This window comes from Pedobacter sp. 22163 (assembly GCF_052045595.1).
In the GTDB taxonomy this organism is placed as follows: Bacteria; Bacteroidota; Bacteroidia; order Sphingobacteriales; family Sphingobacteriaceae; genus Pedobacter.
This window is the reverse complement of record NZ_JBQEPM010000007.1, coordinates 1-115,343: the sequence shown is the minus strand read 5'-3', so window position 1 is coordinate 115,343 and position 115,343 is coordinate 1. Positions and strand designations below refer to the sequence as shown.

Annotated in this window: 99 protein-coding genes (1 of these 99 running past the window's edge); 48 read left to right on the top strand and 51 right to left on the bottom strand. The window is 37.7% G+C overall.

Going from position 1 to position 115,343, the window contains the following annotated elements; all coding sequences use genetic code 11:
• From panB to ACTJKN_RS18585, 3 genes are all read left to right on the top strand, one after another.
• Window positions 1–553, top strand: the 3' portion of a protein-coding gene (panB, locus tag ACTJKN_RS18595) for a 3-methyl-2-oxobutanoate hydroxymethyltransferase (RefSeq protein ID WP_057932746.1). It extends 263 nt beyond the left edge of the window; 553 of the gene's 816 nt are visible here — the last part of the coding sequence; its start codon lies off the left edge, out of view; the stop codon is at window positions 551–553.
• Between the two features lie 142 nt (window positions 554–695).
• Entirely contained in the window at window positions 696–1,382 is a 687-nt protein-coding gene (locus ACTJKN_RS18590; RefSeq protein ID WP_108198402.1) for an RluA family pseudouridine synthase, read from the top strand.
• 114 nt (window positions 1,383–1,496) lie between these two features.
• Entirely contained in the window at window positions 1,497–1,922 is a 426-nt protein-coding gene (locus ACTJKN_RS18585) for a hypothetical protein (protein ID WP_440827240.1), read from the top strand.
• Window positions 1,923–2,056: 134 nt separating this feature from the next.
• Here the strand turns inward: ACTJKN_RS18585 and ACTJKN_RS18580 are convergent, their stop codons facing one another.
• The 14 genes from ACTJKN_RS18580 to ACTJKN_RS18515 all read right to left on the bottom strand — a co-directional run bounded on the left by ACTJKN_RS18580 (window position 2,057) and on the right by ACTJKN_RS18515 (window position 13,330).
• The gene (locus ACTJKN_RS18580; RefSeq protein ID WP_440827239.1) at window positions 2,057–2,530 is read right to left on the bottom strand and encodes a hypothetical protein; all 474 of its coding nucleotides are present in this window, start codon (window positions 2,528–2,530) and stop codon (window positions 2,057–2,059) included.
• 147 nt (window positions 2,531–2,677) lie between these two features.
• A complete protein-coding gene (locus ACTJKN_RS18575; protein ID WP_440827238.1) occupies window positions 2,678–3,982 on the bottom strand; it encodes a sensor histidine kinase in 1,305 nt (434 codons plus the stop codon).
• A gap of 84 nt (window positions 3,983–4,066) precedes the next feature.
• Window positions 4,067–4,744 (bottom strand): response regulator transcription factor, encoded by a 678-nt coding sequence (locus ACTJKN_RS18570; protein ID WP_440827237.1) that lies wholly within the window; start codon window positions 4,742–4,744, stop codon window positions 4,067–4,069.
• A gap of 34 nt (window positions 4,745–4,778) precedes the next feature.
• On the bottom strand, window positions 4,779–5,978 hold the full coding sequence (locus ACTJKN_RS18565) for an aspartate aminotransferase family protein (RefSeq protein ID WP_440827236.1): 1,200 nt from the start codon (window positions 5,976–5,978) through the stop codon (window positions 4,779–4,781).
• Window positions 5,979–6,047: 69 nt separating this feature from the next.
• A complete protein-coding gene (locus ACTJKN_RS18560; RefSeq protein ID WP_440827235.1) occupies window positions 6,048–6,488 on the bottom strand; it encodes a hypothetical protein in 441 nt (146 codons plus the stop codon).
• A 4-nt stretch (window positions 6,489–6,492) separates the two neighbouring features.
• Window positions 6,493–7,152: a hypothetical protein gene (locus tag ACTJKN_RS18555; RefSeq protein ID WP_440827234.1), complete on the bottom strand. Its 660-nt coding sequence runs from the start codon at window positions 7,150–7,152 to the stop codon at window positions 6,493–6,495.
• A 33-nt stretch (window positions 7,153–7,185) separates the two neighbouring features.
• Window positions 7,186–7,746: an RNA polymerase sigma factor gene (locus ACTJKN_RS18550; RefSeq protein WP_440827233.1), complete on the bottom strand. Its 561-nt coding sequence runs from the start codon at window positions 7,744–7,746 to the stop codon at window positions 7,186–7,188.
• A gap of 86 nt (window positions 7,747–7,832) precedes the next feature.
• Window positions 7,833–8,789 (bottom strand): transketolase family protein, encoded by a 957-nt coding sequence (locus tag ACTJKN_RS18545; RefSeq protein ID WP_029274068.1) that lies wholly within the window; start codon window positions 8,787–8,789, stop codon window positions 7,833–7,835.
• An 89-nt stretch (window positions 8,790–8,878) separates the two neighbouring features.
• On the bottom strand, window positions 8,879–9,724 hold the full coding sequence (locus ACTJKN_RS18540) for a transketolase (RefSeq protein WP_440827232.1): 846 nt from the start codon (window positions 9,722–9,724) through the stop codon (window positions 8,879–8,881).
• Window positions 9,725–9,781: 57 nt separating this feature from the next.
• Entirely contained in the window at window positions 9,782–10,246 is a 465-nt protein-coding gene (gene bcp, locus ACTJKN_RS18535) for a thioredoxin-dependent thiol peroxidase (RefSeq protein ID WP_029274070.1), read from the bottom strand.
• Between the two features lie 179 nt (window positions 10,247–10,425).
• Window positions 10,426–11,544, bottom strand: coding sequence for a hypothetical protein (locus ACTJKN_RS18530; protein ID WP_440827231.1), 1,119 nt, complete (start codon window positions 11,542–11,544; stop codon window positions 10,426–10,428).
• Complete coding sequence (locus tag ACTJKN_RS18525; RefSeq protein WP_440827230.1) at window positions 11,532–12,158, bottom strand: M23 family metallopeptidase; 627 nt, start codon at window positions 12,156–12,158, stop codon at window positions 11,532–11,534. Before ACTJKN_RS18525 ends, ACTJKN_RS18530 begins: the two co-directional genes overlap by 13 nt.
• 3 nt (window positions 12,159–12,161) lie before the next feature.
• Window positions 12,162–12,773, bottom strand: coding sequence for a fumarylacetoacetate hydrolase family protein (locus ACTJKN_RS18520; RefSeq protein WP_440827229.1), 612 nt, complete (start codon window positions 12,771–12,773; stop codon window positions 12,162–12,164).
• Between the two features lie 74 nt (window positions 12,774–12,847).
• Window positions 12,848–13,330, bottom strand: a complete 483-nt coding sequence (locus ACTJKN_RS18515; RefSeq protein ID WP_440827228.1) for a T9SS type A sorting domain-containing protein — start codon at window positions 13,328–13,330, stop codon at window positions 12,848–12,850.
• A gap of 228 nt (window positions 13,331–13,558) precedes the next feature.
• Here ACTJKN_RS18515 and ACTJKN_RS18510 point away from each other — a divergent pair, with 228 nt between their 5' ends.
• A complete protein-coding gene (locus ACTJKN_RS18510) occupies window positions 13,559–15,517 on the top strand; it encodes a KUP/HAK/KT family potassium transporter (protein ID WP_440827227.1) in 1,959 nt (652 codons plus the stop codon).
• 3 nt (window positions 15,518–15,520) lie between these two features.
• The gene (locus tag ACTJKN_RS18505; RefSeq protein ID WP_440827226.1) at window positions 15,521–15,673 is read left to right on the top strand and encodes a hypothetical protein; all 153 of its coding nucleotides are present in this window, start codon (window positions 15,521–15,523) and stop codon (window positions 15,671–15,673) included.
• 39 nt (window positions 15,674–15,712) lie between these two features.
• Here the strand turns inward: ACTJKN_RS18505 and ACTJKN_RS18500 are convergent, their stop codons facing one another.
• The 3 genes from ACTJKN_RS18500 to ACTJKN_RS18490 all read right to left on the bottom strand — a co-directional run bounded on the left by ACTJKN_RS18500 (window position 15,713) and on the right by ACTJKN_RS18490 (window position 18,815).
• Entirely contained in the window at window positions 15,713–15,973 is a 261-nt protein-coding gene (locus ACTJKN_RS18500; RefSeq protein WP_440827225.1) for a transposase, read from the bottom strand.
• Window positions 15,974–16,297: 324 nt separating this feature from the next.
• Complete coding sequence (locus ACTJKN_RS18495; RefSeq protein ID WP_440827224.1) at window positions 16,298–16,858, bottom strand: hypothetical protein; 561 nt, start codon at window positions 16,856–16,858, stop codon at window positions 16,298–16,300.
• 7 nt (window positions 16,859–16,865) lie between these two features.
• Entirely contained in the window at window positions 16,866–18,815 is a 1,950-nt protein-coding gene (locus ACTJKN_RS18490) for an amino acid permease (protein ID WP_440827223.1), read from the bottom strand.
• Window positions 18,816–19,107: 292 nt separating this feature from the next.
• Here ACTJKN_RS18490 and ACTJKN_RS18485 point away from each other — a divergent pair, with 292 nt between their 5' ends.
• Window positions 19,108–20,325, top strand: a complete 1,218-nt coding sequence (locus ACTJKN_RS18485; RefSeq protein WP_440827222.1) for an MFS transporter — start codon at window positions 19,108–19,110, stop codon at window positions 20,323–20,325.
• A gap of 4 nt (window positions 20,326–20,329) precedes the next feature.
• Here ACTJKN_RS18485 and ACTJKN_RS18480 read toward each other — a convergent pair whose 3' ends face one another.
• The 4 genes from ACTJKN_RS18480 to yihA form a co-directional block, all read right to left on the bottom strand.
• Window positions 20,330–22,756, bottom strand: a complete 2,427-nt coding sequence (locus ACTJKN_RS18480; RefSeq protein WP_440827221.1) for an outer membrane beta-barrel protein — start codon at window positions 22,754–22,756, stop codon at window positions 20,330–20,332.
• An 896-nt stretch (window positions 22,757–23,652) separates the two neighbouring features.
• Window positions 23,653–25,356 (bottom strand): M3 family oligoendopeptidase, encoded by a 1,704-nt coding sequence (locus ACTJKN_RS18475; RefSeq protein ID WP_440827220.1) that lies wholly within the window; start codon window positions 25,354–25,356, stop codon window positions 23,653–23,655.
• 209 nt (window positions 25,357–25,565) lie between these two features.
• A complete protein-coding gene (locus ACTJKN_RS18470; protein WP_440827219.1) occupies window positions 25,566–26,423 on the bottom strand; it encodes a UbiA-like polyprenyltransferase in 858 nt (285 codons plus the stop codon).
• Between the two features lie 109 nt (window positions 26,424–26,532).
• Entirely contained in the window at window positions 26,533–27,156 is a 624-nt protein-coding gene (gene yihA, locus ACTJKN_RS18465) for a ribosome biogenesis GTP-binding protein YihA/YsxC (protein ID WP_029274081.1), read from the bottom strand.
• A 166-nt stretch (window positions 27,157–27,322) separates the two neighbouring features.
• On the opposite strand from yihA, the gene ubiE reads away from it, so the two are divergent.
• The 13 genes from ubiE (at window position 27,323) to murI (ending at window position 39,321) form a co-directional block, all read left to right on the top strand.
• On the top strand, window positions 27,323–28,054 hold the full coding sequence (gene ubiE, locus ACTJKN_RS18460; RefSeq protein WP_440827218.1) for a bifunctional demethylmenaquinone methyltransferase/2-methoxy-6-polyprenyl-1,4-benzoquinol methylase UbiE: 732 nt from the start codon (window positions 27,323–27,325) through the stop codon (window positions 28,052–28,054).
• The gene (locus ACTJKN_RS18455) at window positions 28,051–28,848 is read left to right on the top strand and encodes an outer membrane beta-barrel protein (protein WP_440827217.1); all 798 of its coding nucleotides are present in this window, start codon (window positions 28,051–28,053) and stop codon (window positions 28,846–28,848) included. Before ubiE ends, ACTJKN_RS18455 begins: the two co-directional genes overlap by 4 nt.
• Before the next feature lie 89 nt (window positions 28,849–28,937).
• The gene (locus ACTJKN_RS18450) at window positions 28,938–29,699 is read left to right on the top strand and encodes an SDR family oxidoreductase (RefSeq protein ID WP_440827216.1); all 762 of its coding nucleotides are present in this window, start codon (window positions 28,938–28,940) and stop codon (window positions 29,697–29,699) included.
• 98 nt (window positions 29,700–29,797) lie between these two features.
• Window positions 29,798–30,244, top strand: a complete 447-nt coding sequence (locus tag ACTJKN_RS18445) for a GatB/YqeY domain-containing protein (RefSeq protein ID WP_057932770.1) — start codon at window positions 29,798–29,800, stop codon at window positions 30,242–30,244.
• Window positions 30,245–30,426: 182 nt separating this feature from the next.
• Complete coding sequence (locus ACTJKN_RS18440; protein WP_057932771.1) at window positions 30,427–31,191, top strand: alpha/beta fold hydrolase; 765 nt, start codon at window positions 30,427–30,429, stop codon at window positions 31,189–31,191.
• Entirely contained in the window at window positions 31,192–31,854 is a 663-nt protein-coding gene (locus ACTJKN_RS18435; protein ID WP_440827215.1) for a CBS domain-containing protein, read from the top strand.
• Window positions 31,855–31,862: 8 nt separating this feature from the next.
• The gene (locus ACTJKN_RS18430) at window positions 31,863–32,744 is read left to right on the top strand and encodes an NAD kinase (protein ID WP_440827214.1); all 882 of its coding nucleotides are present in this window, start codon (window positions 31,863–31,865) and stop codon (window positions 32,742–32,744) included.
• Window positions 32,745–32,746: 2 nt separating this feature from the next.
• Window positions 32,747–33,544, top strand: coding sequence for a DUF6089 family protein (locus ACTJKN_RS18425; protein WP_440827213.1), 798 nt, complete (start codon window positions 32,747–32,749; stop codon window positions 33,542–33,544).
• A gap of 19 nt (window positions 33,545–33,563) precedes the next feature.
• The gene (locus ACTJKN_RS18420) at window positions 33,564–34,304 is read left to right on the top strand and encodes an isoprenyl transferase (RefSeq protein WP_029274091.1); all 741 of its coding nucleotides are present in this window, start codon (window positions 33,564–33,566) and stop codon (window positions 34,302–34,304) included.
• 149 nt (window positions 34,305–34,453) lie between these two features.
• The gene (gene bamA / locus ACTJKN_RS18415; RefSeq protein WP_440827212.1) at window positions 34,454–36,997 is read left to right on the top strand and encodes an outer membrane protein assembly factor BamA; all 2,544 of its coding nucleotides are present in this window, start codon (window positions 34,454–34,456) and stop codon (window positions 36,995–36,997) included.
• A 98-nt stretch (window positions 36,998–37,095) separates the two neighbouring features.
• Entirely contained in the window at window positions 37,096–37,626 is a 531-nt protein-coding gene (locus ACTJKN_RS18410; RefSeq protein WP_121283542.1) for an OmpH family outer membrane protein, read from the top strand.
• A 63-nt stretch (window positions 37,627–37,689) separates the two neighbouring features.
• Window positions 37,690–38,268 carry an OmpH family outer membrane protein gene (locus ACTJKN_RS18405; RefSeq protein WP_230146501.1) on the top strand — a complete coding sequence of 193 codons (579 nt, stop codon included), beginning with the start codon at window positions 37,690–37,692 and terminating at the stop codon, window positions 38,266–38,268.
• A 228-nt stretch (window positions 38,269–38,496) separates the two neighbouring features.
• Window positions 38,497–39,321 carry a glutamate racemase gene (gene murI, locus ACTJKN_RS18400; protein ID WP_440827211.1) on the top strand — a complete coding sequence of 275 codons (825 nt, stop codon included), beginning with the start codon at window positions 38,497–38,499 and terminating at the stop codon, window positions 39,319–39,321.
• A 559-nt stretch (window positions 39,322–39,880) separates the two neighbouring features.
• On the opposite strand, the gene ACTJKN_RS18395 is transcribed toward murI, so the two are convergent.
• From ACTJKN_RS18395 to ACTJKN_RS18380, 4 genes are read right to left on the bottom strand one after another with little or no spacing between them, the layout of a single operon-like run.
• Complete coding sequence (locus tag ACTJKN_RS18395; RefSeq protein ID WP_440827210.1) at window positions 39,881–41,020, bottom strand: cytochrome-c peroxidase; 1,140 nt, start codon at window positions 41,018–41,020, stop codon at window positions 39,881–39,883.
• 3 nt (window positions 41,021–41,023) lie between these two features.
• Window positions 41,024–42,559, bottom strand: a complete 1,536-nt coding sequence (locus tag ACTJKN_RS18390; RefSeq protein ID WP_440827209.1) for a DUF6850 family outer membrane beta-barrel protein — start codon at window positions 42,557–42,559, stop codon at window positions 41,024–41,026.
• An 8-nt stretch (window positions 42,560–42,567) separates the two neighbouring features.
• The gene (locus ACTJKN_RS18385; protein WP_440827208.1) at window positions 42,568–43,908 is read right to left on the bottom strand and encodes a DUF4876 domain-containing protein; all 1,341 of its coding nucleotides are present in this window, start codon (window positions 43,906–43,908) and stop codon (window positions 42,568–42,570) included.
• Window positions 43,909–43,910: 2 nt separating this feature from the next.
• Window positions 43,911–46,619 carry a TonB-dependent receptor gene (locus ACTJKN_RS18380; RefSeq protein WP_440827207.1) on the bottom strand — a complete coding sequence of 903 codons (2,709 nt, stop codon included), beginning with the start codon at window positions 46,617–46,619 and terminating at the stop codon, window positions 43,911–43,913.
• A 233-nt stretch (window positions 46,620–46,852) separates the two neighbouring features.
• Here ACTJKN_RS18380 and ACTJKN_RS18375 point away from each other — a divergent pair, with 233 nt between their 5' ends.
• Window positions 46,853–48,754, top strand: coding sequence for a class II glutamine amidotransferase (locus ACTJKN_RS18375; protein ID WP_057932784.1), 1,902 nt, complete (start codon window positions 46,853–46,855; stop codon window positions 48,752–48,754).
• A 1,203-nt stretch (window positions 48,755–49,957) separates the two neighbouring features.
• On the opposite strand, the gene ACTJKN_RS18370 is transcribed toward ACTJKN_RS18375, so the two are convergent.
• Window positions 49,958–50,584: a LysE family translocator gene (locus ACTJKN_RS18370; RefSeq protein ID WP_440827206.1), complete on the bottom strand. Its 627-nt coding sequence runs from the start codon at window positions 50,582–50,584 to the stop codon at window positions 49,958–49,960.
• Window positions 50,585–50,727: 143 nt separating this feature from the next.
• On the opposite strand from ACTJKN_RS18370, the gene ACTJKN_RS18365 reads away from it, so the two are divergent.
• The 7 genes from ACTJKN_RS18365 (at window position 50,728) to ACTJKN_RS18335 (ending at window position 57,805) form a co-directional block, all read left to right on the top strand.
• Window positions 50,728–52,164, top strand: a complete 1,437-nt coding sequence (locus tag ACTJKN_RS18365) for an MFS transporter (protein ID WP_440827205.1) — start codon at window positions 50,728–50,730, stop codon at window positions 52,162–52,164.
• Between the two features lie 64 nt (window positions 52,165–52,228).
• Window positions 52,229–52,687, top strand: coding sequence for a deoxycytidylate deaminase (locus ACTJKN_RS18360; RefSeq protein WP_029274099.1), 459 nt, complete (start codon window positions 52,229–52,231; stop codon window positions 52,685–52,687).
• A gap of 144 nt (window positions 52,688–52,831) precedes the next feature.
• Window positions 52,832–53,068: a type II toxin-antitoxin system Phd/YefM family antitoxin gene (locus tag ACTJKN_RS18355; protein ID WP_307526929.1), complete on the top strand. Its 237-nt coding sequence runs from the start codon at window positions 52,832–52,834 to the stop codon at window positions 53,066–53,068.
• Complete coding sequence (locus ACTJKN_RS18350) at window positions 53,065–53,463, top strand: type II toxin-antitoxin system VapC family toxin (protein WP_440827204.1); 399 nt, start codon at window positions 53,065–53,067, stop codon at window positions 53,461–53,463. Before ACTJKN_RS18355 ends, ACTJKN_RS18350 begins: the two co-directional genes overlap by 4 nt.
• Window positions 53,464–53,739: 276 nt before the next feature.
• Window positions 53,740–55,269 carry a glutamine-hydrolyzing GMP synthase gene (gene guaA / locus ACTJKN_RS18345; RefSeq protein WP_440827203.1) on the top strand — a complete coding sequence of 510 codons (1,530 nt, stop codon included), beginning with the start codon at window positions 53,740–53,742 and terminating at the stop codon, window positions 55,267–55,269.
• A 121-nt stretch (window positions 55,270–55,390) separates the two neighbouring features.
• Window positions 55,391–56,602, top strand: a complete 1,212-nt coding sequence (locus ACTJKN_RS18340) for an ABC transporter substrate-binding protein (protein ID WP_440827202.1) — start codon at window positions 55,391–55,393, stop codon at window positions 56,600–56,602.
• Window positions 56,603–56,635: 33 nt separating this feature from the next.
• Window positions 56,636–57,805, top strand: a complete 1,170-nt coding sequence (locus tag ACTJKN_RS18335) for an RsmB/NOP family class I SAM-dependent RNA methyltransferase (protein WP_440827201.1) — start codon at window positions 56,636–56,638, stop codon at window positions 57,803–57,805.
• Between the two features lie 492 nt (window positions 57,806–58,297).
• On the opposite strand, the gene ACTJKN_RS18330 is transcribed toward ACTJKN_RS18335, so the two are convergent.
• The 4 genes from ACTJKN_RS18330 to ACTJKN_RS18315 form a co-directional block, all read right to left on the bottom strand.
• Complete coding sequence (locus tag ACTJKN_RS18330) at window positions 58,298–58,864, bottom strand: MarC family protein (RefSeq protein WP_029274105.1); 567 nt, start codon at window positions 58,862–58,864, stop codon at window positions 58,298–58,300.
• Window positions 58,865–58,943: 79 nt separating this feature from the next.
• Window positions 58,944–60,293 (bottom strand): porin, encoded by a 1,350-nt coding sequence (locus ACTJKN_RS18325; protein WP_440827200.1) that lies wholly within the window; start codon window positions 60,291–60,293, stop codon window positions 58,944–58,946.
• Between the two features lie 82 nt (window positions 60,294–60,375).
• Window positions 60,376–61,851, bottom strand: a complete 1,476-nt coding sequence (locus ACTJKN_RS18320; protein ID WP_440827199.1) for an amino acid permease — start codon at window positions 61,849–61,851, stop codon at window positions 60,376–60,378.
• A 116-nt stretch (window positions 61,852–61,967) separates the two neighbouring features.
• On the bottom strand, window positions 61,968–64,214 hold the full coding sequence (locus ACTJKN_RS18315; RefSeq protein ID WP_440827198.1) for a sodium-translocating pyrophosphatase: 2,247 nt from the start codon (window positions 64,212–64,214) through the stop codon (window positions 61,968–61,970).
• Between the two features lie 311 nt (window positions 64,215–64,525).
• Here ACTJKN_RS18315 and ACTJKN_RS18310 point away from each other — a divergent pair, with 311 nt between their 5' ends.
• Entirely contained in the window at window positions 64,526–65,968 is a 1,443-nt protein-coding gene (locus tag ACTJKN_RS18310) for an APC family permease (RefSeq protein ID WP_440827197.1), read from the top strand.
• Between the two features lie 243 nt (window positions 65,969–66,211).
• Here the strand turns inward: ACTJKN_RS18310 and ACTJKN_RS18305 are convergent, their stop codons facing one another.
• Window positions 66,212–66,385, bottom strand: a complete 174-nt coding sequence (locus ACTJKN_RS18305; protein ID WP_440827196.1) for a hypothetical protein — start codon at window positions 66,383–66,385, stop codon at window positions 66,212–66,214.
• Window positions 66,386–66,800: 415 nt separating this feature from the next.
• Between ACTJKN_RS18305 and ACTJKN_RS18300 the strand changes: the two genes are divergently transcribed.
• The 11 genes from ACTJKN_RS18300 to ACTJKN_RS18250 all read left to right on the top strand — a co-directional run bounded on the left by ACTJKN_RS18300 (window position 66,801) and on the right by ACTJKN_RS18250 (window position 77,816).
• Window positions 66,801–66,956 (top strand): hypothetical protein, encoded by a 156-nt coding sequence (locus ACTJKN_RS18300; RefSeq protein WP_440827195.1) that lies wholly within the window; start codon window positions 66,801–66,803, stop codon window positions 66,954–66,956.
• A 100-nt stretch (window positions 66,957–67,056) separates the two neighbouring features.
• Window positions 67,057–67,620, top strand: coding sequence for a hypothetical protein (locus ACTJKN_RS18295; RefSeq protein ID WP_440827194.1), 564 nt, complete (start codon window positions 67,057–67,059; stop codon window positions 67,618–67,620).
• A gap of 6 nt (window positions 67,621–67,626) precedes the next feature.
• Window positions 67,627–68,343: a hypothetical protein gene (locus tag ACTJKN_RS18290; RefSeq protein ID WP_440827193.1), complete on the top strand. Its 717-nt coding sequence runs from the start codon at window positions 67,627–67,629 to the stop codon at window positions 68,341–68,343.
• Between the two features lie 40 nt (window positions 68,344–68,383).
• The gene (locus ACTJKN_RS18285; RefSeq protein WP_440827192.1) at window positions 68,384–70,189 is read left to right on the top strand and encodes a type VI secretion system Vgr family protein; all 1,806 of its coding nucleotides are present in this window, start codon (window positions 68,384–68,386) and stop codon (window positions 70,187–70,189) included.
• A 2-nt stretch (window positions 70,190–70,191) separates the two neighbouring features.
• Window positions 70,192–71,127, top strand: coding sequence for a hypothetical protein (locus ACTJKN_RS18280; RefSeq protein WP_440827191.1), 936 nt, complete (start codon window positions 70,192–70,194; stop codon window positions 71,125–71,127).
• 127 nt (window positions 71,128–71,254) lie between these two features.
• The gene (locus ACTJKN_RS18275; RefSeq protein ID WP_440827190.1) at window positions 71,255–71,791 is read left to right on the top strand and encodes a hypothetical protein; all 537 of its coding nucleotides are present in this window, start codon (window positions 71,255–71,257) and stop codon (window positions 71,789–71,791) included.
• Window positions 71,792–71,857: 66 nt separating this feature from the next.
• Entirely contained in the window at window positions 71,858–73,153 is a 1,296-nt protein-coding gene (locus tag ACTJKN_RS18270; protein ID WP_440827189.1) for a hypothetical protein, read from the top strand.
• A 224-nt stretch (window positions 73,154–73,377) separates the two neighbouring features.
• On the top strand, window positions 73,378–74,325 hold the full coding sequence (locus ACTJKN_RS18265) for a TIGR01212 family radical SAM protein (RefSeq protein WP_440827188.1): 948 nt from the start codon (window positions 73,378–73,380) through the stop codon (window positions 74,323–74,325).
• A 346-nt stretch (window positions 74,326–74,671) separates the two neighbouring features.
• Window positions 74,672–76,078 carry an ammonium transporter gene (locus ACTJKN_RS18260; RefSeq protein ID WP_440827187.1) on the top strand — a complete coding sequence of 469 codons (1,407 nt, stop codon included), beginning with the start codon at window positions 74,672–74,674 and terminating at the stop codon, window positions 76,076–76,078.
• Window positions 76,079–76,115: 37 nt separating this feature from the next.
• A complete protein-coding gene (locus ACTJKN_RS18255) occupies window positions 76,116–77,141 on the top strand; it encodes a porin (protein ID WP_057932804.1) in 1,026 nt (341 codons plus the stop codon).
• Window positions 77,142–77,237: 96 nt separating this feature from the next.
• The gene (locus ACTJKN_RS18250) at window positions 77,238–77,816 is read left to right on the top strand and encodes a DUF4468 domain-containing protein (RefSeq protein ID WP_440827186.1); all 579 of its coding nucleotides are present in this window, start codon (window positions 77,238–77,240) and stop codon (window positions 77,814–77,816) included.
• A 6-nt stretch (window positions 77,817–77,822) separates the two neighbouring features.
• On the opposite strand, the gene ACTJKN_RS18245 is transcribed toward ACTJKN_RS18250, so the two are convergent.
• Window positions 77,823–78,290 carry an SRPBCC family protein gene (locus ACTJKN_RS18245; protein ID WP_440827185.1) on the bottom strand — a complete coding sequence of 156 codons (468 nt, stop codon included), beginning with the start codon at window positions 78,288–78,290 and terminating at the stop codon, window positions 77,823–77,825.
• 336 nt (window positions 78,291–78,626) lie between these two features.
• Window positions 78,627–79,100: a ribonuclease H-like YkuK family protein gene (locus ACTJKN_RS18240; RefSeq protein WP_057932807.1), complete on the bottom strand. Its 474-nt coding sequence runs from the start codon at window positions 79,098–79,100 to the stop codon at window positions 78,627–78,629.
• Between the two features lie 237 nt (window positions 79,101–79,337).
• On the opposite strand from ACTJKN_RS18240, the gene ACTJKN_RS18235 reads away from it, so the two are divergent.
• The 7 genes from ACTJKN_RS18235 (at window position 79,338) to ACTJKN_RS18205 (ending at window position 86,173) form a co-directional block, all read left to right on the top strand.
• A complete protein-coding gene (locus ACTJKN_RS18235; protein WP_440827184.1) occupies window positions 79,338–79,556 on the top strand; it encodes a hypothetical protein in 219 nt (72 codons plus the stop codon).
• 50 nt (window positions 79,557–79,606) lie between these two features.
• On the top strand, window positions 79,607–80,911 hold the full coding sequence (locus ACTJKN_RS18230) for a DEAD/DEAH box helicase (RefSeq protein WP_440827183.1): 1,305 nt from the start codon (window positions 79,607–79,609) through the stop codon (window positions 80,909–80,911).
• A 247-nt stretch (window positions 80,912–81,158) separates the two neighbouring features.
• A complete protein-coding gene (locus tag ACTJKN_RS18225; RefSeq protein WP_029274124.1) occupies window positions 81,159–81,392 on the top strand; it encodes a DUF1456 family protein in 234 nt (77 codons plus the stop codon).
• Window positions 81,376–84,072 carry a TonB-dependent receptor gene (locus ACTJKN_RS18220; RefSeq protein WP_440827182.1) on the top strand — a complete coding sequence of 899 codons (2,697 nt, stop codon included), beginning with the start codon at window positions 81,376–81,378 and terminating at the stop codon, window positions 84,070–84,072. The genes ACTJKN_RS18225 and ACTJKN_RS18220 overlap by 17 nt, the downstream gene beginning before the upstream one ends.
• Window positions 84,073–84,114: 42 nt before the next feature.
• Complete coding sequence (locus ACTJKN_RS18215) at window positions 84,115–84,849, top strand: GDSL-type esterase/lipase family protein (RefSeq protein WP_440827181.1); 735 nt, start codon at window positions 84,115–84,117, stop codon at window positions 84,847–84,849.
• Between the two features lie 570 nt (window positions 84,850–85,419).
• Window positions 85,420–85,767, top strand: a complete 348-nt coding sequence (locus tag ACTJKN_RS18210) for a hypothetical protein (RefSeq protein ID WP_440827180.1) — start codon at window positions 85,420–85,422, stop codon at window positions 85,765–85,767.
• 19 nt (window positions 85,768–85,786) lie between these two features.
• Complete coding sequence (locus ACTJKN_RS18205; RefSeq protein ID WP_440827179.1) at window positions 85,787–86,173, top strand: hypothetical protein; 387 nt, start codon at window positions 85,787–85,789, stop codon at window positions 86,171–86,173.
• A gap of 127 nt (window positions 86,174–86,300) precedes the next feature.
• Here the strand turns inward: ACTJKN_RS18205 and ettA are convergent, their stop codons facing one another.
• The 5 genes from ettA to ACTJKN_RS18180 form a co-directional block, all read right to left on the bottom strand.
• Window positions 86,301–87,980 carry an energy-dependent translational throttle protein EttA gene (ettA, locus tag ACTJKN_RS18200; RefSeq protein WP_440827178.1) on the bottom strand — a complete coding sequence of 560 codons (1,680 nt, stop codon included), beginning with the start codon at window positions 87,978–87,980 and terminating at the stop codon, window positions 86,301–86,303.
• Between the two features lie 631 nt (window positions 87,981–88,611).
• The gene (locus ACTJKN_RS18195; protein WP_440827177.1) at window positions 88,612–90,141 is read right to left on the bottom strand and encodes a DUF4394 domain-containing protein; all 1,530 of its coding nucleotides are present in this window, start codon (window positions 90,139–90,141) and stop codon (window positions 88,612–88,614) included.
• 48 nt (window positions 90,142–90,189) lie between these two features.
• Window positions 90,190–90,507, bottom strand: coding sequence for a hypothetical protein (locus ACTJKN_RS18190; RefSeq protein WP_440827176.1), 318 nt, complete (start codon window positions 90,505–90,507; stop codon window positions 90,190–90,192).
• 137 nt (window positions 90,508–90,644) lie between these two features.
• A complete protein-coding gene (locus ACTJKN_RS18185) occupies window positions 90,645–92,144 on the bottom strand; it encodes a RagB/SusD family nutrient uptake outer membrane protein (protein WP_440827175.1) in 1,500 nt (499 codons plus the stop codon).
• A 17-nt stretch (window positions 92,145–92,161) separates the two neighbouring features.
• Complete coding sequence (locus tag ACTJKN_RS18180) at window positions 92,162–95,086, bottom strand: SusC/RagA family TonB-linked outer membrane protein (RefSeq protein ID WP_440827174.1); 2,925 nt, start codon at window positions 95,084–95,086, stop codon at window positions 92,162–92,164.
• 368 nt (window positions 95,087–95,454) lie between these two features.
• On the opposite strand from ACTJKN_RS18180, the gene ACTJKN_RS18175 reads away from it, so the two are divergent.
• Together ACTJKN_RS18175 and ACTJKN_RS18170 are read left to right on the top strand one after the other, a co-directional pair.
• Window positions 95,455–95,712, top strand: a complete 258-nt coding sequence (locus ACTJKN_RS18175; RefSeq protein WP_440827173.1) for a BLUF domain-containing protein — start codon at window positions 95,455–95,457, stop codon at window positions 95,710–95,712.
• Between the two features lie 595 nt (window positions 95,713–96,307).
• Window positions 96,308–98,860: an ATP-dependent Clp protease ATP-binding subunit gene (locus ACTJKN_RS18170; protein ID WP_057934605.1), complete on the top strand. Its 2,553-nt coding sequence runs from the start codon at window positions 96,308–96,310 to the stop codon at window positions 98,858–98,860.
• Window positions 98,861–99,417: 557 nt separating this feature from the next.
• Here the strand turns inward: ACTJKN_RS18170 and ACTJKN_RS18165 are convergent.
• The 13 genes from ACTJKN_RS18165 to ACTJKN_RS18105 form a co-directional block, all read right to left on the bottom strand.
• Window positions 99,418–100,143, bottom strand: a complete 726-nt coding sequence (locus ACTJKN_RS18165; RefSeq protein ID WP_440827172.1) for an ATP-grasp domain-containing protein — start codon at window positions 100,141–100,143, stop codon at window positions 99,418–99,420.
• A 140-nt stretch (window positions 100,144–100,283) separates the two neighbouring features.
• Window positions 100,284–101,351, bottom strand: coding sequence for a PA0069 family radical SAM protein (locus tag ACTJKN_RS18160; protein WP_440827171.1), 1,068 nt, complete (start codon window positions 101,349–101,351; stop codon window positions 100,284–100,286).
• A 98-nt stretch (window positions 101,352–101,449) separates the two neighbouring features.
• On the bottom strand, window positions 101,450–102,688 hold the full coding sequence (locus ACTJKN_RS18155; RefSeq protein ID WP_440827170.1) for a carboxypeptidase-like regulatory domain-containing protein: 1,239 nt from the start codon (window positions 102,686–102,688) through the stop codon (window positions 101,450–101,452).
• Between the two features lie 525 nt (window positions 102,689–103,213).
• Window positions 103,214–104,452 (bottom strand): carboxypeptidase-like regulatory domain-containing protein, encoded by a 1,239-nt coding sequence (locus ACTJKN_RS18150; protein ID WP_440827169.1) that lies wholly within the window; start codon window positions 104,450–104,452, stop codon window positions 103,214–103,216.
• 324 nt (window positions 104,453–104,776) lie between these two features.
• Complete coding sequence (gene recN, locus ACTJKN_RS18145; RefSeq protein WP_440827168.1) at window positions 104,777–106,429, bottom strand: DNA repair protein RecN; 1,653 nt, start codon at window positions 106,427–106,429, stop codon at window positions 104,777–104,779.
• A 98-nt stretch (window positions 106,430–106,527) separates the two neighbouring features.
• The gene (locus tag ACTJKN_RS18140) at window positions 106,528–106,707 is read right to left on the bottom strand and encodes a hypothetical protein (RefSeq protein WP_440827167.1); all 180 of its coding nucleotides are present in this window, start codon (window positions 106,705–106,707) and stop codon (window positions 106,528–106,530) included.
• Between the two features lie 15 nt (window positions 106,708–106,722).
• On the bottom strand, window positions 106,723–108,627 hold the full coding sequence (locus ACTJKN_RS18135; protein WP_440827166.1) for a M56 family metallopeptidase: 1,905 nt from the start codon (window positions 108,625–108,627) through the stop codon (window positions 106,723–106,725).
• A 97-nt stretch (window positions 108,628–108,724) separates the two neighbouring features.
• Complete coding sequence (locus ACTJKN_RS18130) at window positions 108,725–109,096, bottom strand: BlaI/MecI/CopY family transcriptional regulator (protein WP_029279745.1); 372 nt, start codon at window positions 109,094–109,096, stop codon at window positions 108,725–108,727.
• A gap of 394 nt (window positions 109,097–109,490) precedes the next feature.
• Complete coding sequence (locus ACTJKN_RS18125; RefSeq protein ID WP_440827165.1) at window positions 109,491–110,618, bottom strand: redoxin domain-containing protein; 1,128 nt, start codon at window positions 110,616–110,618, stop codon at window positions 109,491–109,493.
• A gap of 54 nt (window positions 110,619–110,672) precedes the next feature.
• A complete protein-coding gene (locus tag ACTJKN_RS18120; protein ID WP_440827164.1) occupies window positions 110,673–111,566 on the bottom strand; it encodes a DUF4835 family protein in 894 nt (297 codons plus the stop codon).
• Window positions 111,563–112,759, bottom strand: a complete 1,197-nt coding sequence (coaBC, locus tag ACTJKN_RS18115; protein ID WP_440827163.1) for a bifunctional phosphopantothenoylcysteine decarboxylase/phosphopantothenate--cysteine ligase CoaBC — start codon at window positions 112,757–112,759, stop codon at window positions 111,563–111,565. Before coaBC ends, ACTJKN_RS18120 begins: the two co-directional genes overlap by 4 nt.
• A gap of 78 nt (window positions 112,760–112,837) precedes the next feature.
• Window positions 112,838–113,164, bottom strand: coding sequence for a DNA-directed RNA polymerase subunit omega (locus tag ACTJKN_RS18110; RefSeq protein ID WP_025145617.1), 327 nt, complete (start codon window positions 113,162–113,164; stop codon window positions 112,838–112,840).
• A gap of 3 nt (window positions 113,165–113,167) precedes the next feature.
• Window positions 113,168–114,115 (bottom strand): outer membrane protein assembly factor BamD, encoded by a 948-nt coding sequence (locus ACTJKN_RS18105; RefSeq protein ID WP_029279752.1) that lies wholly within the window; start codon window positions 114,113–114,115, stop codon window positions 113,168–113,170.
• Between the last annotated feature and the right edge of the window lie 1,228 nt (window positions 114,116–115,343).

Sequence of the window (115,343 nt, the reverse complement as noted above, 5' to 3'; positions counted from 1 at the left end):
GGTCGATTTACCTTTTGGCTCTTATCAGGGAAATTCAAAGGAAGCTTTGAACTCAGCAATAAGAATTATGAAAGAATCGGGTGCCCACGGTGTTAAATTGGAGGGCGGCGAAGAAATTATCGAATCGGTTCAACGTATTATCACAGCAGGAATACCGGTAATGGGACATTTGGGTTTAACACCTCAATCTATTTATAAATTCGGAACATATACGGTTCGCGCTAAGGAAGAAGAAGAAGCAAATAAATTAAAAACAGATGTTTTGGCTTTACAGGCTGCGGGTTGTTTTGCTATCGTATTGGAAAAAATTCCTGCTGCATTAGGTAAAGAAGTTACAGAAAGCTTGAATATCCCAACTATTGGTATTGGTGCCGGGCAAGACTGCGACGGCCAGGTTTTGGTTGTAAATGATATGATTGGCTTAACAAAAGGGTTTAAACCACGCTTTTTACGTCAGTATATTAATTTATACGATGAAATTTTGGGCGCAGCACAATCGTACATTCGTGATGTAAAAGCAAACGATTTTCCAAACGAAAAAGAACAGTATTAAGTTTGGAATTGGGCGTTTTGAGTTTGGAGTTTTTCAAGCGCAGATAAACCATCCCACTTTAAACAATTAACCAATAAACTTTCGCAATAGACGATTTGCTTTGTCAAATGAACTAATGACGGATGAACCAATAAACTAACCGATGCCAATTACCGATAACGACATTCTTTTTGAAGACAATCATTTAATTGCCATTAATAAAAGGGCAGGTGATATTGTGCAGGTTGATGAAACCGGCGACGAGCCTTTGGATGAACAGGTGAAAAAGTATATCGCTAAAAAGTACAATAAGCCAAATGGTGCTTTTTTAGGTGTAGTACACCGTTTAGATCGGCCGGTGAGCGGCGTAATCTTATTTGCCAAAACGAGTAAGGCTTTGGAACGGATGAATGCCGTTTTTAAAAATAGAGAAGTAAAGAAAACCTATTGGGCAGTGGTGAAGAACAAGCCAGAGAAAGAGTCGGCTACTTTGATCCATTGGCTGGTTAAAAACCCGCAGAAAAATGTGGTTTCCTATTACAATACAGAGGTTACTGGTAGTCAGCGTGCGGAGCTTTCTTACAAAGTGAAAGCGAAGGTTGGCGATTATTACCTCTTGGAGGTAGATCCCTTAACCGGACGTTCACACCAGATCAGGGTTCAGCTCTCATCAATGGGATGCCCAATTATGGGTGATAATAAATATGGCTATCCCCGCGGAAGCAGAAAAGGAAGTATCTGTTTACATGCCCGCCGTTTACAGTTTATACACCCGGTTAAAAAAGAACCTGTAAATATATTTGCCAAGCTACCTGTTGATGGTTTTTGGGAACGCTTCGAAGACTTATAGCACAACAATATTTAATATAATTAAGATGTCCGGTCACAATATTTAAGTATTTGATCGGATTTTTTATGATTTGGCATCATATTTCGTCTGTTCAGGACTAAAACCAAATTAATCATGAAAAACACCATCTTATCCATCGCTACAGCCGGCTTACTGGCTTCTACATTGGTTTCGTGCGAAAGCACTAAAAAAACGGAAACAACCAAAGATTCTAGTGAAATTTCGGCTAATGGAGACACCATTACCAAAATAACAACAAAAACAACTGAAACAGTTAAAACCGATGTTCCAACTTTCTCAAGTGAAGAGGTAAACAAAGGGCTTGCTGAATATGCTAAACTTAAAGACGAATATGTTGCAGCTGTGAAAAGTAAAAATGCTGCAGAAATTAAAGCATTAAGCGATAAATACAAGGCTTGGGCAAATCAGGCAACGGGCTGGGCCAGTAAGCTAAAGCCAGATGAAATACAAAAATACTCTGATTATATGCTTAAGTTAAGCGAAGAATGGACTGCTGCTGCAAAAGACGCTTTAAAGTAATTTTAAAAAATAATAAAATTGGTCGTAATGCCGACTAAAAACTGTCACGTTGAGCCTGTCGAAACGCCTTAAATATACTAAAGTGTCCTTCGACAGGCTCAGGATGACATTCTATTTTAAGTATGCAACCTCTTTTATTTACAATCAATTTTGTCAAAAGTCATCGATCCATCAAACTTTAGTTTGCTTAGGTCTTTGAACTTGGTTTCCCCTTTTACTTCCTGTACATCGCCAAATCCCTCTGCTAACTGATCACCTTTTTTCAAAAAAGCCACTTCCCTAATTGATGTTTTGCCTTCAGACTGAAAAGTATAGTTAGCAATTATGGTATCGCCTTTAACAATTCCGGCTATCGTGCCTGCATTTTTATCTTTTTCGTATAAATTATAACCTAGTGTCCCTGTTACCTTATTATCTTCTGTTTTTAATGATAGGGTGGCAGTATCTCGGTTTTTAATGTATTGGTAGCACTGAATAGAATCGGGGCTTTCCGTTGCATTGGTTACTATGGTGGAATCGATTTTGGCCTGTGTTTTTTTTGCCGTGCCGCCCTGGCAAGATGCCAGTAATAAAGCGGTTACTCCTAGCATTGGGATGATGTTTTTCATAAAATATATTCTTTTCTTATCGGATTGATTTTTTATTATTACGCAAAGCCCCTGCCAAAAAGATTCGTAACCTGTTCTGGTCTTAGATCTGAACTAAACTATCCTAAATATATGAGCTATATGATAAGTTATCAGGGAAGTTTTATTTTAAAAAAATAAAGAAATGCTGGTTCCTTTGTGTTCTTCAGATTTAATATCGATCTCTATTTTATGGAATCGGGCAATACTTTGCACAATGGCCAGCCCCAGGCCAAAGCCGTTTTCTTCGGTATTTCCCCTTTTAAACCGATCGAAAGCATTTTCTACCAGTGCCGTGCTCATACCCAATCCGGTATCGCTGATGGTGAGGATATATTTTTCGGCTTCGGTTTTATCTGTTATGGTAATGGTACCTCCCTCAATATTATACTTTATTGCATTATTGATGATGTTGATTAAAAGGGTATGTATCAGTGCTTTATTTCCGGTAAAGTGAAAATCTTTTAAAAGGTGGGCATTATAGCTGATATTTTTATCTGCAATTCGATCTTCAAGATCTTCATATATATCATCGATTTCCTGTTTGAGGCTAATTTCTTCAGTTTTCAGATACTGATTGTTTTCTACCTTCGAAATGAGTAACAAGCTGTTGATAATTACCTTTAAACGGTTTAAGGTTTTTAAAGAGGCGTAGATTTTGTTTTCGTGCTCCACCGGAATATGTGGTGTGTTAAGCATATTTTCGAAGCGCGTACTTAAAATTGAAATGGGAGTAAGCAGCTCATGCGAAACGTTAGCAATAAACTGTTTTTCTAAGGCGAAAAGCGTATTTATTTTACGCATTAAAGAGTTTATACTATTATCAAGGATTTTAAAATCGTTGGTGGTGGTTGGTATATTCTGGTAATTGTAATGTGAGGGATCATCAACCAGATTGATCTTTTTGTCTATAATGAGATAAAAAGGCCTTAATAAAAAGTTTGAGAAGGTAAAATCTGCTACCAAAGTAATAAGTAAGGCGGCAACCAACACAATCAGCATGTAAAAACGGATCGAATTTTTAATGGATTGGAGGGCGGTCATTGTTTCTCCAATCTCCAGGTTATACCAGTTTGTATGATAAGAGAATTTATAGTTTAAGATGCGGTATACTTCAATATCGCCCTCTATCTCTCTTTTTTCGGTAAATACCTTTGCTGTAGAGTCTTTCTGATTATCGGGAATATCTGTTAAAACAATAAATTCTTCCTTTAAAATATTGTAATCGGTAAAAGATTGTTCCTTATTTAAAAGGCTATCGATCTCATTATCGTTTAAGTTTTTAATGATTTTGTTTTTCTTTTTGATTAAACGGTTGTCAAATTGGTTGTAAGCAAGTTTATCCAATGAAAATAGAATGATTGCCCCCAATACCAGAATAATGGCAATCTTGGTTACTGCATTGTATAAAGAAAACTTAACCTGTAACTTCATTTCGTTTAATGGTTCATGGGGTCAATTGTCATCGGTTCATTGGTAAATCCACGCTTAACTTCTTACCTCTGACTTCCCGACTCTCTAACAATTTATCCTATAGCCGATACTCCTTACGGTTTCAAACCAATCTGTTGTGCTAACTGCTGCAAGTTTTTTTCGCAGGTTTTTAACATGAACATCAACAAAGTTAGAATCAGAATTTACTTCTAAAATATCACCCCAAACGTGCTCAGTTAAACTCATTCTCGATACCACACGATTTTTGTTCAGCACCAGATAGTTAAATATTTCGAATTCCTTTTTGGTAAGGTTTAATCTTTCCTCGCCAAAAGAAACGGTCCTGTTTTGGATATTGAGCAAAAAATCGTGGATGTTTACCTCATTTTTCTCTAACTTGTGTTTTCTACGGGTAATGGCATGCATACGCGCTAAAAGTTCATTTAGCGAAAATGGTTTGGGCAAATAATCGTCTGCGCCCTCATCAAGCCCCTTAATCCGGTCATCTACAGCACTACGGGCGGTTAAGATAATTACGGCATCATCACGATCTTTCATGGTTTTTAACTGTTTTAAAATTTCAAAACCATCACCATCTGGTAAACCTAAATCGAGTAAAATGAAATCATAATTGTTTACAAATATTTTTTCTTCCGCAGAAGATTTTTTCCAGGCATGCTCTACAATAAATCCTTCTTTGCTCAAGAATTCATCCATTTCAAGTGCCAGGCTTTTTTCATCTTCAACTATGAGTACGTTCATTTTAATTTAGTTAATGTTCTTTAGCCTTTCAGCTTTATGCTTTAGTCTCTAAAACTAAGTTAATATTTTTTAAGATGATCGCACAAGCTTCTTCAATTTCTTCTTTGGTTATAATTAAAGGAGGGGCAATGCGCATTGAATTGCTGCAATGTAAAAACCAGTCTGATAAAACACCATCTAAAATGCAGGCATCAATGATTTTTTTATTGATCTCAAAATTTTCAAATTCAACCGCCAACATTAAACCTTTTCCCCTTATTCCTTTGATGGCAGGATGTTGAAGGAGCTGTTTAAACAATTGTCCTTTTTCTTCTACTTCATCAACAATATGATCATCAACCAAGGTACGTAAGGTAGCCAATCCAGCAGCACAACAGACCGGGTGACCACCAAAGGTAGTCATGTGTCCTAAAATTGGAGTATGCGATAATACCGACATAATCTCCAATGAACTGATAAAGGCCCCGATTGGCATTCCACCACCAATGCCTTTCGCCAGGAGCAGCACATCGGGTACAACATTATAATGCTCGAAAGCAAACATCTTGCCGCTGCGGCCGAAACCAGATTGTATTTCGTCGAAGATTAACAAAGTTCCGGTTTCTGTGCATTTTGTCCGCAAAGCCTGCATGTAGCTTAAATCGGCTACCCTGATTCCGGCTTCACCCTGAATGGGTTCGATAAAAACAGCAGCAATTTCTGAGGTGATTTTTTCGAGATCAGCAATGTTATTATGTTCGATAAAACTTACATGTGGCAAGAACGGGCCGTAGCCGGAGGAATAGAAATCGCTTTCCATTAAACTTTCGGCACCCTGCGTACTCCCATGGTAAGCATTTTTGCAGGCAATAAATCCTTTACGTCCAGTATAACGTTTAGCTAGTTTCATGGCGCCTTCTACAGCCTCGGTTCCTGAGTTTAAAAAGAAGGTGCAGCTTAAGCTTTCAGGTAAAATATCGGCAAGGGCTTTGGCAAAATTTACCTGAGGCGTTTGTACATATTCGCCATAAACCATGAGGTGCATATAGGTTTCTGCCTGCTCTTGAATGGCCTTCACCACCGCAGGATGGCAATGACCAACATTGCTAACGCCGATACCGGCAATAAGATCGATGTGTTTTTTGTTTTGGGCATCGTAAATGTAAATCCCTTTAGCCCTTACAAATTCGAGCATAAGCGGCTCTGGAGAGGTTTGTGCATTGTGTTGTAAAAACAACTGACGTTGGGTAAGCATGGCACAAAAGTACGGAAATGAAAGAGTGCTTTAAAACAAAAAAGACCTACATTACTGTAAGTCTTTTCTTTATTGCCTTTGGCCGCCTTTAAATCTATTGAGTAACTCGCGTTTAAAACCTTCCTGCGCCCGGTAAAACTTTCCAACAATTTTTATCGGCAATACCGATTTAAGTTTGTTGTAATATTTTTTATCAAGATTAAGGTCTTTTTGCTTGAAGTCGAATTCGCTGGTAATTAAACTTTGCACCTGTGCATCGGTTAGGTTATCTATTTCAGTCGTTTTTCTGAAAGAGATCATTTTCTGCATGCGTTCTTTACGCAGCGCATTTTGTTCTGCCTGCATATCGTTGTATATCGGCCAGAAAATCTTAGCTTCTTCTGGTGATAAATCCAGTTTTTGAGTGAAAAAAGCTATTTTAAGTGATTCTATTTCTTCCCCCCTTGGTTTTTGTGCCAATAAGGTAGTGGGCAATAAAAACATTAAAGCAACAAAAAGTAAATTCTTCATTATATCAATTATTTAGTTCCTGAGATAAATCACTTGATGAGAAATTACTCAAGATATAGTTTTCCATTTCTGTATCTGACGCAGAAGCCGTTTTTATATTAGATGATGTAGTATTATTTTGCGCTTCTAAATGATCGATGATTGTACTTTCGTCAATATCATACAATAGCTGTTCGTTTATTGCTTCTGCAGATTGTACTTGCTGAACCGCATTGGTAGAGCCGTTTTGGTAAAAATAAACACCAAACGAAGCCATTAATAAGAAACAGGCCGCGCTTGCATATTTAACAATGTTGCGCCTCCATAAAGGAATAACTTTGGCCTCCTTTTTAGGTTCTGATGCCGCAATCCGATCAGCAATTCTACTTTGCAGGGTGTCGAAATAATTTTCGGGTACTGCAAAGGCCTGATCTGCCTTAGGCATTTCAGAGAGGGCAATCCGGGTTTGTATCCGTTCCGTTAAATCTTCAAAATAATTCTGCGGAACTTCAAAATTATTGTTACTTGTTTTCTGTTTTAATCCATTCAAAAAGACAGCAGAAATAATAGCCTCATCACAATTTTCGAAATATCCATCAGGAACGGAGAAAGGATTGTGTTTCCCCATTGCCGCAAGTGCTGGGGCTTCGTTCATCCAATCGTTATTTTCTATATTTTCGTTCATCACAGATATATGATACAATTAAAGTGAAAAGGTTTAATAGTCTATTTCATCATTTGTGATAAAAGCTTCAATTTTTTTCGCAGCGATGTGAAATGATGCTTTTAAAGCCCCCACAGAGGTGCCTAACACTTCCGAAATCTCTTCATATTTCATATCGTCGAAATATTTCATATTGAAGATAATCCGTTGTTTTTCAGGCAGGGTAAGAATTGCTTTCTGCAGTTTAAGCTCAAGTTTATCGCCATTAAAATAAGATGATGCAACTAAGTTGTCGGCAAGCTCGGATGATACTTCATCTAAAGGCGTATTGTTCCGCTGTTTTTGCTTGTTTAAGAAAGTGATGGATTCGTTGGTGGCAATACGGTAAATCCAGGTATAAAGCTGAGAATCGCTCCTAAACTTATCGAGGTTTTTCCAAACTTTAACAAATACTTCTTGTAAAAGATCGTCGCAATCATCGTGATTTAAAACCAGCCTGCGGATGTGCCAGTATATTTTTTGCTGGTATTTTTTTAGCAACAGGTTAAAGGCTTCATTACGCGTGCGCTCAACAGCGAACATGGAAAGAATTTCTGAATCTTCAACTTGTTTCATTGTATTTTTTAGATGTGAGATACGAGATATGAGATGTGAGATTCAGTAGACTCAATGTCTCAAATCTCACATCTAATTTCTCACATCTATTTTTTTCTGCCGATTACTTTTTGAACAGCTTCAACAATGTTTACCGCATCTAAGCCATATTTAGACATTAATTGATCTGGTGTTCCGCTTTCGCCAAAAGTATCGTTAGTGGCTACAAACTCTTGTGGTGTTGGCAATTCGGTAGTTAACAAACGTGCTACACTTTCGCCTAAGCCACCAAATTTATTATGCTCTTCGCAGGTAACTACACAACCAGTTTTTTTAACTGATTTTAAGATGGCTTCGTCATCTAAAGGTTTAATGGTGTGGATATTGATAATTTCGGCATCGATACCCAATTCAGCTAATTTTTCACCAGCTTCGATTGCTTTCCAAACCATATGGCCTGTAGCAATAATGGTAACATCTGTTCCTTCGTTAACCATCCATGCTTTACCGATCTCAAATTTTTGATCTGGATCTGTAAATACAGGGATTACCGGACGGCCAAAACGTAAATAAACCGGACCTTCGTATTCTGCAATGGCCATAGTTGCTGCTTTAGTCTGGTTGTAATCGCATGGATTGATTACTACCATTCCTGGCAACATTTTCATTAAGCCAATATCTTCTAAAATTTGGTGGGTTGCGCCATCTTCACCTAAAGTTAAACCCGCATGAGATGCACAGATTTTAACGTTTTTATTAGAATAAGCTACTGATTGGCGGATCTGGTCGTAAACGCGGCCTGTAGAAAAGTTGGCAAAAGTACCTGTAAAGGGAATTTTACCACCAATAGTCATGCCTGCTGCAATACCGATCATGTTTGCTTCTGCAATACCAACCTGTGTAAAACGCTCAGGAAAATCTTTAATAAAAGCATCCATTTTAAGCGATCCAACTAAATCGGCACATAAGGCAACCACATTTTCGTTTTTCTTTCCAGCCTCATGTAAACCAGCTCCAAAACCCGAACGCGTATCTTTTTTTTCTGTATATGTATATTTTTTCATTTTGTTTTTAGCTATGAGATGTGAGATTTTAGACGTGAGATCAGGCGACAATTCGTCTCAAATCCCATATCTATTGTCTCAAATCTAGTTTAATAGTCCCCTAAAGTTTCTGGTAATTGCGCTAACGCCGCTGCCAACTGCTCATCATTAGGCGCAGTACCATGCCATTTATGTGTACCCATCATATAATCTACACCTGCACCCATTTGAGTACTCATTAAATTTAGAATTGGTTTACCTTTTCCGGTTAGTGTTTTAGCATAATGTAAGCCTTCAACGATTGCTTGCATATCGTTACCATCGGTATTGATTACATGCCAGCCAAAAGCTTCGAATTTAGCTTTTAAATCATCTAAGGCAAGAACTTTACTTGTAGGACCATCAATTTGCTGTCCGTTATAATCAACAGATGCAATTAAATGATCTACTTTATTAAAAGGGGCGAACATTGCTGCTTCCCAGTTTTGCCCTTCCTGTAATTCTCCATCACCCAATAAGGCGAAGATAAGGGATTTGTCGCCGTTTAATTTTTTGGCTAAAGCTGCTCCAATAGCAACTGATAAGCCCTGGCCTAATGAGCCCGAAGCAATACGGATACCTGGTAAATGCTCATGGGTAGTAGGGTGGCCTTGTAATCTAGAATCTAGTTTACGGAAAGTCGCCAGTTCACTTTTATCGAAATAACCAGCATGAGCCAATGTACTGTACCATACCGGAGAAATGTGTCCGTTTGATAGGAAGAAAAGATCTTCGCCAGCACCTTCCATTGTGAAGTCTGTTTTGTGGTTCAATACTTCAAAATATAAAGCTGTAAAAAAATCTGTACAACCAAGCGAAGCGCCTGGGTGACCTGATTGACATCCGTGAACCATTCTTACGATATCTCTTCTAATCTGAGAGGCAATATCTTCTAGCTCTTTAATTGTATGTTTCATTAAAATAAGAGGTTGTTGTTACATAGCAAAGGTAATATTTTACCCGCTATATCATAATTAGTTATTAATTAAATCGAGTACTTGTTGTGTTGAGTTTTTTGTGTCAACTTTTTTAATGATGTGGGTAATTTTTCCATCACCATCTATAATGAAAGTGGTGCGTACCGTACCCATGTATTTTTTGCCGTACATGTTTTTTTCTGCCCAAACACCATAGTCGTTTACAATTTTCTGGTCGGTATCGGCAAGCAGGGTAAATGGTAAGTTATGCTTGGTAACAAACTTCTGGTGCGATTTTTCATCATCAACGCTAACACCTAAAACCACAATGCCTTTTGCTTGTAAGCCCTGATAGTTATCCCTGAAATCGCAAGCTTCGGCAGTACAGCCTGGTGTATCATCTTTAGGGTAAAAATAAAGAACAACCGTTTTGCCTTGATAATCGCTTAAAGAAACTTCAATGCCGTTTTGATCTTTTGATGTAATTGCCGGTGCCTGATCACCTTCTTTTAACGCTGCCATATTTATAATGATTGAATTTTGAATGTTATAATGATTGAATACTTAATAGTGCATGCAAGTTAAACAGTTTAACTTATTATACTGTTCAATTTATGTTGAAAGATGACATTTCTTAGTATAAATTATGGGTTTTGATGGCAACTCAATCATAAAATCCTTAAATCTTGAAAATCCTGTTCCTATTTAAAGAATGTAACTGTGTATTTTCTGGTGTTCTCTTTCATATCCACTACTATTAATTCTAATGAATGCCTTCCTGAAGCTGTTCTTTCGTCAAAACTGTGCCAAAGTGTTGCTGTTTTGGTGTCAAATTCCATTAATGCCCATTTGCCATCGATATAGCCATTAAAACTCTTTATCCCTGATAAATTATCACTGATCCTGAAAAATATTTTAGATAAACCAGCCATGTTTTTCCCCTCAGCAATATTTACAGGTACTATCCTTGGCGCAAGGGTATCAGTAGCGATATAAAAACTGCCGAAGTTTTTCGGAGTAGCCTTAACATAGCCATTCTCAAAAAAACCGCCCTGAGATGAACCGTTGCTGTTTACAATTATGGCTTTGCTTCTTAAGTTTTCCGGAAGGTTATCAGCCTTGATCGAGATATCGAAACCGATATGCAGCGGTGTGTACCTATTGTGAATCTGATGTACGGCAGACCAGGCATTTCCCGTTGGTTTAGGCAACTTCTTATAAGTGAAATTTAAATCGCTGTACAATGTTCCGCGTGGGAAAACTACTTTAATATCATCGTTATTAAACTCATTCACTTTATTATAAGGATAAATTATTCCGGCGGGAATAACCGGCGCAGCAATAGGTGCAGTACCTGCATTTACGGTAAAAGGTAGAATAGACGAGTTCCCTTTCGAATCTGTTATGATGTAGCGCAGCTGGTGTGAAGCACCGTCATTGAAATTAATCCTGCCACTATTGACCAAACCACTATAAATTTTTAAAGGGTTGCCAGGTTCAACAAAACTTTTCTGAATGCTTCTTTTGGTATTTAAATAAGTTGGGTAATCGATGTGCGAGTTGATGGCCTTACTGTCTTCAAACGCAAAGCGTTCAAGGGCAGAAGTATATATTTTCTTCCCATCAACCTCCAGTTGGATCGAATATACCCCGTTGGTGCCCGATAAACCATTATGCCGATCGGTTACCACGATGCCGAAGCCAACCTCACCAGTTAAACTGATGGGGGCAGTGGTTTTATAATTGCCATTTGCCCCACTAATGCCGATGGCTTGTTTAGGTGTATTTTCGTTAAAGGTTTTGCCATTTAAACGGTACACATACAAACCATGAATAACAGGTGGAATGTTATCGGGTATGATGATTCCGAAAAACTGAGGATTATGGTCTCTTCTGTTTTGGTATCTCTGATTTCGAAATGCAAATGCGGGCCACCAGAACTACCACGGTTACCAGACCAGGCAATAATCTCGCCTTTGTGTACCGGAATTAATGTAGCATCGGGGAACTCATCAATCTCAAATGATTTTTTTTCGTATTCAAGGTTTTTAACAATAGTTGCAATTTTGGGAGCAAACCGTTGAAGGTGGCCATATACAGTAGTGAAACCATTAGGGTGATTAATGTACAGGGCCTGTCCGAAACCACTGTTCTGAACCCTTAACCTCGAAATATATCCATCTGCAACGGCATAAACAGGGTAACCTTCGCGTTGGTTGGTCCTGAAATCAATTCCAGAATGAAAGTGATTGCCGCGGATTTCGCCAAAAGATCCTGCAAGGGCAGGAGGGCTAATATCCAAAGGTTGTCTGAAATCTGTAATGGGGTATTTATTCGTACTGTAAATCTGTTGCGCCTGAGCAAAAGTTGAAGCAAATAAAAGGCAGATTGAAATGGAAAATTTTAACTTGTACTGGATCGGGTTTTTAATCATTCGTTACTTTACATCAAAATTTAAAAGTTGCTTTCCTTCTAGCCAGGCTTCCAGTTTATCACCTTTATTTGTTTTTCCGACGCCCTGAGGTGTTCCGGTAAAAATTAAATCGCCTTTTTTTAAAGTAATATATTGAGAAACAAAGCTGATTATCTTCTCGAACGAGAATAACAAATCTTTAGTATGGCCTACCTGGCGGCTTTCTCCATTTACTTTCAATTCAAAATTTAAGTTGTAAAGATCTTCAAAATCACTTTTTGGATGAAAGATACTGATAGGTGCCGAGTTATCAAAAGCTTTGGCAAGTTCCCAGGGCAATCCTTTTTCTTTGTGTTTGCTCTGGATATCACGAGCGGTAAAATCGATGCCTAATCCCACTTCATCGTAATAATTAGCTGCGAATTTTTCTGCGATGTGTTTTCCCTCTTTACAGATCTTTAATACCACTTCTAATTCGTAATGTACATCATCAGAAAAATCAGGCAGGTAAAAAGGCTTATTGTCCTTCAAAACAGCTGTATCAGGTTTCAGAAAAATTACGGGTGTAGTTGGAACCGGATTGTTCAGTTCTTTTGCATGTTCGGCATAATTTCTGCCAATGGCGATGATTTTCATTCTTAAAACTATGAAATATGATAAAATTGATGGGAATAATTCCACATCAATCAAAAATAGAAAAGAAAATGGTGTTATAAAACTGAGATCCGTTTTACCTGACTTTCAGAGCCGGCAATAACCCTCAAAAAGTAAATACCAGGATTAATCCTGTTTGGAATAACGAAGCTTTTAGTCTGCTCACCAGCATTTAAGCGTTCATTTGAAAGTGTTGCCACTTCATTTCCCAATAAATCGATGATTTTGATCGTAGTCTGTGTGCCATCTTTTCCGATAGATAAGATAATATTTAATTGATCTTCTACAGGATTTGGATATATTTTTACGATGGTTAACAATTTATCTTTTGCTACAACCGTTGTATTTTTTGGAGTTGTGGAGTAAGTATTGAACATTCCAGAGCCGCCAACTGTCATATAAAGTGGTTTATAAGGCGTAATGTTGGCTTTAATTTCAGGAATTCTGCTTACTTTTTTTATTCTGTTTTTTAAACTAATGCGAATACTATCAGCTTGTTGCGCCCAAGAATTTACGCCGCACACTAAGACAATGCACAATGTGCATGCAAGTTTTGTGAGGAACGTTATCTTAGCGTAGAGTTTCATCAAATTGGTATAGCAAATGTATTAATTTAAAACAAAGAAATTAAACATTTTGTTTAAAACCCATAATTTAACACAATTTAACAATAAAATTTAAATTTCATAGTGTTAAAAATACACAATAATTTGGTTGTTAAATTGTTATAGTTAGTTTACTTTTGCTCGCAAAAAATAATCAACGAAGTGTCAAATCATAAAAATGTCAACGCGTTAACCGCCGGCGGGGTTCTAATTAGTTTAGGAATTGTGTTCGGTGACATTGGTACATCTCCATTATATACCTTAAATGCAATTTTTACAACCATTTTAGGCGGTAAACAGGATATTAATCCCACAAATGTTCTTGGTGTATTATCATGCATTATATGGACCCTAACACTACAAACCACCATTAAATATGTTATTATTACCCTAAGGGCCGACAATAAAGGTGAGGGTGGTATTTTCTCTTTATTTTCATTGGTTCGGAAAAAGGCGAAGTGGCTGGTGGTTCCGGCTGTGGTAGGAGGTTGCGCATTACTCGCCGATGGGATTATTACGCCAAGTATTACGGTTACTTCAGCAATTGAAGGTTTAACCAGTAAGTTTGATGTGCCGGTTATTCCCATTGTATTAAGCATTTTAACGGTTCTGTTTATTATTCAGCAATTTGGAACCAACTTGGTTGGAAAACTTTTTGGGCCCGTAATGTTTGTTTGGTTTGCTGTTTTGGGTGTATTGGGTATGTCCTTTATTGTTAAAGATTTCACTATCCTAAAGGCATTTAACCCTTATTACGCCATTCACTTACTGGTTACCAATAAACTTGCGTTTTTAATTCTTGGTGGTGTATTTTTATGTACAACAGGGGCTGAGGCCTTATATTCTGACTTAGGTCACTGTGGTAGAAATAACATCAGAACCAGCTGGATTTTCGTGAAATTAACCCTTATTCTAAACTATTTAGGGCAGGGTGTTTGGATTTTGCAGAACAGCGGAAGTTATGTTCCAGGCGCAAAAATGAATCCATTTTTCCAGATCGTTCCAGATCAGTTTCAGATTCCGATGGTGATACTGGCTACTATGGCTGCAGTAATTGCGAGTCAAGCTTTAATCAGTGGGTCTTTTACCTTAATTGCTGAAGCTGTACGTTTAAACCTTTGGCCTAAAATTAAAATTGTTTATCCATCGGTTTCTAAGGGACAGTTATACGTTCCCTCTATTAACTGGATGTTATGGATTGGTTGCTGTGGTATTGTGCTGTTGTTTCAAAAGGCAGAGAAAATGGATGCAGCCTATGGTTTATCGATCACCATAGCCATGTTAATGACCACCATTCTGGTTAGTTTTTATTTGAGAAGCAGGCGTTTTCCGAAATATTTAGTTGCGATATTCTTTTTTACCTATGTAATTATTGAAGGCACATTTTTGATCAGTAATTTAACCAAATTCTTACATGGCGGTTGGGTAACCGTGTTAATTGGTTCGTTATTGTTTACAGTGATGTGGAGTTGGTTTGTGGCCCGAAAAATCAAAAACCGCTTTGTTAAATATGTCGAAATTGAGGATTATTATGAGATTTTAACTGAACTGAGCGGAGATGAATCGGTTCCGAAATACTCGTCTCAACTGGTTTATTTAACCAGTGCGAACTTTAAAACGGAGATTGAATCGAAAATTATTTATTCCATTATACAAAAGGAACCAAAACGTGCCGATGTATACTGGTTGGTGCATGTTGATGTAATGGACGAGCCTTATACCTTAGATTATAAAGTTGAATTCCTGATCCCGGGAAAACTGATCAGGATTGATTTTAGATTAGGTTTCAGGATTGAGCAACGTGTAAATTTGTTGTACCGTAAAGTGGTTGAAGAGCTGGTGAAGAATGGAGAAATCGATATTACCAGTCAGTACACTTCGTTAAATAAACATAAAATTGCCGGCGATTTCAGGTTTGTTCTTTTAGAAAAACATTTATCTAAGTTCACCAAGTTGAGTTTCTACGAAAGACAGATTATGGATTACTACTTTATCCTTAAAAAATTAAGTTTATCAGAAGAGCGGAGTTTTGGCCTGGATAGCAGTTATGTTGATGTAGAGAAAGTTCCATTGATTTTCGTTACACCAGATGATATTGAATTGAACAGGTTGCCGGTTTAACTGATGAGAACTGCGATTTTAATATTGGGCGTCAGTTTATTTATAGCTGGACCCATAGCTAAACTGTACCATTTCGATCATGCCAATAATTATATGATTGCATCTGGATTGGGGCTGGTGATGATTACTGCGCTGGCCTTTATAAAGAAGAAATAAATTGAATCCTCTTTCTGTTAAAGAAAGAGGATTTTTGTTTTATAAATGAAATTTGTCTTTGTCCCACTTACTTGGATTATTTATAATATAGTTCGAGATGTTATTGTATGCTCTTTCATCGCGGATAATGTGTTCATAATAATTCCTTTGCCATAGCTTTCCCATCTTTTTATCGTGCGATTTGAATAGTTGCAGGCACGCATTAGAAACAATTGATTTATATGCGCCAACAATGTCGGAAATTGTCGGGGCGACCCTTGTGGTCCCGCTGTTTAATTCATCTTCTTCTGGGGACCGCAAAGGTCGCCCCGGCAGCAGTAGAAAAAGAAGAAATATCTGATAATACTATTATGCCGTGCATATGATTTGGCATGATCTGAAAAACATCAAGTTCGAAATTTGGAAATCTATCTGATAAATTTATCCATTCATTGTAAGCGATAGTTCCGGATTGATTTAAAATCATTTTATTGTCTGAAACTTTCCAAATCTATGAAGCCTATCTCCACAGCAGATTGTGATAAAATAGGCTCCTGCATTTGAATAGTCGTAATCCTTTAACCTGATCGATCTTCGATGATGTATTAAAGGATTATTTTTCATGAGATATAGTAAATCGTCAAATTACTCCCTTATCCTTAAGTACTTACTGATTGTATTGGTGTAATTATCACCAAAGCCTATAGCAGAAATTTCTTTATACTTTATCTTTGTTGGTTCAGCATCCAGATAACCTGCAGGATCGAAGTTCAAAATTTTTAAACTTCTTCTTTTCACTTTCACAATCTCTCCGATTCTAAAAAAGAAGCGATCATTGTTTTCGTTTTCTACAGCACATTTTAAGTTTGTGCTTTTTATAGAATTGAAAATGGTTTCCCAGCTTCCTAAATCAATTTGGTAAGGCATTTCGATCAGCTTTTTCTGGCCCTCCTGTTCCATTATGGAATCGAAAAATTGATCATAGTCGTTGTGCCTGATCTTGATAATAGAAGATATTGGGAAAATGGTAAATCCGTTAAATAGAAAATCATCGTTCACTTTAAGGAGAACAAAATCAAATGAGTGATCTAAGATATAACCATGAGAAAGTACATAAGATTTGTTACCAACGTCTCTTTTAATTTTGACATAATTTTCCTCTGTCTGATGTTTCTCTATTTTCTCAAAAATTGTCATATTATTCATTAATAGCTTAAACCTCCGGATTTGCCAGTTTACTATGCCTGTAACCATAAGCAAAATAAACTACGAGGCCAACTACCAGCCAGATGCCGAAACCGATCCAGTTCGAAATACCAAGTTCGCACATCATGTACAAACAGCTGATCAGCCCTAAAACCGGAATTAACGACAAGTTTTTGGTGATGCAATAGTAGGTAATCACCACACAGATGATCAGGAAAATCCACATTGGAATTTTGTGTTTAAATAACCCCCAACCGCTTTCATATTTCTTTTCTACAGGTACTTTTGAAGCTGAAATAAACTGTTCGTAACGATCGGCGGGTAATGCACTTAAATAAGATTCTGCATCTACCTTTTCGGCCAATACAATTTGTGGCGCAGCATTTTTAACAATTTCCTCTTTAACAATTTTCAATTCATCGCCACTTAGAGAAGTAACAAAAGTTACTGTTTGGATTGTTTTAGGGGAGTTGAAAAAGAAAGCTTTGGTTTCTTTCCCATATTTTGAGAATGCAAAAATTATAGTCGCAATTAAAACAACAGGTACGATAAACTTACTGTTTACATAAGGTATCTTGAATTTTCCACGCTGTACATCAGGCCTGTTCTGTAATACTAAAACCCCTGCGCAAACCAGTACGAAAGCGAAAAGTGTTCCGATAGAACAGAGATCGGTAACGATAGTAAGATTCATAAACAACGATGGTACAGCCACTACAAAGCCTACCACAATGGTTGCAAACGAAGGTGTTTTGTATTTAGGGTGAATTTTCGAGAAAGATTTCGGTAATAAGCCATCTCTGCTCATGCTCATCCAGATACGTGGTTGTCCCATTTGGAAAACCAAAAGTACACTGGCCATGGCAAATACCGCACTTACAGCAATAATGCCACTCATTAATTTTAAGTTAATCTGATCAAAAACGAATGCCAACGGATCGCCAACGGCTAAGGTATCTGATTTAACAATACCTGTTAAAACCAGTGCAATGGCCACATAAAGGATGGTACATATAATAATCGCCCACATCATCCCGCGGGGTAAATCGCGTTGTGGATTTTTACATTCTTCGGCCGTTGTAGAAATGGCATCGAAACCGATATAGGCAAAAAATACTGCCGAAACGCCCTTTAAAACTCCAGAAACACCGTTTGGAGCAAAGGGATCCCAGTTTTTTGTGTCTACATAAAATATACCTACTGCCAATACCAAAAGAATTACCGCCAGTTTAACCACTACCATCGCGTTGCTGGCATTGCGACTTTCTTTCATACCACGGTAAATTAACCAGGTAATTAAAATGATAATACCTAAAGCAGGAATATCTGCAACAAGGTGAAAACTACCGATTGTTGGGGCGGTAAGCCATGCATTATTGGCCAAGGCTGTAGCCGTATCTAAATCTGCCAGGTTTTTGCCAGCCGCCAGAAGCGCTTCGGCATGTGTATGTCCATTATAAGCACTTAAGTAGTCCATTGTCATCCAATCGGGTACATGGATACCATCTATGCCGAGGGGAGGTATTTTTATGGTGGAGAGTAGTCCAGTAAAGTAATCAGACCAGGATATGGCTACCGTAATGTTACCGATGGAATATTCCATAATGAGTGACCAACCGATAATCCAGGCAACCAGCTCGCCGAAAGCTACATAAGAATAGGTGTAAGCACTGCCAGAAACAGGTACCATAGATGCAAATTCTGCATAAGCAAAGGCCGCAAAACTACAGGCTACTGCCGTAAAAATAAATAAAAAGATTACCGCCGGACCGCCATCTGCACTTGCCTTGCCAATCGTACTAAAAATTCCTGCTCCAATAATTGCTGCAATTCCAAAAGCTGTTAAATCGCGTACTCCGAGTGTTTTATGTAATGTATTTTCATGGTCGCCATAGCCTTTTGCCGCATCTTGTAATATCTTGGAAATAGATTTTTTTCTGAATAGCTTTTCGAACATCTTTTGTTTGCTTGTTTCCTCAAACTTATAAAAAGTTTGGTTAAAAACGTTTAAAGCAGGATATAATTTTCAATACACCACGCTCTAGTAGGCAAAATGTTATCAAAAACACTGGCAATTATTAGATGAAAGTAAAAAAATGCAATTATTTGGCTTGAATAATCCTTTGTTTGATTCGCATAATTTTAGGATAAGTGAAACAGTTAATTTTGTTGTCAATAATCAGTAAGGTGCATAAAACAATATATGTCTTGTTTGATTGGAATATTTATATATCATTACAGTACCAATTATGAATGCAGATATAGCACAAATAAAATACATTAAAGAACGTCACCAGGGTTTGGCTACTTTACTGGCCTTTGCCTTAATTCCATTGTCGGGTTTTGCTACCGATATTTATATCCCCTCATTACCTACCATGGCTGGCGAAATGCAGGTGAGTAATGTTCAGGTTCAACTTACACTCAGCATTTTTCTAATTAGTTATGGGGTTGCACAACTTTTTATCGGTAGTGTGCTTGATAGTTTTGGAAGATATAAAATCTGTTTATACGCATTATTAATTTTCGCTGCAGCTAGTATCATCATTGCAACTACCCATAACATTTACCTTATTTATTTAATGCGTATTATCCATGGTCTTACTGTAGGCGCAATTGTAGTGGCCAAACGAGCTTACTTTGTCGATCTCTTCGAAGGCGATCAGCTAAAACATTATCTTAGTTTGTTTTCCATCATCTGGTCTACCGGACCAATTGTAGCGCCTTTTATTGGTGGTTATCTGCAAACAGTATTTGGTTGGGAATCTAATTTCTATTTCTTGGCTGGTTTTGCGCTTGTTTTTGCCGTACTGGAGTTGTTGTTCAGTGGCGAAACATTAAAACATTTTACCGATTTTCAACTGAAAGAGATAACAGGTATTTATATCAAAATGATTAAAACAACAAGCTTTACCTTAGGTATCGTGATGTTGGGATTAGCTTATTGTATGGTGATGGTTTACAACATGACCGGTCCGTTTATTATTGAGCACCATTTTAAATTTTCTCCGGTTATTGCGGGTTATAGTTCCCTGTTTTTAGGTTTCGCCTGGATGGTAGGGGGCTTTATTGGCAAGGCAACTATTAACCGACCTTTCTTTAAACGATTAATGATCAACTCGCTGTTTCAGGTAGCATTTGTAGTCCTGATGATTATAAGCTTAAATTTTGTTTCTAACCTCTGGTCGTTAATTTTCTTTGCATTTTTAATCCATGTAGGAGCAGGCTTTACCTTTAATAATTATTTTACTTTCTGTTTGAGCAAATTCCCCAAAAATGCAGGAATTGCAGGTGGCTTAACAGGAGGGATTACCTATGTGATTGTTTCTTTTTTGAGTTATGGCATTGTAAATCTGATCCCTGCCAAAGATGAACGTAACTTAAGTTATAGCTATCTGGTCATGATCTTAATATCGGTTTTAGTGATGTTTATTATTCTTAGGCTTCGAAAAAAAGAGGAAGTGTAATTTATTATTTGATCCGGCCTTGTTCATCAGTTACGCTGGTTTTTCGCGCTCGGGTGCCCTTAATATTACTGCTACCAAAAATGTAATTTAAACTGAGCCGGTAAACCCTGCTTTCTTGTTTTTGGCTAAGGTTGTAATCTAGCCCGGAAAGGGCGCTGCTGATTCTTGCTTTTCTGGTATCGAAAACGTCATTGGCGGCAAGTTTAATGTTGAGTTTTTTATCAAGGAATGATTTTTTGATCCCAAAATCTATCCCATAATAAGGTTTAATCGCATAAGTGCCATAAATCTGAGAAGAGGCGTATTCTCCCGAAAGTTCGGCTGATGTTGACGGGCTCAGGGTAAAATTGTGGCTGCTATTGATCATAAAATTCACTTTTTTCCGATCATAAACACTGTTACCTAAATTAGCGGCCTTAATCTGGTTATAGGTGCTGGTAAGCGTATTGTCCATACTCCAGAATTTGGTAATGGTAGTAGGGTAGCCGATTGTCAGATCGTAGGCATATTGTTTATCGAGGTTTTGTACCGTTTGGTACAGTGTTTTCTTCTCGTTATCTGGCAGCAGAACATCAATAATCAGGTTATTGGTGATGCTATACCCAAAGGAAATATTTAATGTTTTTTTATAATTATACGAGAGTTGAAAGGCATTGGTGTACTGTGGGTTAAGAAAAGGATTCCCCTGACTAAAAGTGTATAAATCAACAAAATAAACAAAGGGATTAAGCGATTTATAATCTGGTCGATCTATTCTTCTGCTGTATGAAAAACCGATCTCGTTGTTTGGGGATAAAGTTTGATTGATGTTAAAACTTGGAAAAAAATCAAAGTAACTGCGCTTTACAATCTTGTTATCGTTAATGGAATTGCCTTTTGAGTTAGTTTGTTCCGTTCGTAGACCAATTTCAATACTGGTCGATTTAAATTCGTGCTTTAGGGTAGCATAAGCAGCATTTATGTTTTCGTCGTAAACAAAACGGTTACTTCTGCCCGCATCATTCTTCCAATCTGTTCCAATTAGGTTTTCGAACTGAAAATCATTATCTGTACTCACCCAACTGCTTTTTAGGCCAGCGTCTAATTTAGTTGCTGCACTGAGAGGAAGTGAATAATCAATTTTTGCAGCTTTGATTGTGATAAAAGATGGGGTGGCATTTCGAAAGATGGCTGGCGATTTATAGCTCAAGCCATTTTGATCGAAAAAAGAATTTTGATAAATGGTATTTTCCTCACTGTGGTATTTGGCATAATCTAAATCGATAGAAAGTTCCTGACCTAAAGTATCCATCACACTTTTGTAATTGAGGTTGTAAGCCTGATTGCGATATTTATTCTTTGCTGGGTTATCGGCAAGAATAGAAGAATCAACCTTTGTAAAACTTTTTCCAATAGCGGTAATGCCATTAGATAGATCGTGGCCATTATTGAAATAACCGGTAGTTAAGAAACCAAGAGTATTCTTACCGTTGATGAAATAATCAATCCCAGCTTTATAATTGTTGTTATGTGTGGATCTAGTCTGTGTATTTGATTGATGGAAATAAGTATTTTGATCCCTGCCATTTACTACCCTCAAAATATCGAGGTTTTCAGTGGCTTTATTGTTGTTATTGGCGAAGCTGCCAAAAATATTAAGGTTTCTGTTTCGATGGTTAATGGATATCCCGGCATCGCTTTTTGGATTCTTGCCGTATCCGAAACCTAAATCTATGTTTCCGTTTGTGCCATAGTTAGCATTCTTTTTTAGCTTGATATTGAGTAGGCCTGCATTTCCTTCAGCATCATATTTGGACGAGGGCTTAGTAATCAGTTCTATCGCTTTTATCTCGTTACTGTTTAATGATTTCAATCTGGTAGCCAATTGTTCAGCAGATAAATAAGTCGATTTTCCATCAATAAGCACATTGACACCAGACCTACCTCTGATACTGATTATCCCATCCTGATTAACCGATACACCGGGCATTTTAGCAAGCACTTCGAGTGCAGTATTTCCGGTTGAAACAATACTGTTCTCTACGTTCATCACTGTTTTATTGTTGTAGCGTTCTATTAAAGGCTTGCGGCCGGCAATCACAACACTTTCCAGTTCATTTATATCTGGTTGTAGCGTAAAACTTAAATCGATATTGGTTTTGTTTGGTTTTAGCGCTACCGTTTCTAAAATGGTTTTATAACCAAGTGATTTAACTTCTACTGTAAACTTACCTAAAGGGAAATTATCCAATGTGAAATTCCCTTGTTCGTTAGTTGTCACAGTTTTGATAATGGAAGAATCTAGCGTACTTTTAAATTTGAGCGTAGCCGAAATTTTTGTGTTATTCTTATCGATAACCGTTCCGGTAATGTGGTTTTTTGCCTTTTGTGCATAAAGTGGGTTGACACAAAATAAAGTAAGTATGATGAAGAATGGAGCGAATGGTTTCATTGTTAGCTAGGGATCTGATGATTAGTTTTCCTTTTATCTGATTAGGAATTAAAACGAAACTAAATTATTAGGTGCATAAATCTCCCCTTTTTAACAATGTTTAACCCAATTAACATTTTTTTACATAAGATGGTTATTAGTCATTTATTCATTGGTATTACCTAAAATTTAGAAGCTCGTTATAATCACATTCCTTTTAGCTAATTCTCCCGTGGGTTATCATGCTGAGCGGAGTCGGCGTCTTTTACTGTGTCTGTATTTTTGTGTTTCCTTGGAAAGAACTAAGGTTCTGAATTCTCGCTTAATTCCGTGCCCGCTGTGTTTCCGTGGCAAAAAAATGCTTAGTGAGGTGCTAAGACCAGATAAGATTTTTTTGAAGAATAGTGTCTGTATTTCATAGCCAGGGCTCTGTCCTGCTGTTTGTTACAATCCTTTTGGGAAATAGTTGATGAAACAATGAATCCAATACCCAAAAGGGATTTTCAATCCATCAGGTCTATTTTTTGGGTACAGCAGACAAAACATTGGGTATGATCACCGAAAAAATGCGGGATAAATGGCAGCTGTGTACGCCTATTTAGTTTCCGTGCCCTCTGTGTTTCCGTGGCAAAAAAATGCTTAACAATATGCTAAGGACAGTTGGTAATTCTCCTTGAGTTGTCACGCTGAGCGAGTCGAAGAGCCTTTACAACATCCATCCCCAGCGATAAAGAATTAAACTTCGGTTTTAGCGTCTCGCCAAGACCAGTAATAGTATTAATCTTTGTTTATCCTTTTTATCTGTGGTTCATAAAAACTTTATCTGTGTTTCATAAAAACGAAAAAGTCGTGGCAAATACCACGACCTCTAATTTATCACTTTAAGGTGAAAAAGCCTTACCTTAAAACCTTCTGCCTTATCCCAGTTTATCCAGTTCTGTTTTTACAAAACTTGCCAGTTCTTTTACATATTCCGCACTGAAATCAAATTTAATTCCTGCGGTTTCATATATTTCGTTCATTGGTTTGGTATAACCTAATGAAAGTGCAGCCAAATACTGCTCCAAAGCCTTTTCTGGATTTTCTTTATAGTTTTTCCAAACGGCAATGGCACCTAACTGAGCAATTGCATACTCAATGTAATAAAAAGGAACTTCGAATAAATGCAGTTGTTTTTGCCAGCCATTTCCAAATTGTTGTTCTAAATCTGTCCAATCGGCAAAACCAGCGCCAAAACGGTTAAAAATCTGCTTAAAAGTTTCTTCACGGTCAGCCGCAGTATGGTCCGGATTGGTGTAAATCCAGTGCTGAAACTGATCAATTACAGCAACCCATGGTAAAGTTTTCAAAACATCGGCCAACTGTTCTTTTTTAGCACGGTTTAAATCTTCTTCGTTATCGAAATAAACATCCCAGTTATCCATAGAGATCAATTCCATACTCATCGATGCGAGTTCTGCAACTTCAGAAGGACAATGTTTAAAATCGTTTAATTCTAAATCTGCGGTTAAAAAAGTATGTACCGCATGCCCACCTTCGTGAACCATTGTGGTTAAATCGCGCAACGAATTTGCCGAATTCATGAAGATAAACGGGGCTCCGGTTTCGGCCAATGGGTAATTGTAACCACCCGGCGCTTTACCTTTTCTGCTCTCTACATCAAAAAGGTTATTGGCTTTCATGGTTGCCAATTTTGAGCCTAACTTTTCATCAATGGCATTAAAGCAGGCAATACTTTTATCAATCAGTTCTTCGCCGTTATTAAAAGGCTTCAAGGCTGGTTTGCCACTAATGCTTACTTCTAAATCCCAAGGCTTTAATACATCTAGTCCTAAAGCTTCACGGCGTTTTTCAGCCTGCTCTTTTAAAATCGGTACGATTTCTTTTTCAATAGCATTGGCAAAATCGTAACAGTCTTGTGGGGTATAATCGAAACGGCCCAAAGCCTGAAACATGTAATCGCGGTAGTTTTCAAAACCCGCATTCAAAGCAACCTGATTGCGCAGTTTAATCAGCTCATCAAACAAGATGTTTAAATTATCTTTATTAACCAGGCGGCGTTGTTGGATCGTTTTCCATGCATTTTCGCGTACCTCGCGGTTTAAATCTTTGATAAAGATCGAGGCTTGCTCCAAAGTATATTCCTGACCATTTAGCTCAACACTCATGGCGCCTGTAACACTCTGGTATTTTTGTTGTTTCACCTGTAATTCGGTAAACAGTTCAATATTTTCATCACGGTAAAGCTCTAATGCTTTTTTTATCGCACGGCTGTAAACGAAATATTTTTCTTTGTCCAGGTCATCCATAAAAGGACTTTCAACAAATTTTTTGTTCAGTTCGTTGGCTAATGGAGAAATTTTTGGTTCTATTTCGGTAGCAAAATATTGAAAGTTTTTAACCAGTTCTTCATTTGCAGTATCGCAACTCATTTTAATATATCTCCAGGCAAAATCTTCTTCTAAAGCAGCTTCAAGCTCCGAGCGGTCTTTTAACCAGTGTTCTAACTCAGCGGTGCTGGTTATTTCGCGGTTTTGCAATTCGGTAAAAAGTGGTTCTAAATTTTCCCAGGTAATGTTTAGCACCTGCGGGATATATGTTCTAGGTTTCTTAGTTATCATAATAGTTAATTATTGAATGTTGGAATGATTGAAGGAGTGAATGGTTTAAGGCGTAATGCTATATTCTCTCATTCAACATTCAATCATTCTCTCATTCGGCCTTTACTCATTTATTTATGTTATTGAATGTTGGAAGGATTGAATTAGAGAATGATGGAATTAGTGAATGTTAAACATTCTATCATTTAATCATTCGGCCTTCACTCATTTTATTTATGTCTCAAATACGCATCTATTAAAAAGCATATCGCAAATACTACCGATGCATAACCATTTAAGGTTTGGAACGCCCTGTTTACTTTGCTGATATCATTTGGTTTTACCAGCAAGTGCTGATAAATCAACATCGAACAGAAAAACACAATACCTACGTAATAAACCCAGCTAAAGGATGTAAAAAACACAGGTAAAATAACACAGGTAGCCGAGAGTATATGCAACAGCACCGAAACATTCAAAGCATTTTTAATGCCAAGTGCCGATGGGATGGAGTGTAATTTTTCTTCCCGGTCAAATTCTTCGTCCTGTAATGCGTATATAATATCAAATCCACTTACCCAGAACAATACGGTTAAGGAATAAAGCACAGGAACCAGGGCAAAATGTCCGGTTACGGCGATGTAGGCACCAATAGGAGCAAGCGCCAGGCCTAAGCCCAATACCAAATGACAAAGCGCCGTAAATCTTTTGGTGTAGCTATAAAACAAAACTACAAACAAAGCTACTGGCGACAGATAGAAACAAAGTGGGTTAATAAAGTAAGTGGTAATGGCGAAAAGGACACAATTAGCGATTATGAAAATCAACGCTTCATTTGCCGAAACTTTACCTGCAGGGATATCGCGCATTTTGGTGCGTGGATTTTTTGCGTCAATATTTCTATCCAGATACCGGTTAAAAGCCATGGCCGAATTCCTGGCAAAAACCATACAAAGTAAAACCAAAATCAGCTTATACCATGAAAATGGGTTTTCTGTTGTAGTTACGCCCAAAAAGAAACCAATCATGGCAAATGGTAGCGCAAAAACAGAGTGGGCGAATAATACGAGTGAAAAGTATTTTTTCATTTTTTTTTAGAACTCATTAATTTCCCGTAGGGGATGATTACACAGATTATTTGATTACACAGATTTTTAATGTTAAACAGAAAATTGTGGGCTGTGAACTGAAAACCGGTTAAAACTTCTTATAATCTGTTGGTACAACAAAATCTTTATTCACCTCATAAATGAAATTCAGCACTTCATCTTTTCCGGTTCCTTTTTCGGCAGAGGAAATAAAGGTGGCAGGGATCTCTTCGAAAAACTCACCTAATTTTTTCTTAAAGGCAGCTACATTTTTCTGGGTAGTTGTCATGCCCTGTTTATCAGCCTTGGTAAAAATTAACGAAAAAGGTATCTGTTTTTCACCTAACCAATAGCAAAATTCTATATCAATTCCCTGTGGCTCTAAACGGCTGTCTATCAAAACAAAAACACATTGTAAACTTTCTCTTTTGGTTATATAGGCGCGGATAAACTTCTCCCATTTCTCTCTGCTGGTTTTAGAAACCTTGGCATAGCCATACCCTGGTAAATCGACAATGTACCAGGCTTCGTTAATCAGAAAGTGATTAATTAACTGTGTTTTTCCCGGGCGTTGAGAGGTTTTTGCTAATCCATGTTGATTAACCAACATATTGATTAATGAAGATTTACCCACGTTAGAGCGGCCAATAAATGCATATTCGGGCATAGTTGGTGCCGGTAGTGCCGAAATCTGGGTGTTGCTGCAAACAAATGTTGCCGTTTTGATAATCATAATGCAAAGGTAGGGTTTTGAGTCCGAAGTCCGAAGTCGGAAGTCCGAAGTACAAATTGCTCATCTTTTTAAATCTCATTTTTGACACTACACTGAATACTTAGCCTCAAAGACTTCGGACTTCGGACTAAAGACTCCCGACTTTTATCTATCTTTGCCACATATCATGAATCAGAATATCACTCCATACCAAGTAGAAGATGCAACCAAAAAGGAGCAGGTTGCAACCATGTTTAACAATATTTCGGGTACTTACGATTTTTTAAACCATTTTCTTTCTCTAGGGATAGATGTATTATGGCGTAAGAAAGCCATTAAAGAACTGGTTTCCATCCACCCGAGAACTTTGCTTGATGTGGCTACAGGAACTGGCGATTTTGCCTTTGAAGCCATTAAAAAGCTTCATCCCGAAAAGGTAATTGGCATTGATATTTCTGAAGGTATGTTAGAAGTAGCCAAGAAGAAAATTAACGAGCGTAGTTTAAACGAAGTTTTTACCGTTCAGGTAGGCGATTCTGAGGGACTACATTTCGAAAATGATACTTTTGATGCGATTACCTGCGCTTATGGCGTGCGTAATTTCGAAAACCTCGAAAAGGGATTAACCGATATGTACAGGGTATTAAAGCCCAGCGGGAAAATGGTGATACTGGAATTTTCGAAACCAAAGGTTTTTCCGGTAAAACAATTGTATAGTTTTTATTTTAAACAGGTTACGCCTTTCTTTGGAAAACTATTTTCTAAAGACCACAGAGCCTATACTTATTTGCCAGAATCGGTAGCAGCTTTTCCTGACGGAGAAGATTTTACCAGCCTGATGGAAAAAGTTGGCTTTAAAAGTACCAAACAAAGAATTTTAACGTTTGGAATTAGTTCGATATATGTAGGAACAAAATGATCAGAAAATTAAGCCTCATTCTTTCGTTTTTTATTATTTCAACAACCGCCTTTGCTCAAAATTGGGGTGGTGGAATAGATGATGAAGATTGGAGTTTTGGTTTTAATTTCCAGTACATCTCAGCCGAATACAAAATTCTTAAAAAGCAAAATTGGCGATCGCCTTTTTATGAGGTGCCAAATTCGCTGGATCCTTCCTACGATCCGAATTCGGGCATTCCGGTTACCTCAACATTAAATTCCATTTCAAGCCCACCATCACAAGGTTTTGGATTGGGTTTTGTAATGAACAGAATGATCTCTGATAACTTCGATATCAGGGCAACGCCCTCCCTTATTTTTAGCGATAGGATAGTAACTTACGAGTATGAACCTATGGCGCCAATCAATGTAGGCAATGGGCAAACGAAAAACTTTCAAACCGTGGTTGAAAGAAAAGTTCAGGCAACCATGTTCGAATTTCCATTAGGCCTGAAGGTGAAGTCGAACCGGATGAACAATTTTAGGGTATATTGGTTAGGCGGCGCTAAATATTCAATAGATATAGCTTCGAAAAAGAAAACTTTCGATGAAGGTGAAACAGCAGTAAATAAGTTGTTAAAAAATCAAAGGAACTACCTGTCGTACGAAACAGGTATTGGTTTCGATATTTATTTCGAGTATTTTAAAATGTCGCCCGAAATAAAACTCTCGTATTCGACCAATGATTTGCTTCAGCACGACAATACGGTTTATGCCAATCCAATAGATAAGTTGAAATTACGTCAATTAACATTCAGTTTGATTTTTCAATAGTCCTGCAATCCAAAAAAACTTACCTTTGTTGGTGTAGGTAAATCAAAGATGTTATCTTAAAGAATTACCGAAACTTAAAATTCATAAAAATGTCTAAAATCGCATTAATTACAGGCGCAACTTCTGGTATTGGCGAAGCTTGTGCACATACATTTGCCCAACAAGGTTACAATCTGGTATTATTGGCCCGCAGAGAAGACCGGTTGGCAAAAATTGCCCATCATTTAGAAGACAAGTATGCCATTACCATCAAACAGGTTTTTGCCGATGTTCGCGATAAAGAAAGTCTTGCCACTGCTTTAGAAGTATTGCCGGCAGAATGGAAGAAGGTTGATGTTTTGATTAATAATGCGGGCTTAAGCCAGGGTTTAGATCCAATTGATAAAGGCGATACCGACGATTGGGATACCATGATTGATACGAATGTAAAAGGTTTGCTTTATGTAACCAAAATTGTTTCCAACTGGATGATACCAAACCAATCAGGCCATATTATTAACATTGGTTCTATTGCCGGAAAAGAAGTTTATCCAAATGGAAACGTATATTGTGCCAGCAAACATGCTGTTGATGCATTGAGTAAAGGGATGCGCATCGATTTATTACCCTATGGAATAAAGGTTACCGAAATTAATCCGGGTATGGTAGAAACCGAATTTTCGGTGGTGCGCTTTAAAGGTGATGAAGATCGCGCGAAAAAGGTATACGAAAACCTGGAGCCATTAATTGCCGGCGATATTGCAGATGCCATTTGGTATGTGGTAAGCAGGCCAAAACATGTTAACATTAACGACATGCTGATTATGCCTGCCGCACAGGCTACAGCAACAATTATAAATAGAACCCCCTAGCCCCCTGAAAGGGAAATTAATACTGGGAGGAAATAACAATTTATTTTTTTATTTTAAACTAATGAAAGGAAAGCCCCCTTGGGGGTTTGGGGTTAAAAATGATATCAAACACAATAGATCAGGAAATAAAAAAAGCCATGTTGGCTAAAAACAATGCGCAGTTAAGAGGTTTAAGAGCAATAAAGGCAGCTTTACTTTTAGCTAAAACAGAAAAAGGATCTTCAGAAGAAATTACGGAAGAAACTGAACTTAAAATTCTTCAGAAACTGATTAAACAACGCCGCGAATCAGCTGATATTTACAAGCAACAAAATCGCGAAGATTTGTATCAGGTAGAAGAAGAAGAAATTGAAGTGATCAGTCAGTTTTTGCCAAAACAGTTAGATAGGGCAGAGGTTGCTGCAATTATCGAGGCTGTAATCAAACAATCTGGTGCTACATCGGTTAAAGATATGGGGAAGGTAATGGGCATGGCAAATAAGGAACTTGCAGGGAAAGCTGATGGTAAATTAATTGCTGAGATTGTTAAAGAAAAACTAGCTTAATTGAGGTAGAGGGCATAAAGGCGTAAGGCAGAAGGTTAACAACCGCTGGCCGCTCATCGCTCTGCGCAATGCAAATAACGTTTTTATACCGTTTTCGGTTTTATTTCAGAAAAATGGCATAGAAATGCATAAATTTAATTTTACTCTACTAACTTAGTAGCACAATACCATCTAGAATATATATGACCTACCCGATAATAGAAGAAGACGGATTTAAATACATCGAAGCTGGAACAGGCGAAACACTGGTATTGCTACATGGCCTAATGGGCGAACTAAGCAATTGGGAACTGGTTATAGAACAGTTTAAAGATCGCTATCGTGTAATTATTCCAATCTTACCAATTTACGATTTGCCCATTTTAACATTGGGCGTAAAAGCATTGTCGAGATATCTTCATCGCTTTTTAAAATATAAAAATTTAAACCAGGTAGTACTTGTTGGTAATTCGCTTGGTGGCCATGTGGGTTTGGTATTTACAGTTGCCCATCAGGAGTTTGTTAAAGCCCTGGTACTAACAGGGAGTTCTGGTTTATACGAAAATGCTTTTGGTGGATCTTTCCCACGGAGAGAGAGCTACGATTACATTAAGGAAAAAGTAGAGTTTACTTTTTACGATCCTGCAACTGCAACCAAAGAACTGGTTGATGATGTTTTTAAAACGGTTAATGATAGATCGAGGGTTATCAGGATTTTAACCATGGCAAAATCGGCAATACGCCACAACATGGCTAAAGAACTGTCGAAAATTACCATACCGGTTTCTTTAATCTGGGGTAAAAATGATAAGGTTACACCACCAGAAGTGGCAGAAGAATTTCATGAATTGTTGCCGAATTCGGAATTAAACTGGGTTGATAAATGTGGGCATGCGCCTATGATGGAACATCCGGAAATATTTAATGCATTTTTAGAGAAATTTTTAGATAGAATATTGTTAAAATAAATGTTTGCAGCAGAAATCATATCAGATGCAATTCCATCACTAAGGACCGATGACACGGTGCAGAAAGCTTTAGATCGTATGAATGATTTTAAACTAAAGCATTTGCCGGTTGTTAACGAGGTAACTTTATTGGGTTTGGTTTCTGAAGATGATTTAATAAATATTGATAATCACGATACACTTTTAAGCGATAGTGCGGTAAACATACTTAATGTTTTCGTGTTGAGTAACGTACATACTTATGATGTAATCAGGTTATTGAGTCAGTTAAAATTGACAGCCGTTCCGGTTTTGGATCAACAGAAAAATTACCTGGGTTCAATTTCAATCAATAACATGGTAAATGCCGTGGCCGAACAGTATGCGGTAAATGAACCTGGAGGAATTATCGTATTGGAGATCAGTAACCGCGATAATTCTCTGGCACATATTGCACAGATTGTCGAAGCCGATAATGCACAGGTACTCTCTTCTTATGTGAATTCTTTCGAAAATTCTACACGTTTAGAAGTAACGCTCAAAGTAAACAAAACAGAAATTACTTCATTGGTAGCTTCTTTCGAAAGATATGATTATCTGGTTAAAGAGGTATACAATAACACACAGATTGATGATGGGTCGCAGGAGCGTTACGATTCTTTCATGAACTATTTAAATGTATAAACCTACTTATGAGGATTGCAATTTACGGGAGAGATTTTAATGATACGGTTTTGCCCTACGTTCAAGAGGTTTTTAATCATTTAGCCGAGCATCATATCCAGCCGGTTTTATATTCAAAATTTAAAACATCCCTTCATGGCAAAATTAAGTTGCCTGCCAATACAGTTATTTTTCATAACCATAGCGAACTAAAAGAACTTGCTGATGTATTGTTGAGCTTAGGAGGCGATGGTACCTTACTCGATACCTTATCGTTAATCCGCAATTCGGGCATACCCGTAATCGGAATCAATTTTGGCCGGTTGGGGTTTCTGGCCAGTATCAACAAAAATGAAATAGGATCGGCGCTAAAAGCCTTAATTAACGGAGAATATACCTTAGATTCCCGTTCTCTTTTAACCTTAGAATCGGATAATGGCCTGTTTGGAGAAGAGAATTTTGCACTGAATGATATTACCATTCACCGCCGCGATAATTCTGCCATGATGATTATCCATGCCTCAATGAATAATGAGTTTATTAATTCTTATTGGGCCGATGGATTGATTATTGCCACCCCGACGGGATCAACCGCTTACTCATTAAGCTGCGGTGGCCCTATTATTTATCCCGATTCTGAAAATTTTGTAATTACACCCATTGCACCACATAACTTAAATGTAAGGCCAGTGGTTGTACCAGATGATAATAAACTCTCTTTTGAGGTAGAAGCACGCGAATCGAAATTTCTGGTTTCTTGTGATAGCCGAACGGTCACCGTAGAGCGTTCAGTAAAAATTAGTATAAGAAAGGCCGATTTTTGCGTAAATCTTATCCGCCTTAACAATGAAACCTACTTAAACACGTTAAGAAATAAATTATTATGGGGCATTGATACCCGTAACTACTAAGTATGACGCCAACCAAACTCCTATTAATTATCCTCTTTTTTATCTTTAGCGGACAGATTCTTCGTGCGCAAGAAGGCACCTGGGAAGTTGGACTAATGGGTGGGGGAGCAGGTTACATGGGCGATCTCAATCAAAATAATCCATTGCAGATTAGCGGACTTTCTGGCGGTGCTTATGTAAAGCGGAACTTTAACCAATATTTGGGCGTTCGCTTAAATTATACTTACGGGCAGGTTAAGGCCGATGATGCTAATTCTAGTAATGAGCAGTTCCGTGAAAGAAACCTCCGTTTTAAAACATCAATGCACGAATTTAGCGGCTTAATTGATTTTAATTTTTTTAACTTTAATATAGGTGGCGGAACCAGACAATTTACGCCTTACCTTTTTACTGGCATTGGTTTAGTTGCTTTTAAACCTACAGTAAAAATTGATGGGGAAAGATACCGGTTAGATCGACTCAGAACCGAAGGGCAGGAAAATGGTTACAACAATGCTGTTTTAACCATTCCATATGGATTAGGGCTAAGGTATAATTACAAAAGCACCTGGAGTGTTTTTACCGAACTCGGTTACCGGACACCACTTACCGATTATATTGATGATGTGAGCGGCCGCTATCCGGTTAATCCCGTAATCGTTGGAAATGGCCAAAATCAGGTCAATTTATCCGATCCTTCACGCTACCAAATCGGACAAGCGGGTACCCAAAGAGGCGATTTTCGAAAAAGGGACACTTATCTATTTGTTAGTGTTGGCATATCTTTTACCTTTGTATCCTCAAAATGCTATTCCTTTTAAGCTGATTTTGACATAATTAATGGGATTTAAAGAACAAATAGACTATAGCCGCCTGCCAAAGCACATTGCCGTAATCATGGATGGTAATGGAAGATGGGCAAAAGGCCAGGGTAAAGTGCGGGTTTTCGGACATGAACAAGGTGTACTTTCTGTAAAAGACATTGTAGAAGGTTGTGTTGAAGTAGGTATTGAGTACCTTACTTTATATGCTTTTTCTACAGAAAATTGGAACAGGCCCAAAGAAGAGGTAGATGCATTGATGCAGATTCTGATTTCTACCATCAACAAAGAAACCGAAACACTTAATAAAAACAATATTAAGCTGAATGCCATTGGCAATATTGCATCTTTACCTCAAGAATGTATAGATGATTTAAAAGAAGCCATGGAAAAGACTGCCCATAACGAAAAATGTACTTTAACATTAGCGTTGAGCTATAGTGCAAAGTGGGAGATTTTGGAGGCTGCCAAAAAAATCGCATCGGCTGTGAAAGATAATACCATTTCTTTGGATGATATAAACGAAGACCTGTTTTCGTCAAAACTAACAACCGTAAATATACCCGATCCAGAATTGATGATCAGAACAAGTGGGGAGCACCGTATCAGCAATTATCTGCTTTGGCAAATGGCTTATACCGAGTTTTATTTTACTGATGTTTTATGGCCGGATTTCAGACGAGAAGATCTTTTCGAGGCTATTGTAGACTATCAAAAACGCGAACGCCGTTTTGGTAAAATTAGTGAACAATTAAACTAATTTTTCTTTTAACACTTTTTAACAAGCGTTTAAACTAACTTAGCACCACTTTTATACGATAAATGAAACCAAAATAAGGGAACAACGTAAAGAAATTTTGCTTTATAAAATATCGTTACCTTTTGGCCATTACTGAACAAATAATTTTAATGAAAAGAATATTTCAAGTTTTAATCCTACTAGTTTTAGCCACTCCGGCCTTCGCTCAAGTACGTCCACAAGGTCAGGCACCGGTAACCCCTTCTTTAAAGGTTGGTGGCTTAGATCTCGATTATTTTAGTCCAAAAGAATATATCATCGGTGGTACCACGGTAACAGGAACCCAATATTTAGATAAAGAAGTATTAATTACCTTATCTAAACTAACTAAAGGCGATAAAATCGTGCTTCCTGGCGAGGCAACTTCTGATGCGATTAAAACGCTTTGGGCGCAGGGATTGTTTGATGATGTTAAACTTAATATCGAAAAGTTTGTTCAGGATTCGGTTTATTTTGAAATTGAAGTAGTGGAGCGCCCGCGTTTAAGCTCAATCGATTTAAAAGGTATCCGTAAATCTGAAAAAACAGCCATTCAGGAAAAGTTAAATGATAAAACAGGTAAAATCGTAAACGATAACTTATACAACACCACCTCAGCCATTGTTAAAAAATACTTATTGGATAAGGGCTTTTTCTTTACCCAGATCGATTACAAAACTCGTAAAGATCCGAATGCAGAAAACAGTGTGGTACTAGAAGCAAATATTAATAAAGGTCACCGTGTTAAAGTACAGCATATCGATTTTACCGGGAACAAAGATTTTAAATCAGCAAAACTTAGAAAATACCTTAAAACCCCTAAACAATTTGCCTGGTGGCGCTTTTGGGGCTCTGGAAAATTCGCAAAAGAGAAATACGAAGAGAACAAGGTAAAAATGATTGCCAAAATGCACGAGAAAGGATATCGTGATGCCGAATTATTAAAGGATACCATTTACCAGCACAACAAGAAAAAGGTTAACATCAGGATGGACCTTTATGAAGGAAAAAAATATTACTTCGGTAATATTACCTGGGCAGGTAATGCCATCTATCCGGATAGTATTTTGCAAAAAGTATTAACCATCGAAAAAGGTGATGTTTTTAGCGAAGAAAAATTAAATAAAAAATTAAATGGCGGCGGCGAAAACGGTGGCGACATTAATAGTATGTATACCGATAATGGATATTTAACTTTTAATATCGATCCGGTACAGACCAAAATTTATGGCGATACTGTTGATGTGGAATTACGCATGTACGAAGGACCACAGTATACCAACAACCGCATTACTTTAAAAGGTAATACCATCACAAACGATAAAGTTGTTTTACGTGAGATCCGTACGAAACCGGGACAGAAATTTAACAAAAGTGATTTAATCCGTACCATCCGCGAAATCGGTCAATTGGGTAACTTCGACGAGTCTAAAACTGTACCTACACCTCGCCCTAACCCGGCAGATGGTACTGTAGATATTGAATATGCTGTAGAAGAGAAACCTTCAGATCAGATTGAGCTATCAGGTGGTTTTGGTGGTGGCCGTATCATTGGTACATTGGGCTTAACCTTCAATAACTTTTCGTTACGTAACTTATTTAATTTAAAAGCTTACAAACCATTGCCAAAAGGTGATGGACAGAAATTAAGTTTACGTGGACAAACCAATGGTAAATATTACCAATCATATAGTTTCTCTTTCTCTCAACCTTGGTTTGGTGGCGAGAAACCGGTAAGTTTTGGTGTGAGTGCATTTACCTCATTACAATCTAATGGATTAAGTTCAGATAATGCGCAGTTTCAAAAAATACGTTTAAATGGTGTAACGGTTAGTTTGGGTAGAAGATTAAACTGGCCAGATAACTATTTCCAGTTAAGCCATGCCGTTAGTGTACAACAGTACATCCTAAATAACTATTCAGGATATTTATTCAATACGGGTACATCTTACAACATAAGCTTATCACAGGAGATTAGCCGCGATTCAAGAGATTCTCCTATCTTCCCTAAATCTGGATCGTTCTTACGTTTCACCGTTCAGGCAACGCCTCCATTTTCATTGTTAAATAAAACAAATTATGCAACGGCATCAGATAGGGAGAAATATCGCTTTACTGAATATCATAAATGGAAATTCGATTCACAATGGTACCAACGTGTAGCCGGAAACCTGGTAATCAAAGCTCAGGCGCAGTTTGGTTTCTTGGGGCAATATAACAAAGCAGTTGGGCAATCAGCATTCGAGCGTTTCAAATTGGGAGGCGATGGTATGCAGGGATTCGATTTCTTACAGGGATCTGAGCTGATTGCAATGCGTGGCTACGCAAACAATGCGGTTATTCCGAATGGCTCTGATCCAAGTGTAGCACAACAATCAGGTAGCCCAATTTATACCAAATACGTAATAGAGGCACGTTACCCGGTTATTGCAAGCCAACAAGCCACAGCCTTCGTTTTGGCCTTTGCTGAGGGTGGTAATACCTGGAACAGGTTTAGTGATTTCAATCCATTTAATATTAGAAGATCAGTTGGTGTTGGTGCAAGGATCTTCCTTCCTATATTTGGTTTGTTGGGTATTGATTATGGACATGCATTTGATACCATACCTGGACTATCAGACGGAGGAAAGCAAAACTTTACTTTTAGTATCGCACAACAATTAGGTGGATTTTAATTGATAAAGAACAAAAAATTAACTAATTATGCAATAAATCATTGCAATAGGAGTTTAAAGAAAGCTTAGGTTATTAATTATCATTAACACACACACAAATGAAAAAATATCTTTTTATCGCATTCCTGCTTTGCACTTCTTTCGGTGCCTTTGCGCAGAAGTTTGCTTATGTAGACACGGAGTATATTTTGAAACATTTACCAGAATATAAATCGGCACTAAGTCAATTAGATGTCGCCTCTAAACAATGGCAGCAACAGGTAGATCAGAATTTTTCTGAAATAGACAGGATGTACAAGGCTTATCAGGCCGATCAGGTTTTGTTAACCGATGATATGCGCAAGCGCCGTGAAAACGAGATCATAGAAAAGGAAAAACAGGCTAAAGAGTTTCAACGTTCTAAGTTTGGGCCGGATGGGGATCTTTTTCAAAGCAGGGTAAAATTAATTAAACCCATTCAGGATAAAGTAGCCGAGGCTATTAAACAGATTGCAAAATCTAAATATTTAGACTTCATTTTCGACAAGAGCAGTGAAGCAACAATGATGATTTATGCAAGCAGCAGTTACGATGTTAGTAATGACGTAATTGTAAAATTAGGTTATAAACCAGGGACTGTAAATAATTAGTATATTCGCCCCTGATTTTTGAGGAAAAACAATTAGAAAAAAATAAAAAAGTAAAATAAAACGATGAGAAAGTTAATTAACGTATTCTTTGTAGCAGCAGGGTTATTGTTTACAGCGAATATGGCAAGTGCACAACAAAAATTGGGTCACATTAATTCTGAAGAGGTATTTGCAAATTTACCAGAGGCTAAATCAGCTCAAACTACTTTAGAAACCTTAGGTAAGCAAAAGCAAGCCGATATTGATGCAATGATCAAAGAATATCAAAGTAAAATGGCTGCAGCAGAAGCTAAGCAAAAAACTTTGAGTGAGGCTAACAAAGAAACAGTGGGTAAAGAATTACAGGCTGCGGGTCAAGAATTACAGGATTTAGAAAAACGCATTACTGATGCGCGTACTAAAGCTTCGCAAGATATAGGTACTAAACAAGGTGAATTATTCCAACCTATCCAGGCTAAAGTTGCAACTGCAATTTCTGCTGTAGCTAAAGAAAAAGGTTTAGCTTACGTTTTCGATATCGCAAACGGACAAGGTGGTAATAATTTAGTTTTCTGGGATGGTGGCGATGATATTACTGCTTCGGTAAAAACTAAATTAGGAATCACTGCAACTGCTGCAAAACCAGCGGCACCTAAAAAGTAGTCTTTTAATAATCTTGAGTCGTCAGTCTCAAGTCGGAAAATAAAAAAAGCGGAATTAAGTTAACTTAGTTCCGCTTTTTTTATTTAGGCTTTTTGTCATGCTGTCCCGAAGTTTCGGGATCAGCATTTTTGATGTCTAACTTCAGCGCAGCAGATCCTGAAACAAGTTCAGAAAGACGATCGTTTTAAAGATTAACTTTTCAATATTTATCTATAACTTTCCAACACAATGCAGCGTACATCTCCAATAGGTATTTTCGATTCAGGTTACGGTGGTTTAACAGTTTTCCGGTCTATTGCCGATAAATTGCCCGATTACAATTATATCTATTTGGGCGATAATGCCCGTTCGCCCTATGGCGACCATTCTTTCGAGACCATTTATAAATATACTTTAGAATGCGTAGAATGGCTTTTTGCTAAAGGATGCCATTTGGTTATTCTGGCCTGTAATACGGCGTCAGCTAAAGCGCTTAGAACGATCCAGCAAATAGATCTTCCTGCTAAGTATCCCGATAGAAGAGTGCTTGGCGTAATCAGGCCCACAGCTGAGGTAATTGATGGTTATACGAGTACTAAATCGGTAGGTGTGATGGGAACCAGAGGTACAGTTAATTCTCAATCTTATCTTTTAGAGATCAATAAATTTTTTCCTGAGATTAAGGTTTACCAGCAAAGCTGTCCGATGTGGGTTCCGCTGATCGAAAATAACGAACATTTACAATCAGGTGCAGACTTTTTTATAAATGAGTATTGCGATCAATTACTTAACCAATCGGCAGCTATCGATTGTGTGCTATTGGCTTGTACACACTACCCTTTGTTAATGCCTAAACTGAAGAAGGTATTCCCCGACCATATAAGCGTTTTAACGCAAGGCGAAATTGTATCCAACAGTTTAGCTGATTATTTAAAGCGACATCCTGAGATCGAAGAAAAATTAGCTAAACAGGGCGAAAGACATTTCTATACCAGCGGAGATCCTGCAGCTTTTGATGAACACGCCTCGATATTCTTTGGAGAAGCGCTGAAATCGGATAGAATGATCGTCTAACGGTAAACTGAATTTTGGTTAATCGGTTAATTGTTTGAATTGGTTAACTGAAAATCGCGGATTGAAAATTGTTAATTATCGAGCCACGTCCTGCTGAACTTGTTTCAGCATCTCTTTCTGACAACTTAAAATTGCAAATTGTTAACTAAACAGAATTATTAGCAGATGTAATCATCCCAATAAAAACAACGATAAATGTTTTGTTGATCCAGCTAACCAAATTTTAACATTTGGGCTGTAATGAAGATATTCTTTCGCAAACCTATGCGTTTTTAAAACAGGCATGAATGTATTTTAAGACCATTCTTGAATAGGTGCGCTTCGTACTTGCTGGCGGACAGCATCGGCCCTGACTCACCGAAGAAAGTCCCAAAGAAGCGCCTGGCTCTACCTTTTAGGTAACCAAAAGGTAAAGAAAAGGTAACCTAAGGGTTAACCTGGGGTTAACTTGGTATAGAGAAAGGGTAAACAACAGGTACAGGAAGGGTAAGCAATTTTGTGGCCTATACCGAATGTCGTTTAATTGCCTCCAAATGCCCACTGAACACTCCGAGCTAAATTACTGTGGCAATTGCGCTACCCTGGTAAGCACCGTAGGAGAAGATAATGCTTCTAAAAAAGCAACAACTGCATCTTTTTCTGCAATACTCAATTTTAATCCTTTTAATAACTTATCGTTTTTAGGTAGTAAAGGATCGTTTACCTGTTCAGGTTTCACCCGTTGTACCGGCATGCCCACATTGTACATGTTCATTACGCCATCCATATCAGGGAATAAACCGTTATGAAACCAGGGAGCCGTTTTCATAACGTTTCTCAGTCCGGGGGTTTTGAACTTGCCTACGTCTTCTGGTTTCTTGGTTACATTGTATAAGCCTAAATCTTCATATTTACGGCCATAATAGGTTAGGCCATCGTTATGGAATTCGTTATCGGTAAAAAATGGTCCATTATGGCAATTGATGCAGCGTGCTTTGGTGCGGAATAAATGTAAGCCGACTAATTGTTGATCGGTCAATGCTTTTTTATCTTTAGCCAGGAAACGGTCGAAAGGGGTTCTTCTGCTTACAATGCTACGTTGAAAAGTAGCCAGACTTTCGAAAATCCTTTTATTGGTAATTTCTTTTGAACCAAATGCAGCCGTGAAAAAAGGTTGATAACCTTTAATTTTACTGAGTTTTTTAGGTAAAACTTTCATGTCCTGGTGCATCTCGTTATGTGCCGCCACCGGACTGCCGGCCTGCTCCTCTAAACTGTTTGCCCTGCCATCCCAAAACAGGCGTTTGTAAAACCAAACATTCTCTAGTGAAGGTGCGTTTCTGATATTGGTTAAATGATCGTGACCAACCGAAACCTGACGGCCATCTGTCCAATGTAAATCTGGTGCATGGCAACTTGAACAAGAAATCTGGTTCGAACCTGACAGACGCGGATCGAAAAACAAAATTTTACCCAACTCTACTACATTTTTTACCGAATCGTTTTTTAAATCAACAGGAGAGGGTGGGAGTTCGCCTAATTCCTGAAAAACAGCATCTTTATCAACCGTTGGTTTCGGCCATTGATCGGTAGGTTTCGAATAAACTTTGCGCAGGCTATCAATACTCAGTTCGTCATCGTCGTTAAAATCGGCCGATTGAAAAGAAAATAGGATTAATCCGGTAAGGGCAAGAGCAAGAAGGGCAAAAATTTTATTCATGGGTTAAAAATAGAGGTTTAGGGCTAAATTGAAATCAAAATAATTTTTGCCCGGGATGAAGGTTGCATCTAAATTTGATGTTGGCGTTCCTAAGTTTCTGCAATAGGTAGATTTAAAAGAAACTCCTGTTCGGAATTTATTGATTAGTTTTTCTGTAGAATAATTAACTAAAAATTGTAATTCACCAACATTGCTGCTCCAGTATAAATAATCTGGATAGGCCACCCCACGTGTAAAAATATTTATCTGAGTCGTTGGAACAATTACATCAGAATTAATTGGAACACGTGCTCCTACAGAAAGTTCAGTTGATAAAAAATCACCTTTTAACTTATTCCAATATATCGTTCCGCCAATTTGTGGATTTATATAGCGATATTGTAAAGTGTGGCTAGCCGCGGCATCTTTCTGATAAAAATCCTTATAATTTGCTTTAGCAAACCAGGCGACGGCATTGTTATTAAATTGTGGTTTAAAATGACTGTAACTTAAACTAACATCAGCTACTTTTAAGGTATAGTTTCTTGCACTTAAACGCACCAGATTATCATCGCCAGTGTTCTGACTTGCTTCAATTGAAATTTGATGATTGGTTTTATTAATCCTTTTGTTCAAGACTAGATTTATTTTATAAGTTTCTAACTGATACGTTCCGAAATCCTGATCGTTTATGGAGTTATCTTTAACAAGTTGATTTACTTCTTTAGAAACCAAATAGCTCAACTTTCCATTCATATTCCAATCAGAAAATTTTCCCGAATAATTTAATTTTAGTCCTGTGTAAGTATTTCTCCTTATGAAATTTGTAGTATTGATTTCTAAAAATCCATAACCAAAATTTAAATATGATATTCTGTCAGGGTAAAGTTGTGAGCCTCCGTAATTATCATTTTTATAACCAACCTCGATTTTTTCGTCACCATAACCTGCTATTATTCCTAAACCAATCGTGCTTTTTTTAAGTTTTAATGCTATTTCTGGACTAAAAACTATCTTATATGTTGTTACCAATGACCTTGGATCTACTGATCTAGCGCTAGAATTGTATAGGTAATCTATTCCTGTTCCAATGAAAAGTTTATCCTTTAAAAGGTTATAAGATATTAAACCACCACCCAGGTATTTCTGGCGCTCAAATGTACCTGCTTTACCAGCAATAAAATAATATGGGGTGTGGTTGTCTTCAATTCCTTTTTGACTAAAAGCTAGGCTATCCTGCCAGGTTCTGGTAAATGAGAAATAGCCATAAAGCTTGAAACGATCCATAGTGCTAATCCCCTCTGTAGCAAAAGAGGCTGAACTTGTTTTTTCAGCTTGCTGTGCTTGTCTGAAATGGCCTTTTTGATAATCGTAGTTCAATCCAAAATATGCTGCTTTTTCTATATCAATATTATGGAGTTGAGTAATGCCCCACTTTAAAGATTGGAAATTTTGGTTTGCCTGTTTATTCAAAAAGATGCTATCTGCAGTTGTTAGTTTTTGTGCACAAACAACCGCAGAAAAGAATATGATAAGATTGATTGTTATTAGAAACCTCACTTTTTTTTTTATTTAAAAACGGTTTTTGTTGGATCCGCAATAGTCAGATAATCAAAATCTGCTGTTGAGTTATTGGTGTCTTTTAAAATTCTTCTGCCGCCGGCCGTGGTTGAAGTTTTACGGATTACGGACTGTGATGAATAAGAACCTCCTGCGGTAAAAGTAAAACCGGCATCTACAGCATCAGGAATTCTTTTGGCTGCACGGCTGGCAGTCGTAGTATGTGCAATATCCACACCATCAATGATTAAACTGATTGGTAATTGAAGATACAACTTTGTTGTGCTGGTAATTGTAGTTGACTCAGGATCAGCATATGCTGGTAATGATAATGGATTTGTATTTGTTTTGAAAATAACAATTCCCTCATAACCATTTGCATTCATTACCATATCACTGATATATCCTGTATTAAGAACTTTTAAGTTTGGTACTAAAGGATTGTCTATGTCAGAAGCATACGGGGTATTACCAGCTATATCTCCGTAATAGACTTCAAAATCTGCCTTACTCAGATCAATTGTTAAACTTGGGTCTTTTACCGAATATGCTGTTCCTGTTGGCCCAACGTAAGAGGCTTTGTGATTAAGTGCATTCTGAGCAATGATGATGCTGGTACCTGGTTGCACTGGATATGTTTTACCCGTACCCTGAATCATATATAATGTTTTCAAATACACATAATCGGTATTAGGGTTAGCTACTTTCATATTCAGTGAATTGGCCCAGTTAAATTGCCCATTAGATTGAAAAGCGGGATGTGTTACATCTACGCTTGATACTTTTGTGCTTTTTCCATGCACCATAGAAATGTATAGGCTATCAGCATACAATACTTGATTAGAATTGTTAAATATTTCTATAAATTGATCTCTAAAAACGGCACCATTTGTGGTACTAGAGCCACCATAATAAACCTGTTTAATTACCCAGTTGCCTAGAATTCCTGATTTTAATGTTATGGCTAAAGCCCCATTACTTGCTGTAACATTAGTTTCTAAACTGCCATTAAATACAATATCTTGAGCAATATATGTTCCTGTGAGAGTGGTATAGTCTGCTGCCTTAATGGTTAAGCTTGCTACTGCGCTGTAATTTCCAGGGGTTATGCTTGCAAAAACAACTTTACCATCTTTATCTGCCTTAGCCTTGTTAATGGTGCCATCCATTTTATTAGTTAATGTAATCTCAGTTCCGGTTAAAGATAATCCTAGATCTTTTGTCGCTGCATCAAAGCTTAATTGAAAAGTAGCTTGGACTGGTTGCACTTCATTAAGGGCATTTTTTTTACAAGCTGCCAAAAATATAACCAGGCAGGCTAAGAAGGGAAGTAGGGATTTTTTCATCATGATTAAAATTTAATTGATAATTCTGCTCCAACGCTTGTTGGATATGAATAGGTGGTAACTGAATTGGTATCAGGGTTATAGTATCTATACCTGACATTTAAAAAATTATATGCGTTTACTGATATTCTTAAATTCTGTTTGATTTCTTTTGAAATGCGAATAGACATGTTTACATATGAAAATGGTAGTCTGGTTTTGCTGTTTGCAGCAGATGTTAAGCTTAAATAGCCATAATCGGCGTTATTTCGGTCAAAGGCTGGGATATCATGTTTTACCATATCGATATCGTAATAAGCAATTGGCAGATTGCTGTCTGAAAGTGTTTTACTCACGGTTTGCCACGAAATATCAGCAAGAAGATTAACTACAAAACCCAATTTAGGAATATGTGTAGTTGCACTAAATTTGCTCATTAAATTCCAATTATAATATTCATTGGCTGGGTAAATTCCAAACCAGGCTACTTTCCCTAAATCGATATTTGCCTGACTAGTTGGTATTACCCGCTGAGCAGAATTATGATATAGACTATAATTAAAAGAAGTATTTAGACTAAAGCTGGTTTGAATCGATTCTATTTTTTTAAATGATAATCCCCATTCTAAACCATAATTCTTAGAATCTAAATCGTTACCAACAGTATTAATACCAACATATCGCCTAGTGTAAGCGCCATTTGGAGTTACAATAGGCCTTGCTCCTTGTACATAGGTATAATCGTATTCAGGAAGTACATATGTTTTATAAACTGTATTATCACTAAAGCCATTAAAGTCGTGTTTATAATAACCAAATAAAGAGGTGCTGAAAAGTGGTTTGGTCATTTTAAAGCCTAACTCGAACTGATTAGACTGGCTGGATTTTAAATTACTGTTATCTGCAATGATGCGGTCCGTATAAACAAGAAGAATACTTTCATTGACATATCCGGTGTATTTATTAAGGAGAATCAAATCAATGTAGGTTGGTGCTGGGTAACGATGGGCAAGAGTAGGGCCTTTGGTTGAAATTCCATAAGCAGCGTTAATTTCAATATCATCGCTCAATTTATAGTTTGTACTTAATCTAGGCTGAATATTCCCTTGTGCATTTTGCACATCATACCTTAACCCCAGATTGAAATTTAGATCCTTTTTGAAGAATTTAACTTTGAAATTATCTTGCACGTACGCACCATAATTAATAATATCAGGTAAGCTCTCAAAATCGTATGGCCTATCATTTTGGTAAGCTGTGTTTGCCCACCTTGGTTTTGTTGGATCTACAATAACACCCATACCTGCATTTCTTGAGTAGTAAACATTACCACCTATTGTAATTTGATGTAGTAACTTTCCGGTATAGATTTCATTTGACAATCCGACGTTCCCATTGAAATTTAGCGGCTTACCCGCTATGTTTTCTACAGATAAATAGTTTCCTGGGATAAAATAGCCCTCGTAGATTTCTCCAGAAGTATCCTTATCAGTTATACCTTTAGTGGCGCCATTTAAATATCTTTGGTTGTAAGTTTCTTGATAACCCGAGCTATATCCTAAACTCATACTTAAAGATTTAACAACATTATTGTTGATGTTGAGGGAGGCTCGATTGCTTACACTTAAATTTCTAGCCTTTGAATAGGTTCTAATTTCAAATCCATCATCAGGGTCAATTTTTACATTATCAATTTTATAACTATAATCAATTGATAATGTATTTTTTAATCCTTTAAGTAGATAGCTTGTCCACATTATATTACCGCTTAAGCGATCGTATACTTTGGTTTTATCACTTGGATTTTCATTGGAATTAAGGTAATTAGTGCTGAGGTTTAAGGCTCCCCATCTTTTGTTGAGTTTATATCCCTTAGAAAGAGAGAAGTTGGTTGAGCCACCATTAATTCTCGTACTGAACTGGTATGGCGTTTTTCCTGCTTGCCTGTTAATAATTATAGCGCCATCAGTTAAATCCCCATATTTAGCAGGTGCGACCCCTTGTATTACTTCGACGCTTTCAATATTGTCAACTGGGATGTCTCTTAAATCTAAACCACCAAATGGGGTGTCAAAACTTCCATACGGTACACTGTTAATTGTAGAGCCAACTCCCCACTTGCTAACATTTTTATTTTGCATATTAGCATTGTTCGATTGCTGAATATCATCTATAATAATAGCAATGCCTAAAGAGTTGCTCAACGATTGTATTCCAGTGGCCTCACTGCGTAAAGTAATTGTTTGTGGGTTCTGTAAATCTGGAGCAACTAATTTTTTGCTAGGTAAATTGTTTAATACATCAGCTAAACTAAATGCTTGTGCCTGTTCAAGTGCCTGTCTATCAAAAACAATAGATGAATTGGAGTTTTGGGTTTTTCTTACTTGGTTTATTTCAACATCTTTTAATGTAAGGCTTAAATCCTGCATTTTGAAAATTAAAGAAGAGACTGCGTTTGCAAATGGAAGTTTAGTTTCGATGGTTTTTTTACCAACATAACTTATTTTAAATTCGAAATCGGTTAGCTGAGTTTTTGATGGAATTGTAAAGCTGAAATTGCCTAATGTATCCGTATAGGCATATCTTTGAATATTGGTAAGATTAACAACAGCAAATGGTATTGACTGATTTTTTTCATCGACAACTTTACCCCTTAATATAACATTTTGCGCCAATGCAGCCGATGCATATCCGCACACTATAAAAACAATTAAAAACTTTAAAAACTTTCCCAAACGTTGTAATCTTAATTAGACTAATTCTAATGATTCTGCAAAGATGGGTTTTTAACGGTTTTTAACAAAATTATTTAGACCAATTCTAGATAATTTAATATTTGTAGCCTAATTCTTACAATTGTGTGTTGTTTTAGTTGAAAATCAAATTAACCCCCTTGTGACAAAAGAAAACATTTTTCTTTAGGTTGTAACAAGTTAAAAGGATAACTTTGCGGCTTCAAACCCACACAATGAGTGATCAGATAAAACACGAATGCGGAATCGCTTTTATTCGCCTGTTAAAACCACTTTCTTACTACCAGCAAAAGTACGGTACAGCACTTTACGGCCTTAACAAATTATACCTTTTAATGGAAAAACAGCATAACCGGGGCCAGGATGGCGCAGGTATTGCCACCATTAAACTGGATATGAAACCAGGCAGTAGGTACATTAGCCGATACCGGAGCATGGCATCTAATGCGGTAGCAGATATCTTCGAATATGTACAGAACAAATTTGTCGATATCCAGGAAAATACACCTGAATTAATGCAGGATACAGAATGGCTCAAAAACAACGTAAGCTTTATCGGCGAGGTGTTAATGGGCCATTTGCGTTATGGTACGCATGGTAAAAACAGCATCGAAAATTGCCACCCTTTTTTAAGGCAAAACAACTGGATGACACGTAACCTGGTAATTGCAGGTAACTTCAACATGACGAACGTTGATGAGTTATTGGAACAATTGTATGAGTTAGGTCAGCATCCAAAAGAAAAAGCAGATACCGTAACGGTATTGGAAAAAATCGGTCACTTTTTAGATGATGAAAACCAGGAGCTTTTCGATCAGTACAAAAAAGAAGGGCATGATAACGTTGCGATTACACACAAAATATCTGATAATTTAGATATTGCCAATATCCTTCGCCGCTCAGCCAAAACATGGGATGGAGGTTATTCGATCTGTGGTATGGTGGGTAATGGCGATTCGTTCATTATGCGCGATCCGGCAGGTATCCGTCCGGCGTATTACTATTATGATGACGAGATTGTTGTAGCGGCATCTGAAAGACCAGCGTTACAAACTGCATTTAATATCCAGTTTAAAGATGTTAAAGAGATCGATCCTGGTCATGCTTTAATTATCAAGAAAAACGGCGAGGTAAGCATGGAGCAGTTTCGCGAGCCTACCGAAAGATTATCTTGCTCGTTCGAGCGCATCTATTTCTCAAAAGGAAGTGATGTAGAAATTTACCGCGAACGTAAACAGTTAGGTCGTTTATTAAGCGATAAAATTCTTCAGGCGGTTAATTACGATTTAAAAAATACAGTATTCTCATTTATTCCAAATACGGCAGAAGTAGCCTTTTTTGGGATGGTTGATGGTGTTCAGCAATATGTACGCAGGCACCAGAAAGATATACTTTTACATAAAAAAGAAACCTTAACGGATCAGCAACTTGAAGACCTGTTATCTTTAGCACCCCGTGTAGAAAAGCTTGCGGTTAAGGATGTAAAACTGAGAACTTTTATTACTCAGGACGCAGACCGGAGCGAAATGGTGGCGCACGTTTACGATACTACCTATGGCATTATCAATAACCACCAGGATACTTTAGTGGCATTGGATGATTCTATTGTACGTGGTACAACCTTAAAGCAGAGTATCATTAAAATTGTTGACCGTTTACACCCGAAGAAAATTATTATTGTTTCTTCTGCACCTCAGATCCGTTACCCTGATTGTTATGGTATCGATATGAGTAGGATGGGACAGTTCGTGGCTTTCGATGCGGCTATTCAGTTGTTAACGGAGCGTGGCATGTGGCAGGTGATCGAAGATGTTTACACGAAATGTAAAGCTTCGTTGCTTTTACCAAAAGAGGAAATTGTAAACCACGTTAAGGAAATTTATAAACCATTTACGCCTGAAGAAATTTCGGCTAAAATTGCACAGATTATTACCCCAAAAGGTACTGTTGCTGAGGTTGAAGTAATTTATCAAAGTTTAGAGAACTTGCATGAAGCCTGTCCGAAAAATAAAGGTGACTGGTATTTCTCTGGAAATTATCCTACCCCAGGTGGTAACAAGGTGGTAAATAAAGCTTTCGTTAACTGGAAAGAAGGAAATAACCAAAGGGCTTATTAAGCCCATAAATTCCCTAAAGGATACTTGAATAACAAATAGCTCATATTTTATATGGGCTATTTTTTTTGCTCGTTTTTGCCAGGGAGAACACTGGAGAAGAGCCCTTCGACTCCGCTGCCATTGACAGACTCCAATAGAATGGTCGTCATCTCGACTGTAGTGTAGTCCCGAACTTTCGGGAGAGAGATCTTTGTACCAAGTTATTGAAATCAAATTTAAAAGATTTCTCCTCCAAAGGAGTTCCTTTGGAACACTGCGGTCGAAATGACGATACTTCGCGACTATTTATCTCCTTAAAATAAACTGTTATTCATGTTGATTTTTATGAAATAAATTAAGCCTTAAGGTGAATAGCACTGTACCTGCTTTTCAAAACTTTTAACCACTAAGACACAAAGGCACAAATTAATTAACTTCGTGAAGGTTCAATTGTTTCCCAACAGTGTGTCATCCTGATCCGATAACTATCGGATTTATTTCAGGATCTGTTTTAGTGTTATTACTAATATATTGGAGAAGAGAAATTGATGATTTTAGCGGTTCGTGAGGACACGAACCACGGCGTGGGAGGGTTTTTCATCTTCCATTAATACTACTGCATTTTACCACCTAAACCTGACATTCGCGGAAAGCCCGGAACCCGATCCTTTATCGGGTGAGGACTTGCAGCATTGGCAGGACTAATGATAATAGTAGCACTATACCTGCTTTTCAAAACTTTTAACCACTAAGACACAAAGGCACAAATTAATTAACTTCGTGAAGGTTCAAGTGTTTCCCAACAGTGCGTCATCCTGATCCGATAACTATCGGATTTATTTCAGGATCTGTTTTAGTGTTATTACTAATATATTGGAGAAGAGAAATTGATGATTTTAGCGGTTCGTGAGGACACGAACCACGGCGTGGGAGGGTTTTTCATCTTCCATTAATACTACTGCATTTTACCATCTAAACCTGACATTCGCGGAAAGCCCGGAACCCGATCCTTTATCGGGTGAGGACTTGCAGCATTGGCAGGACTAACGCTTAATAGCAGCATTGTACCCGCTTTTCAAAAAAACAGAAAACTGTTTAGTAATTTTGTCTGCCCTTCGACTCCCACATAACGACAAAACGTGAGGAAATTCCGTGTGTTCTGTGTTTCCGTGGCTAACAATAAGACGTGTATGCTGCGATTTTCTTTATAATATTTGATAAAACCTATACATAAAACTTAATGTACGTTTTAACGATGAGCCAAATGGCAAAAAAGATGATGACCACACCTGCGATTTTATTTAGCTTTTTAAGCGCATCTTCCTTTATTTTATAACGGAGTTTACTCGAATAGAAACTCTTTGCACCATCTATACCCAATTGAGTGGCCATGGCAATAAAAAAGCAGACTAGTTTTTCGTTCAGCATGTTGTTCAATTTAACCGAGATGATTCCGCTTACAATAATCCAGAACATTAAGGTAGAGGGGGTGAGGATGCACATTAAAAAACCTTTTATCACATAACCCCGCTTACTTACTTTTTGCAGTGTTGTACTATCGTAATTAACGGTAATTTTCGAAACGAGGTAATAAACACCTACGGCCAACAGAAATACACCGCCAATACTGCCTACGTATTTATCAAATTCTGCTTTATAATCGATAAATTGACTGCCAAAAAGAACCAGGCCAATTAAGATCACATCACTAATAATTACGCCAACGGCCAAAGAAAACCCGGCTTTGAAGCCCCTCTCTATGCTGGTTTTGATCATTGCAAAAAATACCGGCCCTGTTAAAAACGACGAAATAATCCCTGCTCCTATACCTAGTAATATGGCTTCAAACATGCATTGTATTGTTTATAATATGCGAATATGCAATTTTATACCTAAACATATAACATTTATTTTTGTTGCATAGGTTGCATAAAATTTACTGGTTTTCATTTTTTTTTATTTATGTTTAGAGCCACTAAAACTAGATTTAAAAAATGAGTTCAGAACAAACACAAACCAAATGGGGGCAATTTATTCCTTTGGTTACGGTATTCTTTTTCTGGGGCTTTGTAGCCGCCAGTAATGACATTTTAATACCGGTATTTAAAAAAGCTTTTGATTTATCGCAAGCCGAAAGTCAATTGGTTTCATTGGCATTTTATATTGCTTATACAGTGGGTGCTTTAATTTATAACGGTATTTCTGTTGTAATAGGACAAGATATTGTAAACAAACTGGGTTATAAAAATTCGCTTGCGCTTGGTTTGGTTATTTCGGCACTTGGAACCTTATTGTTTTATCCTGCAGCAAACATGCATTCATTTCCTTTAATGCTTTCAGGCTTATTTATTGTAGCATTAGGTTTCTCCTTACAGCAGACAGTTGCAAATCCGTTAGCTATTGCATTAGGGCCAATTAAAACAGGCTCGCAACGTTTAACGCTTGCCGGTGGTATTAATAACTTTGGTACAACCATTGGACCACTTATTGTAAGTTTCGCTATTTTTGGCTCTGCGGCAAATGCAACTACAAATATTAGTATCGAAAGCGTTAAAATTCCATATTTAATTTTGGGAGTTGCTTTTATTGCTGTTGCTGTTTTCTTAAAAATGTCATCGTTGCCCGATCGACCTGCTTTGGTTGAAGCTGTGGTTGAGGATACTAAATCGATTAAGGGATCTGCTTTGCAATATCCGCAATTGGTTTTGGGTATGATTGCCATATTTGTTTATGTTGGTGTTGAAGTATCTACCGCAAGTAACTTACCTGCTTACATGGAGAAAGATTTGGGATTTGCCATTAAAGATATCGCGCCTTATATCTCTTTATACTGGGCAAGTATGATGATCGGACGTTGGACAGGTGCTGTTGAAGCCTTTACTGATAATATCAGCACACAAAAAGTATTAAGGTTTATTGCGCCTTATTTGGCATTTGGTATCTTTTTAGCCGTAAATGCCATTGCAAAACATGATCTTGCTCCATTTTATGTATACGGTTTAATTATATTGGTATTAATTGCTGCTGATATGGCAAGTAAGGGTAATCCAGCCAGAATGTTATTGATTTTTTCGGCAATTGGTATTACTGCGTTATTAATCGGAATGTTTACTAAAGGAATGGTAAGTGTTTATGCCATTACCAGTGTAGGTTTATTCTGCAGCACTTTATGGCCTTGTATTTTTACCTTGGCAGTAAGCGGTTTAGGTAAACACACCAGTCAGGGAAGTAGCTTCTTAATTATGATGATTATGGGCGGTGGTATTATTAGCTGGGCACAAGGTGCTGTATCAGAATTTACAGGTATTCAATACAGTTATATTGTAGGGATTATCTGTTTTGCTTACTTGGCATTCTATGCCTGGAAAGTGGCTGGGATATTAAGATCACAAGGAATAAACTTTGATCAAAAAATTTCTGGCGGACATTAATTTTTAATAAAGTAATTTTGCAGCCACAGAGATTTAGTTCTTTGTGGCTTTTTTGATTTTTATAATGGCAGATAAACCAAGTTTCGATTCGATATTTATGAACCTTGCCACCGATTTGGCAGCCCGTTCGCATTGCGTGCGTGCCCATGTAGGTGCAGTGCTCACAAAAGATACCCGTATTATTTCTATCGGTTATAATGGCCCACCGGCCGGTACGCACAATTGCGACGAGGAATGGCCAGAGCATGGCTGTGCGCGTGATAGTAAGGGGAGTTGTTCTTTAGCCTTACACGCTGAGGAGAATGCAATCCTGTATGCTTCTAAAAACGGTTCGAAAATAGAAGGCTGTACTTTATATACCACCTTATCGCCTTGTATTGCCTGCGCAAGGTTGATTTTATCTTCAGGAATTAAATTGGTTTATTATTCTAAATCGTATGCGGCTTATAAAGGTTTGCCTAGCGATGAAGGAGTAGACTTTTTGCGGAAATTTGGAGTTGAGGTGGTTTTGATGGAGTCATAAAGGTTCAGTGGTTCATTTGTCATTAGTTTATTGGTAACGGCAAGCTGTATTGCAGCTCATTAAAGTTCAAATCTAAAACATAATTCCGCTTCATCTTGACAACTTGACAAGTTTTGTTTATATTTGATTATAAATTTATTAGCTATGAAAACCATGTCTGTTGGAGAATTTAAAGCTCACTTTTCTGAAGTACTTGAAGATGTTAAGGCAGGTATTGGTATTGCCGTAACTTATGGAAGAAAAAAAGAGGTTATTGGCTATTTTGTTCCTGATTTGGAAGAAAACAATAAAGAGCGTAAAATAGGTATGCTTGATGGGAAAGCCGAAATAATATTTAAAGATGATTTCAAAATTACTGAGGAGGAATTCTTAGGCTTATGATTTACCTCTTAGATACCCATGTATTAGTTTGGTCATTAATGTATTCATCTAAGCTTTCGAATGTTTGCATGGAAATTTTGAAGAACAAGAAAAATACAATTCTAGTGAGTACGATAAGTTTTTGGGAAATATCTTTGAAACATTCAATAAATAAACTAGATATTTTGAGAATCATACCAGAGGCTTTGCCTAAACTCGCAATCGAGGCCGGTTACGAGCTTTTACCCCTTTTGCCTGATGATGTGGCTAATTACCATCACTTAAATGCGAACTGGCATCGAGACCCTTTCGATAGGATGTTAATATGGCAAGCTATTCAGAAAGATATAACTTTAATCAGTAAAGACGAAGACATCAATAAATACCGATCAGCCGGATTAAAGGTTGTTTGGTGATTATTGTTCATTCGTCATTAGTTCACTGGTTCATTTGTCATTAGTTTATTGGTAGCGGCAAGTAGTTTATTGGTTAACTGTTAATCAGTTAATCGACTTCGGACTTCTGACTACCGACTTCGGACTTTTAGTTATGCTGGTTAATCGGTTAACTGTTGAAGCGGTTAATTGACTCCAAACTGACTTCGGAGTCCTGACTGCCGACTCCGGACTTTTTTAAGCTAAAAATCTCAAATCTCCGGCCTCAAATCTCATATCTAATTGGTACCTTTGCGGATGCAAGAAAAAATCATTATCGTCGATTTTGGTTCGCAATTTACACAACTCATCGCTCGTAGGGTTCGCGAACTAAATATTTACTGTGAAATATATCCATACAACAATCTTCCTGAGGTTACGCCTGATGTAAAAGGCGTTATTTTTTCGGGTAGTCCATTCTCTGTTCGTCAGGAAGATGCCCCACAAATCGATTTATCGAAATACCATTTAAAATTTCCTTTATTGGCAGTTTGTTATGGTGCACAATATATCGCTCAGCATTCTAACGGTTCTGTCCAAGCATCTTCTACACGCGAATATGGTCGTGCGAACCTGAATTTTGTAAACCAGGAGAATAAATTATTTAAAGGCATTAACATTGGTTCGCAGGTTTGGATGAGCCATGGCGATACCATTACCGATATTCCGGAAAATTTTGAACTGATTGCCAGTACCGATAGCGTTAAAGTAGCAGCTTACCATATTAAAGATTCGGATACTTATGCCATCCAGTTTCACCCTGAGGTAACGCACAGTATAGATGGGAAAGTCCTTTTAGAAAACTTCTTGGTTGATATTTGCGGATGCAGCCAGGACTGGACTTCTGCAGCTTTTGTTGAAACCACAATTGCCGATATTAAAGCTACTGTAGGTAACGATAAAGTTGTTTTGGCACTTTCAGGTGGTGTTGACAGTAGTGTTGCAGCGGTACTTTTGCATAAAGCCATCGGTACAAACCTACACTGTATATTTGTTGATAATGGTTTATTGCGTAAAAACGAATATGAAAGTGTTTTAGAACAGTATAAAGATTTTGGCTTAAATATTAAAGGCGTTGATGCTAAAGACAAATTCCTGGGCCAGTTGGCCGGGGTTGAAGATCCGGAAACAAAGCGTAAAATTATTGGCCGCGTATTTATCGAAGTTTTCGACGAAGAATCTCACCTGATCCAAGATGTAAAGTGGTTGGCCCAAGGTACAATCTATCCTGATATTATTGAATCGGTTTCGGTTAAAGGGCCGTCGGCAACCATTAAATCGCACCATAATGTAGGTGGTTTGCCAGATTTTATGAAGCTTAAAGTAGTAGAGCCACTTAAAACTTTGTTTAAAGATGAAGTAAGAAGAGTAGGTACCACTTTAGGATTAGAATCGTTTATTTTAGGCCGTCACCCATTTCCAGGCCCAGGCTTAGGTATCCGCATTATCGGAGAAGTTACTCCAGAAAAAGTGGCCATTTTACAAGATGCCGATAAAATTTACATCGACAATTTAAAAGAAGCAGGCCTTTATGATAAAGTATGGCAGGCGGGTGCTATCTTCTTACCGGTAAGATCTGTTGGCGTGATGGGCGATGAGCGTACCTACGAAAATGTAATTGCATTAAGAGCGGTCGAATCACTTGATGGGATGACTGCAGATTGGTGCCATTTACCTTATCCGGTATTGGCTAAAATCTCAAACGAGATCATCAATAAAGTTAAAGGGATCAATAGAGTGGTATACGATATCAGCTCTAAACCACCTGCAACTATCGAGTGGGAATAGTTGTTTAGTTTTTGAGTTGGGAGTTTTCAGTTTGGTTTTTCAGTCCAAACTGCATAAAATAAATGTTATGCTAGCAAGGTGGAATAAACTTTGCTAGCATATTTTGTTAAAAACAATAGGTATGATTTATAAAAAGGTTTACTGGTTACTAGTTTTGTTTATGTTAATTTTGGGTGCTTGTTCGCCAAAAGTGAGAACACCTAAACCAGAGACAAGTAAACCGGTTGAAAAAGAAAAGCCAGCAGATAAAAAGCCTATCAAAAAGTTTTCGCAGGCAAGTGTTTCTTTGCTTGTTCCCTTCAAATTAGATGCTCTGAATTTAAAATCAGCAACAAAAGCCGATATCGAAAAATATGCTATGCCTATCGATTTTTACCAGGGCTTTAAATTGGGATTGGATTCTGTTGCGGCGCAGGGTTTAAATTTTAAACTCAATGTTTTCGATACACAGGATGATAATGCACATATATCGGTTTTGTACAAAAATGAACGTTTTAAACAAAGCAATTTAATTATTGGCCCCGTTTTTCCTGCTGGATTAAAATTTATCTCCAATTATGCCAAGGAAAATAATGCAATCATCGTATCTCCTTTAGCCGCTTCAGAACCTACTGAATTTAACAATCCAAATCTGGTGTCTATTGTAAATAATATTGGTTTACATGGAAAAAAGATAGCCACATACATTGCTAAAAATTATAATCCTGCCAATACGATAGTGGTATTGATTAACCCTAAGAAAACAGAAGACGAACAATTTGCGGCACCGATAAGGAACTATTTTCAAACCAGTACCAAGTTTGTGGTACAAGAGTATGCTTCGGCTTATGCATTTGAAACAAAAATGATCAAAGGCAAAGAATATGCAGTCGTGCTTACCTCATCCGACAGGACTTTTGTATTGCCAACGGTAGAAAAACTGTATAAATTAAAGCATCTACCCACGGGTGGTTATAACATTAATCTATTTGGTCATCCTAATTGGGTAAAACAGAATTATCCTACCGATAAATTACAAGATTTAAATACCATTATCAGCTCTTCTTATAAAATAGACTACAAAAATAGTGCAGTTGTTGCCTTTATTAAAAAATATCGCTACAGGTATGGATTTGAGCCTGGAGAATACGCCTTTAAGGGCTTTGATGTTGGCTATTACTTCGGTAAACTGTTAACTACTTATGGAGAGGATTATAGAAATTATCTGGTAAAAGATAAATATAAAGGCCTCCATAATAACTTTTCGTTTATCCATGATGAAAAATTAGGCTATATTAACACCAGTTTAATGTTACTGAGGTTTAAGAACTTTGCGTTAAACATAGTTGAGTAATTCTATAATTTTTTCTTCCATTTTAATTATTGCATGAGAGCAGACCATCAGTTAAGAGCCTTTGAACAGATTTTAAGTAATTATGATGGAAGTTTGCCCTTACATCGTTTTCTACCAGCCTATTTTAAGCAGCATAAGCAAATGGGTTCGTCCGATAGGAGATGGGCTACACGTCATATATATAGCTTTTTTAGATTAGGTAAGGCTTTATCGGCACTTTCAGAGGAAGAACGTTTAAGTATTGCCGATTTCTTGTGCCATGATACGCTTAGCCTTATTGTAGAGAAAAATCTGCCGGAATTAAAGGAAAGTATCACACTGCCACTTGAAGAAAAAATACCCATCGTTAAAACCAGGTATCCGGATTTTGATTTGCAGGAGGTATATCCATTTCATGCAAATCTATCTGATGGATTAGAGGGGGAAGCATTTTGTACCTCATTCTTCAAACAGCCAGATCTGTTTATAAGGGTAGGAGGCGAAGAATCCGCAGCTATTATTGCAAAATTAGAAGATGAAAACATTGCGGTTAAAGCGATTTCTGATACTGCTTTGGCTTTGCCCAATGGAACCAAGTTAGAAACCATATTAAAAGAAGGCAGTTACCAGGTTCAGGATTTATCTTCTCAGCATACGGGCAATTATTTTAAACCGAACAAATGGGACAAATGGTGGGATTGCTGCGCGGCATCTGGTGGGAAAACGTTGCTGTTGCATAGTTTGGAGCCTGTGATCGAGCTTTTGGTTTCTGATCTGAGAGAAAGTGTGCTCTTAAATTTAGATGAACGTTTCCGTTTAGCCGGGATCAAAAAGTACCATAAAAAGGAACTGGATCTTTTACAGAACAACGATCAGGTTTTACACCACTATCAATTTGATGGGATTATTTTGGATGCGCCGTGTACTGGCTCTGGAACATGGGGCAGAACACCCGAAATGCTTACATTTTTCGAAGAACGGAAAATTAATCAATTTGCCAGCATCCAGAAGGGGATTGTCCAAAATATTGTAAAGTATTTAAAGCCGGGTAAGCCCTTAATTTACATTACCTGCTCTGCCTTTACCGAAGAAAATGAAGCCATTGTGCAGCATATGATTGATACATTGCCATTAGAACTTGAAAAGATGGAATTGATAAAGGGATATGAAAATAGTGCCGATACGATGTTTGTGGCGAGATTGATTAAGAAGAGCCAGGATTAATCAGGATTATAGGATTTTAAGATCAGGGTGCTTTTTAAGCCGCGTTCGATTGATCTTTCTTCGAAATATCGTCATTTCGAGCGAAGTGCAGCTAAACCTAATTCGGCAGATCTCTCCATTTCGCTACGCTTCAGTCGAGAAGACGACCCACTCTACGTATGTTCAAACCAGGATTTGAAATTCTTTTTGAAGTATTTAACCGCTTCGATTAAAACGGCTATTGCTCCAATAATTAAGGTATATTCTTCAAAGCTGTTCATGGTGTAAGCTTTTTGTTTTAGATGAATATACGCAATTATTGTTACAGATTCATTGGAGGATTGTCATTTTGAGCGTTATTTCTCTCGATCGTCATGCTGAATTTATTTCAGCATCTTTTCTGCAAAATAGACCCTGAAATATATTACCTTCGGTGAGCTCGCTTAAAGCTCGGTTTACTGCGTAGCTCTCCGCTGCGCTACAGGTCAGGGTGATGAATCTTTGAAACGATCCTTAAAGTCCCGTATTATTTCTGAACAATTTAATGGCTATAGCCAATAAAATTACCCCAAAGGCTTTACGTAAAATGTTTAAGCCTGATTTTCCGAAAAGTTTTTCCAGTCTGTTGGTATTTTTCAATACAAAGTAAACAAACAGCATATTGAGTATAATACCCACCAATATATTCTGGGTATGGTATTCTGTTTTTAGCGAAAGTAGGGTAGTCATTGTTCCTGCTCCGGCAATTAAAGGGAAAGCCAATGGAACGATGGAGACTGTTTCTGGGGCTTCTTCTTTGAAAATCGTTAATCCCAATACCATTTCCATGGCGATAAAAAAGATCACAAAAGAACCCGCAATGGCAAAAGATTCTACATCTAATCCGATTACTTTTAATAAGGATTCACCAACAAATAAAAAGAGGATCATTAGGCCTGTAGCCACAAGCGATGCTTTTTCTGATTCGATATGGCCTGCTTTTCTGCGTAATTCGATTACAACGGGAATGGCGCCTAAAATATCGATAATAGCGAAGAGCACCATCGTTGTGGATAGGATCTGGCTTAAGTTGAACGTCATAAAATCGAATTTCATAGCGGCGCAATTTTAAGCAAAGGTAGCGGAATTTGTATCAATTCCTCAATTGTACACTTATTTATTAGAAATAGAATTGTGTTCTTAACGTAAGCACATTGTCTTTTCTGTCTGCTGTATAGCCTTGAATTTGGGTTGATTCGTTTTTAATGATATCATAATAAAGCACCGCTTTAAAATGTGGGTTAAAGTGGTGTAAAAAACCAAAGCCAAAAGTATCAAAACGAACATCTGCTGGCGAAAGCCCCTGGGCGCTTGAAATATCAAATCCTTTTACCTTTGAATTTGGATCATACCAATCGTATTTTAAAATAAGCTGATTGTTGGTGCTATTCAAGGTTTGTACAAAGGTAAAGTAAGCACCATTGAAGGTTCGGGTATAATAAGGCAAGGCTACCGATTTACTGTCAACAGGATAAGAGCCTGGTGTGGTTGAGGTAGTTGAAGTGCCTGTTTGTAGACCTGATACCACTTCTGCCCTTAACTCAGATTTCCAGCTCTTTGTTTTTGTGGCCAGCTGAATATCGGCACCATAATATCTTCGCGGTGCAACCTTATTGATCGTAGTAACAGACGAATCCTTCACCATTCGCCATTGCTCATTTATTTTATCCATCTTATAGCTAACGGGTAAACGATGATTTAAGCCGCCTTGTAGCGTACTTATACCGCCTGCAATGGTGAATTTATTAAACGCATAGGTTTTGTGGCTTAACCTGAAGATAAAATCCTTGCTGTTGTCGAATTCTCCAGCGCCAGCTAGGCCTTGGCCATTGTAAACACCGGCATCGAATACAAAGTTTTTTAGTCTGGCATCTTTCCACCGTGGGTTTAAGGTAAAGGTTGCCCCCAGATCGCGTTCTGTTTTCATTAAAATCTGCGACATCCGGCCACGCTCCGGTGCTTCCCTTACCGAAGAAGATAATTGTAGCTCATTCCCAAACGGACGGCCTGAAAGCCCTAAGGTAACCGCCAGTATTTTCCATTTATTTTCATAATAACGTCCCCAAAAATCACGAATGGCAACACCTTGTTCCGTACCGTCAAACTGAAGTACAAAATAGGTAGAAGGACTGCCATCATCCGTTAACATCATATAATCTGCCCTTAAACGCCCTCTTCTTAACCTAAACCGGTTATTGGTAAACTCGCCAAAGTTTCCGCCTTGATATTCTGCCTGTGCACCGTTTGCCTGTGCCACCTGGAATTGCGGCTGTAAATATCCACTAAAAGATAACGAACCATATTTCTTCGAAATGATGAGCAAATGGTTTACCGTAGTAGAATCCATTACATCGTTAATTGTTCTCTGCGCATATCCTGGAGCAGAAATGAATAGCAAAACAGCAGTTATGTAGAAATAAACGATCTTAAATTTGGCAGAATAGCGGTACATGTTATCGATTTTTTGCAAAGGTAGTTTTATTAACAATTATTTAACATAAAAAAGCCCCGACTTTTCGGTCGAGGCTTTAATTTCTTAAAAAAAATATAAATTATTTAACGTCTTTCAAATGAGAATTCTTTTTACTGTATCCAAAGTAAATGATAAATCCTAATGCTAACCAGCCAAATAACCTTAACCAGTTTGTCCAGCCTAAGCCAAGGATCATTAATCCACAGGCAACAACACCCAAAATCGGAATTAAAGGTACCCAAGGTGTTTTAAACTGACGAGGAAGATCTGGATCGGTTTTTCTTAAGATGATTACTGCTATACAAACCAACATAAATGCAAATAATGTACCGATACTGGTCATATCACCAACTACATCACCAGGGATAAATGCAGCAAATAAACCTACTATTACCAAGATCACTAAGTTTGCTTTGTAAGGTGTTTTAAATTTAGGGTGTAAATCGCTGAACATTTTAGGTAATAAACCATCTTTACTCATCGAGTAAAATACACGGCTTTGGCCTAATAACATCACCAAGATTACAGAAGAGAAACCTGCTAAGATAGCTACTGTTACTAATTTAGATAACCATGAGTATCCAGTCATATATTCGCTAATTGCAGCTACCACAGATGCTTCGCCACCTTTAGTTCTGAAAAACTCAACAGGTGCAATTCCTGTTAAAACGTGTGCGAATAATATGTATAATACAGTACAAACTGCTAACGATCCTAAAATACCAATTGGCATTGCTGTTTTAGGGTTTTTAGTTTCCTGTGCGGCAGTACTTACAGCATCGAAACCGATAAAGGCAAAGAACACCGTTCCGGCAGCGCCAATAACGCCCCAGAAACCACCAAAACTATGGCTAATACCTGCATGATCTACATAAGTGGTAGCAGCCGGAATGTATGGATGGTGATTTGCTTCGTGGATGAAGCCCCAACCTAAAACAATAATTAAGATAACAATACCCACTTTGGTAATTACGATTAAACCGTTTACAAAAGCAGATTCTGAAGTTCCTTTAATTAAAAGTAAACTTAACAAGCCTACTATAAACAAGGCAGGAAGATTCATAATTCCATTTACGGTACCATCTGGATGCGATTGGAAAGGCGAGTGGCACCACTCGTAGGGTATGGGTGAGGTATGTAATACTTCTACCAATAGTTTATTCAGGTATTCACTCCAGGCTATACCTACAGTAGCGGCACCTACAGCATATTCTAACACTAAATCCCATCCAATAACCCAGGCCATTAGCTCGCCCATGGTGGCATAAGTATAAGTATATGCACTACCAGAGATTGGAATAGAAGAAGAGAGCTCAGCATAACATAAGCCTGCCAAAGCACAGCCTATTGCAGCTATTATAAAACCGATTGTAACTGATGGTCCAGCATTTTGAGCGGCTGCTGCAGCAGTACGAACAAATAGCCCGGCACCAATAATAGCCCCTACACCTAATGCAACTAATGCACCTGCACTAAGTGTGCGCTTTAAGCCTTTGCCTGAATCACCTGCTTCTTCAAGCAATAGATGCATTGGCTTTTTAGTAAATAAACCCATATTATAGTTTTTGTTTAGATTAATTCAGCTCCAAACGTAATTAAAAATTACGGAAATGTAAAAGGGATTTTGGTTAAAAAATCCCTTTAGCTATTATTTTATCAATGTTTTTACAACTAATGGCTTAAACTATCCGTCATTTTTGGTAAACTATCCATAATTGTATTGCCCAAACTGTCCATTTTTGGTTCAAATCTGATTTCTTTTGGAACTTCTAGCTTATGTTCGCCGGCAATTGCCTTAACTGCAATGTACGGGGCAATAACTAATGAAACGATAGACATTAATTTGATTAAAATGTTCATTGAAGGCCCCGAAGTATCCTTAAAAGGATCGCCTACAGTATCTCCGGTTACCGAAGCCTTATGTGGTTCTGATTTTTTATAGTGCATTTCTCCATTGATCATTACACCTTGTTCGAAAGATTTTTTGGCGTTATCCCATGCGCCACCTGCATTGCTTTGGAAAATACCCATCAATACACCGGTAACGGTTACACCAGCCAGTAATCCACCTAAAACTTCAGGACCAAAAGTAAAACCAATAATTATCGGTGTGATTAAGGCGATAGCGCCAGGCATCATCATTTCGCGGATAGATGCTTTGGTTGAAATGGCTACACATTTTTCGTACTCTGGCTTGGCTTTGTACTCCATAATGCCAGGAATTTCCCTAAACTGTCGGCGAACTTCCTGAACCATATCCATTGCCGCTTTACCCACTGCCTGGATGCAAAGGGCAGAGAAAATAAAAGGAATCATCCCACCAACAAATAATCCGGCTAAAACAGGTGCTTTATAAATATCTATGGCGGTAATACCGGCAATACCCACAAAAGCAGCAAATAAAGCTAACGAGGTTAAGGCTGCAGATGCAATGGCAAATCCTTTACCGGTTGCTGCAGTTGTGTTTCCAACAGCGTCTAAATTATCGGTACGTTCGCGTACTTCCGGCGGTAACTGACTCATTTCGGCAATACCGCCCGCATTATCTGCAATTGGTCCGAAAGCATCAATTGCCAGTTGCATAGCCGTTGTGGCCATCATACCTGCTGCTGCAATGGCTACGCCATATAGACCCGCAAAGTGGTACGATAACATAATCCCACCAGCCAAAACCAAAATTGGTATAACAGTCGATTTCATTCCGACAGCTAAACCTGCAATAATATTGGTGGCATGTCCGGTTGATGATTGTTGGATAATAGAATTTACGGGGCCTTTGCCCATCGCGGTAAAATATTCGGTAACAATACTCATAATGGTACCCACAACTAAACCAACAATAATGGCGTAAAATACGTTTATACTGGAGAACTCATACCCACGTAAGTTTAATGTTTCGGGCAACATCCATTTTACGATAAAGAACGAAGCCACTGCGGTAATCAAAATTGATGACCAGTTGCCTAGGTTTAAAGCTGTCTGAACATTTGATTTATCATCTTTAATGGTTACAAACCAAGTGCCTACAATCGAGAATAAAATACCCAAGCCGCAGATTACCATGGGCAAAAGGATAGGAGACATGCCGCCAAATTTATCTGTTACGGTAATTTCTTGTCCTAAAACCATGGTTGCCAATATGGTTGCTACATAAGAACCGAATAAATCGGCACCCATACCTGCAACATCACCTACGTTATCGCCTACGTTATCGGCAATGGTTGCTGGGTTACGCACATCATCTTCCGGAATTCCGGCTTCTACTTTACCTACTAAATCGGCACCAACATCGGCAGCTTTGGTATAAATACCACCACCTACACGGGCAAATAAGGCAATAGATTCGGCACCCAAAGAAAATCCGGTTAAAACCTCAATAGCAGTTCTCATTTCTACGCTATTGGCACTGGTTACATGAAATATCTGTAAAAAAACAATAAATAAACCACCTAAACCTAAAACTGCAAGGCCAGCTACGCCTAAACCCATTACTGTACCGCCAGTAAACGAAACTTTTAATGCTTGTTTTAAACTTGTTCTAGCAGCCTGTGTGGTTCTAACATTCGCTTTTGTGGCCGATTTCATGCCGATATAACCTGCAGTTGCAGAAAATACCGCTCCAATAATAAAAGAGATAGAGATAATCCAGCTCGAATGCATAGGTACCCCTTTAATTTCGGTAATTGTTCCGGAGTAAGCTAACAGTGCTGCTGTAAAAACAGCAAAAATGCTCAATACCCTCCATTCAGCTTTTAAAAAGGCCATAGCACCATCGGCTATATAGCCAGCAAGTTCCTGCATGTTTTTATCACCTGCATCTTGCTTGTTTACCCAGGCACTTTTAATCATCATAACTATAATCCCAACAAGGCCCAGCGCCGGAATACAGTAAATTAAATTGTTTTGTAAAAAATCCATAGTTAATAATTGATTTATATTTGGTTAGTTGTTTACATTGTGAACTGTTTAAATCGGTTAATTGTTTAAGTTGTTTTATCGACTCCAGGCACCCGCTCTAAACTCCAAACTTAGTTAATCCGTTAGTCTACTATAACCTTCGGACTCCAGACTTCGGACTTATAAGTAGCAAGTTAATAAAATATTTTTCTTGTGATTAAAATTTTCACGACTGAGGCGAATAAATTTTTCCTCCTTAAAATAATACAACAGAACAGCATCCTATTTTCTTTTTTTTAAATAAATTAGCTCCCAAACTAAACTGAACTAAAATGAAAATTGAAAAGGAAGATGGGCCTTCTAAAAGAAAATTAAGCCTTTTTGATGCCACCATGCTGGTAATGGGTTCGATGATCGGAAGCGGGATCTTTATTGTTAGTGCGGACATCATGCGGAATTTGGGTTCTGGTTATTGGTTGATTGTGGTTTGGGTGATCACTGGCGTGATGACAGTTGCTGCCGCAATTTCTTATGGAGAACTTTCTTCCATGTTTCCTAAAGCCGGTGGGCAATACACTTACCTGAAAGAGATTTTTGGTAAAATGATGGGATTTCTTTATGGTTGGGGCTTGTTTACCGTAATTCAAACCGGCACTATTGCAGCTGTTGCTGTTGCTTTTGGTAAATTTACAGCCTATTTAATACCTGCTTTAAATGATGCTGCTCCAATTTTTCAAAGTGGCGGTTATAAAATTACCTGGATACAGATTTTAGCCATCGGTGTGATTTTGCTTTTAACCTATATTAATACGAAAGGTGTTGAAGGCGGTAAAATTTTGCAGAACATTTTTACGGGTTCTAAAATTGTCGCTTTAATCGGCCTAATTATTTTGGGCTTTCTTCTGGTGAAAAACAGTTTTTGGGCCGGAAATATGAACTTTGGCTGGGATGCTTTCAATAATCTTAAAACAGATCCGAGCGGCAATTTCTTAAAATCGGGATGGGAATCCATTTCCGGAATGGCAATAATGGGGGGAATTGCAGCGGCCATGGTTGGTTCGGTATTTTCGAGTGTGGCCTGGGAAAACGTAACTTTTGTTTCGGGAGAAATCGAAAATCCAAAGAAAAATGTAGTACGTTCTATGGTCTTAGGTACTTCAGCAGTAATGATTCTTTATTTATTGGTCAATTTTATCTATCTCAATACCCTAAACAGAGATAGTATTGCCTTTGCCCTCAATGATCGGGTTGCAGTTGCAGCCTCAGAACAGATTTTTGGTAGTGGGATCGGCACAATTGTAATTGCATTATTAGTAATGATTTCTACTTTCGGTTGTGTTAATGGAATCGTATTGGCAGGTGCAAGGGTTTTTCAAACCATGGCAAAAGATGGAATGTTTTTTAAAGCAGCATTAAAAAACAATAAAAATGGGGTTCCTGAAAGATCACTTTGGATGCAGGGCATTTGGGCATCTGCTTTATGTTTAAGTGGGCAATATGGTAATCTTTTAGATATGATATCATTTGTTATTGTACTCTTTTATATGATTACTGTTTTTGGCGTTATTTATTTAAGGATAAAACAACCTGGTCTTGAAAGGCCTTATAAAACGTGGTTATATCCAGTTACACCGATTATTTACTTATTGATAGGAGCAGCGTTTTGTATTTTGCTGCTCATTTATAAACAGCAGTATACCTGGCCGGGGCTTGTGATTGTTTTACTGGGGGTGCCTGTTTACTTTTTTATTAATAAAAAAGAGCAGCAGGATTAATCAGGGCCGTCTTGCTGATCCGATAGCTATCTAATTTTATATAACATCTTAATGGTAGGATAGATTCTGGAACAAGTTCTGGATGAAGATATGAGATGAGAATTTACCACGGAACCTCGCAGGTTTTTAAAAACTGCGAGGTTTTTAAATTAATGAAATTGTCTGTCAACCGGCTTTTAGTCTCAAATCTCATGTCAAACCCCTTCAATCTCATTTTTGCATTTTGAAAAGCAGGGTTCTGTCTCAATCGGTTCCGAAAGTCCCGTTATCCGCTTTACTTCTCCCGATGTAAAAATCGGGATCGTGTCCGCTGCTACCGGGTTTAGCTAACTCAAACCGGTGCAGGGAAGCAAGTGTTCTTAAACCCGACATGGCGGATACCGGCCCAGTGTGTAAGGCCTGCGGGCGTATGAGCATGTGGCGGGACTAACGCCATGAAGAACCACAGGTTTTGCTTTTCTTAAAAAAAATGGTTAAACTATATTTAAACTTTGATGAGTTGCAATTTGTTTTCCCTAAACCCTAAACCCTAAACCCTAAACCCTAAACCCTAAACCCTAAACCTAAAAAAAACGTATCTTTTTTTAGACTAGAGTTTACAAAGCTGTATTCCATAGTAGAGTGTCGGTAAAAATTTTCAACAACTTTATCAACCTGTATTATTAGTTTAAATCCGTTTTCAAGCTATTTAAGCATTTATTTTCTTTCTTTTGGTTTTTAATTTAGTGATTGTTAATGAGGGGGCTACCTTACAATTGGCCTGATATTTGGTTTAATAACTGCCGTGGCCTAGCCACGCTAATCAAATTTTTAACCTTTAAATTTTAAAACTATGGCTTTCAAAGCTAGATTAAATTTTTCAGGCAAAGAGTACCAGGTACTTCATTATGCCAATGTGTTTAACCTTGATGTAGATCTATTTGGGAGTTCCTATTCCATAACTCATGGTGCCAATATAAATATCAGATCAGGCGAAAACCTGGATTAATTACCCTAATGCTCATTTGAGTGTTGGAATAAATGATGTTGCCGCTTTACGCCAACTGCTATTCGCCTGGCACTGTTTTTAAATCTTTAACATGCAAATTATGCGCTCATACTTCCGTTTTAATATATTTTTTGTGTTGCTATTTACAGTATCTGCCTGTTTTGTAGGTTGTAATGGAGATAATAAGCAGGGTAGTAAACCAAACAATGATAAGATAGCAGAAAAAGTAAATGTTACCAATCTGTTCATTTCTTATACCGATTCCGTTGCAAAGCTTCCTCTAAACAGGTTTAACGAAACTGGTATAATATCATTGAACAAATCGTTCGCAGGTAAATTACCGCTCAGCATTTATCAGGGTAAACAAACTAACAATGATAAAAATATCATTGTTCAGCCCTATCAAAATAACGATACTGCTACCATAATTGCCGGGATTATATTATTGGTTCCAAAATCGATTACCGACTCTTTACGTATAGGTGATTTTACCAGGCATTTTGGAGGCATTAAAATAGAAAAGCCGATGATCGGTGTTACAGAGCAGCCCCGTCCTGTTCAGATAAATGTAAATGCCAATACAGTAATAAAATTAACTTTTAACGATAACGAAAAATTAACGCTTGCCCATGTAACCATGGTTGAGGTTTTAAAATATAGATAAACAACAATGAATACGCTCGTAAAAATTAAGGAATATGATGCACACGGCGGGCCTTCTAATGTAAAAATGGGAGGCGATGGCCATTCGCAAACCTCTACAACCACAGGTAGGTTTGTGATAAAAAGTATCGAAAAACATGTTAGTTATGGACGTTATGCCATGTGGTCAGGTATCCCCTGGGGAACAGAAGTAAAAATAAGCGGTGGAATTGTGATGTTGAAACTGTCTGGTCAATGGAAAAAGTTAACCGATGTAAACGCACAGTGGGGAAAATATAAAAACGATCAAAAAGGGGTTACCGATGCCATCCTTAAATACCAGCGCGACCTTTATCCCAATTCGCCAATTCCAAGCAAATGGCTGTTCAACGATTTTGGACATATTTCGGTTAAGTATTTTAAAGATATGAACAACGATCGGAAAATGAACGGAAAGGAATATATTATGGGCGATTTTATTCACACTACGCCACCTGATGAGGCGGCAACTGCTACTGGGAGGATTTTCCAACTGGCAGAATCGCATGGTTGTATCCATGTTCGTCCAAATGACATCGATACCATGATCGGCAATGGTTATCTAAAAAAAGGCAATACTGTAGAAGTGCATCCCTACACTAAAAAAGCTATAGAGGCGTCACCTAAAAGAAATGCAGGAGGAACCCAATTTGAGGTGCATTTTTATCCCGGGCTTTATAAAATTGCGGTTTATAAGACAATGTAGCCAATAACGCTACCGGTAAAGTAAATGAATATACTATACTATGGAAAACAAACTTATCGTAGAAATCAGTATTGAAGATTCGGCAATTACACATTTTGCTTCTTTTAATCTGCTACAGGCTTTTAACCAGCACCATTATTTCGAACTGCATTTTAACCACGACCAATTGGGTGCCCCTGGTTTGATTAGTTTAGATGATAGCCGCGATTTCGTGGGCAAAACCCTGACAGCTTCTTTTGGGCACTCGCCAGAAAACCTGCAGCATTTTGCCGGACTGGTTACAAAAGTAGAACGTTCTCAAAGTCATGGCTACCATGGCGTACTTATTGTAAGTGGCTATAGTCCTACTATATTAATAGACCGTGGACCAGATTTAGGCTCTTATTTAGATAAAGACCTCGATACTATTGTTAAACTGGCCACGAAAGATACACCCGCTAACGACTTGACCATTGTAAGCAATGCATCAAGAAAAGCGGCGATCGATTACCTTATCCAATACCGCGAAAGCGATTTCGAATTTCTTAACCGTTTATCGGGCGAATACCATGAGTGGTTTTACTATGATGGGAAGCAGCTTAATTTTGGTAAACCCGACAAGCAAAAAGAAGTATCGCTTTTTTATGGGCGCGATGTGTTCAACCTGCAATATGCCATGGAAGTTTCACCCATTAAGTATAAACGTTTTGCCTACAATCCCAAACAGGATGAGATGCTCCAGAGCGAAAGTACAGGTAAAGCCGACGGAAATCCTGATCTGGCATATGCCATTAAGGCCTCCAATAACATGTATAGCAAAACCTTTAATCAGCCATCATTAATCAGGGTAGATAACAGCAACGATATTAAGCGCCATGTAGAAAATGAGGAGAAGGCGCACATCAGTGAGCTGTTAAAAATTAATGCCGGTGGTGATAATGCGTCGCTGAGTATTGGCAGCATTGCCGAAATAACCATGAGTATACGGAAAGAACTTGCTTTTGCAACCGAAAGCCTTGGTAAATTCCTGATTACCTCCATCAATCACCAGATAGATGGAACAGGTAAATACAGCAATACCTTCGAAGGCTTAGTGGCTACAACCGAGCGATTGATGGTTAGGAATTACGAAAAGCCACAATCGGACATGCAGCTGGCAGATGTGGTTGATAACGATGACCCACAGGGGCAGGGCCGCATTAAGGTTAAATTTAAATGGGAATGCCAAACCAATGACCCAACTGAGTGGTTGAGGGTTGTTAGCCCCAATGCAGGTAGTGGCGATACCGGAAAAAACAGGGGTTTTCATGTCATTCCCGAAAAAGGCGACCAGGTAGTAATTGCTTTCGAAGAAGGTAATGTGGCCAGGCCAGTGGTAATGGGCAGCGTTTACCATGGCAAAAGCGGCGATAGTAGCGGGTTTAAAAATAGTAACACCAAGGGTTTAACATCAAGAAAGGGAAGCGCTTTAAGTTTTGATGATTTAAACCATGCACTGAATTTGGGTACCAATGCGGCAAACTTTGTGAAGATTGAAAATGGACCGGGGTTAATTACCGCAGAATCTGCTGAGACAATTGTAATCAAAACGGGCTTAAGTAGTATAACGATGAAAAAGGATGGAACAATTGATATTATAGGCAAGGTAATCAATATTCAGGGCACCCAAGCGATTAACGCGAATGCAGGTGAGAAACCCGGTGATGCTGTTAACATCGGGAAAAATGCCACTACTGTTGTAACTATTGATACGAAAAAGATTGATTCTAAAGCCAGTAACGGCATCGCAGTAAACTCTCAAACAACCATTTCGCAAACTTCAACTGGTGTACAAACCATTACAGGTAGTCAGGTAGATATAAATTAATTATGAGCAGATTTAAATTTTTTGATGAGGAGAATGATAAAAGTACTTCGGGTAATGGTGCAAATTCTCACATTTTTTCAAACGATATTGAAGATGAACATAAAAATCCAAATATAGAAGCCCGTTACCGTTGCGAACAACTCAATACAACAAAAGTTGAGGATCATATCAGTTTTCATTGTACAACAAAAAAACAATATCATTTACAATATGAGGATGCAGATAAGGTAAAGGTTGGTTTAGAACAATTTTTGTATAAAATTAATCCTGAAGTCTTAAAAGATGCTATCATTGCTACTGAACCATTAGAATATAGTAAAGAAAACGTAGCGATTTCTTTAAGTAAAGATAATAGCATCAACCGCATACTTAATTTCGGTGAAATACAAAAAAAATGGAGCGATTTTAAGCCTGAATTGATGAAAACGGCTTTTTATAAGTCACTATTGCAGCACGATTTTAAAGCGGCAGAGAGTTTTCTTGCTGGTGGAGACACGGAATTCGGTTCTGAAGAAAATCTCATTAAAACTTATGAGAAATCATTCTTTTTTCATGTTCTTTTTAACGATTATGATCCATGGATTGACAGGGAAAAAAAACAAAGGCTAAAGTTTTCTTCTCAAATATTTGTTAATGTTCCAATTGAACTGGAATTAACGCACGGGGTTATCGATGAAAATAGTGAAATTGTTGAGATTATGACTGTAGGTAAACTGGTGAAAGAAAATTTAGACAATAAACTTTTGGAAGAACAGTACGATAAATTTTATAAGCCAATGATTGAGTATAATTTCACAGAATATAATTATGAATACGTTATTAGAAGGATTGTAGAAAAGAAAACGGCTTTAATTCTTAGTGCAAAGGCAAATTTAAAAGAAGAAGTAAAGTATAACTACCAATTTATTACGCAGTTCGATTTAAAGAAAATAAATTAACAACATTCAATGGCAAATAAGATCAGTTTAAAATATGTAGTTACATATAGTAAAGAAAAATAGATTTCGATCTTTTAGCAATACAACAGCTGGTTGGTTTGCAAAGCATTAATAGTAAATTAAAGATATGGATGTAAATAATAAAGAATTTGTATTGAGCAACATACTTACCTTGCCATTTTTTTGGTTTCCTTTGGGAGGATTGATAATTGGCATGCCATTATTTATAATTTATGGCACATATGGTTTTAGGTATTTAGGTGTTTGGGGGCTGGTTTTTACGGCCATGCTTTTTTTTGTTATTTTATCATTGTTCATCAAATACTTAAGCAAGAATATTATCATTCGGTTCTTGCCTAAACAGATAGAACTTAATATCGATGGAGCTATTACTGTTTATGACAAAAAGGATGTAGTAGGCATTTTTGCACATGATTATCATCATACTAGCACTTCCCTCATTTCTATCCAAATAAACTTTAAGGACGGAAAAAAAATAGAAATTGCTGATTCAAAATTTACTGAAAAATATGATTTAGATGCGAGAGAGCAGTTAAGAAAATTGATGACTGCCTTTGAGAAAGAACTGGGATTTGTAAAAGTTAAAAAAAGCCGTATCCGTTCATTTCAAAAATTAGGTGCCTATTGGTATTCCAAAGTCTGATAATTTTTTTATTGTTATAATCAATATCGGCCATCGTTAATATGAAACAGGGAAATAATAAGAAATATGAGTGCATCCTATATTCCTAAAAATGTTTATGCCGTCTGTACATTTCAAACAGACGGTGTACCAAGAAAATTTGTAGATACGCGATCAGAGATTAGCGTTTTTTATAGCAAGGGCTCGAGAACGTTATTAACCATTGATGATAAAAATATCGATAAAGAGTTTCCTTGTAAAAGCCCGAAGAATGCAATGTGGAGCTTTCTGGCTTTCGGTGCAGGATTAATTGTTGGAGCGTTACTAGTTCTTTCAGGTCCAGTTGGATGGGCTGTAATCGCATTGGGAGTCGGAATGATGGCTTATGGTGCTTATCATGCCACTCAGATCAGTCATAAATGTTCTGGTTCATTGGGCAAGGGCAATTGGAAGATCGAACATCAAACCGTAAGGTTTAATAAAAAAAATGCCATCACACAAAATTCCATGTTGATATGTGATGCGGGAGGAATTCTTTCCCCGATTTTTAGTCAGTCGGTAGCAGAAAAGTATACCGAGAGAATTGATGCCCTCAACAATAAAGAAATATGGACCAATGGCATCGCTTCTTTTTTTGGTGGCGCAGGAGCTGTTCTTGCATTTGGAGAAGCTGCAGGGGCATGGGGAATTACTAAGGTTGCGTTATGGATGGGAGGTACCATGGCGGTGGTAACAGCAGGTTCATATGCTGAAAAAGAAATTATCCGTTCAACGGCGTTAGATAATAATGAACATTATCAAAATATGAATAATGTTGATCAAAATGAGCTTTTGCCGGGATATGTTAAAGATCCAACCGGATCAACCCCGGGAGATTTAGGAAGTCCGGATGTATTAGAACTTGATGGTAAAACAGGATGGTTTGCTAAGGATCCTGAAGGAAAACTAATTGTTTTTTTTAATGGAAAGCAGTATGTGAAAGATATTAAAGGCAATTATACCGAGCTGAAGCAAGGTTCTCAATTGGCGAATGATTTAAAAAAGATCGAAAATATTGATCCAAGAGAAATGTATAAAAACCCTGATGCGCAACAGATCGTAAAAGATATAAGACAGGGTAAATATTCTGATAATTTAGTGAAATCATCTATTGACGGGAATCAAGTAGTGAGGCCGAGAGATCTTAATAAGGTATTGCCCGATATCGGTACAATTAAACTTCAAAATATAAAAAATCTTGGCAAGCTAACCGTTAAGGGTGGTGGTTTGATTGCTTTTGTATTCCCGTTTGTAGCTACCTGGTTTTCGGAACAGGCAAGGATGGAGTTAGCAAATGCAATGGCCGAAGATATGAATAATGGCATAAATGTAGTTTCTGGTTAAAATCCGTAGATACGTGTAAATGTTAATCGACTAAGGTTAGCATTTTTTGAAAAAATAAAACATACCATTTTACAGACTTGTTTTCCTTAAACCTTAAACCTTAAACCTTAAACCTTAAACCCTAAACCCCCAATTGTACGCCCAATCTCACATCTCCTGTCTAATATCTCAAATCTCCAATCCTTAATCACTCGTCTCAAACAAAAAACGTATTTTTGCGGATAATGGGAACACTAGTAGATTCAGGGATAAAGGGTTATAAAAATTACGGCACGCATTTGCGCGAAAAGTATAAAGGGCAGCGTGTATTTAAAGTAATTGTAGATGGTGGTTTTACCTGCCCCAACCGTGATGGGAGCAAAGGTTACGGTGGATGTACGTATTGTAACGTAGATTCTTTTACGCCAGAGCCTTCGCGTAAAAATCCAAATATTAAGGATCAGCTTGCCGAAGGCATGTTAAGAGCAAAAACCTCTTATAAAGCCGATAAGTATATTGTTTATTTTCAGCCCAATACCAATACTTATGCGCCGGTACATTATTTAAAGATGATGTATGATGAAGCACTATCGATCAATACCGAAGATATTGTGGGTTTTGCAGTAGGCACACGGCCTGACTGTATCGATGCAGAAAAGGTGGCTTTATTAGAAAGTTATACCGACCGCTTTGATGTAGATTTAGAAATGGGCATGGAATCTATCTATGATGAAACCCTTGATCAGATCAACAGAGGTTGCAGCCACGGCGAGTTTGTTGCTGCGGTAGAACTTTTAAAAGATAGTAAACTCGATCTGTGCGTACATACTATTTTTGGCTTCCCCTGGGAAACCCGCGAGCAGATGTACGGTTACATCCATGAAATTAACCGTTTCCCACAAATCAAGTTTGTAAAGTTCCATCATCTTCATGTTGTAGAAGGATCGATAATGGGCGCTAAGTATAAAAAAGAGCCTTTTAAGCTATTTTCTCTTGAAGAATATACGGATCTACTTTGCGAGTTAATCCCGCTCTTGCGTCCGGATATTGTTATTCAGCGGCTTTTTGGTATTTCGGATTGGGATTTGTTGATTGCGCCTAACTGGGGGCTTAACAAATCGGCAATTCAAACCTATATGGATAAAGAAATTGAAAAAAGAGGAGTGGTTCAAGGATCTGCTTATTTTTCGTAAAAGTTAAATTTTTTAACAATTTTTTTAAAAACCCATGAAATTTCATGGGTTTTTCTGTTATTAGTCAGTTTTTTTGATCGATTTTTTATAAATTTTAGGTAAAATCATGTAAATGATGGTTAATATGTGATTTTGTTTTTATTAAAAACTTGTATTAAAATCCCCTGTATTTTTTGTTATTTTTATTTTTAAGGTTAATTTTTGTGTTGTTTTATAAAAATCACTCGTTTTTATTAAAATATTTCAATTAAATGGTGTAAAAACTACAATATGTCGTATTTTTAGAAAAATAAATCAAGCAAATTTCAATTATTTTAAACAATACAAACAAATTAAACTAAAAACTATGAGTAAATTCTCCTTTAAACAGTATGCGCCTTTTGCGATATTGATGATCGTCGCAATTTTCGCTCTATTTATTCCACTTCTTCCTAATTTTGATGAAGGCAAGTATAGCGGGCCCGACATTGCATTCATATTAATCGCAGCTGCACTTGTATTTTTAATGACTCCAGGCCTTGCATTCTTTTATGGTGGAATGGTTCATCGTAAAAATGTATTATCTACCATGATTAAAAGTGTGGTAGCAGCAGGAGTAATTACAGTTTTATGGACAGTAGTAGGTTTTAGTTTAGCCTTCGGAGATACTATTGGTGGCTTTATTGGAAATCCATCAACGTTTTTGTTCTTTAAAGGTGTAAATTCTGGAGCACCGCATCTTCAAGGTGGCGCAGACTTAACCATTCCGCTATCTTTATTTGCTGTGTTTCAATTAATGTTTGCCATTATTACCCCGGGTTTAGTGGTAGGTGCCGTAGCAGAACGTATCCGTTTTACCTCATACATTTTATTTATTGTTTTATTCGCAATATTCGTTTATTCTCCATTAGCCCACTGGACATGGCACCCACAAGGTTTCTTGTTTAAAATGGGTGTATTGGATTTTGCCGGAGGTACCGTAGTTCACATTTCTGCTGGTATGGCTGCATTGGCTGGTGCATTGGTTTTAAAACGTAGAAAATCTCACTTAGAGCATAAAGAAGTTCCGCCTGCAAATATCCCTTACGTATTAATCGGTACTGGTTTATTATGGTTCGGTTGGTTCGGTTTTAATGCAGGTTCTGCATTAAGCGCAGGTAGTTTAGCTGTTTCTGCATTTTTAACTACAAATACCGCTGCAGGTGCTGCAGGTTTATCGTGGATGTTCTTTGATGTTGCAAGAGGTAAAAAACCTTCAGTTTTAGGTTTTTGTATCGGTGCAGTAGTTGGTTTGGTAGCCATTACACCAGGTGCAGGTTTTGTAAGTATCTCAGCAAGTATATTTATTGGTGCTATTGCTGCAGTTATTTCAAACCTTGTGGTTTCTTGGAAACAAAAAACCAGTTTAGATGATACGTTAGATGTTTTCCCTTGTCATGGTGTGGGTGGTATCGTTGGTATGTTGTTAACAGGTGTTTTTGCTACTAAAACAGTAAATGCTGCTGGTGCCGATGGTTTGTTTTATGGCAACCCGGCGTTCTTTGTAACACAATTAAAAGGTGCTGTAATTGTAATCATATTCAGTTTCGTTGTATCATTCATAATTTTCAAACTGGTAAATCTTATTAACCCAATCAGGGTATCAGATGAAGAAGAAGAAATGGGTCTTGATGCATCTCAACATGACGAGAAATACTCTCAAGGTACCTTGCTGGTTGAGGAAAGAGCGATCTACATCGAAAAAAACAGTCCATTAACAGAACCAATATCTTAAGGATTTTATAATATCTAAACTCAAAATAAGCTCAAACATGAAGAAACTTTTAACCGCTATTTTTGCAATGGCCAGCACTACGTGTGCCCTGGCTCAAGAGACCACTACATCACCACTTGAAATTTCAGGGTCGGTAGATACGTACTTTAAATATGATTTTGCTAAAAATCCATTAAACGGAAAAACATCTTTTGTAACTGATCACAACTCGGTATCGTTAGGTATGATCGATATCGCCTTGAAGAAAAAAACAGGTAAAGCTTCATTTGTTGGAGAGCTTTCTTTTGGTCCGAGAGGACAATCGCAATCTATTCCTGATGCTGCAGCCGGAGGTTCGTCTTTTAATATTCAAAACTTATATGTTAACTACGACTTTACTGATCAGTTTAGTATGACAGCGGGTTATATGGGTACATTTATTGGATATGAGGTAATCTCTCCAGTTGGAAACTTTAACTATTCTACTTCCTACCTGTTTACCAATGGTCCGTTCCAAAATGCGGGGATTAAAGCTACTTATAAATTCAGCGATAAAGTAAGTTTAATGGCTGGTTTATTTAACGATTGGAACGTTTACTCAGCTTCGAGAGGTGTTTCGGCTATTGGTGGTCAGTTAATGGTTGCTCCAGTTGAAGGCTGGACTGCTTACATCAATGCCTTATCGGGAGCTGGTTTTGGCGGGTATGGAACGATTATCGATTTAACCACTTCATATCAAATTACAGAGAAATTTAAATTGGGTTTAAATGCAGCCAATTATGATATCAAAGATAGTTCGGTACCGGGAAGTTATGCAGGTGCAGCATTATACCCTCAATTTGCTGTATTGGATGCAGTAACTTTAGGTCTAAGAGGTGAGTACTTTAAATTTAAAGCCGCGGGTGCAGTTCCGGCTACTGCTTTTACTGCTGTAACGCTTACTGCAAACATTAAATCTGGTGGCTTAACATTTATACCAGAAGTAAGATTGGACCACAACAGTGATAAACCGTTCTTCAAAGAAGGTGGTGCTGCGGCACCAAATGGCGGCCAGTTCTCTTTGGCAGCAGTTTACGCTTTTTAAGGAAATAAAATTGTTAATATAAGGCCGTTCCGATGTAAATAGGGACGGCTTTTTTGTACCTTTAAATAATTAGATTTGCCTGTTAACCAATTTCAAATGAAACATTTTCTTTTTATTATTCTTGCCATTTTTTCAATTCAATTATCCGCACAGCAAAAACAGTTTCCGAAAGATGATAATGGTAAATTTATCTATTATCAGGTGGTAGATTCGCAATTGATAAGCAAAGACACCTTGCTGCAAAGGGCTAAATCTTTTGTTAATGTGGCTTATAAAAAATCGATGAGGCAAGAAACTGCTACTGATTCTTCTGTTTTGGCTAAAGGGACTATGGTAATTGATAAAACAATTTTGGTAGCTGGCCATCCAAGCGGGGAAGTAAGTTACAATTTCGTTTTTGAGGCGCGTAATGGCAAATACAGGTTTTGGTTAACCGATCTGCTGTTTATCCCATACCAAAGAGACCGTTATGGAAATTTTGTAGCGACTACTAAAATAGGAGTACCATTAGAGCGTACGCCAGGTAAGCTTAGTGCAGGCGCATGGAAAGACATTTTGAACAGCGCCTATAACAAAATAGAAAAATTTAGCGATGATTTCAAAAAGTATTTAGCAACCAATAGGGTTGAAAAAGCCAAAAAGAAAGCTGAAACCATTTCAACGAAAAAATGGTAGATCAAGTTAAAGCTTGCTAAATAATTCCTCGACCTTTTGGTAACGGAACTTAAAAATTTCGTTGATTTTGTTGTTCACCACCATGGCATTTACAATTACACCAATTGGTCCCCAGCCAATGCTATAGTGTAAGGTATCGTGCATTAATACACCATCATCTATTTTTTCGAAATGGTGCTGGTGGTGCCAGAAAGCAAATGGACCAAACCGTTGCTCATCGATAAAATACTCCTTATCCTTAACGTGTGTTATCTCGGTTACCCAATTTAGCTTAATGCCAAACAAAGGGGCAACCTTGTAGGTAATAATCAGGCCGGGGTACATTTTAGTATTGACGATGTTTGGTGAGGTTACATCAAAGGTCATATCATTTGGGGTAATTTCGGCCAGGTTCATCGGCGAAGAAAAAAAGTCCCAGGCGGTATCCAGGTCAACAGGGAGTTTTTGGGTAAATTCTAATCTATATGTTTTCAAGTTTTTGTTTTAAAGCACAACAACAAAGATGGGGTTTTGTTGAGAATAGTTTAGGTTTAACCGCAAAGATCGCAGAATGAAGGTGCAGAGATCGCAGAGTTGGGTGTGCTAATCCATTTTACATCTTTTTTACCACACAGTTCACAAAGAGAAGGCACGGAGATCAGAGCGTTGGGGCGCAACGAATTCTGTCATCCCAAATGAAACACAATGGAGGGATCCATCAAGAATATTGATCATCAACATGACTTACAGATTTAGCTTCGCTGAGCACTTCGTGGTTCTCGGCCGTACTCGAAATGACGGAACCCGCCTCCAGGCTTTCCGACTGACTACCTAATGTACCATTTTGTCGGCACAGGTAGAACTGGCAAATGCTTCTGGTTTAGCCTTAAAAATAAAGCCCATACTTAAAATATATCCCATAGCATCGTTAAGTGCTTTGTTCGATTTAAACGATGGACTGGTATTGATATCGGCATGTACTTCTAAAGCCACGTCATAAATATCAAGTAAATCGCAAATAGAATAAGCAGTTTCGATTGATTTTTGTACTTCCATTAACATTCTTTCTTTAATGCTTACCTGTTGTGTGCTTTTTTCCTGGTGGATGTACATGAAACCGCCATGATGTTCTCTTAACAGCACAATTACGGTTGCAAAATCAGTTACTGCGCCTTTTACCTGCGAATCGGTACCGATGCAAACTTTAAGCTTAAAGCCGTTTTGACTTTCTCTGATAATCGCGTTTTCTACTTCTTCGAGGATTGAAGATTGAATAATTTCACCACTAAATTTTTTCCACGTCATACATTTGTGTTTTTTGAGGTTAATTCCAAAGGAATCCCTTTGGGACGAATGGCAATCGGGTTTTTATAAAAATAAGTGCTAAAAATTAAATAAGTGTTAAGGTTAGATTGTTTATTTGCTAACAAAAAGTTAGTTATCAACAAGTTAGTGATAATAGTTTAGATGAACTTATTATTTGTTGAAACAAATTATTAGTCGGTCCGTTAATATTTGTACATTCATTAAAAATTCTTAATTATGAGAGCAGAATTAATTCAAGAGCTCCAGTTATTACAAAATAGCAGAGCGAATAAATTTGCAGATGAACTGGCTGACAAGATCTTATCTTCGGTTGATGCCGTTAACGAAAAAGTGCTATCATCAATGTCTAAACGTGGCAACATGTTAATGTTGCTCGAGAAAAGATTAAACTTTTCTACGCTGCGGAAACTTAGGGCAAGATTTTTCAGGTCGTAACTAAGGCTGTAGTTCTGGGCGTAAAGAGAAATGATTACCTTTATGGCGGAATGATAGAAAATGCCTTAAAAAAATTAAACATTACTGCACTTAATGAGATGCAGGAGTCTTCTGTAAAAGCAGCCAAGACTGGTAAAGATGTAATATTGATTGCGCCAACGGGTTCGGGGAAAACGCTGGCCTTTTTATTGCCATTAATTTCCAACCTAAAAACCGGAGTAAAAGGGGTACAGGCTTTGATTTTGGTTCCTTCGAGAGAGCTTGCCTTACAGATTGAGCAGGTTTTTAAACAAATGGGTACCTCATTTAAAGTAAACTGCTGTTATGGTGGTCATGCTGTACGGATAGAAAAGAATAATCTTGCACATCCACCTGCCGTCCTGATCGGAACACCGGGTAGGATAGCTTATCATCTGGAGCATCAAAACTTCGACGAATCTTTTATCGAAACCTTAGTTTTAGATGAATTTGATAAAGCGCTGGAGTTTGGCTTTGAGCAAGACATGTCTTACATCATTGGCTCGCTGCTTTCGTTAAAACAGCGTATACTTACTTCTGCTACCAAAATGGAAGAAATTCCGGCTTTTGTAAAGTTAAATGTGCCTGTTGAAGTCGATTTTTCAAAAAATATTGAGGCAAAACCAGATCTAAAGCTCAAAAAAATAACTGCACCTGCAGCCGATAAGTTAGATTACCTTTTCAGATTACTGAGTAAAATAGGTAGTAAAAATACATTGGTTTTCTGTAACCATAGGGAAACGGTAGATCGGATAAGTGATTTACTTTTCGAGCATGGTTTAGGTCACGATGTTTTTCATGGTGGGATGGAGCAGTTCGATCGTGAAAAGGCATTGCTTAAATTTAGAAATGGTAGCCATCGGATTTTAATTACAACAGATCTGGCCGCCCGTGGTCTGGATATTCCTGAAGTGGAACATATTGTGCACTATCAATTGCCCTACACGGAAGATGCCTATATCCATCGCAATGGTAGAACGGCAAGGATGCACGCAAAAGGAACAGCCTATGCTATTTTAACTACAGAAGAGCACTATAAATATTTGCCGGAAGATATTGAAGAGGAAGTTTTATCCGAAAAGTATAAATTACCGGAAGCCAGCGATTGGGTAACTTTATATATCGCACATGGTAAGAAGGATAAAATTAACAAAATTGATATTGTAGGTTTATTTTTGCAGAAAGGTAACTTAACAAAAGAAGACCTTGGCCTGATCGAAGTTAAAGATACCACCAGTTACGTAGCTGTTAAAAGAAGCAAAGTAGATCAATTATTGAAAGCATTAAGCGGCGAAAAAATTAAAGGAAAAAAACTTAAATTAGAAGTAGCGAGTTAGTTCATTGGTTCATTGGTTCATTGGTTCATTGGTTCATTGGTTCATTGGTTCATTGGTTCATTGGAAAAACCGGGTTTAAAGTTCTAGATTTATTTTTGTAGTCATTCAATAATTTATTTATTTAACCGTTAATTCAATAGCTCAATCGTTCAATATACTCATTCATAAATTTTCTAATTTAATCGCGCTATAATCCGCTAACTCAATCACTCACTAATTCAGACATTCTCTAATTCAAACATTAAAAATGAGCAACAACGATATATTAAAAAAATTAAGAGTAGCCCTATCATTAAAAACAGAGGATATTATAACCATTTGCGACCTGGTTGGATTTAAGGTAACGAAGGCAGAACTGGGCGATATTTTCAGGAATGAAGACCATGAAAATTTTAAGCCTTGTGGCGATCAGATTCTGCGCAATTTTTTAAATGGTCTTGTGATTTACAAAAGAGGTCCGAGGGATGAAAAAAAGCAGTAATTTATGCTTTTTAATATTTTTTATACTGATCACACTTTCCTTTAACGCTCTCGCTCAGTCTCAGTTTAAAATAAGTGGTAGTGTAATCGATTCTTTGAAGAAGCCTATTGAAGGCGTAAGCATCCGATTGATTACCGATAAAGATACGCTCCGCTCAACTTCTGATGCTAAGGGAAACTTTGCATTCGCAAAAGTAACCCGAAATAAATTTTACCTTACCATTACTGCATTGGGCTACAAGCCGTTTGCTTCTACCTACGAAACCGAATCTTCGAAAAAAAACTCCGTTTTAGAACCCATTATGCTCAAGATGGAAACGATCCGTCTTGAAGATGTGGAAGTTAAAGTAAAAGTAGAGCCCATTAAGATCAAGAAAGATACCATTGAGTATAACGCCGCGGCCTATACTGTAAGAGAAAATGATAAAGTGGAAGATTTGCTAAAACAACTGCAAGGCATTGAGGTTGATGAAAAAGGTGCTGTTACCGCCATGGGCAAAAAAATGACCAAGTTGCGGGTAAATGGTGAAGATTTTTTTACCAGTAATGTGGAAGATTACATCAGGCAGTTGCCCGCCGATATTATTGCTAAACTACAGGTAATTGAGGATTATGGTGATGAAGCCAATTTTACAGGTATAAAAGTGGGTACACCACAAAAAATGTTGAACCTCGTTACTAAGCCTGGCATGGACAAAGGTGTTTTTGGCGGAGTGAATATGAGTTCTGCCACCAATAATGCACATAATTTAGGCGGTAACGGTAGTATATGGAAAAAAACAAAGCAAATTGGCTTTGGAGGCCGTTATGGTATAACGAATAATGAGTTTACCAAAATGAACAATGGAGGTTTAAATGGTAATATCAGAGACAAAATTTCTAAGGAATTTAGCTTTAATGGCGGTTATCATTTTAGTAATGGAATTAATAAATCTGTTCAGAGTAATTACCTCGAAACGTTTAACCCACAGGGAACAATATTCGATTTAAGAGAAAGCGCCAATAGTTCCAGGTCGCTAAACAATAACATCAATTTAGGTTTAAATGGAGCCACAAAGAAGAACTATTTTAACATTTCGCTTAGTGGGGCTTTGGCCAATACCCATAACGATGCGGTTTCTACTTCCAATAAAACAGGGTTTATCAGACAGGATCTGATGTCTAATTCTGGCTCACGGAACAGTAATCCTAATGTTAATGGAAGTATTAATTGGTCTAGGCGGTTGGCCAATAATAAGCGATCGTTATCTATGGGATTTAATTTCGGCACAAGCGAAGGAAACTCAAACAGTACAATTAATGATATTATCAGGTACTACAACGAAACCACCAACGTACTGGTTAAAGATTCGTTACTAAACAGGTTGATTGATAATAATACCTCGAATTCCAATTTTGGAGGCAATTTCCAATTTTCCAATTCATTAAAAAAGCCAAACGACAGTACAGGATATAGTTTTATTAATCTGTCTTACCGTTTTTCGGTTAGCAGGAGTCGGAACTTGCAAACTACAACGGTTACCAATCCCTTGGGAAACAGTTTTGTTGTCGATTCGCTGGGGCAGGATTATGTATCTAATTTTATCAATCAGAATTTTGGTATCGGTTTTAATACCAATGCAAAGCGGATCAGTTATAATTTAGGGCTCAATTTTTCGCCCAGTATTATTATCGGTAAATACCAAAACACAGGGCAAGAGCTAAAGAACTACCAGTTAAACTTTTCGCCATCTGCCAATTTAAGTTATCAGATTAAAGATAATGGAAATTTGAGTTTTGGCTATAATGGTTACACCAGTTCGCCCGATTTTAATAAACTACAACCCGTTAGAAACAATAATGATGTACAGAATCTGATTATCGGTAATCCAGATCTGAAGGCAACTTCGAGCCACACTGCCGATTTTAGTTATAATCAATTTGACCTCAAATCGGGATTGAGTATTATGGCCGGTTTATCAGGAACTTTTGCTTTTAATAGTGTTGTAAGCAATACGGTTTTTCTTCGGGATACACTGAATAGTTTGAAGCAGCAAACTACCTATGAGAATGTTAATGGTGTTTATAATGTTGGGGGGAATTACTCGCTCAATAAACGGTTAATGACCAATAAACTGTCGCTCTCCATTAATGGAAATGTTGCCTATAACCGTAATGTTTTTTATACCGAAAATGTATTAAACCGGAGTAGTGGAATTAACATTTCGAATGCTTTTAGGTTTAACCTGAATGAGAAAAAATATTCTTTTAATACCAGTGTATCATATAGCTTTAGTTCAAATACTTATTCTATAATGAACCAGAACATTAAGAATATCCAGGTTTTGGCTTTAAATGGCAGTGCCAGCTGGATTCCAAATAAACGTTTTAGGGTAAATGCATCGGCCTCTAAAAGTTTAAATTTTGGCTATAACCTATATACTGGCAACCCATTATTGGTGAACATGGGCTTGAATACTTCTTTCTTAAAGGATAATAGACTCCTTTTTTCTATCCAGGCAAACGATCTGTTTAATCAAGGTGCACTTTTTAGCACCAGTATTACCAACAATTCCATATCCGAAAACAGAACGCGCTTTATCAGCCGTTTTGTGCAGGCAACACTGGGTTATAACCTAAGCCAGTTCGGGAATAAAAAAGGCAGAACGAATGTAAATTTAAGTGGAGTAGAATTTAATTAATCGGGAATTATTAGTTTAGTGCTTTGTTCAAATCGAATACCAATGAAAAGTAAAATCTTAACCCTATTTATGTTGGTCTTAGCAAGCAGTTCATTTGCACAGCTGAAGACAGATTCGTTAAGTAACAAACCTGAAAAAGAGAATTTTGCCGATGACTGGGCTGCGCTGAGCAAGTACCAGAAAGAAAATGAACTTTTACCGCCACCAACCAGAAAAGAAAAAAGAGTTGTTTTTTTAGGGAGTTCGATATTCGAATTCTGGAAGCAAAAAGATCCCGAATATTTTAAGGATAAACCTTATCTGGATAGGGGGATAAGTGGACAGATTTCGCCACAACTGCTCATCCGTTTCCGGCAGGATGTAATTAACCTTAAACCAAAGGTAGTAATCATTTTAGCGGGGAGTAATGATATAGCTGGCAATACAGGTCATGTCACCAATGACAAGATTATGGATAACATTAAATCGATGGCAGAACTGGCAAGGTTGCATCACATTAAAGTGATACTCTGTAAATACCTTCCTGTTTACGAATATCCATGGAATAAGCGCATTAAAGCGGCCGATAGCATTGTGAGCTTAAACGAAAAGATTGTGGCCTATGCCAAAGAAAGAAACTATACCATTTTAGATTATTGGACACCGCTGGTAGATGAACGAAAAGGGCAGCGTGCCGAGCTAACAGTTGATGGTGTTCATCCCAACCTTGCAGGTTATAAAATAATGGAAGAAGTAACAGATGCTGCGGTAAAAAAAGCCTTGAAAAACTGGCATTGAATCGATAATAGCCCTTCGACTCCGCTACCATTGACAGACTCCAATAGATGGCCGTCATTCTCGCGCAGGCGGGAATCTTAAAGCGCTTGCATTACGATTCCCAATTAAGTTGGAAATGACGATTCCTCACAGCCTATAATTCGCTAAAAAATCTGTCATTCATATTGATTTTTATAAAATAAATTACCCCTCAGGGGTGACAAACGGCGAGGGGTGTTCCCAGTTTTCTGCAAATCTGTGACTAAATATTCCTTTTTGAAAGTTTGTCATCTCGATCCGATAGCTATCAGATGAAGCGCGGCAAAATGCAAAGATCTATAAACAAATATATATTCAAAGATTTCTCGACTTCATTGCACTCCGCTCGAAATGACGATAGCGCTAAGCTCGTTACGTGTTGTTTTGTATTAAACTTTCAATAATATTTGAAAGTTTAATAATGTTTATTTAGCTTTACACATGAAAAGGAGAATGAAAGATAAGATAGTTAAGAAAAGGGGCTAAAGGCTGTTTTTTTTGTTTCGTTCTTTCAGTTTTTCCTGAAAGTTAAATATTTAAAAGCTGTTGGTTATGGATTACAATATACTCGGCTATGGCATCTTTATTACGGTTATCGTTTTGATCATTGTAGTGGTTGGTAAAATCTGCTACCGGAACGGAAATATGTTTGTGGCCGAACTCATTCCCGATCATTTGGATCTCTGTCAGCAGATTAATAAATCATTGCTGGTTTCTTATTACCTGGTAAATATTGGCTACTGTGCCATGACATTGGTAGGCTGGGAGGCGATCATTTCTACCCAACAATTAATAGAGGTAATGGCTGTAAAAGTGGCTACCATTGTATGCATCCTCTCTGTTCTTCATTATTTAAATATCTATTTGCTCACCAATACCATTCATAAATTAATAAAATAACAATCTAAAATTTTCAATTATGGAAACGACAAAAATTTTAATCGGTTATGCAGTTTATTTACCAGTTGCACTTTTTTTGACTTTTTATGTTTCAAAAACCCTGTTCAAAAACAGTAAAGTATATATGTTAGATATTTTTAAAGGAAGAGAAGAGATTGCCAATGCGACGAATAAACTTTTCGAAACGGGGTTTTATCTGTTGAATGTAGGTTTCGCATTGCTCATTATGAAGATTACCATCAATGCTAATGATTACCGTAATTTAATTGAGGCTTTGAGTGCTAAGATTGGTGGCTTTGCAATTTATCTTGGTATTATGCTCTTTATCAACCTGTACTTCTTTTTTAGAGGGAAACGCAAAGCGAAGGAAAATCAAAGACCTGTTCCTTTTCAACCATCTATGTAAGGGTTATAAAAGAAGTCAAGTTTTTTATAGCGCGATGGCGATAAAACTTGACTTCTTCGAAATTTAAAATACATTTCAAATTACGCTTCTCAAACAAGAAAGTCCCGATTTTCATCGGGACTTTGTATTAATTTAATTTTTTATATCTGATGCGTTTTGGAGTAACGTCACCTAAACGTTTCTTGCGGTTTTCTTCATAATCTGAATAGTTTCCTTCGAAGAAATAAACTTCAGAATTACCTTCGAAAGCCAGGATGTGTGTACAAATCCTATCTAAGAACCACCTATCGTGACTGATCACTACAGCACAACCGCCAAAGTTTTCTAAGGCTTCTTCCAGTGCACGTAAAGTGTTTACGTCGATATCATTGGTTGGCTCATCCAGTAGCAGTACATTGGCTCCTTTTTTCAAGGTAATGGCCAAGTGTACACGGTTACGCTCACCACCTGAAAGGATACCTACTTTTTTCTGTTGATCGCCACCATTAAAGTTGAACTTTGAAACATAGGCACGTCCGTTAACGGCTTTAGTACCGAGTTGAATATTGTCCAATCCATCGGTAATGTTTTCGTAAACGGTTTTATCGGCATCTAAATCGTTGTGCATCTGATCTACATAACCCAACTCAACGGTTTCGCCTACACGGAATGTACCAGCATCTGCTTCTTCCTGTCCGGTAATTAAACGGAATAAAGTAGTTTTACCCGCACCATTGGGGCCAATAATCCCCACAATACCTGCCGGCGGAAGGGAGAAGTTTAAATTATCGAACAATACCTTATCTCCATAAGCCTTGGTAACATTCGTTGCTTCAATTACCACATTACCCAAACGAGGTCCGGCCGGGATAAAAAGTTCCAATTTATCTTCTCTTTCTCTGCCATCTTCTGAAGCTAATTTATCGTAATTGGCTAAACGTGCTTTAGATTTTGCATGACGTGCTTTTGGCGCCATACGCACCCATTCTAACTCACGCTCTAATGTTTTCTGGCGTTTGCTTTCTGTTTTCTCTTCCTGCGATAAACGTTTTGCTTTTTGATCTAACCAGCTGCTGTAATTTCCTTTCCATGGAATACCCTCACCGCGGTCTAATTCTAAAATCCATCCGGCAACATTATCTAAGAAATACCTATCGTGGGTAACTGCAATAACGGTTCCTTCGTAATTTTGTAAGAATTGTTCTAACCAATCGATACTTTCGGCATCCAAGTGGTTGGTCGGCTCATCCAATAATAATACATCAGGGTGTTGAAGCAATAAACGGCACATGGCCACACGACGGCGCTCACCGCCTGATAATACACCGATTTTAGTGTCAGGATCAGGACAACGCAAGGCATCCATAGCTCTTTCTAATTTCGAATCAATTTCCCAGGCACCTAATGCATCAATTTTATCCTGAAGTTCGCCCTGTCTGGACATCAGTTTATCCATTGCATCAGGGTTAGAGTAGTTTTCCTCTAAGCCGAACGCTTCGTTTACTTCTTCGTATTCTTTTAAAATAGCAGTTACTTCGGCAACACCTTCTTCAACCACTTCGCGAACGGTTTTTTCAGGATCTAAGATCGGCTCCTGCGCTAAATAACCCACTGAATAACCTGGTGAGAAAACCACTTCGCCCTGATAAGATTTATCTAAACCGGCAATGATTTTTAAAAGTGATGACTTACCAGAGCCGTTTAAACCGATAACCCCGATTTTTGCTCCGTAAAAGAAAGAAAGGTAAATATTTTTTAAAACCTGTTTTTGTGGAGGGTAAATTTTGTTTACACCTGCCATTGAAAAGATTATTTTTTCGTCAGACATTATAATGTATTGTTTTTAAAGTAGTTTAATGCTAAGATTGATATTAAAGGAAGGTTAACCAGTTTTTCTTACAGACTGATTTTACCCAACCAAATAATAGCAAAGCCAAATTGCTTGCAAAGATAAGAACAACAAGCCCATTACAAAGTGCTTTATGATTATACTTTAATAAACTTTTAGCCGTAGAAGCAAAGATTAACATAAAATGGTATTCTGCATTATGTAAACTCATTAACAATGTCCAATGAACAAATGAACCTTTTTAGCCACGGAAACACAGATTAATGCAGAGTGGTTCTGCATCATGCTAATTATTAAACCAATGTCCATTGAGCAAGTGAGCTTTTTAGCCAACTGAAGGATAGATTAACACAGAATGGTTTTCTACATGATGCTAACTAATAAACCAATAACAAATGAACTAATCAACCAATAAGTCCCAATTCTAATCTTGGTTTAATGTAATTATCATAATTCGTTCATAAAATATCTCTTGCTGTGTAACGCAATACAAAAGTTTTACATTTAGCTCACGGATAATTCTTAGTAGATACCGTGAACATTAGTTAAAGCAAAAGCCTTTCAGGATTGAAAGGCTTTTGCTTTTTGGAGAAGGTATACGAAGTGTAGTTTAAAAACCTAAACCTAGTGTAAAACCTCTTACTGCCGTACCTATGGTTGCCCCTGCAGTTGCTGTACCTGTTGTAAGATTTACAGTATACAATTTCTGAACACCACTAACGGTAAATATACCGTAGGCAAGTCCGCTCGTACCACCAATGTCGAAACCACTGCTGGCCTCTACATTTATACCCAGAGGGCCTACATCAACCAAAGTTCCATTATTTGGTGGGTCTTGTTTATATAAACGATCACCTGTTGAATCAATATCAAATAATACCGTTGTTGTAGCACCCGCAAAGTTATTGGTATAGGCTGCGCCCGAAACTGCTGCAGTACCCAAAGAAATAGCGCCATCAACAATTAACGCACCATCTGTAGGGTTAACCCTAAAGTTTTGACCAGTATTACCAACAATTCTAATCCGATCTACTGTTGGATTAAAATCTATACCAACTTGAGTGGCAGCGAGTAAAGTGCCTAATGGTCCTGTTCCTACCATGGCAGCAAGGCCAGATGATGCATTGATGCTATAAATTCTACTTGTACTTCCGATAGCAAACAATTGACCGTTTAATGGGCGCATATCAATACCTAAAATGTTCTCGCCTGGCTGTATGCCTGTAATGGCTTTTACCACAGGCGTTGGTGTTGCAGCCGTTGGATTGAAGATCAAGAGTTCGTTGTTATTTGATACTGCATAAGCAACAGCTTCAGTTGGAATAGCAAGACCAGTAATCTGTTGATCTATCTTGTTAATTTTCGAGGCCTTTCCGGTGGTTAAATCAATCAGATATAAACCAGATTTACCACCTGTAGTTAAAGCTGCTAATGCCGCAGTACCGTCGGGATTAATATCAAAACCGCCAACATCTTCAAAATCGGAGCCCAGGCTTCCAACTTCAACCAATTTTCCATCATTCGGTGGATCTTGTTTATGAAGCTTATCGTTGGCTATATCAATATCAAAAAGTACAGTGGTGCTTGTGCCAGCTTTATTTTGGGTATAAGCAACTGATGATACCTTGGCATTGGTTACACCATTAATCATACCGTCAGTAGCAGCCACGGTACCTGTTTCAGGATTTAAGCGTAAATTCTGACCGGATGAGGTAACCACGCGAATACGATCTACAGTAGGGTTAAAATCGAAGCCAACTGATGTTCCGCTTAATGCAGGGGTAAAGGGAGCTGCTGAAATTGATCTTGCTGTTCCTGTTTTAGGATCAATAACATATATACGGCTGGTGCTACCCAATCCATACAGTTGTCCTGTAGCCGGACGAAAATCTATGCCCAAAATGGTTTCTCCACTTTGTAGACCAGAAATCGTAACCTGAGCGGTAACCGAACTGGGGTTTTTGGCATTAATCAGCAATAGTTTGCCATCGGCTGTTAATGCATAAAAATTAACATCTGGTCCGGGGGTGAGCATCTCCTGTTCAGGATCGTTCTTTCTGTCTTTCTTACAGGCAGAAAATAAAATAGGGGTCATAATAGCCAATAGGGCCACTATGATTAAGTGTTTAGTTTTAATCATGTCTTTAATGTTTAATTAAGAAAAATAGTTAATGCTAAGCGTTGTCGCTTATTTGGGTGGGTATTCTAGTGTTTGTAGGAAACACTTTAAAAGTTTATAATTGCCAGAAAAAAGAACGGCTTTTGATTTTGCTATGTTTAAGAAAGCACTATTGGCTGTTATGATTGTATTAATGGCCAGGTCTTCGAGTTTCTCTTCGAGTTGTTCCTTATTTTCGTTAGTATTAGATTTATCGGTTTTACTAGTGTTTTCTTTTACAACTTCCTGATGTTGTTTTTGATTGGTAATGACGTATACGGCAATTCTTCCCGCAAAAAGGATAAGGAGAAGGAGTACGATTAAAAGTCTTTGATAAAGAGACACCATTGAGCCTGATCCAATTATATGGACTTAACTACATATACGGCAAAAGAACTTTCTTAGATTTTTTTGGAATATTTTTTTTAAGAAAACCAAAGGTAAATAACTAAGCGGGCTGAATTAATCCAGCCCGCTTAGTTTTACTATGGGTTTTGAGATAAATTAGGGTTTTTATCTCTTTCGGTCTGTGGGATAAAATAAATTACCCGCGCATCAGTAGGGTTAATGGTTTGATTAACCGAGCCATTAATGGTAGAGTGGGTACCTGGATAATCTCTTACCATTGGGCGGTTATTTCTAAATAGATCGTAAGCCCGCTGGCATTCAAAAGCCAGTTCTAGCCATCTTTCTTCCAGTACAATATCTAAAATACTGTGCGCTGGCGTAACATCTGCCAAAGTATAAGTCGGGATTCCTGCACGGGTTCTAATTACATTCACATCATCTAAAGCCAGTTGTGTATTGTTCAGCTTGGCATTGGCCTCAGCTCTGTTTAGGTACATTTCTGCCAAACGGAGATAAACAGGCGAAGTTAAATTGGTAACCCCTTCTTGCAAGTTGTTTTTATTAACGTAATAAATTGGGGTAGCAGGAGTTAGTTTCGGATTTAACTGTTGAACACCACTAACAATATAAGGCGAGATAAAACTCTTGCGTTTATCCTGAGGGTATTTGTTAAGGAAGTTGTAATACTTAACTGAGGCATAAATCTCTCCCCATCCACTTTCTCCCTGGCCCAACGCATTACCATTGGCATCGCCACTATAGTATAACGAACCAATAGCGGAGTAATCGTAGTTCTCAGTTTTGGTATGTTTGATGGCAAAAATACTTTCCTTGTTTGTTTCTGGTGCAACCCTAAAATAGGTTTGGTATTCGGCATTTTGAAGTAACTGATATTTGTTTGAGCTAATTACCAGGTTGGCATATTCTACTGCCTTGGCATTGTTATCCATGTACAGATAAACTCTCGATAGGAGTGCGTAAGCGGCCATTTTTGAAGCAAAACTATTACCTTTCTCATCTTTTATCAATTGCGATGCTTTTAAAAGATCGGCGATTACAAAATCGTAAACCTGAGCTACCGTACTTCTTTTGATGATGTAAGCATCTGCATCGCTTACGGTTTCACTCAAAATCGGAACTCCGGGATTGGTTGTCGGATTCTGGACAAAAGGCCTTCCAAATATCCTGACTAAATTAAAATGTAACATCGCCCTCAAAAACAGATTTTCACCTTTAATCTGTAGTAATTCTGCCGATGAACCATCAGGAATAGCTTTAATAACCTTATTTGCAGCCGATGCAATGTAATAGGCTTGTTGGAAATATGCGGTTGCGTTGGCAGAATTCACCAAATGGGTATATTTATATAAATTGGTTACATCGCTCGATGAACCCTGCCCCTGAGCCACCTCATCGGAAGGGAGTTCGGCAAGCCAATGGTAATTGTTTTCATAATCCAGAGATTTTAAGGTAGCATAATTACCCAAAGTGGCTGTTCGCATACCATCAATGGTAGTTAGTAGATCATTGTCTTCTACTTTATCTGAAGGAAAAAATGTCTTACGACAAGCGGATGCCGTAAAAATAATACTGGCTGCAATAGCGATTTTTATGATGTGATTATAGTATGTTTTCATGATAATCTTATTAATAATTAGAATGTTAGGTTAACGCCAAAAACAAATCTTCTGCTGGTCGGGTATCTGAAAGACGATATACCACCAGTTAAATCAACCTCAGGATCTACGCCCGAAAATTTGGTGGCTGTAAACAAGTTGTCGCCGCTGACATATAAACGAGCCGCATTTATCGAAGCTTTTTTTAACCAATTAGTCGGTAGATTGTATCCAATGGTTACATTCCTCAATCTTAAATAACTTCCATCCTCTAAGAAGCGTGTAGAGCTTTGGTGAGATTGAAGATTACCGCCAAATTTTGCCTGTGGATGGGTTGCATCAGTTTGGCCGGGGGTTGTCCACCTTACCGAACCTTTAGGTAAAACCTGTTGATTATAGCTTTCGTACACGCCATCATTATCGAAATAGAAACGACTATCGTTATACACCCAGTTGCCATACACAAAATTTAAAAATGCCGAAAGGGTAAAGTTTTTATAAGCCAATGTATTGGTTAATCCACCACTAAATTTTGGTGCTGATGATTTACCGGTATATTGTCTGGTGGCTTGGTTGTAAGTACTGGTTACACCCGTAGGGTCGTCTAGTTTTTCCCAAAGTGGTTTACCATCTGCTGGATTTACACCTGCCCACTTTTGCATATACCATTCATCCATATCATGGCCTAATGCTATTGGCTGTGTGCCACTATTTACTACCAATAAGCCCTGGTTTAACTCCATAACCTTGTTGCGGTTAAACGACATATTAAAACTGGTTTCCCAATTAAAGTCTTTCTGCTGGATATTTCTGGAGTTGATCGTAAACTCAATCCCCCTGTTTCTTACTGCACCAACATTTCTTCTAATGGTTCTATAACCAACTGTTGCAGGAAGTGGAACAGCAAATAACAGATCAGAATTGCGTTTATCATAGGCATCAATGGTAATGTCTATACGTTTAAATAAGCCAAAATCCAGGCCTAAATTGTATGCTCTCGATTTTTCCCAGGTCAAATCTGGATTGACAATTTGTGTAGGGAAGGCACCTGTTTGGTTATTATACGAAGCTGAAGCGTTTAAGTTATACAAGCCTAGCGATTCATATAGGCCATCCAGATTGTTATCTGCTCTGAAATTCTGATTTCCGGTAGTACCTAGGCTGACTCTTAGTTTTAGAAAGGTAAGCGTAGTATTGCTTTTTAAAAAGTCTTCATTGGATAAAATCCATGATGCGCCTCCCTGATAAAAAGTTGCAGCAGGATTGTTTTTTCCGAATCGCGAAGAGTATTCATTAACTACAGAGCCCACTAAGTAATACTTACCTTGATAGCTATAATCTGCCTGTGCCAGGTATTTTATATTTTGATACTGATCATATCTGCCAGTGGGTTTATTGTTAATCTCTGTTGCCGTATTTATCCCATCCAATCCGGCTGGTAAACCTTTTGCAGTAATTCCACTGGCATCATATTTATAACCTTCTATCTCCGCAACTCCTAAAACACTTAGGCTATGGTTGCCTAAATTTACATTGTACTTAATTCTGTTTGAAGATAAAAGTGTGGTAGAAAAGGTATTATTTAAAGATACAGTGCCCAGGTTTGCTGCACCGGACTGACTTCTTCTATCAGCATAACTATTTGATCTGCCGCTGGCAATTGTGGCCCTGTTATAACTGGAAATTGTTAGGTTTTTGAGTAGGTCATAATCCAGGTTTATATCACCTGTTGTGGTATAACTTCTTGCTTTTGAGTAATTGTATTGCAAGCTCTGTAAAAAATTCGAACGGTCTCTACCTTTCCAGGAAGGAATATTTCGTGGGTCAGTTGGGCTGGCATCTGCATTGTAAGCAGGGTCGTATGGCATATTTAAATAAGCCTGGTAAACGGCACTTTCAGGATTATAATTATCATTGATAACAATTCCGCTTAACAAGGCTGTTAATTTTAATTTTTTAGTCAACTGTGAGGTAAGGTTAGCCCTTAAACTATATTGTGTTTTATCGTTGTTGATTAAAGTTCCTTCTTCTTTAAAATAGTTGCCCGAGATATAAAATTGCGTTTTCTCGCTCCCTCCGGATGCGGTTAGCGTGTGGTTATTTACCATTGCTGTTCTAAAAGCCTCATTCCACCAATTGGTATTGGTATTTAATACTGAAGCTGCTGGCGGAGTAGTAAAGAAAGATTTCTGGTAGTCGTAAAGTTGCTGTGCATCCATCAGCTTAAAATTACCAGTGGTAGCCTTTGCGATGCCAATGGTAGCGTTTAGACTGAATCTGGTTTCTCCTGCTTTTCCTTTTTTGGTGGTTACAATAATAACCCCATTGGCAGCTCTCGATCCGTACAGACCTGTGGCAGCGGCATCTCTCAATATGGTAATATTATCCACGTCGGACGGGTTATAAGTACCACCAATGTTTCCGTCAACCACAATTAGCGGCCCGGTACCCGCATTAATACTGCCTACACCACGTACCACCACACTCGATCCCGCTGTTGGATCGCCAGAGGCAGAACTCGCCACTACACCGGGCGCTTTACCTTGTAACAGGTTGCCGAGGTTTACCGAGGTTACATCATTAAGCTGAGCGCCGCTTACGGTAGTTACTGCACTAGAAATTTCTGATTTCTTCTTTGTAGTATAACCTACAACGGTTACGGCGTCTAACTCAGTAGATTGATCTACTAAGGAAACATTAACAGAAGTATTTGTGCCAACTTTAATGGTTTGTGTGGTAAAACCCAAGGCTTTAAACTCCAGGGTATTCTTATCATCAGCGCTAATTGCATATTTTCCGTTTGCATCTGTTTGTACAGCAGTTTTTGTGCCCAGTACGGTTACGGTAATTCCCGGAAGCGGGAGTTTTTTACTGTCGGTTACCGTACCAGAAATAGTACGGTTTTGTGCCTTTACTACGAAAATACACGCAATAAAGGAAATCATTAAGAGAATTTTCTTCATGTTTTTTAGGTTAGTTACTGTTTTGTTATCTGTTGAGGGGCATTAATCAGATTAGGGAGGGCTAAAAGTTATTCTTAGGTTCATTAATAATATACTTTTTAGTAAAATGATTATTACTAAACTATAACCATAAAAGTCAAGATCAAACCGCGAATGCAGCGCAAACGTTTGCTTTAAATTGTATATAATGGATGATGTGCTTACTATTTAAGCGTTTTTTGAAGGGTGATAAATATGGTATGCCTATATTGGCGATATTATTAAGCGCAAACGTTTGCCCCTCTATGGTTTAATAGTAATCGGAATAATATTACTGGGCTATTATTATATGTAAAACGTCTGCAGATTACAAAGAGTAAAGGAAGGTTATGCAATTGCTTGAAGGAGATGAACGGATCATTCGCAAACTTTTTAACAAAATCGTAACTGGAGAACGTCATGAATCGGTTGTTTTACTGCAAATTGGCAAATATGAGCAGCGTTGTTTTACTGATTGGAGTATGGGATTGGAGCAGACTGATAGAGAACTTTATCAATCGCTATCTGGTCATTTCGATTTAAATGATGTAGTTTCAAAATGTGATAGGCTTGGTGTTGCCGATGTCCCATTACAGTTTTTACATTAGCTATCTTTAAATAATTAAGCGCCATTTGCCGACGTGCTTTATGGTCGAAACCATTAAAGCTGTGTAGTCGGTCTCTGTATCAAAAGATAGGTTTATTTTGTGATAAATGGATTACAATAAACTATGGTGTTAGAAAACAAAAACAACCTAATAACAGTTAACTTCGTATTAAGGTTATAATAAGTAGAGTTGATCGGATTAGCTTGATGATTTTTATCGAATGAAATTGTTAAATGATGTCACGTTCTTTTTGTTTTTCTGTCAAAACTTGTAAATTGCCTAAGTAAAAAGATACAAATTGTCAGTTTTTGATGGTGAAAAAATCCTTACAATAAACCGACAATAAAATATCTGTAAGCGGATGTTTTTGGCAAATGTCCCTTTAAAACCTTTAGAACACTTATTACGTAGATAGATATAAATAAAATAATATTTATCTAAACGATAATCTTACATTGAATTTTGGGTTCTCAGGCATTCAAAAGCCTCTTTATCCACCCATATGGCGCAATTGTTGATAAAATAAAGAAAACAGTACGTTCGTTTTTATAAAGTTATTTTATAGTTTAGGGACGTAGCTGTTAAGAAAGGTATTATGGAAGCAAAATTTTCACCACAGGTTAAAGATGTAATCTCTTTTAGTAGGGAGGAAGCGCTCCGCTTAGGGCACGATTACATCGGAACCGAGCATTTATTATTGGGCCTCATCCGCGAAGGCGATGGCATGGCTATAAAAATTTTACGATCGTTAGGGGTTGATACCGGTAAATTGCGCCGCTCAATTGAAGATGCCGTTCGCGGTACTTCGAGTGTTACAGTAAACTTAGGCAATATTCCATTAACAAAACAGGCAGAAAAAGTTTTGAAAATCACTTATTTAGAGGCCAAAATATTTAAAAGCGATTTAATTGGTACCGAACATTTGCTGTTATCGGTTTTGAGAGATGATGATAACATCGCCTCACAAATATTATTGCAATATGGTGTTACTTACGATGTTTTTAAACAGGAGGTTGAAGTGAATAAAAATGGTTTCAGAGATGATATCTCAAACAGTGCTTCTACTGGTGGCGATGACGATTATCGTGAAGAAGAAAGTTTTAGTACGCCTAAAAAGGTTTCAGATATAAAATCTAAAACCCCTGTTTTGGATAACTTTGGCCGTGATTTAACAAAAGCTGCTGAAGAAGGTCGTTTAGACCCTATTGTAGGCCGCGAGAAAGAAATTGAGCGTGTATCGCAGATTTTATCCCGCAGAAAAAAGAACAATCCGATTTTAATTGGAGAACCAGGAGTTGGTAAATCGGCAATTGCAGAAGGTTTGGCCTTACGCATTGTACAACGTAAAGTTTCGCGTGTGCTTTTCGGCAAACGTGTAGTTACATTAGATTTGGCATCGCTGGTGGCCGGTACAAAATACCGCGGCCAGTTCGAAGAACGTATGAAAGCCGTGATGAACGAGCTTGAAAAATCTACTGATGTAATTTTATTTATTGATGAGATCCATACCATTGTTGGAGCTGGTGGAGCCTCGGGTTCATTAGATGCATCGAACATGTTCAAACCAGCATTAGCAAGGGGCGAAATTCAATGTATTGGTGCCACAACATTAGATGAATATCGTCAGTACATTGAAAAAGATGGTGCTTTAGACCGTCGTTTCCAAAAAGTGATGGTAGAGCCAGCTACACCGGACGAAACTGTAGAGATTTTAACACGTATTAAAGATAAGTATGAAGAACACCATGGTGTAACTTATACTGATGAAGCTATTTTAGCCTGTGTTACTTTAACCTCGCGTTATATTTCCGATCGTTTCTTGCCAGATAAAGCCATTGATGCTTTAGATGAAGCCGGTTCACGTGTTCACTTAACCAACATCCACGTTCCTCAGAATATTATTGATATCGAAGCCAAAATTGAAGATATCAAATTAGAGAAAAACAAGGTTGTACGTAGTCAGAAATATGAAGAAGCTGCAAAACTCCGCGATACAGAGAAAAATCTAATTGAAGAATTAGATAAAGCTAAAGCAGAGTGGGAAGCTGAAACCAAAACTAAACGTTACGAAGTATCAGAAGATAATGTAGCCGAAGTGGTTTCGATGATGACTGGTATCCCGGTACAACGTGTTGGACAAACAGACAGTGCAAAACTGTTGAACATGTACGATAAAGTGGCTGAGAAAATTATCGGTCAGGATGATGCGATCAAAAAATTAACCAAAGCGATCCAGCGTACAAGAGCCGGATTAAAAGATCCTAAAAAACCAATCGGTTCATTTATTTTCTTAGGTCCAACAGGTGTAGGTAAAACAGAGTTGGCAAAAGAATTGGCGCGCTTTATGTTCGATAGTGATGATTCTTTGATCCAGATCGACATGAGTGAGTATATGGAGAAATTTGCAGTATCACGTTTAGTGGGTGCGCCTCCAGGGTACGTAGGTTATGAAGAAGGTGGACAGTTAACTGAAAAAGTAAGAAGAAAACCTTATGCTGTAATCTTATTGGATGAGATTGAAAAAGCTCACCCTGATGTATTCAATATCTTATTGCAGGTTTTGGATGAAGGCCAATTAACCGATAGTTTAGGACGTAAGGTTGATTTTAGAAATACAATCATCATCATGACTTCTAATATTGGTGCACGTCAACTTAAAGATTTTGGTCAGGGTGTTGGTTTCTCTACAGCAGCGAAAACAAACCAGGCCGATTCTCACAGTCGTGGTGTAATTGAAAGTGCATTAAAACGTGCTTTTGCTCCTGAGTTCTTAAACCGTGTTGATGATGTAGTGGTATTCAATAGCTTAGGTAAAGATGAAATTTTCAGAATTATCGATATCGAGTTAAAAGCTTTATTCGGTCGCGTTCATACCCTTGGTTATGAAATTGCATTAACTGATAATGCTAAAGAATATATTGCCGATAAAGGTTTTGATAGTAATTTTGGTGCTCGTCCGTTAAAAAGAGCAATTCAGAAATATTTAGAAGATCCAATTGCCGAAGAGATCCTTAAAGGCGAACTGGCCGAAGGTGATGTTTTGGAAATTGATTACGATAAAACTACTGAACTGATTTCAATCAATCACAAAAAAGGCGAAAAGAAAAAAGAAGAGCCGAAAAAAGAAGAAGATTCTTCTAGTAAATAAATAAGAAACTCCCGATGAAAATCGGGAGTTTTTTTGTTTAATATCACTGCAAAAATATGATGAATGCCGCTTTCGAAGTAATGGGAGAAGCTAAAACGGTTGATTACTGAGGCCAGGTTTTTGCAGTAAAATAACAAGCAAGAGAATTTACTAAGTAATTCAAATTAGAACTTTTAATTTGCGTCTAACGAAATATGTTCGTCATTGCGAGGCACGAAGATAACCGAACAGAGTGAGCTCATGAATGCCTTTAAAAGCAACTGCTAAAATGAATAATCTTAAAGCGCTCGCTACTAGCGATAGTTGTAAGATTGCTTCGTCGGCTGAAAAAGCCTTCCTCGCAATGACGATTTTTCTTTCCTTTTTCTGGAGAAACCATGATGAGCAGGCTTTTTAACAGTAAATTCTTTTCACATCAACTCCTGTAACCCCTTATAATACCGTTCATAATTTTCGGGTTCTGTGTTCAGAAATAGAAAGGGCTCGATGAGCTCTAATTCCATCAATAAAAATTCTCCTTTAACGAAAGTACCATCAACTCGTGCATAAAGGCAATTTTAAGCAAATAACGTTACATATTGCTGTGCTGTAGCAATCAGTTCTTCATTCGGTTTTTGCGGATGGACAGATCCACCATGCGCAGGCTGCACCCTAAAATCGCCAGCTTTAGCCTGTTTGATTAACGAGTGACTATATACTCCATTAAAGAAAACGAAAGACCATTCACCGTTTTCCAGAATCTCCGGTAGAAAAGGCTGAATGATAAAATCTTCATTCCGGATAAGGAGATTTAATTTTTGATTAACTTCATTTACATTATCTACAGTTACTTTAAATGTATTTTTTGCACCACCACTCACACAAGGTTTTACAATTAATTTATTGGTGTTAAATTTCTTAAAGAAATGCTCAAGATTTACGTTTCCTTTATTTTGAATGAAAAAACTAGGCGTAATTTTTAATCCGGCAGCTTCAATTTCCTGCAAATACTGTTTGTTTGCGTTCCACCTCACTACCTCAATGGGGTTAAGCAATTTTATATTTTTTGCTTCCAAATGATTAAGCCAGCTATAAAAGTCTTCAATCAGGTCAAAATAGTCCCATGGCGATTTTAAAATGGCAAGCGAATAACCTTCCCAATTTACCTGTTGATCGTTCCAGATTACTTTTTCAATGTTTAGTCCTTTTTCTTTCAGGAAATTTAAGAGTTTATCATCTTCGTTTTCAACTGTAGCGCTATCATAGGCTCCTTTATCCAGATAAGTTACTAATGCAATGTTCATGGCGTTAAAACTAAGTTTTATCAACGTGGATTACAAATCTACGGTTCAAAGCGTCGCGATTACAGATTGTTACCAACAATATTTGAGATGGCCGTGATGATAACACCACCACAGCCCTGAGCGCTTTCTCCTCAAAATTTTTAAAACAGACTCGCCTGATTACTCGGAATCTTGAATAAAGTATGGTCTAAAATAATATCCTTTACATTTAAGCCATTTAATCGGCAGTGCAGCCTGAAATTATCCCTGATCATCTGCGAGATATTGCCATCTCCACGCATCCGGTCGCCAAATCTGCTATCGTTAACATGCCCGCCATGGCAACTCTGAATCATGTGCCAAACTTTATCAAAACGATCGGGAAAGTTTTTGCGCAGCCAATCTTCAAATATCTGCCCAATAGCTCCATTTAGTCTTACAACGGTATAACCAGCCTTTAGCGCACCGGCATTGGCTACGGCTTTTAGAATTTTAGGAATTTCATGGTCGCTTAAACCAGGAACAAGAGGGGCAACCATAACACCCATAGGAATTCCATCTTTACTCAGTTCTTCTACCACCTTTAACCGCTGTTTGGCCGTTGTAGTTCGGGGTTCCATTACCTGCCGTAAATCTTCGTTTAAGCTATTAATGGAAACATAAACCATGCAGAGATTTAACTTCGCCATTTCCTGCAGAATATCCCGGTCGCGAAGAATAAGTGAATTTTTGGTAATCATACCAATGGGCTGCTTGTAGGCCAATGCAATTTCAAGCAACTGCCTGGTGAGTTTAAACTTTCTTTCAGCAGGTTGGTAGCAATCGGTATTACCAGAAAGGGAAATAGTGGTGGCATCCCAGCCTTTTTTCTCTAAAAACTTTTTAAATAATGTAGGCGCCTCTTTTTTAACGATTATTTTCCGCTCAAACTCTATTCCTGCGCTATAACCCCAATATTGATGTGAGTTGCGGGCATAACAATAAGTACAGCCATGTTCGCAGCCCTGGTAGGGATTTAAAGAATAAGCCATGCCTACATCGGGGCTGTCAACTTTGTTTACAATGGTTTTCGAATTTTCAAAAATAAAGGAGGTTTTACGATCGCTTTCCTCCCAATCATCTATTCCCTCATCATGTTCCTTTACATAAACATCCTTTAAAAATTTGTTATGTGGATTAACCTGAGCGCCCCGTCCTTTAAAATATTGTTTTTCTTCTTCGCCAATCATAGATTAAAATTACTAAAAATATTAGTAATTTTCTTTTCTAAGAATAGCTACTTTTCAACATTTTTAGTTTAGAACAATCCGCCATCTCACATTTTCCCTTACTTATTCTTAGGTTGCGGTACATAATCCATCGGTACCATATCGGCCACTTTTTCATAAGCCCAGAAACCTTTGTACAAGAGCGACCGGGAGTCGTAAATGCCGCCATTTTCATAGAAACGCACGCTTTCGCCGGTTAAGTTGGCAACAGAAATTTCATTTTCGGGTACATCCAAAGGCCTGAAGATCCAAAATCCTGTATTGGAATAAGCAAGAGATTCTTTTTCTTTGGTGTACTGGATCAGCAATGCATCTGTATAACTAAGGTATTTTAAGTTCTGGTTAAAATAGTGCACCAATGTATCGGTACGCACTTCCGCTCTCGAAAATTTATCAATGGTCCGGGGTATTTCTTTTTGTTTGGTCCAAAAGGCGAGCAATGCGGTATCTATTTTACCTTTATTCTGCCTGATGCCCGTTTTCTCGGGTACGGCCTTAATCTTTTCTAAATTGGCATTAATTAAATATTCAGGATAGCGGTTGGGGTTGGGCACTTTTACCATCTTGTTGATGATAAATCCTTCTTCTTGCGTTTTGTTGGCATAAAGGGAACGGAAGAAATGTTGCGAAGAACCATAGTAGGCAACCTCTCTGGCGGCGATATACTTCTTCTTTTTAGCTGCCGATGCTTTTAATTCCTCAAAAAATGGATGCCCGGAATAGTAAATAATGTGTGTTCTCGAATTATACTCAAAACGGTCGAGCATATATTTTAGGCGATAACCCAACGCTTTATTCTCTACAATCAGAAACTCGGTTGTAGAAACCGTTAAGGTACTTTTGGTAATGTCGAAATCTACATTTAAAACCTGCGGGTTTAATATCTTACACTGTGAGGCATTTGGAGTTTTACCAATAAAAAAATCTTTAAACTGGTTAATATATTTCTGACGGTTAGGATCGGCCCTGATTACAACTTCTTCCAGCTGCGCAACATTTTCTTTCAAAATCAGCTCTACCTGCACCGATTTATCGGAAATAATTACGCTTTTAGAATAGGGGAGGTAACCAACCAGCTGAACAAGCAGATCATAACTGCCAGGTTTTAGATTTGATAATTTAAATCGTCCGTCGTTATCAGCCACTGTAGCAATTTTATATCCACTTAAATAGATACTTGCGCCAGGTAATCCATCTTTTTGATCCCTAACCAAACCACTAATCGAGAAGGTGTTTTGAGCAATGGCATTAGTACCCAACATGATTAGCGTAAGGGCTACTAAAAGGCTTTTAATCATAGAGACGAATGTAACCAAAAGGCGTAATATTTATTAAAAACGCAAAAGATTTTTAACAAATTTAACATTTAATAGTAATCGTTATTTCGAACTGCAAGCGGATAATACAATTTGTCATCCTGAGTGAGCGAAGGATCTTTAAGAAGAGAATTTATTCAAAATAGATCAGGTTCATCATAAAGATTATTTTCTATTTGAAAACGAAAGGTCTGTTTTTCATGGCTAGCGCAGTCCCGCCATCGCTTGTAGTCCTCGTTGCGCTGCGCTTCACTGTGGGCTACCCGCTCTGTCGGGTTTATTAACAAAGTTAGGTGCTGCGTGGTTCCAAAACCCTCAATAGTATTACTGGCCTTGCGAGCTAAACCCGACCGCAGTGAAAAACCCACAGCCCGAAGCATGAGGGCGAGGATTTGTACGGAGGGCGGGAATTTCGAAACCATTAAGCACTGTATTTGCTTTTCATAAAATAATAAAGAAATACTTGGTCTCTAAGCCATAACAGACTTTTCTTTAACGGATTGAAGGTTATTTCCTTTCCAAATTGGCTGTAGGCAAATAATCCATAGGTACACTATCTGCAATTTTTTCCCAGCCCCAGTAACCAGAATAAATCATCGAACGAGGGTTGTATATAGATCCGTTTTCGTAAAAATATACCGGAACAACTTGTAAGGTGATGGTAGAAATCTGGTAATCTGGCATATCTAATGGCCTTGCAATAGACAGGCCGATCCGGTTGGCGTAAGAAGGATCTTCCCTTTCTTTGGTGTAAACAACATAAAGCTGATCAGTAAAATTGAAGCTTTTGATACTTTGATTCTTCATGTGTACCAATGTATCCTGCGTTACCGGAGCACGGCTTAAAATAGAAATCCCATTTGGAAGATTTTTCTTTTTTATCCAATAGCTCAAAGAATCTCCAAGTGTAAAAGTTAATGTGCGGGTTAAGCCATCCTGTGCTTTTGTTAAGCGTTTAATGTTGGCGTTAATCATACTGTCAGATGGTTTATCCGGATTTGATATTGTAACCAGTTTATTGATAATAAACCCCTCTTCAGTGGCGCGGTGATGATAAATAGATCTAAAAAAGTGTTGTGGAGAACCTAAATAAGCGGTAATCCGCTTTTGCTCCCAAATTTTCTTCCGGCGTGCCGATCCTTTTAAATCTTCATAATAGGGGAAACCTTCATAATAAATGATCCTGGTTTTGTTATCGTATTCAAAATTGTTCAGCAGGTATTTAATGCGGTATCCAAGTGCCTTGTTTTCAATAATCAGAAATTGGGTGGTTTTTACTGTAAGTTTATGTTCCTCTTTATCGTAATCAATAATCAGTACATTCGGGTTGATGAGTTTACATTGTTCTGCATTGGGGGTGGTGCCAATAAAATACCCCTTAAACATGGCAATATAATGTTCCCTGTTCGGATCGGGTTTAATGGTTACTTCTGCCAATTGGGTTACACTTTCTTCGAGGGTAAGATCCAGCTTTACGGCTTTATCAGCAATCACTACATTTTTGTTTAGAGCTTTATAGCCGATTAATTGTACTAAAATATCGTAGTTACCGGGCTTTAGCGGTAGTGTGTATGTGCCATCATTGTTAGAAACTGTTGCAATTTTATAACCGCTTACATATACGCCAGCCCCGGGTAAAGCCTCACCACGTTTATCTTTTACCATACCTGAAAGGATATAACTTTGTTGGGCAGAACAAAATTTGCCGATGGTTAATAATGAAAGTAGAAGTATAAAAGATTTCATTGATTAAATATAAACTAATTATTTAGTTTTGTTTAATGCCTGATGTAAAATTATTGGTGCTTTTCTTTTAGCTGTCAGATAGGACGATACAAATCTACAAAATCTATTTACAATCAGTCAGATGGTAACATCTGACAGCACAGCGATAGGAGATCAACTTGTTTCGAATAACTATTTATTTAATAGAGCTAGATGATAACATCTAGCATTGCATTTGCAAATGACAAGATCCTGAAATAAATTACCTTCGGTGAGCTCGCTAAGGCTCGGTTTACTGCTTAGCTTTCCGCTGCGCTACAGGTCAGGGCGACGAGCTATTAAAAACTAAGCTAACAACTCACGTGCATTTTCCATGGCAGATGAACCTGGGTTTTTCCCACTTAACATTTCAGCAATAACACCAATGCGTTCTTCTTGTTTAAGTTTACGGATGCCTGTTGTAGTTTTTCCATGATCTTCATTTTTATGAACAAAGTAATGTGATATTCCTTTAGCCGCAATTTGTGGCAAGTGGGTAATCGAAATTACCTGCATGTTCTGTCCTAAATCAGCAATTACTTCTCCAACTTTTAAAGCAGTTTCGCCAGAAATTCCGGTATCAATCTCGTCGAAAATAATGGTAGGCAGTGAGGTGTGTTTAGCCAACAGTGCTTTTATCGCCAACATCAGTCGCGATAACTCACCACCGGACGCTACTTTATTTACCGGGGCAGGGGCTTGGCCAGCATTGGCTGTAAAGAGCAGATTGATTTCATCCAATCCATCTTTATTCAGATCGGTCAATGGTTTTTGATCTAACACCAATTTGGCATTAAGCATACCTACCTGTTTCAAAGTAATACTGGTTTGTTCCTCAACCACTTTAATTGCTTTCTTGCGGTTGGCACTTAATTGATCGGCCTGTTTATATAATTCTTTATTAAGTTGATCTATTTCTTTCTGCAGTTTCTCAATATGCTCATCAGAAGATAACAGCTTGTTCAGGTTTTCTCCCAGCTGATTTTGAAATGCCAGCAATTCTGTATTATTGGCAAGCCTATGTTTTTGTTGCAGGGTATAAAACAGATCCAACCTTTGATTTACGATTTCTAACCGATCAGCGCTGTGTATGGTATTTCCTTCTATCGTAGAAACCTCATCGGTAATATCTTTTATTTCAATAATCGATGAGCGTAAACGTTCGTACAGCACATTAATTGCAGGATCGAATTTTTCTATACTCTGTAGCTGTAACGACGCTTCTTTTAAAATCTGGAGGGCAGAAGGTTCACTTTCGTTAATTAAACCGGAAGCGGTAAGTAAGGCTCTTTTTATGGTTTCGGCATGTGTTAAGCGTTCTAATTCTTGCTCCAAATCTTCCTGTTCACCTTCCTGTAATTTTGCCTGCTCGAGTTCGTTAAATAGAAATTGTTCATAATCTTGCTTATTTCTCGCTTCGTCTGCCTCACTAACCAATTTCTTCAACAGGTTGGTATCTTGTCTTAGTTTTTTAAACCCGCTGCGGTAATTAAACAATAGCGATTGATGGTTAGCTAAGGAATCGACAATTAACAGTTGAAAATCGGCATCATTAATCTCTTGGGTGGCATGCTGGGAGTGGATGTCGATCAGCTTTTCGCCAATTTGTTTAAGAATTGATAAATTAACCGGTGTATCGTTAATAAACGATCTGGTTTTACCGTCTATAGATATCTCTCTACGCAGCATACTTTCGTTCGAGAAATCTAAATCATTTTCTTCAAAAAGTTCTTTCAGGTTTTCATCTGCCAGTGCAAAGCTTCCTTCAATAACACATTTTTTATCCTGGTTAAAAAAGTATTTGCTTTCTGCGCGCTGGCCTAAAATTAGCGACAATGCACCTAAAATGATGGATTTACCAGCGCCTGTTTCACCTGTTATAATATTTAAGCCCTTATCAAATTCGATATCGAGACTGTCAATTAATGCGTAATTACGTATAGAAAGTTTTTGTAGCATAGCTAAGCAAAAATATTAAAATTTATTCAACAGGTGAATACAAAACAAAAACAGCGAAGAATAATCTTCGCTGTTCATGATCTGTTTGGTTTATGTTGTTATTTTATCGAAATATTAATTGTATTATCATTTGTAATTTTTAAGTTGGTTCCCTGAACATAAGTTTTTAGCGCTATTTGATCGGCATTGGTAAAATCAGATTTTTTATACGTTACTACAGCATTTAGTGTGTTCAAGGCTTTAACAGCACTGGTAAAATCTTGATTATTGTATAACATAACTGCCGGAGTTACCTATGAGCTTTTGTTACCACCTTCTACCTTTTCCTTTTTCTCTTTCTTCTCCATTTTCTCTTTCAGCTCTTTCACTTCGTTGTCGAATTTTTCTTTCAATTTCTTGTACTCTTCAGTTTGTCTAACCTTGCTGTTCGAGTTATCATTGTATTTAAAAGTTAGACCATCCGGAGTGCGTTGATAACCTTTAGCTTTAAATAGAGAATCAGCATGTAATATGCTTAAGCCAGATAATCTAGCGATTTCTCCTGATTTTAAAGCATGTACCCTGATATTCTCTATCTGCGCTCTAAATTCTGGCGTATTCATTTTGGCAGCCATATCTTCGCCCATTTTTTTCCATTTGGCCTGTGCTTCTGGAGAACCGAATTCTTTGTTCATATCTTCAGCCATTTTTTTCCATTTTGCCTGGGCTTCAGGAGAATTCATTTTCTTTTGCATTTCCTCTCCAAATTTTTTCCATTTGGCTTGTGCCTCTGGTTTGTTGTATTGTTTGGCAATATCCTCTCCGAATTTTTTCCATTTAGCCTGGGCTTCTGGCGAGCTATATTGTTTGGCTATATCCTCTCCAAATTTTTTCCATTTAGCTTGTGCTTCTGGTGAATTATATTCTTTATTTATTTTTGCAAGCAATAATGAATCGCTGAATTTAAATTTGAAATTACTGTCGGCATGCAGTCTGTAGATATTTTTCCCTGCAAAAAGCTCATCCCTGTAAAAATCTTTTCTCAGGCTATCTGGCATTTCTTTTACCGAATTATATTCGGTTTTTTTACCATCTGCATCAATGGTCACAATTTTAATTTTACGTTTTTTAGTGGTATCAGTGCAAACAATGGTTTTCACATCATGGTGGTTGATCACACTCAAAACCTCAACTTTAGGTGTTTTTTTATTTTCTTTTTTCTTTTCTGTTGGATTGATCCAGGCAATAGAAAACAAGCAGGCTACTCCTAAAGTTAAGGCTGCCATTTGTTGTTTGGCGTTTAAATAATTTGTTTTCATGTTGGTTATTCTTTTTATGCGTTGATACAAATTCTGGGTCTTGCCTGTTGCTGCTAGCGCATAAGCCGGACTGTTTTTGTCTTTTAATAGTTCGAGTTTAAGTAGGGCATGGGCATAATTCAGTGGTTTTCCGGTAATTTTTAATACCAGATCATCGCAGGCATGCTCGCGCTCAATGTGTATAAATCTACCCGCCATCCAAACAAATGGATTATAGAATAATAAGGTTTCTATAGCTGTTTTAATCAGGTTCAATAAGAAATCATTTCTTCTGATATGTGATAACTCATGGATTAATATTGCTTCTACCTGATCGTTGTCTAATTGGTTTACCAGAGCCAATGGAAATAATACCACAGGTTTTAAATACCCGATAACCAAAGGCACATTAACAATAGAAGACAAATGGAACTGGATAACTTTATTGATTTTAAGGTGGGCAGTTACCTGCTCGAAAATGGTTTTCCAACTATCTGGAATGGCACTTAAACTTTCTTTCTTAAGTTTTGAAAGCTGACCATAGCCTTTAACGATTACGAACAACTGAAGCAAAATTCCAATAATGTAAAATATTACTACAACAGGGAAATACTGCTCTGCCTTGCTGCTAAAACTTGGCGGTAGGTTGTTAAAGTATTGGTAAACCTGTATATTTTGTGCATTGATTGCGGGAGCCTGATTGTTTACATTCAATGTTAACTGATGAATGAAATTATAGCCAAAGCCAATAAACATTAAAATGATGGCGCCAAAAGCAAGGTTGTGCTTATGTTTTGCCGCCAGCTTCGGAATGCTGAGCATTACAATAAATAGGACGCCATAAATAATGGCGCTTTGCCAAAGTGAGTTTAAAATACTCCAGCCAAATGCTTTGATGAACTGTTGTAATAAAGTTTCCATAACAGTGGTTTTAATTTTTTATACCGGGGACAATCCGAAAATGTTAATGTCTAATTAGGGATCCAAACCCTACACCTTTCAACCTTCAACGCTAACCTTACTTTAGGCTATCTAAATACTTTTTTATTTCATCAATTTCATCTGCACTTGCACTGTGGTTACCCAAAGCCTGCATTACCAACCTTGCTGCCGATCCGTTAAATACGTTATCGATCATTTTGTTTACCAATTGTTTTTCAGTTTTATCCTGACTAACAAGCGCTTTATAGATATGCGTTTTTTGATTGGTATCTCTTTCTACCATTCCTTTCTCGTGCAGAATCTGCATCAGTTTTAAAGTTGTGGTATACCCAGAGTCTTTTTTATTCAATGCCTCATGAACTTCTCTTACCGTTGCATTCCCCTTTTGCCAAAGCACCTGGAGGATTTCCATTTCACCTTCTGTTGGTTTGATGTTATGATTAGTCATATGTTACAAGTTGTACGAATTATTTCGTATTCAAATGTACGAAGATATTCGTAAGATCAAAATATTTTAACAAATTTTTAACTTTATTGGTTAACTGTCGAAACTGGTTAACCGGTTAACTATGATACAAGACGCATGGGAAGGTAGAATGTTGCATGCCTATTTGGCTTTTGAAGGGAAAAACCCGGCTATGAAAAACTGACTTAGGTTATTAAACCTGATTGATGTGGATACCGGCCAGCGTTTAAGGCCTGTAGGCGTATGAACGAAAGCAGGACTGGCTTTAATTGAAATGCCGAGACTGTTTTTCTAAACAACTAATCACCACAAATAGAGAAACTACTTATCAGTTAACAGATGAAACTGGTTAATTAGTTTACTGACGGGCTTAAAATTATTTAGCACCTAATAATTCAGCCATTTTATCGCGTAATTCTTTTCCTTTAATATCCTTGGCAATTATTTTTCCATTAGGACTGATAAGTACATTTGCAGGTATAGTAGTAATACCGTAAAGCTTAGCTGCTTCGTTTTCTTTTTTAAGATCAGATACTTGCATCCATGGTAACCGGTCTTCCTTGATAGCGTTTAACCATTTGGCTTTATTTGCCAGTACATCGATTGACACACTTAAAACCGTAAAATTTTTCTCCTTGTATTTTTCATAAACAGCTAAAACATTTGGATTTTCTTCCCTGCAGGGCAGACACCACGAAGCCCAAAAATCAACAAGGACATATTTGTTTTGATAAGCTGAAAGTTTGATCGGATTACCATTTACATCATTTTGGGTAAAGCCTTTTGCCGTCATTCCTACAGAAATTTTTTTGCCCTTTAAAATATCTTTTGCTATATTTTTGCCTTCTGGCATCGCCTTCAGTTCTGTAGATAATTTTGAAAAACTTTGCTCTACCCGTGGCAGAAATTTACTGGTGCGTGCCATTTGACTTAAAGCCAATAAACTCACATAAGAATTTGGATGTGCATCTACAAAGTTAAACTGGATAGGAAATGTTTCGTAATATGCAGCAATGGCACTTGCTTTAGTTAGGTTTATCAATGTTGTATCCTTCAGTTCTTCTACGCTTAGTTTAGCAGGATCTTTTAAATTTTTATTTTTTTCATTAACAGGTTTTAATGCCGCATGAAGTTTAGCATAATCATTATTTAAAGGTGTTCCTGAAATAATAGAATTGTTTAGCGTGTCTGGAGAATTGAGTATAATTTGGCCAGCTTCGATATAAATATAAAATGAATCAGATAGCTCCGCTAACGCATAACGGGGATTTTCATTTCTACAAACAAAGCCTCTTGCCGCAACCTTACAAGTGCCTTTAAATTCGAATGAGCCTTTATTAATTACAGTAGAATCTTCAATTAATTGATCACCTTGTCGAAAGGATAAAAAGATCTTATCGCCATCTTTATAAGCCTTGCCAAATCCTTTAACGCTGAATGAAGATTGTGCCAGCAGACTTAATGGTAAAAGACAGACCATAATTAATACAAATCTTTTCATCATTTTTAAAAATTTTATTTCAGCTACCGCAACACAATTAACTGCTTAACCAAAAAACTAATTTTTCTTCAGTCCTTCGTATTTTCCAATATTCGCCGGATCGATTTCTGCCAGCATATTGTAAGCTTTCATGCGTTCCTGGCCGTTTAGTTTAGAAAGTACATTGGTTACTTCTTCGGCTTTTGATGCGAAATAAACATTAGGGAAAATGGAGCCTAGTTTCTGCTTGTCCATTTGTTGAAGGGCAGGTAGAGCAGCAACAATTTGTGTTAAACCCTTATCATTATCGGTAAGCTGATCCAGGCCGTTTAAATGGTAGCTATAGATGAAATTGCGCAGCTCACTAAAAATAGGATTCAAAACGTTTTCGTTAAACCAAAAACGGTTGCGTAAACCATCAGCCGCTCTCCAGCCGGTATTGCCCGAAGCTTGCGCCAGATTAATGATGTTCTGTGCTTTTTTATAAAACGGAGTTCCGCCCATTTTGCCGAAACTATCTTTATCCATTCCGATGATGGTATAAGCGTAGTAGGTGAGGAGGGCACTGATATTGGAAATATAATTCTGATCAGAAAAGTCGATTGTCGCGCCATCATTGAAATTAAAATCAAAATTCTTATCACTCATATTTAACAAAGTGCTATTGTAAGAGCTGTTAAAAACCGGGCGACTGCTTTGAATCTGTGCTTCGGCAATATATCCGGAACCACCATCCCATGCATTGATGGTTATGACAAAACTACATTCAATCCGTTCCTGAGGTTTATAACTTTCGTTGCTGAACTTGTTATTGTTTAAAAAATCGCGGATTGTTTTTTGCAAAGCATCTAAAGTTGGCTTACTAATGTTCGATACCTGGGGAGCTAGCAAAGTTACCCTTGCATTTAACTCCTGCGCCTGTAGTTTCCCGAAGCCAATCAATAACAATATCCAAACAATCTTTTTTATCATTTTGCAATTTTTAAAATGGCCGCACAGATATCTTTAGCAACAGCTGTTTTCGATTTCATCTCAAATACAGTGCGTTCCAAAGCTTTGTTAAAAATAGTAATTTTATTGGTATCTGATTTAAAACCCGCGCCCTTATCATTTAAAGAATTTAAAACCACCAGGTCTAGGTTTTTCTTCTCTAGTTTGCCTTTGGCGTAATTCTCTTCATCATTGGTTTCTAAAGCAAAGCCAACCAAAATCTGGTGCGCTTTTTTCGTTGTACCTAAAGAAGCAAGTATATCAGTTGTTTTTTCCAGTTCCAAAACCAGGTCGCTATCCTGTTTTTTGATTTTTTCTGTGGCAACCAGTTTAGGGCGATAATCAGCCACAGCGGCACACATTACAGTAATATCGGTATCAGGGAATACCGATGAACAGGCATCGAACATTTCCTGGGCACTTACTACATCGATTCTTTTTAAAATTTGAGTAGATTTTTGGGCTGTTGGTCCGGCAATTAAGGTAACATCAGCTCCCAGGCTGGCCAGTTCATCAGCAAGTGCGAAACCCATTTTGCCTGATGAGTGATTGCCAATAAAACGCACCGGATCAATCGCCTCGTAGGTAGGACCAGCAGTAACCATTACCTTTTTGCCAAATAAAGGCATCGATCTTTTAACGGCATCGTCTAGAAAGGAAACAATTTCTTCAGGTTCTGCCATTCGGCCTTCGCCCCAAAGTCCGCTGGCAAGTTCGCCATTGGCAGGTGCAATAACCTTATTATCAAAACTGATAATCTTTTCAATATTAGCTTGTGTCGTTTCATGCTTCCACATGTCCAGATCCATTGCCGGGGCAACATAAACCGGGCATTTGGCCGAAAGATAAACAGCCGTTAATAAATTATCGCAGATACCTGTTGCCAGTTTGGCCAGCGTGTTGGCACTTATTGGAGCAATGATAATGAGATCGGCCCATAAGCCTAACTCAACATGGTTACTCCATACGCCAGTTTCTTCTTCGAAGTATTGGGTATAAACAGGGTTTTTAGAAAGCGTAGCAAGGGTAAGTGGTGTAATGAAATTAGCACCATCAGGGGTAAGAATAACCTTTACGTTTGCGCCAGCTTTTACAAGCAGCCGAACTAAAAAAGCCGACTTATATGCTGCGATGCTACCGCAAACGCCAAGGATTATATTTTTATTTTTTAGCATAGTGCGCAGAGTACATAAGGCATGGAGCATAGAGCGTAGTGCTAAACGCTTTGCCCTAAACGCTATACGCTACGCCATTTACTTTTGTTCTTTAGCAGGATTTCTGTGATAAATTTTCTCGTTCAAAAATTCATCAATAGCAACCAAAACAGGTTTCGGCATGCGCTCGTAATGTTTACTGATTTCAATCTGCTCACGATTTTCGAAAATTTCTTCTAAATTATCGTTGCTTGAAGCAAATTCTGCCAATTTACCGTGTAACTCTTCTTTAACGTTGTTCGAAATCTGATTTGCTCTTTTAGCAATTACCACTAAAGATTCGTATAAGTTATCTGTAGTTTTATCTAAATCGTGTACGTTTCTGGTTACTGTAGTATTTGGTACAGCAGGTTTGTTAGTATTCATGTATTACTTGTTTTTAATATTCGTATTATCAGCATTAGTTGGTTTTGTAGAAACGGTATCTTTTAATTTACCAGTTCTGATCAACATTTGCTTGTATTTTTCCTGATCAGCGGCATATAATGCCAATTCTTGTTTTGTAGCTACAATACCAGCCTCTACATCATCCTTAAGTACCTTTGCATCTTTAGTGTACTTACTATCAGGATGGTTTTCAGTAAACTCAGTATATAAAGCAAGTGCTTCATTATAACGATCTTCCTGGCGGATGATATAACTGTTTTTCGCGTATAAATATTGCGCTTTAATCATCAGAAAATCCATTTCTTCAGCATATTTAATATCTGGGTAATCTCTTTGCGCATTTTTTAAGGCAATAACAGCCGCTCTGTAATTATCTACATTACTTGGCCCGGTGGTTAAGTACATTTTGGCATTTTCAAATGCTTTGTCCTCTAATTTACCCCTTAACGTGGCAATATATTTGCCAGCGGCAGCAGCACGATCACTGGTAGGGTATAAGTTGATGAATAATTGTAGCGCATCTATAGCTTTATAGGTGTTTTCCTGATCTAAAGAGAAATTTGGAGATTCTAAATAGAAACAGTAAGCACCCATGTATCTCGCTTCTTCGGCATTTTTACTTGCTGGGTAGGTATCTGCAAAACTTTTAAACTGGTATCTGGCAGTTGTGTAATCACTTAATCTATATAAAGTATAAGCATAATAATAGTTCAGATCCTCAGCTTCGGCACGGCCACGATATTTTTGAGAAAGATCCTCAAAAAGCACCAATGCTTTACTGTAATCGCGTTTATTATACAAACGAAGCGCCTCTTGGTATTTTTTTGCAACGTCATTACTCGCTCTCAATTTCTCGAAACGACTTTTACAACCCGCAATACCCAAAGCGGCAACAAATACTAAAATAATTAAGTGTTTAACTTTAAACATTCTGCAAAGATAATTAATAATACGATAACATCAATAAAAACAATTGGCCGCTAAGCTATGCAAAGCAATTCAGTACAATATAACAGTTAACAATTTTTAACATATATATAGTGTAACCTTATTTTTATGCTATCTTTTGTTTCTCTACTATATTGGTATGTCTTTAGTCGGTAACTCCTGAGGTTAAATACGCTCGGTATAACTTCGGAGGTTTGCCTATTAATACATTGTTTATCTTTTTAGTAAAGCAGGTTTAGTATTACTATGAAGGTTTGTTCCCGCTTTTCATTTCTCCCGACTTTACGTCGGGATCCATTGCAATCGGGTTTATTTTGCAGCGTCTTCCGAAGTTTAAAAGGCATAGGTGCAGGGAAAACTTCGGAAGTCTATTCTGTCCGTACAGGTTATTCCTACATTATATATAAGAGTGCTTTTGTTTTTTTATGAAAAGCAGGTTCTGTGCTATTATGAAGGTGTGTTCCCGCTATCCGCTTTATCCCGATGAAAAAAAATCGAGATGTCCGCTGCTATCGGGTTTATTTTGCAGGGTCTTCCGAAGTTTTAAACGGCCGGGCGCAGGGAAAACTTCGGAAGTTTCAGGCAATGGGCGCTTCATATTTAAACCTATCAGGTTTTAAAAACCTGATAGGTTTGTTGGGGCGGGTGGTAGAAACAGCTGTTCCCTCAAAAAGTTTTGCTGTCTGCAAAACTTTTTCGTGTTGAAAACCATACACTTACATTAGCCCGTGCACTAATCTGTATATTTTATTTGCCCTTACGATAAAAATCCCTACTTTTGCATCCCGCTTCGGAGGAAGGGTTTGGTTGAAAAGATGGCGCAGGAGATAAGGAGGGCAGGATTTATTTTAAAATAAATGTTGCGGGAGATGAAAAGATTGCTACCTTTGCAGCCCGGATCGGAAGAACGGAAAGCTGATTAAAATCGGCATATTGAAAAGCAGACAGGGGATAAGAGAAGAAGAAAAAAATAAAATTTATTTTATTTGGAAGTTTAAAAAAGATCCTTACCTTTGCACTCCCAACCGAAAGGAAGGGTAAAAAAGTTGGAGCAGCGGATGTTGCACAAACAACAAAACAAGATTGAGATAAACAGAAACACGGAGAGACGAACAAGACTTTTCCGAACTGAAGTTTAACGATATATAGATGACCGGCCGTGAGGCTTACCTGGTCAACAAGTTCTTAAAAGAGATGTCAATGTAGCGTA

Excerpts from the sequence above, each read along its gene's own strand:
- ACTJKN_RS18155 (WP_440827170.1), bottom strand. The coding sequence starts at position 102,688 with ATGATTAAAAGCCTTTTAGTAGCCCTTACGCTAATCATGTTGGGTACT.
- ACTJKN_RS18150 (WP_440827169.1), bottom strand. The coding sequence starts at position 104,452 with ATGAAATCTTTTATACTTCTACTTTCATTATTAACCATCGGCAAATTT.
- ACTJKN_RS18330 (WP_029274105.1), bottom strand. The coding sequence starts at position 58,864 with ATGACGTTCAACTTAAGCCAGATCCTATCCACAACGATGGTGCTCTTC.
- ACTJKN_RS18370 (WP_440827206.1), bottom strand. The coding sequence starts at position 50,584 with ATGTTTGAAGCCATATTACTAGGTATAGGAGCAGGGATTATTTCGTCG.
- ACTJKN_RS18580 (WP_440827239.1), bottom strand. The coding sequence starts at position 2,530 with ATGAAAAACATCATCCCAATGCTAGGAGTAACCGCTTTATTACTGGCA.
- ACTJKN_RS18405 (WP_230146501.1), top strand. The coding sequence starts at position 37,690 with ATGAGAAAGTTAATTAACGTATTCTTTGTAGCAGCAGGGTTATTGTTT.
- bcp (WP_029274070.1), bottom strand. The coding sequence starts at position 10,246 with ATGGCAGCGTTAAAAGAAGGTGATCAGGCACCGGCAATTACATCAAAA.
- ACTJKN_RS18450 (WP_440827216.1), top strand. The coding sequence starts at position 28,938 with ATGTCTAAAATCGCATTAATTACAGGCGCAACTTCTGGTATTGGCGAA.
- ACTJKN_RS18305 (WP_440827196.1), bottom strand. The coding sequence starts at position 66,385 with ATGCTCATACGCCCGCAGGCCTTACACACTGGGCCGGTATCCGCCATG.
- ACTJKN_RS18525 (WP_440827230.1), bottom strand. The coding sequence starts at position 12,158 with ATGATTAAAAACCCGATCCAGTACAAGTTAAAATTTTCCATTTCAATC.
- ACTJKN_RS18505 (WP_440827226.1), top strand. The coding sequence starts at position 15,521 with ATGAGAACTGCGATTTTAATATTGGGCGTCAGTTTATTTATAGCTGGA.
- ACTJKN_RS18475 (WP_440827220.1), bottom strand. The coding sequence starts at position 25,356 with ATGATAACTAAGAAACCTAGAACATATATCCCGCAGGTGCTAAACATT.
- ACTJKN_RS18235 (WP_440827184.1), top strand. The coding sequence starts at position 79,338 with ATGAGAGCAGAATTAATTCAAGAGCTCCAGTTATTACAAAATAGCAGA.
- ACTJKN_RS18340 (WP_440827202.1), top strand. The coding sequence starts at position 55,391 with ATGATTTATAAAAAGGTTTACTGGTTACTAGTTTTGTTTATGTTAATT.
- guaA (WP_440827203.1), top strand. The coding sequence starts at position 53,740 with ATGCAAGAAAAAATCATTATCGTCGATTTTGGTTCGCAATTTACACAA.
- ACTJKN_RS18265 (WP_440827188.1), top strand. The coding sequence starts at position 73,378 with ATGGGAACACTAGTAGATTCAGGGATAAAGGGTTATAAAAATTACGGC.
- ACTJKN_RS18215 (WP_440827181.1), top strand. The coding sequence starts at position 84,115 with ATGAAAAGTAAAATCTTAACCCTATTTATGTTGGTCTTAGCAAGCAGT.
- ACTJKN_RS18140 (WP_440827167.1), bottom strand. The coding sequence starts at position 106,707 with ATGTTATACAATAATCAAGATTTTACCAGTGCTGTTAAAGCCTTGAAC.
- ACTJKN_RS18430 (WP_440827214.1), top strand. The coding sequence starts at position 31,863 with ATGAGGATTGCAATTTACGGGAGAGATTTTAATGATACGGTTTTGCCC.
- ACTJKN_RS18295 (WP_440827194.1), top strand. The coding sequence starts at position 67,057 with ATGCGCTCATACTTCCGTTTTAATATATTTTTTGTGTTGCTATTTACA.
- ACTJKN_RS18310 (WP_440827197.1), top strand. The coding sequence starts at position 64,526 with ATGAAAATTGAAAAGGAAGATGGGCCTTCTAAAAGAAAATTAAGCCTT.
- ACTJKN_RS18130 (WP_029279745.1), bottom strand. The coding sequence starts at position 109,096 with ATGACTAATCATAACATCAAACCAACAGAAGGTGAAATGGAAATCCTC.
- ACTJKN_RS18185 (WP_440827175.1), bottom strand. The coding sequence starts at position 92,144 with ATGAAAACATACTATAATCACATCATAAAAATCGCTATTGCAGCCAGT.
- ACTJKN_RS18365 (WP_440827205.1), top strand. The coding sequence starts at position 50,728 with ATGAGTTCAGAACAAACACAAACCAAATGGGGGCAATTTATTCCTTTG.
- ACTJKN_RS18165 (WP_440827172.1), bottom strand. The coding sequence starts at position 100,143 with ATGAACATTGCATTAGTAACTTATCTGGATAAAGGAGCCTATGATAGC.
- ACTJKN_RS18425 (WP_440827213.1), top strand. The coding sequence starts at position 32,747 with ATGACGCCAACCAAACTCCTATTAATTATCCTCTTTTTTATCTTTAGC.
- ACTJKN_RS18395 (WP_440827210.1), bottom strand. The coding sequence starts at position 41,020 with ATGAATAAAATTTTTGCCCTTCTTGCTCTTGCCCTTACCGGATTAATC.
- ACTJKN_RS18110 (WP_025145617.1), bottom strand. The coding sequence starts at position 113,164 with ATGAATACTAACAAACCTGCTGTACCAAATACTACAGTAACCAGAAAC.
- ACTJKN_RS18225 (WP_029274124.1), top strand. The coding sequence starts at position 81,159 with ATGAGCAACAACGATATATTAAAAAAATTAAGAGTAGCCCTATCATTA.
- ACTJKN_RS18270 (WP_440827189.1), top strand. The coding sequence starts at position 71,858 with ATGAGTGCATCCTATATTCCTAAAAATGTTTATGCCGTCTGTACATTT.
- ACTJKN_RS18300 (WP_440827195.1), top strand. The coding sequence starts at position 66,801 with ATGGCTTTCAAAGCTAGATTAAATTTTTCAGGCAAAGAGTACCAGGTA.
- ACTJKN_RS18585 (WP_440827240.1), top strand. The coding sequence starts at position 1,497 with ATGAAAAACACCATCTTATCCATCGCTACAGCCGGCTTACTGGCTTCT.
- ACTJKN_RS18230 (WP_440827183.1), top strand. The coding sequence starts at position 79,607 with ATGATAGAAAATGCCTTAAAAAAATTAAACATTACTGCACTTAATGAG.
- ACTJKN_RS18275 (WP_440827190.1), top strand. The coding sequence starts at position 71,255 with ATGGATGTAAATAATAAAGAATTTGTATTGAGCAACATACTTACCTTG.
- ACTJKN_RS18435 (WP_440827215.1), top strand. The coding sequence starts at position 31,192 with ATGTTTGCAGCAGAAATCATATCAGATGCAATTCCATCACTAAGGACC.
- ACTJKN_RS18105 (WP_029279752.1), bottom strand. The coding sequence starts at position 114,115 with ATGTTTAAAGTTAAACACTTAATTATTTTAGTATTTGTTGCCGCTTTG.
- ACTJKN_RS18315 (WP_440827198.1), bottom strand. The coding sequence starts at position 64,214 with ATGGATTTTTTACAAAACAATTTAATTTACTGTATTCCGGCGCTGGGC.
- recN (WP_440827168.1), bottom strand. The coding sequence starts at position 106,429 with ATGCTACAAAAACTTTCTATACGTAATTACGCATTAATTGACAGTCTC.
- ACTJKN_RS18190 (WP_440827176.1), bottom strand. The coding sequence starts at position 90,507 with ATGGTGTCTCTTTATCAAAGACTTTTAATCGTACTCCTTCTCCTTATC.
- ACTJKN_RS18490 (WP_440827223.1), bottom strand. The coding sequence starts at position 18,815 with ATGTTCGAAAAGCTATTCAGAAAAAAATCTATTTCCAAGATATTACAA.
- ACTJKN_RS18410 (WP_121283542.1), top strand. The coding sequence starts at position 37,096 with ATGAAAAAATATCTTTTTATCGCATTCCTGCTTTGCACTTCTTTCGGT.
- ACTJKN_RS18540 (WP_440827232.1), bottom strand. The coding sequence starts at position 9,724 with ATGAAACATACAATTAAAGAGCTAGAAGATATTGCCTCTCAGATTAGA.
- yihA (WP_029274081.1), bottom strand. The coding sequence starts at position 27,156 with ATGATTATCAAAACGGCAACATTTGTTTGCAGCAACACCCAGATTTCG.
- ACTJKN_RS18590 (WP_108198402.1), top strand. The coding sequence starts at position 696 with ATGCCAATTACCGATAACGACATTCTTTTTGAAGACAATCATTTAATT.
- ACTJKN_RS18570 (WP_440827237.1), bottom strand. The coding sequence starts at position 4,744 with ATGAACGTACTCATAGTTGAAGATGAAAAAAGCCTGGCACTTGAAATG.
- ACTJKN_RS18575 (WP_440827238.1), bottom strand. The coding sequence starts at position 3,982 with ATGAAGTTACAGGTTAAGTTTTCTTTATACAATGCAGTAACCAAGATT.
- ACTJKN_RS18445 (WP_057932770.1), top strand. The coding sequence starts at position 29,798 with ATGATATCAAACACAATAGATCAGGAAATAAAAAAAGCCATGTTGGCT.
- ACTJKN_RS18170 (WP_057934605.1), top strand. The coding sequence starts at position 96,308 with ATGGAAGCAAAATTTTCACCACAGGTTAAAGATGTAATCTCTTTTAGT.
- ACTJKN_RS18360 (WP_029274099.1), top strand. The coding sequence starts at position 52,229 with ATGGCAGATAAACCAAGTTTCGATTCGATATTTATGAACCTTGCCACC.
- ACTJKN_RS18480 (WP_440827221.1), bottom strand. The coding sequence starts at position 22,756 with ATGAAACCATTCGCTCCATTCTTCATCATACTTACTTTATTTTGTGTC.
- ACTJKN_RS18220 (WP_440827182.1), top strand. The coding sequence starts at position 81,376 with ATGAAAAAAAGCAGTAATTTATGCTTTTTAATATTTTTTATACTGATC.
- ACTJKN_RS18520 (WP_440827229.1), bottom strand. The coding sequence starts at position 12,773 with ATGAAAATCATCGCCATTGGCAGAAATTATGCCGAACATGCAAAAGAA.
- ACTJKN_RS18350 (WP_440827204.1), top strand. The coding sequence starts at position 53,065 with ATGATTTACCTCTTAGATACCCATGTATTAGTTTGGTCATTAATGTAT.
- ACTJKN_RS18560 (WP_440827235.1), bottom strand. The coding sequence starts at position 6,488 with ATGAAGAATTTACTTTTTGTTGCTTTAATGTTTTTATTGCCCACTACC.
- ACTJKN_RS18320 (WP_440827199.1), bottom strand. The coding sequence starts at position 61,851 with ATGGGTTTATTTACTAAAAAGCCAATGCATCTATTGCTTGAAGAAGCA.
- ACTJKN_RS18545 (WP_029274068.1), bottom strand. The coding sequence starts at position 8,789 with ATGAAAAAATATACATATACAGAAAAAAAAGATACGCGTTCGGGTTTT.
- ACTJKN_RS18455 (WP_440827217.1), top strand. The coding sequence starts at position 28,051 with ATGATCAGAAAATTAAGCCTCATTCTTTCGTTTTTTATTATTTCAACA.
- ACTJKN_RS18470 (WP_440827219.1), bottom strand. The coding sequence starts at position 26,423 with ATGAAAAAATACTTTTCACTCGTATTATTCGCCCACTCTGTTTTTGCG.
- ACTJKN_RS18335 (WP_440827201.1), top strand. The coding sequence starts at position 56,636 with ATGAGAGCAGACCATCAGTTAAGAGCCTTTGAACAGATTTTAAGTAAT.
- coaBC (WP_440827163.1), bottom strand. The coding sequence starts at position 112,759 with ATGCTAAAAAATAAAAATATAATCCTTGGCGTTTGCGGTAGCATCGCA.
- ACTJKN_RS18160 (WP_440827171.1), bottom strand. The coding sequence starts at position 101,351 with ATGATTGGCGAAGAAGAAAAACAATATTTTAAAGGACGGGGCGCTCAG.
- ACTJKN_RS18255 (WP_057932804.1), top strand. The coding sequence starts at position 76,116 with ATGAAGAAACTTTTAACCGCTATTTTTGCAATGGCCAGCACTACGTGT.
- ACTJKN_RS18285 (WP_440827192.1), top strand. The coding sequence starts at position 68,384 with ATGGAAAACAAACTTATCGTAGAAATCAGTATTGAAGATTCGGCAATT.
- ACTJKN_RS18135 (WP_440827166.1), bottom strand. The coding sequence starts at position 108,627 with ATGGAAACTTTATTACAACAGTTCATCAAAGCATTTGGCTGGAGTATT.
- ACTJKN_RS18440 (WP_057932771.1), top strand. The coding sequence starts at position 30,427 with ATGACCTACCCGATAATAGAAGAAGACGGATTTAAATACATCGAAGCT.
- ACTJKN_RS18555 (WP_440827234.1), bottom strand. The coding sequence starts at position 7,152 with ATGAACGAAAATATAGAAAATAACGATTGGATGAACGAAGCCCCAGCA.
- ACTJKN_RS18195 (WP_440827177.1), bottom strand. The coding sequence starts at position 90,141 with ATGATTAAAACTAAACACTTAATCATAGTGGCCCTATTGGCTATTATG.
- ACTJKN_RS18175 (WP_440827173.1), top strand. The coding sequence starts at position 95,455 with ATGCAATTGCTTGAAGGAGATGAACGGATCATTCGCAAACTTTTTAAC.
- ACTJKN_RS18495 (WP_440827224.1), bottom strand. The coding sequence starts at position 16,858 with ATGAATAATATGACAATTTTTGAGAAAATAGAGAAACATCAGACAGAG.
- ACTJKN_RS18125 (WP_440827165.1), bottom strand. The coding sequence starts at position 110,618 with ATGATGAAAAGATTTGTATTAATTATGGTCTGTCTTTTACCATTAAGT.
- ettA (WP_440827178.1), bottom strand. The coding sequence starts at position 87,980 with ATGTCTGACGAAAAAATAATCTTTTCAATGGCAGGTGTAAACAAAATT.
- ACTJKN_RS18385 (WP_440827208.1), bottom strand. The coding sequence starts at position 43,908 with ATGATGAAAAAATCCCTACTTCCCTTCTTAGCCTGCCTGGTTATATTT.
- ACTJKN_RS18420 (WP_029274091.1), top strand. The coding sequence starts at position 33,564 with ATGGGATTTAAAGAACAAATAGACTATAGCCGCCTGCCAAAGCACATT.
- ACTJKN_RS18565 (WP_440827236.1), bottom strand. The coding sequence starts at position 5,978 with ATGCTTACCCAACGTCAGTTGTTTTTACAACACAATGCACAAACCTCT.
- ACTJKN_RS18260 (WP_440827187.1), top strand. The coding sequence starts at position 74,672 with ATGAGTAAATTCTCCTTTAAACAGTATGCGCCTTTTGCGATATTGATG.
- ACTJKN_RS18120 (WP_440827164.1), bottom strand. The coding sequence starts at position 111,566 with ATGATAAAAAAGATTGTTTGGATATTGTTATTGATTGGCTTCGGGAAA.
- ACTJKN_RS18290 (WP_440827193.1), top strand. The coding sequence starts at position 67,627 with ATGAATACGCTCGTAAAAATTAAGGAATATGATGCACACGGCGGGCCT.
- ACTJKN_RS18250 (WP_440827186.1), top strand. The coding sequence starts at position 77,238 with ATGAAACATTTTCTTTTTATTATTCTTGCCATTTTTTCAATTCAATTA.
- bamA (WP_440827212.1), top strand. The coding sequence starts at position 34,454 with ATGAAAAGAATATTTCAAGTTTTAATCCTACTAGTTTTAGCCACTCCG.
- ACTJKN_RS18375 (WP_057932784.1), top strand. The coding sequence starts at position 46,853 with ATGAGTGATCAGATAAAACACGAATGCGGAATCGCTTTTATTCGCCTG.
- ACTJKN_RS18550 (WP_440827233.1), bottom strand. The coding sequence starts at position 7,746 with ATGAAACAAGTTGAAGATTCAGAAATTCTTTCCATGTTCGCTGTTGAG.
- ACTJKN_RS18180 (WP_440827174.1), bottom strand. The coding sequence starts at position 95,086 with ATGAAGAAAATTCTCTTAATGATTTCCTTTATTGCGTGTATTTTCGTA.
- murI (WP_440827211.1), top strand. The coding sequence starts at position 38,497 with ATGCAGCGTACATCTCCAATAGGTATTTTCGATTCAGGTTACGGTGGT.
- ACTJKN_RS18355 (WP_307526929.1), top strand. The coding sequence starts at position 52,832 with ATGAAAACCATGTCTGTTGGAGAATTTAAAGCTCACTTTTCTGAAGTA.
- ACTJKN_RS18205 (WP_440827179.1), top strand. The coding sequence starts at position 85,787 with ATGGAAACGACAAAAATTTTAATCGGTTATGCAGTTTATTTACCAGTT.
- ACTJKN_RS18485 (WP_440827222.1), top strand. The coding sequence starts at position 19,108 with ATGAATGCAGATATAGCACAAATAAAATACATTAAAGAACGTCACCAG.
- ACTJKN_RS18280 (WP_440827191.1), top strand. The coding sequence starts at position 70,192 with ATGAGCAGATTTAAATTTTTTGATGAGGAGAATGATAAAAGTACTTCG.
- ACTJKN_RS18210 (WP_440827180.1), top strand. The coding sequence starts at position 85,420 with ATGGATTACAATATACTCGGCTATGGCATCTTTATTACGGTTATCGTT.
- ubiE (WP_440827218.1), top strand. The coding sequence starts at position 27,323 with ATGAATCAGAATATCACTCCATACCAAGTAGAAGATGCAACCAAAAAG.
- ACTJKN_RS18240 (WP_057932807.1), bottom strand. The coding sequence starts at position 79,100 with ATGACGTGGAAAAAATTTAGTGGTGAAATTATTCAATCTTCAATCCTC.